This is a genomic window from Sphingobacterium lactis (genome assembly GCF_011046555.1).
Lineage (GTDB): Bacteria > Bacteroidota > Bacteroidia > Sphingobacteriales > Sphingobacteriaceae > Sphingobacterium > Sphingobacterium lactis.
On record NZ_CP049246.1, the window covers coordinates 115343 to 230685 of the forward strand.

Annotated in this window: 101 protein-coding genes, 5 tRNA genes and 1 pseudogene (1 of these 107 cut by a window edge); 60 read left to right on the forward strand and 47 right to left on the reverse strand. The window is 44.1% G+C overall.

Translation table 11 applies throughout. From position 1 onward, the window contains the following. On the forward strand, nucleotides 1-829 hold the 3' portion of the coding sequence (locus G6N79_RS00530) for a sugar kinase (protein WP_103907692.1). Its footprint begins 164 nt before the window's first position; only the last 829 of its 993 coding nucleotides appear in the window; the start codon falls outside the window, past its left edge; it ends in the stop codon at nucleotides 827-829. A 2-nt stretch (nucleotides 830-831) separates the two neighbouring features. After that, the gene (locus G6N79_RS00535; RefSeq protein ID WP_103907693.1) at nucleotides 832-1485 is read left to right on the forward strand and encodes a bifunctional 4-hydroxy-2-oxoglutarate aldolase/2-dehydro-3-deoxy-phosphogluconate aldolase; all 654 of its coding nucleotides are present in this window, start codon (nucleotides 832-834) and stop codon (nucleotides 1483-1485) included. Between the two features lies 1 nt (nucleotide 1486). Here the strand turns inward: G6N79_RS00535 and G6N79_RS00540 are convergent, their stop codons facing one another. The 15 genes from G6N79_RS00540 to G6N79_RS00610 form a co-directional block, all read right to left on the reverse strand. After that, nucleotides 1487-2149: an MgtC/SapB family protein gene (locus G6N79_RS00540; protein ID WP_103907694.1), complete on the reverse strand. Its 663-nt coding sequence runs from the start codon at nucleotides 2147-2149 to the stop codon at nucleotides 1487-1489. A gap of 156 nt (nucleotides 2150-2305) precedes the next feature. Beyond that, nucleotides 2306-6583 (reverse strand): DNA-directed RNA polymerase subunit beta', encoded by a 4278-nt coding sequence (gene rpoC, locus G6N79_RS00545; protein WP_103907695.1) that lies wholly within the window; start codon nucleotides 6581-6583, stop codon nucleotides 2306-2308. A 72-nt stretch (nucleotides 6584-6655) separates the two neighbouring features. After that, complete coding sequence (gene rpoB, locus G6N79_RS00550) at nucleotides 6656-10450, reverse strand: DNA-directed RNA polymerase subunit beta (protein WP_103907696.1); 3795 nt, start codon at nucleotides 10448-10450, stop codon at nucleotides 6656-6658. Nucleotides 10451-10629: 179 nt separating this feature from the next. Then, nucleotides 10630-11010 (reverse strand): 50S ribosomal protein L7/L12, encoded by a 381-nt coding sequence (gene rplL, locus G6N79_RS00555; RefSeq protein ID WP_103907697.1) that lies wholly within the window; start codon nucleotides 11008-11010, stop codon nucleotides 10630-10632. A 79-nt stretch (nucleotides 11011-11089) separates the two neighbouring features. Then, a complete protein-coding gene (gene rplJ, locus G6N79_RS00560; RefSeq protein ID WP_103907698.1) occupies nucleotides 11090-11608 on the reverse strand; it encodes a 50S ribosomal protein L10 in 519 nt (172 codons plus the stop codon). 2 nt (nucleotides 11609-11610) lie between these two features. After that, nucleotides 11611-12309 (reverse strand): 50S ribosomal protein L1, encoded by a 699-nt coding sequence (gene rplA / locus G6N79_RS00565; RefSeq protein ID WP_103907699.1) that lies wholly within the window; start codon nucleotides 12307-12309, stop codon nucleotides 11611-11613. Between the two features lie 22 nt (nucleotides 12310-12331). Beyond that, nucleotides 12332-12775: a 50S ribosomal protein L11 gene (rplK, locus tag G6N79_RS00570; RefSeq protein ID WP_094255405.1), complete on the reverse strand. Its 444-nt coding sequence runs from the start codon at nucleotides 12773-12775 to the stop codon at nucleotides 12332-12334. Between the two features lie 658 nt (nucleotides 12776-13433). Next, nucleotides 13434-13979 carry a transcription termination/antitermination protein NusG gene (gene nusG, locus G6N79_RS00575; RefSeq protein WP_093098554.1) on the reverse strand — a complete coding sequence of 182 codons (546 nt, stop codon included), beginning with the start codon at nucleotides 13977-13979 and terminating at the stop codon, nucleotides 13434-13436. A gap of 22 nt (nucleotides 13980-14001) precedes the next feature. Next, a complete protein-coding gene (gene secE, locus G6N79_RS00580; protein WP_103907700.1) occupies nucleotides 14002-14196 on the reverse strand; it encodes a preprotein translocase subunit SecE in 195 nt (64 codons plus the stop codon). 21 nt (nucleotides 14197-14217) lie between these two features. Next, nucleotides 14218-14288 (reverse strand) — tRNA-Trp (locus G6N79_RS00585). A gap of 162 nt (nucleotides 14289-14450) precedes the next feature. Further along, the gene (gene tuf, locus G6N79_RS00590) at nucleotides 14451-15638 is read right to left on the reverse strand and encodes an elongation factor Tu (protein ID WP_103907701.1); all 1188 of its coding nucleotides are present in this window, start codon (nucleotides 15636-15638) and stop codon (nucleotides 14451-14453) included. 71 nt (nucleotides 15639-15709) lie between these two features. Further along, nucleotides 15710-15781 (reverse strand) — tRNA-Thr (locus tag G6N79_RS00595). 93 nt (nucleotides 15782-15874) lie between these two features. After that, nucleotides 15875-15947, reverse strand: a tRNA-Gly gene (locus G6N79_RS00600). Between the two features lie 51 nt (nucleotides 15948-15998). After that, nucleotides 15999-16082 (reverse strand) — tRNA-Tyr (locus tag G6N79_RS00605). A 25-nt stretch (nucleotides 16083-16107) separates the two neighbouring features. Beyond that, nucleotides 16108-16180 (reverse strand) — tRNA-Thr (locus G6N79_RS00610). 282 nt (nucleotides 16181-16462) lie between these two features. On the opposite strand from G6N79_RS00610, the gene G6N79_RS00615 reads away from it, so the two are divergent. The 3 genes from G6N79_RS00615 to G6N79_RS00625 all read left to right on the forward strand — a co-directional run bounded on the left by G6N79_RS00615 (nucleotide 16463) and on the right by G6N79_RS00625 (nucleotide 19764). Next, nucleotides 16463-17638: a BamA/TamA family outer membrane protein gene (locus G6N79_RS00615; RefSeq protein ID WP_241241723.1), complete on the forward strand. Its 1176-nt coding sequence runs from the start codon at nucleotides 16463-16465 to the stop codon at nucleotides 17636-17638. Nucleotides 17639-18325: 687 nt separating this feature from the next. Continuing rightward, complete coding sequence (locus G6N79_RS17505) at nucleotides 18326-18859, forward strand: transposase (RefSeq protein WP_146060690.1); 534 nt, start codon at nucleotides 18326-18328, stop codon at nucleotides 18857-18859. 23 nt (nucleotides 18860-18882) lie between these two features. Then, nucleotides 18883-19764: an IS3 family transposase gene (locus G6N79_RS00625; RefSeq protein ID WP_164527198.1), complete on the forward strand. Its 882-nt coding sequence runs from the start codon at nucleotides 18883-18885 to the stop codon at nucleotides 19762-19764. A 298-nt stretch (nucleotides 19765-20062) separates the two neighbouring features. Here G6N79_RS00625 and G6N79_RS00630 read toward each other — a convergent pair whose 3' ends face one another. Genes G6N79_RS00630 through G6N79_RS00645 form a run of 4 tightly spaced genes read right to left on the reverse strand, consistent with a single transcriptional unit; the run spans nucleotide 20063 to nucleotide 24563 of the window. Then, nucleotides 20063-20536 carry a hypothetical protein gene (locus tag G6N79_RS00630; protein ID WP_103904683.1) on the reverse strand — a complete coding sequence of 158 codons (474 nt, stop codon included), beginning with the start codon at nucleotides 20534-20536 and terminating at the stop codon, nucleotides 20063-20065. A gap of 24 nt (nucleotides 20537-20560) precedes the next feature. Next, nucleotides 20561-21880, reverse strand: coding sequence for a sensor histidine kinase (locus G6N79_RS00635; RefSeq protein ID WP_103904684.1), 1320 nt, complete (start codon nucleotides 21878-21880; stop codon nucleotides 20561-20563). Nucleotides 21881-21883: 3 nt separating this feature from the next. Continuing rightward, the gene (locus tag G6N79_RS00640; protein WP_103904685.1) at nucleotides 21884-23239 is read right to left on the reverse strand and encodes a sigma-54-dependent transcriptional regulator; all 1356 of its coding nucleotides are present in this window, start codon (nucleotides 23237-23239) and stop codon (nucleotides 21884-21886) included. A gap of 16 nt (nucleotides 23240-23255) precedes the next feature. After that, a complete protein-coding gene (locus tag G6N79_RS00645; protein ID WP_160003584.1) occupies nucleotides 23256-24563 on the reverse strand; it encodes a TolC family protein in 1308 nt (435 codons plus the stop codon). Nucleotides 24564-24917: 354 nt separating this feature from the next. Here G6N79_RS00645 and G6N79_RS00650 point away from each other — a divergent pair, with 354 nt between their 5' ends. The 10 genes from G6N79_RS00650 (at nucleotide 24918) to G6N79_RS00700 (ending at nucleotide 44367) form a co-directional block, all read left to right on the forward strand. Beyond that, nucleotides 24918-26171 (forward strand): efflux RND transporter periplasmic adaptor subunit, encoded by a 1254-nt coding sequence (locus G6N79_RS00650; protein ID WP_103904687.1) that lies wholly within the window; start codon nucleotides 24918-24920, stop codon nucleotides 26169-26171. Between the two features lie 84 nt (nucleotides 26172-26255). Continuing rightward, nucleotides 26256-28622, forward strand: a complete 2367-nt coding sequence (locus G6N79_RS00655; RefSeq protein WP_160003586.1) for an ABC transporter permease — start codon at nucleotides 26256-26258, stop codon at nucleotides 28620-28622. A gap of 39 nt (nucleotides 28623-28661) precedes the next feature. Next, nucleotides 28662-29345, forward strand: a complete 684-nt coding sequence (locus tag G6N79_RS00660) for an ABC transporter ATP-binding protein (protein ID WP_103904689.1) — start codon at nucleotides 28662-28664, stop codon at nucleotides 29343-29345. A 693-nt stretch (nucleotides 29346-30038) separates the two neighbouring features. Continuing rightward, the gene (locus G6N79_RS00670) at nucleotides 30039-32441 is read left to right on the forward strand and encodes an ABC transporter permease (RefSeq protein ID WP_103904690.1); all 2403 of its coding nucleotides are present in this window, start codon (nucleotides 30039-30041) and stop codon (nucleotides 32439-32441) included. 30 nt (nucleotides 32442-32471) lie between these two features. Next, a complete protein-coding gene (locus tag G6N79_RS00675) occupies nucleotides 32472-34871 on the forward strand; it encodes an ABC transporter permease (protein WP_103904691.1) in 2400 nt (799 codons plus the stop codon). A gap of 132 nt (nucleotides 34872-35003) precedes the next feature. Then, nucleotides 35004-37469 carry an FtsX-like permease family protein gene (locus G6N79_RS00680; RefSeq protein WP_103904692.1) on the forward strand — a complete coding sequence of 822 codons (2466 nt, stop codon included), beginning with the start codon at nucleotides 35004-35006 and terminating at the stop codon, nucleotides 37467-37469. A 191-nt stretch (nucleotides 37470-37660) separates the two neighbouring features. Then, on the forward strand, nucleotides 37661-40027 hold the full coding sequence (locus tag G6N79_RS00685; RefSeq protein WP_103904693.1) for an ABC transporter permease: 2367 nt from the start codon (nucleotides 37661-37663) through the stop codon (nucleotides 40025-40027). Between the two features lie 87 nt (nucleotides 40028-40114). Continuing rightward, on the forward strand, nucleotides 40115-42511 hold the full coding sequence (locus tag G6N79_RS00690) for an ABC transporter permease (protein ID WP_103904694.1): 2397 nt from the start codon (nucleotides 40115-40117) through the stop codon (nucleotides 42509-42511). Nucleotides 42512-42799: 288 nt separating this feature from the next. Continuing rightward, on the forward strand, nucleotides 42800-43465 hold the full coding sequence (locus G6N79_RS00695) for an ABC transporter ATP-binding protein (protein ID WP_103904695.1): 666 nt from the start codon (nucleotides 42800-42802) through the stop codon (nucleotides 43463-43465). A 44-nt stretch (nucleotides 43466-43509) separates the two neighbouring features. After that, nucleotides 43510-44367: a transglutaminase-like domain-containing protein gene (locus tag G6N79_RS00700; RefSeq protein ID WP_103904696.1), complete on the forward strand. Its 858-nt coding sequence runs from the start codon at nucleotides 43510-43512 to the stop codon at nucleotides 44365-44367. 54 nt (nucleotides 44368-44421) lie between these two features. Here G6N79_RS00700 and G6N79_RS00705 read toward each other — a convergent pair whose 3' ends face one another. After that, nucleotides 44422-45489, reverse strand: a complete 1068-nt coding sequence (locus G6N79_RS00705) for a hypothetical protein (RefSeq protein ID WP_103904697.1) — start codon at nucleotides 45487-45489, stop codon at nucleotides 44422-44424. A 126-nt stretch (nucleotides 45490-45615) separates the two neighbouring features. Between G6N79_RS00705 and G6N79_RS00710 the strand changes: the two genes are divergently transcribed. From G6N79_RS00710 to G6N79_RS00780, 15 genes are all read left to right on the forward strand, one after another. Beyond that, on the forward strand, nucleotides 45616-46266 hold the full coding sequence (locus G6N79_RS00710; protein WP_103904698.1) for an epoxyqueuosine reductase QueH: 651 nt from the start codon (nucleotides 45616-45618) through the stop codon (nucleotides 46264-46266). A gap of 76 nt (nucleotides 46267-46342) precedes the next feature. Next, a complete protein-coding gene (locus tag G6N79_RS00715) occupies nucleotides 46343-46879 on the forward strand; it encodes a YceD family protein (protein WP_103904699.1) in 537 nt (178 codons plus the stop codon). Between the two features lie 15 nt (nucleotides 46880-46894). Next, the gene (gene rpmF, locus G6N79_RS00720; RefSeq protein WP_103904700.1) at nucleotides 46895-47086 is read left to right on the forward strand and encodes a 50S ribosomal protein L32; all 192 of its coding nucleotides are present in this window, start codon (nucleotides 46895-46897) and stop codon (nucleotides 47084-47086) included. Nucleotides 47087-47189: 103 nt separating this feature from the next. After that, complete coding sequence (gene plsX, locus G6N79_RS00725) at nucleotides 47190-48128, forward strand: phosphate acyltransferase PlsX (protein ID WP_103904701.1); 939 nt, start codon at nucleotides 47190-47192, stop codon at nucleotides 48126-48128. 5 nt (nucleotides 48129-48133) lie between these two features. Next, nucleotides 48134-49123: a beta-ketoacyl-ACP synthase III gene (locus G6N79_RS00730; RefSeq protein WP_103904702.1), complete on the forward strand. Its 990-nt coding sequence runs from the start codon at nucleotides 48134-48136 to the stop codon at nucleotides 49121-49123. A gap of 65 nt (nucleotides 49124-49188) precedes the next feature. Then, nucleotides 49189-49677 carry an acetyl-CoA carboxylase biotin carboxyl carrier protein gene (gene accB / locus G6N79_RS00735; protein ID WP_103904703.1) on the forward strand — a complete coding sequence of 163 codons (489 nt, stop codon included), beginning with the start codon at nucleotides 49189-49191 and terminating at the stop codon, nucleotides 49675-49677. A gap of 61 nt (nucleotides 49678-49738) precedes the next feature. Further along, the gene (gene accC / locus G6N79_RS00740) at nucleotides 49739-51100 is read left to right on the forward strand and encodes an acetyl-CoA carboxylase biotin carboxylase subunit (protein ID WP_103904704.1); all 1362 of its coding nucleotides are present in this window, start codon (nucleotides 49739-49741) and stop codon (nucleotides 51098-51100) included. 90 nt (nucleotides 51101-51190) lie between these two features. Further along, nucleotides 51191-52063 (forward strand): twin-arginine translocase subunit TatC, encoded by an 873-nt coding sequence (gene tatC, locus G6N79_RS00745; RefSeq protein ID WP_103904705.1) that lies wholly within the window; start codon nucleotides 51191-51193, stop codon nucleotides 52061-52063. Between the two features lie 6 nt (nucleotides 52064-52069). Next, on the forward strand, nucleotides 52070-52507 hold the full coding sequence (gene rpiB / locus G6N79_RS00750; RefSeq protein ID WP_103904706.1) for a ribose 5-phosphate isomerase B: 438 nt from the start codon (nucleotides 52070-52072) through the stop codon (nucleotides 52505-52507). Between the two features lie 15 nt (nucleotides 52508-52522). Beyond that, nucleotides 52523-54112: a M28 family peptidase gene (locus tag G6N79_RS00755; RefSeq protein ID WP_103904707.1), complete on the forward strand. Its 1590-nt coding sequence runs from the start codon at nucleotides 52523-52525 to the stop codon at nucleotides 54110-54112. 178 nt (nucleotides 54113-54290) lie between these two features. Then, nucleotides 54291-55109 carry an ATP-binding cassette domain-containing protein gene (locus G6N79_RS00760; RefSeq protein WP_103904708.1) on the forward strand — a complete coding sequence of 273 codons (819 nt, stop codon included), beginning with the start codon at nucleotides 54291-54293 and terminating at the stop codon, nucleotides 55107-55109. Beyond that, nucleotides 55106-55897 (forward strand): hypothetical protein, encoded by a 792-nt coding sequence (locus tag G6N79_RS00765; protein WP_103904709.1) that lies wholly within the window; start codon nucleotides 55106-55108, stop codon nucleotides 55895-55897. Before G6N79_RS00760 ends, G6N79_RS00765 begins: the two co-directional genes overlap by 4 nt. Continuing rightward, nucleotides 55898-56257 (forward strand): GntR family transcriptional regulator, encoded by a 360-nt coding sequence (locus G6N79_RS00770; protein WP_103904710.1) that lies wholly within the window; start codon nucleotides 55898-55900, stop codon nucleotides 56255-56257. After that, nucleotides 56254-57033: a hypothetical protein gene (locus G6N79_RS00775; RefSeq protein WP_103904711.1), complete on the forward strand. Its 780-nt coding sequence runs from the start codon at nucleotides 56254-56256 to the stop codon at nucleotides 57031-57033. The genes G6N79_RS00770 and G6N79_RS00775 overlap by 4 nt, the downstream gene beginning before the upstream one ends. A 6-nt stretch (nucleotides 57034-57039) precedes the next feature. Continuing rightward, nucleotides 57040-57228: a hypothetical protein gene (locus tag G6N79_RS00780; RefSeq protein ID WP_103904712.1), complete on the forward strand. Its 189-nt coding sequence runs from the start codon at nucleotides 57040-57042 to the stop codon at nucleotides 57226-57228. A gap of 88 nt (nucleotides 57229-57316) precedes the next feature. On the opposite strand, the gene G6N79_RS00785 is transcribed toward G6N79_RS00780, so the two are convergent. After that, complete coding sequence (locus tag G6N79_RS00785) at nucleotides 57317-57871, reverse strand: ferritin (protein WP_103905058.1); 555 nt, start codon at nucleotides 57869-57871, stop codon at nucleotides 57317-57319. Between the two features lie 146 nt (nucleotides 57872-58017). Between G6N79_RS00785 and G6N79_RS00790 the strand changes: the two genes are divergently transcribed. Genes G6N79_RS00790 through G6N79_RS00800 form a run of 3 tightly spaced genes read left to right on the forward strand, consistent with a single transcriptional unit; the run spans nucleotide 58018 to nucleotide 59969 of the window. Then, nucleotides 58018-58947 (forward strand): DnaJ C-terminal domain-containing protein, encoded by a 930-nt coding sequence (locus G6N79_RS00790; RefSeq protein ID WP_103904713.1) that lies wholly within the window; start codon nucleotides 58018-58020, stop codon nucleotides 58945-58947. Between the two features lie 3 nt (nucleotides 58948-58950). After that, nucleotides 58951-59232, forward strand: coding sequence for a chaperone modulator CbpM (locus G6N79_RS00795; RefSeq protein ID WP_103904714.1), 282 nt, complete (start codon nucleotides 58951-58953; stop codon nucleotides 59230-59232). A gap of 53 nt (nucleotides 59233-59285) precedes the next feature. Then, complete coding sequence (locus tag G6N79_RS00800; RefSeq protein WP_103904715.1) at nucleotides 59286-59969, forward strand: phosphoribosylaminoimidazolesuccinocarboxamide synthase; 684 nt, start codon at nucleotides 59286-59288, stop codon at nucleotides 59967-59969. 63 nt (nucleotides 59970-60032) lie between these two features. On the opposite strand, the gene G6N79_RS00805 is transcribed toward G6N79_RS00800, so the two are convergent. From G6N79_RS00805 to arfB, 5 genes are all read right to left on the reverse strand, one after another. Beyond that, entirely contained in the window at nucleotides 60033-60875 is an 843-nt protein-coding gene (locus G6N79_RS00805; protein ID WP_146060556.1) for a hypothetical protein, read from the reverse strand. Nucleotides 60876-60920: 45 nt separating this feature from the next. Further along, a complete protein-coding gene (locus tag G6N79_RS00810; protein ID WP_160003588.1) occupies nucleotides 60921-61364 on the reverse strand; it encodes an energy transducer TonB in 444 nt (147 codons plus the stop codon). Nucleotides 61365-61558: 194 nt separating this feature from the next. Beyond that, nucleotides 61559-62848 carry an energy transducer TonB gene (locus G6N79_RS00815; RefSeq protein ID WP_160003590.1) on the reverse strand — a complete coding sequence of 430 codons (1290 nt, stop codon included), beginning with the start codon at nucleotides 62846-62848 and terminating at the stop codon, nucleotides 61559-61561. Nucleotides 62849-62859: 11 nt separating this feature from the next. Then, a complete protein-coding gene (locus tag G6N79_RS00820; RefSeq protein ID WP_103904719.1) occupies nucleotides 62860-63231 on the reverse strand; it encodes a BlaI/MecI/CopY family transcriptional regulator in 372 nt (123 codons plus the stop codon). Between the two features lie 670 nt (nucleotides 63232-63901). After that, complete coding sequence (gene arfB / locus G6N79_RS00825; RefSeq protein WP_103904720.1) at nucleotides 63902-64312, reverse strand: alternative ribosome rescue aminoacyl-tRNA hydrolase ArfB; 411 nt, start codon at nucleotides 64310-64312, stop codon at nucleotides 63902-63904. Between the two features lie 93 nt (nucleotides 64313-64405). Between arfB and bshA the strand changes: the two genes are divergently transcribed. The 4 genes from bshA (at nucleotide 64406) to G6N79_RS00845 (ending at nucleotide 67998) form a co-directional block, all read left to right on the forward strand. After that, nucleotides 64406-65554, forward strand: coding sequence for an N-acetyl-alpha-D-glucosaminyl L-malate synthase BshA (gene bshA / locus G6N79_RS00830; protein ID WP_103904721.1), 1149 nt, complete (start codon nucleotides 64406-64408; stop codon nucleotides 65552-65554). A gap of 52 nt (nucleotides 65555-65606) precedes the next feature. Beyond that, nucleotides 65607-66311 (forward strand): UMP kinase, encoded by a 705-nt coding sequence (gene pyrH, locus G6N79_RS00835; RefSeq protein WP_103904722.1) that lies wholly within the window; start codon nucleotides 65607-65609, stop codon nucleotides 66309-66311. Between the two features lie 27 nt (nucleotides 66312-66338). After that, nucleotides 66339-66902 (forward strand): ribosome recycling factor, encoded by a 564-nt coding sequence (gene frr, locus G6N79_RS00840; RefSeq protein WP_103904723.1) that lies wholly within the window; start codon nucleotides 66339-66341, stop codon nucleotides 66900-66902. 100 nt (nucleotides 66903-67002) lie between these two features. After that, nucleotides 67003-67998: a sugar phosphate isomerase/epimerase family protein gene (locus G6N79_RS00845; protein WP_103904724.1), complete on the forward strand. Its 996-nt coding sequence runs from the start codon at nucleotides 67003-67005 to the stop codon at nucleotides 67996-67998. Nucleotides 67999-68122: 124 nt separating this feature from the next. Here G6N79_RS00845 and purE read toward each other — a convergent pair whose 3' ends face one another. The 9 genes from purE to G6N79_RS00890 form a co-directional block, all read right to left on the reverse strand. Further along, on the reverse strand, nucleotides 68123-68623 hold the full coding sequence (purE, locus tag G6N79_RS00850) for a 5-(carboxyamino)imidazole ribonucleotide mutase (protein ID WP_103904725.1): 501 nt from the start codon (nucleotides 68621-68623) through the stop codon (nucleotides 68123-68125). A gap of 22 nt (nucleotides 68624-68645) precedes the next feature. Then, a complete protein-coding gene (locus G6N79_RS00855; RefSeq protein WP_103904726.1) occupies nucleotides 68646-69788 on the reverse strand; it encodes a 5-(carboxyamino)imidazole ribonucleotide synthase in 1143 nt (380 codons plus the stop codon). 8 nt (nucleotides 69789-69796) lie between these two features. Continuing rightward, a complete protein-coding gene (locus G6N79_RS00860) occupies nucleotides 69797-70309 on the reverse strand; it encodes an NADH-quinone oxidoreductase subunit B (RefSeq protein ID WP_103904727.1) in 513 nt (170 codons plus the stop codon). Beyond that, nucleotides 70309-70851 carry an NADH-quinone oxidoreductase subunit A gene (locus tag G6N79_RS00865; protein ID WP_234993123.1) on the reverse strand — a complete coding sequence of 181 codons (543 nt, stop codon included), beginning with the start codon at nucleotides 70849-70851 and terminating at the stop codon, nucleotides 70309-70311. Before G6N79_RS00865 ends, G6N79_RS00860 begins: the two co-directional genes overlap by 1 nt. Before the next feature lie 234 nt (nucleotides 70852-71085). Then, the gene (gene ffh, locus G6N79_RS00870; RefSeq protein WP_103904729.1) at nucleotides 71086-72429 is read right to left on the reverse strand and encodes a signal recognition particle protein; all 1344 of its coding nucleotides are present in this window, start codon (nucleotides 72427-72429) and stop codon (nucleotides 71086-71088) included. Between the two features lie 201 nt (nucleotides 72430-72630). After that, a complete protein-coding gene (locus G6N79_RS00875) occupies nucleotides 72631-73332 on the reverse strand; it encodes a hypothetical protein (RefSeq protein WP_146060557.1) in 702 nt (233 codons plus the stop codon). A 177-nt stretch (nucleotides 73333-73509) separates the two neighbouring features. Next, complete coding sequence (locus G6N79_RS00880; protein WP_103904731.1) at nucleotides 73510-74193, reverse strand: zinc metallopeptidase; 684 nt, start codon at nucleotides 74191-74193, stop codon at nucleotides 73510-73512. Between the two features lie 1118 nt (nucleotides 74194-75311). Further along, nucleotides 75312-75902 (reverse strand): RNA polymerase sigma factor, encoded by a 591-nt coding sequence (locus G6N79_RS00885; protein ID WP_103904732.1) that lies wholly within the window; start codon nucleotides 75900-75902, stop codon nucleotides 75312-75314. A gap of 238 nt (nucleotides 75903-76140) precedes the next feature. Then, nucleotides 76141-77412, reverse strand: coding sequence for a serine hydroxymethyltransferase (locus tag G6N79_RS00890; protein ID WP_103904733.1), 1272 nt, complete (start codon nucleotides 77410-77412; stop codon nucleotides 76141-76143). A gap of 287 nt (nucleotides 77413-77699) precedes the next feature. Here G6N79_RS00890 and G6N79_RS00895 point away from each other — a divergent pair, with 287 nt between their 5' ends. The 7 genes from G6N79_RS00895 (at nucleotide 77700) to G6N79_RS00925 (ending at nucleotide 85595) form a co-directional block, all read left to right on the forward strand. Further along, nucleotides 77700-78053 (forward strand): HesB/IscA family protein, encoded by a 354-nt coding sequence (locus tag G6N79_RS00895; protein ID WP_103904734.1) that lies wholly within the window; start codon nucleotides 77700-77702, stop codon nucleotides 78051-78053. A gap of 577 nt (nucleotides 78054-78630) precedes the next feature. Continuing rightward, nucleotides 78631-82044, forward strand: coding sequence for an isoleucine--tRNA ligase (ileS, locus tag G6N79_RS00900; RefSeq protein WP_103904735.1), 3414 nt, complete (start codon nucleotides 78631-78633; stop codon nucleotides 82042-82044). A gap of 3 nt (nucleotides 82045-82047) precedes the next feature. After that, nucleotides 82048-82431 carry a TraR/DksA family transcriptional regulator gene (locus G6N79_RS00905; protein ID WP_103904736.1) on the forward strand — a complete coding sequence of 128 codons (384 nt, stop codon included), beginning with the start codon at nucleotides 82048-82050 and terminating at the stop codon, nucleotides 82429-82431. 55 nt (nucleotides 82432-82486) lie between these two features. Continuing rightward, nucleotides 82487-83137, forward strand: coding sequence for a lipoprotein signal peptidase (locus tag G6N79_RS00910; RefSeq protein WP_103904737.1), 651 nt, complete (start codon nucleotides 82487-82489; stop codon nucleotides 83135-83137). 67 nt (nucleotides 83138-83204) lie between these two features. Further along, complete coding sequence (locus G6N79_RS00915; protein WP_103904738.1) at nucleotides 83205-84155, forward strand: M20/M25/M40 family metallo-hydrolase; 951 nt, start codon at nucleotides 83205-83207, stop codon at nucleotides 84153-84155. After that, a complete protein-coding gene (locus G6N79_RS00920) occupies nucleotides 84143-85066 on the forward strand; it encodes an SDR family oxidoreductase (protein ID WP_103904739.1) in 924 nt (307 codons plus the stop codon). The genes G6N79_RS00915 and G6N79_RS00920 overlap by 13 nt, the downstream gene beginning before the upstream one ends. A gap of 1 nt (nucleotide 85067) precedes the next feature. Beyond that, complete coding sequence (locus tag G6N79_RS00925) at nucleotides 85068-85595, forward strand: acyl-CoA thioesterase (RefSeq protein WP_103904740.1); 528 nt, start codon at nucleotides 85068-85070, stop codon at nucleotides 85593-85595. Nucleotides 85596-85724: 129 nt separating this feature from the next. Here the strand turns inward: G6N79_RS00925 and G6N79_RS00930 are convergent, their stop codons facing one another. The 6 genes from G6N79_RS00930 to G6N79_RS00955 form a co-directional block, all read right to left on the reverse strand. Continuing rightward, nucleotides 85725-88931 (reverse strand): sensor histidine kinase, encoded by a 3207-nt coding sequence (locus G6N79_RS00930; protein ID WP_103904741.1) that lies wholly within the window; start codon nucleotides 88929-88931, stop codon nucleotides 85725-85727. Nucleotides 88932-88940: 9 nt separating this feature from the next. After that, complete coding sequence (locus G6N79_RS00935) at nucleotides 88941-89675, reverse strand: LytR/AlgR family response regulator transcription factor (protein ID WP_103904742.1); 735 nt, start codon at nucleotides 89673-89675, stop codon at nucleotides 88941-88943. Between the two features lie 169 nt (nucleotides 89676-89844). Continuing rightward, nucleotides 89845-90252 carry an EVE domain-containing protein gene (locus G6N79_RS00940; RefSeq protein WP_103904743.1) on the reverse strand — a complete coding sequence of 136 codons (408 nt, stop codon included), beginning with the start codon at nucleotides 90250-90252 and terminating at the stop codon, nucleotides 89845-89847. A gap of 43 nt (nucleotides 90253-90295) precedes the next feature. Beyond that, nucleotides 90296-90646, reverse strand: coding sequence for a gliding motility protein GldC (gene gldC, locus G6N79_RS00945; protein WP_103904744.1), 351 nt, complete (start codon nucleotides 90644-90646; stop codon nucleotides 90296-90298). A 2-nt stretch (nucleotides 90647-90648) separates the two neighbouring features. Next, entirely contained in the window at nucleotides 90649-90891 is a 243-nt protein-coding gene (locus G6N79_RS00950; RefSeq protein ID WP_103904745.1) for a hypothetical protein, read from the reverse strand. Continuing rightward, complete coding sequence (locus G6N79_RS00955; RefSeq protein ID WP_103905059.1) at nucleotides 90888-92219, reverse strand: DEAD/DEAH box helicase; 1332 nt, start codon at nucleotides 92217-92219, stop codon at nucleotides 90888-90890. The genes G6N79_RS00950 and G6N79_RS00955 overlap by 4 nt, the downstream gene beginning before the upstream one ends. A gap of 111 nt (nucleotides 92220-92330) precedes the next feature. Between G6N79_RS00955 and G6N79_RS00960 the strand changes: the two genes are divergently transcribed. Beyond that, nucleotides 92331-94469 carry a S46 family peptidase gene (locus tag G6N79_RS00960; protein WP_103904746.1) on the forward strand — a complete coding sequence of 713 codons (2139 nt, stop codon included), beginning with the start codon at nucleotides 92331-92333 and terminating at the stop codon, nucleotides 94467-94469. A gap of 127 nt (nucleotides 94470-94596) precedes the next feature. Continuing rightward, nucleotides 94597-94779, forward strand: coding sequence for a histone H1 (locus tag G6N79_RS00965; protein ID WP_103904747.1), 183 nt, complete (start codon nucleotides 94597-94599; stop codon nucleotides 94777-94779). Between the two features lie 269 nt (nucleotides 94780-95048). Here the strand turns inward: G6N79_RS00965 and G6N79_RS00970 are convergent, their stop codons facing one another. Beyond that, a complete protein-coding gene (locus G6N79_RS00970; RefSeq protein WP_160003592.1) occupies nucleotides 95049-95834 on the reverse strand; it encodes a GLPGLI family protein in 786 nt (261 codons plus the stop codon). An 8-nt stretch (nucleotides 95835-95842) separates the two neighbouring features. Continuing rightward, nucleotides 95843-98629, reverse strand: a complete 2787-nt coding sequence (locus G6N79_RS00975; RefSeq protein ID WP_103904749.1) for an outer membrane beta-barrel protein — start codon at nucleotides 98627-98629, stop codon at nucleotides 95843-95845. A 219-nt stretch (nucleotides 98630-98848) separates the two neighbouring features. Between G6N79_RS00975 and G6N79_RS00980 the strand changes: the two genes are divergently transcribed. The 10 genes from G6N79_RS00980 to G6N79_RS01025 all read left to right on the forward strand — a co-directional run bounded on the left by G6N79_RS00980 (nucleotide 98849) and on the right by G6N79_RS01025 (nucleotide 109261). Continuing rightward, nucleotides 98849-100219, forward strand: coding sequence for a dipeptidase (locus G6N79_RS00980; RefSeq protein WP_103904750.1), 1371 nt, complete (start codon nucleotides 98849-98851; stop codon nucleotides 100217-100219). Nucleotides 100220-100290: 71 nt separating this feature from the next. Beyond that, nucleotides 100291-101040: a lysophospholipid acyltransferase family protein gene (locus G6N79_RS00985; protein WP_103904751.1), complete on the forward strand. Its 750-nt coding sequence runs from the start codon at nucleotides 100291-100293 to the stop codon at nucleotides 101038-101040. Between the two features lie 124 nt (nucleotides 101041-101164). Then, a complete protein-coding gene (locus tag G6N79_RS00990) occupies nucleotides 101165-101386 on the forward strand; it encodes a DUF2795 domain-containing protein (protein WP_002996718.1) in 222 nt (73 codons plus the stop codon). A 170-nt stretch (nucleotides 101387-101556) separates the two neighbouring features. Then, nucleotides 101557-102021 carry a hypothetical protein gene (locus tag G6N79_RS00995; protein WP_103904752.1) on the forward strand — a complete coding sequence of 155 codons (465 nt, stop codon included), beginning with the start codon at nucleotides 101557-101559 and terminating at the stop codon, nucleotides 102019-102021. Between the two features lie 203 nt (nucleotides 102022-102224). After that, nucleotides 102225-103214, forward strand: a complete 990-nt coding sequence (trpD, locus tag G6N79_RS01000) for an anthranilate phosphoribosyltransferase (RefSeq protein ID WP_103904753.1) — start codon at nucleotides 102225-102227, stop codon at nucleotides 103212-103214. After that, on the forward strand, nucleotides 103207-103848 hold the full coding sequence (locus G6N79_RS01005) for a phosphoribosylanthranilate isomerase (RefSeq protein WP_103904754.1): 642 nt from the start codon (nucleotides 103207-103209) through the stop codon (nucleotides 103846-103848). Before trpD ends, G6N79_RS01005 begins: the two co-directional genes overlap by 8 nt. Beyond that, the gene (trpB, locus tag G6N79_RS01010; protein ID WP_103904755.1) at nucleotides 103826-105010 is read left to right on the forward strand and encodes a tryptophan synthase subunit beta; all 1185 of its coding nucleotides are present in this window, start codon (nucleotides 103826-103828) and stop codon (nucleotides 105008-105010) included. The genes G6N79_RS01005 and trpB overlap by 23 nt, the downstream gene beginning before the upstream one ends. A 4-nt stretch (nucleotides 105011-105014) precedes the next feature. Continuing rightward, nucleotides 105015-105773, forward strand: coding sequence for a tryptophan synthase subunit alpha (gene trpA / locus G6N79_RS01015; protein WP_103904756.1), 759 nt, complete (start codon nucleotides 105015-105017; stop codon nucleotides 105771-105773). 318 nt (nucleotides 105774-106091) lie between these two features. After that, nucleotides 106092-106541, forward strand: a complete 450-nt coding sequence (locus G6N79_RS01020; protein WP_146060558.1) for an HYC_CC_PP family protein — start codon at nucleotides 106092-106094, stop codon at nucleotides 106539-106541. Nucleotides 106542-106600: 59 nt separating this feature from the next. Continuing rightward, on the forward strand, nucleotides 106601-109261 hold the full coding sequence (locus G6N79_RS01025; RefSeq protein WP_103904758.1) for a TonB-dependent receptor domain-containing protein: 2661 nt from the start codon (nucleotides 106601-106603) through the stop codon (nucleotides 109259-109261). Nucleotides 109262-109308: 47 nt separating this feature from the next. Here the strand turns inward: G6N79_RS01025 and G6N79_RS01030 are convergent, their stop codons facing one another. Together G6N79_RS01030 and G6N79_RS01035 are read right to left on the reverse strand one after the other, a co-directional pair. Next, nucleotides 109309-109911 carry a Maf family protein gene (locus G6N79_RS01030; RefSeq protein ID WP_234993124.1) on the reverse strand — a complete coding sequence of 201 codons (603 nt, stop codon included), beginning with the start codon at nucleotides 109909-109911 and terminating at the stop codon, nucleotides 109309-109311. After that, complete coding sequence (locus G6N79_RS01035; RefSeq protein WP_103904759.1) at nucleotides 109911-110429, reverse strand: KdsC family phosphatase; 519 nt, start codon at nucleotides 110427-110429, stop codon at nucleotides 109911-109913. Before G6N79_RS01035 ends, G6N79_RS01030 begins: the two co-directional genes overlap by 1 nt. A gap of 1020 nt (nucleotides 110430-111449) precedes the next feature. On the opposite strand from G6N79_RS01035, the pseudogene G6N79_RS17725 reads away from it, so the two are divergent. From G6N79_RS17725 to G6N79_RS01055, 4 genes and pseudogenes are all read left to right on the forward strand, one after another. Beyond that, nucleotides 111450-111578: pseudogene (locus tag G6N79_RS17725) on the forward strand (hypothetical protein); the annotation flags it as partial. After that, nucleotides 111565-111867 (forward strand): hypothetical protein, encoded by a 303-nt coding sequence (locus G6N79_RS17730; protein ID WP_394341693.1) that lies wholly within the window; start codon nucleotides 111565-111567, stop codon nucleotides 111865-111867. The pseudogene G6N79_RS17725 and the gene G6N79_RS17730, both read left to right, overlap by 14 nt. Next, a complete protein-coding gene (locus G6N79_RS01050; protein WP_146060559.1) occupies nucleotides 111831-112010 on the forward strand; it encodes a hypothetical protein in 180 nt (59 codons plus the stop codon). The genes G6N79_RS17730 and G6N79_RS01050 overlap by 37 nt, the downstream gene beginning before the upstream one ends. Before the next feature lie 140 nt (nucleotides 112011-112150). After that, nucleotides 112151-112801, forward strand: a complete 651-nt coding sequence (locus tag G6N79_RS01055) for a hypothetical protein (protein ID WP_103904763.1) — start codon at nucleotides 112151-112153, stop codon at nucleotides 112799-112801. Nucleotides 112802-112844: 43 nt separating this feature from the next. Here G6N79_RS01055 and G6N79_RS01060 read toward each other — a convergent pair whose 3' ends face one another. After that, a complete protein-coding gene (locus G6N79_RS01060; RefSeq protein ID WP_146060560.1) occupies nucleotides 112845-113129 on the reverse strand; it encodes a hypothetical protein in 285 nt (94 codons plus the stop codon). Between the two features lie 899 nt (nucleotides 113130-114028). Next, the gene (gene floA, locus G6N79_RS01065; protein ID WP_103904765.1) at nucleotides 114029-115006 is read right to left on the reverse strand and encodes a flotillin-like protein FloA; all 978 of its coding nucleotides are present in this window, start codon (nucleotides 115004-115006) and stop codon (nucleotides 114029-114031) included. Between the last annotated feature and the right edge of the window lie 337 nt (nucleotides 115007-115343).

The following is a 115343-nucleotide window of genomic DNA, read 5'->3' on the forward strand; positions in this document are numbered from 1 at the left end:
CGCATTCCCCAACAACGGTTTGGCCAAAGAATTGATCCATGTCTTGGAAAGTTCTGGGGTTGACTGCAGCAAGCACATCCAATCGGGTGACCGCATTGGCTTGTATTTCCTGCTTTCCGCAAATGGATTGACAAGTGGGGAAGTGATCTATGATCGGAAGTATTCCAGTTTCAGTTTGTTAAAAGCTGAAGAACTAGATTTCGACACGCTCTTTGCGGATGTGGATTGGTTGCATTGGTCGGCACTGACACCTGCCCTATCGGCAGAAATGGCAGACCTGATGGCCTTGGTACTCCAGGAAGCTAAACAGCGCGACATCACGATTTCCGTAGACCTGAACTACCGGAGTAAGCTTTGGCAATATGGCAGGACACCGCTGGAGGTGATGCCTGAGCTGGTGCAACACTGCGACGTCATCATGGGCAATATCTGGGCAGCCCACAACATGTTGGGTTCACCCATTGAGGAAAACTTGGATAAGCATACGGAAAGAGCACACTATCTGCACCTTTCCCAACAAACGGCGGATTACATCTTCAGCCATTATCCACAAGCGAAACATATCGCAAATACCTTCCGTTTCATTGACAATCCGAAGCATAACCTCTTTTATGGGACCTATCATTCCCGAGAGGAACAGGCCATATCCCAACAGTACGAGACCCATGAGGTCGTGGACCGAATCGGGAGTGGCGACGCATTTATGGGCGGTTTGATCCATGCCCTGCGCCAGCCATGGGATGCTTCAGCAATTATCGAATACGCAACGGCAACAGGTTATCAGAAATTATTCGTCGAAGGAGACTTTGGCGACGGTAAAGCATTATAATCATGAACGAACAACTCCTAGAGAAAATCTTAAATAATCCGGTCATCCCAGTTTTCTATGATGATGACCTGCAAACCTGTATAGCGATCTTGAAAAGTTGCTACGCCGGCGGTATCCGCGTGTTTGAATTTGTCAACCGTGGCCGTGAGGCGAAGGCCAATTTCAAGGCACTATTGGCCTATAAAGAAGAACATTTTCCTGACCTTAGTCTTGGAATTGGCACCATTATGAATCCGGAAGATGCAGAACGCTTCATCGATTTGGGAACAGATTTCTTGGTGAGTCCCATTTTCAATGAAAGCATAGCAGCCATTGCGCAGAAAAATAATATCCTTTGGATTCCAGGTTGTATGACACCTTCAGAGATTGCTGCAGCGAACCTTGCGGGTTGTACCTACATTAAATTGTTCCCTGGTGACACCTTGGGGCCCGGCTTTCTAAAGAGCATCCGTCCGGTATTCCCGAATATCCGATTTATGCCTACCGGGGGCGTGGAATGTGCAGCGGATAATATAAAGACCTGGTTTGAAGCTGGAGTAAGCTCCGTAGGGTTGGGATCAAAACTGTTCAGCAAGAAAGACGGGCAATATGACCTTGCCCAGATCGAAGACAATTGCAGAAACCTATTGGCTTGGGCTACAAAAAAAGGAACCTAGCTTACAGGCTAAGTTCCTTGATATGTTTGTTGCTGAGCAGCACATGCTCGAACTCACGAATGTTCCGCTTATCGATCAGCACCTCGATTTCCATCGTTAGGCGACCCTCCTGCAGGGTCTGTTTCTTCATTTTGAATTGTTTCACCAGCGGCTTCAGATCACGGATAATTTCCTGCCGTGTTTCGATATCTTCTTGATCGACACAGATCGTCGCGATCCGCACAATATTGTGGATTACATATTTATTCAATAACGGACCCGATATGATGATGAAAAAACACGCCAAAAGGAAAATCCCCGCCGTTAGGTAAATCCCAAAACCAATCGCCATTCCGACTGCTGCCGACATCCAGATGATACTGGCCGTGGTCAGGCCATTGACGTTCACCCCATCCTTAAAGATAACACCCGCACCCAGAAAACCAATTCCGGAAACCACATACGAAGCAATCCGTGTGGCATCTTCCGAATCACCGGCACCGAGTTTCAGGGAAAGCAGGGAGAATAAGGTACTGCCGAGGCAGATGATCGAGATCGTCTTAAATCCTGCAGACTTATCTTTCCATTCCCGCTCAAAACCCAATACAAAGCCGGCAAGCAACGAAAGGATCGCTTTCACTAAATCATTCCAGTCCCATTCGATCTGATTAAACAGAAAATCCATAGTTACCAAGTCATTTTATGGTGTAAACAACATTTAGGCTAAAATGTTGACCTTAATAGGCACTAAAATAAGAAATAAAATGAAAAAGCCCAGTTTATCAGGGATAAACTGGGCTTTATTTTATCTATTATACAGCTTGTGTGCTGTACGTTAGGACTAGTCTTCTTCTTTCGAAGCCAACAATTGATCGTATTCCTCACGGGAACCTACGATAATGTTACTGTACTGACGTAAACCTGTACCGGAAGGAATCAAGTGACCAACAATTACGTTTTCTTTCAAACCTAATAGGTTGTCACGTTTACCCGCGATAGCCGCTTCGTTCAATACTTTCGTTGTTTCCTGGAAGGAAGCAGCGGAGATGAAGGACTTGGTACCTAGGGATGCTCTTGTAATACCTTGCAACAACGGACTTGACGTTGCTGGAATCGCGTCGCGAACCTCCACCAATTTCATATCCTGACGTTTCAAGCTAGAGTTCTCTTCACGAAGCTTACGCATCGTTACGATCTGTCCTGGGCGTAAAGTCTTGGAATCACCTGCATCCACGATAACTTTCTTATCGTAAAGGGAGTCATTTTCTTCCATGAAGTCCCATTTGTTAACCGCTTCTTTTTCTAGGAAACGGGTATCTCCTGGATCCTCGATATTCACTTTCTGCATCATTTGGTGAACGATGGTTTCGAAGTGTTTATCGTTGATTTTTACCCCTTGTAGACGGTAAACCTCTTGGATACCATTTACAATGTATTCTTGAACCGCTGATGGGCCTTTGATGGAAAGGATATCTCCAGGGGAGATCTGTCCATCTGACAATGGCATACCAGCTTTGATAAAGTCATTATCCTGTACCAAGATGTGTTTGGACAATGGCACCAAGTATTTCTTCACTTGGCCGTCACGTGATTCGATAGAGATCTCACGGTTACCACGTTTCACACCACCTAAAGCAACAACACCGTCGATTTCCGTAACAACTGCAGGGTTGGAAGGATTACGAGCCTCGAACAACTCCGTTACACGAGGAAGACCACCCGTAATATCTCGGGTCTTACCTGTAGAACGAGGGATCTTAACCAATACCGCACCTTCTTTCACTTTTTGACCGTCAGAAACGGAAACGTGAGCTCCTACTGGAATGTTGTATGAACGGATGATCTCGCCTTTGTTATCCAACACTTTGATCATCGGGTTTTTCGTCTTATCACGAGTCTCGATGATTACCTTCTCTTTGTGTCCGGTTTGCTCATCGGATTCCTCACGGAAAGTTACACCTTCGATGATGGCATCGAATTCCACCTTACCGGCAAATTCGGAGATGATCACCGCGTTGTATGGATCCCAATCAACTAGTTTAGTACCTTTTTCAACTTTCTCACCTTCTTTAACAAATAGGTTCGAACCGTAAGGGATGATCTGTTGGTAAAGGACTTTTCTATCCTCGTTAACCACCTTGATCTCACCTGAACGACCCAACACTACTTGGTAAGGACCATCTTCGCCTTCTTTCTCAACGGTACGAACATTTTCAAATTCGATCTTACCGTCGTATTTCGCGATGATGGAAGATTCTGCAGCGATGTTCGATGCCGTACCACCGACGTGGAACGTACGAAGTGTCAACTGCGTACCTGGTTCACCGATGGACTGTGCTGCGATTACACCGACAGCCTCACCCAATTGAACACGCTTACCAGAAGCTAAGTTACGTCCGTAACAACAAGCACATACACCGCGCTTCGACTCACATGTCAATACCGAACGGATCTCTAATCCTTCGATACCGGCATTCTCGATTGCCTCAGCAACTTCTTCCGTGATATCTTCATTCGCAGCAACGATCAACTCGTTGGTTTCCGGATGAACAACATCATTCAATGGTGTACGACCTAAGATACGGTCATATAATGGTTCAACGATATCATCGTTGTCTTTCAATGCAGTAGTATAGATACCACGTAGACCGTTACAATCTTGTTCTACGACGATCATATCCTGCGCAACGTCATGTAAACGACGGGTCAAGTAACCCGCATCCGCCGTTTTCAACGCCGTATCCGCAAGACCTTTACGCGCACCGTGGGTAGAGATAAAGTACTCCAATACGGACAAACCTTCTTTAAAGTTTGATAAGATCGGGTTTTCGATAATCTCACCACCGGAAGTACCTGATTTCTGAGGCTTCGCCATCAAACCACGCATACCACATAACTGACGAATCTGCTCCTTAGAACCACGCGCCCCAGAATCCAACATCATGTAAACAGAGTTGAAACCTTGGTTGTCGTTCGACAGGATATCCATTACGTGAGACGTCAATCTATTGTTGATACGTGTCCAAATATCGATGATCTGATTGTAACGTTCGTTGTTCGTAATGAAACCCATGTTATAGTTGTTCATTACTTCTTCAACTTCGTTGGTAGCTTGTTGGATCAAGTCAGCTTTCGCAGCAGGAATGTTCAAATCTTGCAAGTTGAACGATAGACCACCTTTGAATGCTGTCTGGAATCCTAATTCTTTCATGTCATCCAAGAACTTCGCTGCACGAGCCATACCTGTGTTCTTCACGATCTCACCAATGACATTACGTAGGGATTTCTTGGTCAACAATTCATTGATGTAACCTACCTCTTCTGGAACGATTTGGTTGAAGATCACACGACCTACAGTTGTATCAATGATAGCGTCCTTGAATTCGCCTTCTTTTGTTTTAATCTGGGTCTTCACCTTGATGAATGCGTGAAGATCAACTTTTCCTTCGTTCAAGGCAATGATTACCTCTTCCGGAGAATAGAATGTTGTTCCTTCACCTTTCATGATGCGGCTATCGTCAGTCTTACGGCCTTTAGTAATGTAGTAAAGACCCAATACCATATCCTGTGATGGTACTGTAACTGGAGAACCGTTTGCCGGGTTAAGAATGTTGTGTGCTGCCAACATCAAGATTTGGGCTTCCAAAATTGCGGCATTACCTAACGGTAAGTGGACCGCCATCTGGTCACCGTCGAAATCGGCGTTGAACGCTGTACACACTAATGGGTGCAATTGGATCGCTTTACCTTCCACCAAAGTCGGTTGGAAAGCCTGAATACCCAAACGGTGAAGCGTAGGTGCACGGTTTAGCAATACAGGGTGTCCCTTCAATACGTTCTCTAGGATATCCCATACCACAGGATCTTTGCGATCTACGATCTTCTTAGCAGATTTTACAGTCTTTACGATACCTCTTTCGATCATCTTACGGATGATGAACGGTTTGTAAAGCTCAGCTGCCATATCTTTTGGAAGACCACACTCGTGCAATTTCAAGTGCGGGCCTACAACAATTACCGAACGAGCGGAGTAGTCAACACGCTTACCCAATAAGTTCTGACGGAAACGACCTTGTTTACCTTTCAAGATGTCGGAAAGGGATTTCAACGCACGGTTACCTTCAGTTTTCACTGCATTTACCTTACGCGAGTTATCGAATAAGGAGTCAACAGCCTCTTGAAGCATACGTTTCTCGTTACGCAAGATCACCTCTGGTGCCTTGATCTCGATCAAACGTTTCAAACGGTTGTTACGGATGATCACACGACGGTACAAGTCATTTAAGTCAGACGTCGCGAAACGACCACCATCCAAAGGCACCAATGGGCGCAACTCTGGTGGAATAATAGGCACGATTTTCACGATCATCCATTCCGGACGGTTTTCGATATGATCGTTTGCACCACGGAAAGCCTCAACGACGTGAAGACGTTTCAACGCCTCGTTCTTACGTTGCTGAGAAGTTTCGTTTGCTGCTTGGTGACGAAGATCGTATGAAAGTTGGTCTAAGTCTAGACGCTTCAATAGATCTTCCAATGCCTCAGCACCCATTTTCGCAACGAATTTCTGTGGATCTGTATCGTCCAGGAATTGGTTTTCCTTAGGAAGGGTATCCAAGATATCCAGGTACTCTTCTTCCGTCAAGAAATCCATGTACGATAGACCATCTTCTTCCTTGATACCTGGTTGAATAACCACGTAACGTTCGTAGTAGATGATCATATCCAATTTCTTCGTAGGAAGACCTAATAAGTAACCGATTTTATTTGGAAGAGAACGGAAGTACCAAATGTGTGCCACAGGAACCACCAAGTTGATGTGTCCCATACGCTCACGACGTACTTTCTTCTCCGTAACTTCAACACCACAACGGTCACAAACGATACCCTTATAACGGATACGCTTGTATTTACCACAGTGACACTCGTAGTCTTTCACCGGACCGAAGATACGCTCACAGAATAGACCGTCACGCTCTGGTTTATAAGTACGGTAGTTGATAGTCTCTGGTTTCGTAACTTCACCGCTTGAGCGTTCCAAGATAGTCTCTGGAGATGCTAAGCTGATCGTAATCGATGTAAAGTTACTTTTGATTTTATTATCTTTTTTGTAAGACATACTTATTAAAAAGTTAAAGCTGTATGTAAAAGCTTAAGAAGGCTTGCACCTTCTTAAGCTCAATTTGCTTGATTAATCTAATGTGATATCTAAACCTAAACCGCGAAGCTCATGAACCAATACGTTGAATGATTCCGGAACTGATGGTGTTGGTAGGTTGTTACCTTTTACGATCGCTTCGTATGTTTTCGCGCGACCCACCACATCATCGGATTTCACTGTCAAGATCTCTTGTAGGATGTTCGATGCACCGAATGCTTCCAATGCCCAAACCTCCATCTCACCGAAACGCTGACCACCGAACTGTGCCTTACCACCTAATGGCTGTTGAGTAATCAACGAGTAAGGACCAATTGAACGTGCGTGCATTTTGTCATCAACCATGTGACCTAATTTCAACATGTAGATTACACCAACCGTTGTCGGTTGATCAAAACGCTCACCCGTTAGACCGTTGTAAAGGTAAGTACGACCAGATTTTGGTAAGCCTGCTTTCTCTACCCATTCTTCTACCTGATCCATTTCTGCACCATCGAAGATTGGCGTAGCGAACTTAACGCCCAATTTCTGACCAGCCCATCCAAGAACAGTCTCATAGATCTGTCCAAGGTTCATACGCGAAGGTACCCCTAGTGGGTTCAACACGATATCAACTGGCGTTCCGTCTTCCAAGAATGGCATATCTTCATCACGAACGATACGTGCAACGATACCTTTGTTACCGTGACGACCCGCCATCTTATCACCTACTTTCAACTTACGTTTCTTCGCAACATAAACTTTCGCCATCTGAACGATACCCGATGGTAACTCATCACCGACAGAGATTGCGAATTTCTCACGCTTGAATGCACCCAACTCCTCATTAACTTTGATGTTGTAGTTGTGCAGCGCGATCTTGATCATGTCGTTCTTATCATCATCAGTAGTCCATCCTGTTGGATTTACATTGTTGTAATCCAAGTCAGTCAAGATCTTCTGTGTGAATTTCGCTCCTTTAGCTACCAAAAGCTCTTTGTACACGTTGTAGATTCCCTGAGAGGTCTTGCCATTAACAATGGTGAACAACTTCTCAACCAAACGGTCTTTAAGGGCTTTGATGTTTCTATCGTGAGCAACTTCTAATTTCTCTAATGCTTTGCGTTCAACTTCTTTCGACATTTTCTTCGCACGTGAGAACAACTTCGTATCGATAACCACACCTTTAATGGACGGTGGAGTTTTCAATGAAGCATCTTTCACGTCACCCGCTTTGTCACCGAAGATCGCACGCAGTAGTTTCTCCTCTGGTGAAGGATCTGACTCCCCTTTCGGCGTAATCTTACCAATCAGGATATCACCTTCGCCAACCTCAGCACCGATACGGATAATACCGTTCTCGTCAAGGTCTTTCGTCGCTTCCTCAGAAACGTTCGGGATATCTGCTGTCAATTCCTCTTCACCACGCTTGGTATCACGAACTTCCAATTCGAACTCTTCAATATGCAATGAAGTGAACAAATCCTGTGATACAACACGCTCAGAGATTACGATCGCATCCTCAAAGTTGTATCCTTGCCAAGGCATGAATGCTACTTTCAGGTTACGGCCCAATGCCAATTCACCATCTTCCGTTGCATAACCCTCACACAATACCTGACCTTTTTCAACGCGTTGGCCTTTCTGAACGATCGGCTTCAGGTTGATACAGGTATTCTGGTTGGTTTTCTTGAATTTGGTCAATTTATAAACCTTCACATCGTCATCGAAAGAAACCAAACGATCGTTGTCGTTTCTATCGTAACGGATATGGATTTCCTGTGCATCTACGTATTCCACAACACCAGAACCTTCTGCATTGATCAACGTACGGGAATCCTTCGCTACACGGCCTTCAAGACCTGTACCGACAACAGGAGCCTGTGGTCTCAACAATGGAACAGCCTGACGTTGCATGTTCGATCCCATCAACGCACGGTTGGCGTCATCATGCTCCAAGAAAGGAATCAAGGATGCCGCAATCGACGTAATCTGGTTCGGGGAAACGTCCATATAGTCTAATTTCTCAGGCTCGATAATCGGGAAGTCACCCTCGTATCTCGCTTTTACTTTCGCATCTAAGAAATTACCTTTATCATCATATAATGCATTCGCTTGCGCGATGGTCTTGTCATCCTCATCCTCAGCAGAAAGGTATACAACAGGTTGGTCAACGACAACCTTACCGTCTTCAACGATACGGTATGGAGTTTCGATGAAACCTAAGTTGTTGATCTTCGCATGTACGGACAAAGAGGAGATCAAACCGATGTTCGGACCCTCTGGTGTCTCAATGGTACACAGACGGCCATAGTGCGTGTAGTGAACGTCACGAACCTCGAAACCGGCACGCTCACGGGAAAGACCACCAGGACCTAAAGCTGAAAGACGACGCTTGTGCGTGATCTCCGCCAATGGGTTGGTTTGGTCCATGAACTGTGACAACTGGTTTGTTCCGAAGAACGAGTTGATAACAGATGACAATGTACGTGCATTGATCAAGTCTGTAGGTGTGAACACCTCGTTGTCACGGATGTTCATACGCTCACGGATGGTACGTGCCATACGGGCAAGACCGACACCGAACTGCGCATACAACTGCTCACCCACCGTACGAACACGACGGTTGGATAAGTGGTCGATATCATCCACTTCCGCTTTGGAGTTGATCAGGTTGATCAAGTATTTCACGATAGCAATGATATCTTCACGCGTTAACACTTTCGTGTCGGAAGGTGTATCCAAGTTCAACTTGCGGTTGATGCGGTATCTACCCACATCCCCTAAGTCGTAACGTTTGTCGGAGAAGAACAAGCGATCGATGATACCACGAGCAGTTTCCTCATCAGGTGGTTCAGCGTTACGCAATTGGCGATAGATGTGCTCCACCGCTTCCTTCTCAGAGTTGGATGTATCCTTCTGTAAAGTATTGTATATAATCGAATAGTCCGCATTGTTTGCTTCATCTTCTTTCGTTAAGATAATTGACTTAACGCCAGCTTCGATGATCAAATCGATGTGGTCCTCTTCTAAGATTGTTTCACGTTCAAGGATGATTTCGTTACGGTCGATGGAAACTACTTCACCAGTATCCTCGTCCACGAAATCCTCTGTCCATTTGTTCAATACCCTAGCCGCTAAACGACGGCCAACGTATTTCTTCAATCCAGATTTACTAACTTTTACTTCATCTGCAAGGTCGAATAATTCTAAGATATCCTTATCAGAATCGAAGCCGATTGCACGTAACAAGGTAGTAACTGGGAATTTTTTCTTACGATCGATGTAAGCATACATGACGTTGTTTACGTCTGTTGCGAACTCGATCCAAGATCCTTTAAAAGGAATAACCCTAGCAGAATAAAGTTTAGTACCATTTGTATGTCTACTTTGACCGAAGAACACACCAGGGGAACGGTGTAACTGAGATACGATCACACGCTCTGCTCCATTGATTACGAAAGTACCTTTTGGAGTCATGTACGGGATTGTTCCTAAATACACATCTTGTACAATGGTTTCGAAATCTTCGTGCTCCTCATCATTACAAGATAACTTCAATTTTGCCTTTAACGGTACGCTATACGTCAATCCACGTTCGATACATTCTTGGATATCGTAACGCGGCGGATCAATAAAGTAATCCAAAAACTCTAGCACAAAGATGTTTCTTGAATCAGAAATAGGGAAGTTTTCTGCGAAAACCTTGTAAAGCCCTTCCTGATGGCGATTGTCAGAAGTAGTTTCTAGTTGAAAAAACTCCTTGAAAGACTCTAATTGCACATCCAGGAAGTCAGGGTAATCAATTACCTTCTTACTGGTCGCAAAATTTATTCTTTCTTTTTGCATAGTATTGTTTGCCAAGGGAATAAGAATTTAGTTTAAAAAAACTGAGCTAACATCTGCTGTTTTCATCTGCCGATCAAGCAACAGCAGGTACTTGATCCATATACTATATATTATAAACAGGAATAGACTCTGATAGATTTGGACTATCAGAGTCTAATTTTTTGGCGCTTTATGCGAGATTACTTAATCTCAACTACAGCTCCAGCTTCTTCTAATTGTTTTTTCAAAGCTTCAGCTTCGTCTTTAGAAACACCTGATTTCAATTCTTTAGGTGCACCGTCAACTAGGTCTTTTGCTTCTTTCAAACCTAAACCAGCTAAATCTTTAACCAATTTAACTACGGCTAATTTCTGACCACCAGCTTCTTTCAAGATAACATCGAAAGATGTTTTCTCTTCAGCAGCAGCAGCACCGTCACCAGCACCTGGTGCAGCAGCAACAGCTACAGCAGCAGCAGCAGGCTCAATACCGTATTCGTCTTTTAAGATATCAGCTAATTCTTTAACTTCTTTTACTGTTAAGTTAACTAACTGTTCAGCAAGTTGTTTTAAATCTGCCATTTTATTTTGAATTTTTGAATGTTCTTTTAAAAAAATTGTTAATTAAAATTTAACGATCGTTTATTTTGGAGAGCGATCGTTAGCCTCTCTCTTCTAAAGCTTTTACTAAGCCTGAAATTGTATTTCCGCCTGATTGAAGAGCTGAAATAACATTCTTCGCAGGAGATTGAAGTAAAGCGATAACGTCTGCGATAAGTTCCTCTTTAGATTTAAGGGTTACTAATGCATCAAGTTGGTTGTCACCTACGAAAGCAGTTTCTTGAATGTATGCTGCTTTCAATACTGGTTTGTCACCTTCTTTACGTAATTGCTTGATCAATTTCGCTGGAGCATTTCCTGTTTCGGAGAACAGTAATGTAGACGCTCCTTTTAATACGCCAAAGATCTCTTCTGAATCCACGCCAGCCTCTAACAACGCTTTCTTGATCAAGGTATTTTTCACCACTTTGATCTCGATGTTCTGCTCGAAACATTTACGACGGATGTTATTCACTTTCTCAACAGATAGATTCGCAGTATCGGTAATGTAAAAGTTACCGTATGATTTAATCTGTTCTGCTAAAGCTTCAACAATTTCATGTTTAAGTTCTTTTCTCATGATTAAATACCCGCTACTGATTTAGTTTCAACGTGAATACCAGGACTCATTGTTGAAGAAATGTGAATACTCTTGAAGTACGTTCCTTTTGCTGCAGATGGTTTCAAACGAGAGATCGTTTGCAACACTTCTAATGCGTTATCATAGATTTTGTCTGCGTCGAAAGACACTTTACCCACTGAAGTATGGATGATACCGGTTTTGTCAACCTTGAAGTCGATCTTACCACCTTTAACCTCTGTTACAGCTTTACCTACTTCTGTAGTTACTGTACCAGTTTTCGGGTTAGGCATTAAGTTTCTTGGACCTAAAATACGACCCAATTTACCTACTTTCGCCATAACACTAGGCATTGTGATGATAATGTCAACGTCAGTCCAACCACCTTCGATTTTGCTGATGTAGTCGTCAAGACCAACGTAGTCTGCACCTGCTGCCTTAGCTTCTTCTTCCTTGTCAGGAGTACATAAAACTAATACACGTACTGTCTTACCAGTACCGTGTGGCAATGTTGCAATACCACGAACCATTTGATTTGCTTTACGAGGATCTACGCCCAAACGAACGTCGATATCCACTGAAGCATCAAATTTTGTGTTGGTGATCTCTTTAACTAAAGCCGCAGCTTCTTTTAAAGAATACGCCTTACCAGCTTCAATTTTGGATAGTGCCGCTTTTTGATTTTTTGTTAATCTAGCCACTGTCTTAAACTGATTTCGTTAATTAATTTTTCCAAGGAGCATCACCTGAAACAGTGATACCCATACTACGCGCTGTACCAGCAACCATTCTCATAGCTGATTCTACAGTAAATGCATTCAAATCTGGCATTTTATCTTCCGCAATAGTCTTCACTTGATCCCAAGTGATAGAAGCTACTTTCTTACGGTTAGGCTCTCCCGATCCGCTCTTAAGCTTCGCTGCATCTTTCAATTGAACAGCAACCGGTGGAGTTTTGATGATAAAATCAAAAGATTTGTCGGCATATACAGTGATCACAACAGGTAATACTTGACCTGGTTTGTCTTGCGTACGAGCGTTAAATTGCTTACAGAAATCCATAATGTTCACACCCTTAGCACCTAATGCAGGTCCTACTGGAGGTGATGGATTCGCAGCTCCGCCCTTCACTTGTAATTTTACTAACGCACTGACTTCTTTTGCCATTTTTTCTGTGATTTAATTTGTTAAATGTTTGTTAGTAAGTTGGAAGCAATAACGTAACATTTAATTCGTAGACATAAAAAAGCATAGCTTTGCATGTAAACGAGGTGCAAAGATAACTAAAATCCCCACAATAAAAAAAGTTTTTGAACTTTTTTTATTGTGGGGATTAGATTTGAGATGTGAGTAGTGAGATATGAGATATTAACCGGGATACTGGGGACTTCTTAGATTGAACAATTTCCTTTAGCAAGAAATCTAACATCTCAATACTAGATTTGAGATGTGAGTATTGAGAATTGAGATATTAACCGGGAAATAAGAATCAAATCCTCCTCTTTAGACAGGAAAATTTAGGATGAAAAAACGAACTTTTCTATCTACACCCTTTCTATCTCATATCTCAATACTAGATGTGAGATGTGAGTATTGAGATATGAGATATTAACCGGAATATTGAGACTTTTGGATTGAACAATTTCCTTTAGCCAGAAAGTCCAAATAAATAACAATCTCTTTCCATCTACACCCTTTCTATCTCATATCTCTAATCTAACAACTCATATCTCAAACCCACCTACACCCTTTCTATCTCATATCTCATATCTCATATCTCGAAAAGGAATAAAAAAAAGAGGCTCGAAATTCGAGCCTCTTTTTTTTATTCCTTTTCGACCTGCATGTAATTCAGTTCGAGTGGGGTCTTCCGACCGAACACTTTCACCATTACGGTCAGTTTCTTCTTGTCTTCGTGAACCTCTTCGATTTCTCCGGTAAACCCGTTGAAAGGTCCATCGTTCACTTTTACGGTTTCTCCTACGTAGTAAGGAACACTGATGGATTCGCCTTGCTCGGCCATCTCATCGACCTTACCCAAGATACGGTTCACTTCTGCCGGGCGTAGAGGGATCGCATTACCTGCTTTATCACCTAGGAAACCAATTACACTGTTCACATTCTTGATTGCGTGCTCGATCTCTCCATCGAGAGCAGCTTCGATCAGTACGTACCCAGGGTAATAGTTACGTTCCTTAGCCACTTTCTTACCATCACGCATCTGGTAATATTTCTCCATTGGGATCAACACCTGCGTTACCAAGTGCTGGATGCCCAAGCGGTTGATTTCAGCTTCAAGATATTGCTTTACTTTCTTCTCTTTTCCACTCACAGCACGAACCACGTACCACTTTAAACTTTGATCTGCCATATGATTTGTTGGATTAGAAAAATTAAGAAGCTGTATTGTACAGCAACTCCATGACATTGCTAGACGCCTTGTCCATTACAAAGATAACTAAAGCAATGATAACAGACGCTACCAGCACGATGACCGCGTGGCTCTGCAATTGGGACCATGTAGGCCAAGTCACTTTCTCCGTGATCTCTGTGTAAGAGTCTTTAAAAAAATCAAGTACTTTTGCCATCTATAATTATTGTTTTATTAGCACGGGCACAAGGATTCGAACCCTGATCGAAGGTTTTGGAGACCTCTATTCTACCATTGAACTATGCCCGTGTAGTTTATTTTTTGATGTTGCAAATATAGGCTTTAGACCGCATTACAACAAATATTATTTCACTTTTTTCGCGGTTTGAGCCGCATGTTGTCAGTTAGAAAAAATAAGCTAATCAGCCTGAGCTGATTAGCTTATTTCTTGTATTAAGATAATCGATACGATTATTTAATGATTTCAGTTACCTGACCAGCACCTACTGTACGACCACCCTCACGGATAGCGAAACGTAGACCTTTTTCCATTGCGATCGCGTTGATCAACTTTACAGTGATCGTAACGTTATCACCTGGCATAACCATCTCAGTTCCTTCTTCTAGAGAGATCTCTCCAGTTACGTCTGTCGTACGGAAGTAGAATTGAGGACGGTATTTGTTGAAGAATGGCGTGTGACGTCCACCTTCTGCTTTTGATAGTACGTAAACCTCAGCTTTGAAGTCTGTGTGAGGCGTTACTGAACCTGGTTTACAGATAACCATACCACGACGGATATCAGTTTTCTCAATACCACGTAACAATAGACCTACGTTATCACCTGCTTCACCGTAATCTAAGATCTTACGGAACATCTCAACACCTGTTACTGTAGATTTCAAGTTCTCAGCACCCATACCCAAGATTTCAACTGGGTCACCAGAGTTGATCACACCTCTTTCGATACGACCTGTTGCAACTGTACCACGACCAGTGATCGAGAATACGTCCTCAATAGGCATCAAGAAAGGAAGGTCTGTCAAACGTGGAGGGATTGGAATGTAGTTATCTACAGCATCCATCAATTCCATGATTGATTCAACCCACTGATCTTCACCGTTCAATGCACCTAATGCAGAACCTTTGATTACAGGAACGTCATCACCTGGGAATTCGTAGAATGATAATAACTCACGAACTTCCATCTCAACTAAGTCTAACAACTCAGCATCATCTACCAAGTCAACTTTGTTCAAGAATACTACTAACGCAGGAACACCTACCTGACGAGCCAAAAGGATGTGCTCGCGAGTTTGAGGCATAGGACCATCTGTAGCAGCAACTACGATGATAGCTCCATCCATCTGAGCAGCACCAGTTACCATGTTCTTAACGTAATCGGCGTGACCTGGACAGTCAACGTGTGCATAGTGACGGTTCGCTGTTTGGTATTCTACGTGTGAAGTGTTGATTGTGATACCACGCTCTTTCTCTTCAGGAGCAGAGTCAATTGAATCAAATGAACGAGCCTCTGAAAAACCTTTATCAGCTAAAACTTTAGTGATAGCAGCTGTTGTAGTTGTTTTACCGTGGTCAACGTGACCGATAGTACCAATGTTTAAGTGCGGTTTACTACGGTCAAATTTCTCTTTTGCCATGTTTATGCGAATTAGTAATTATAAATATTTCTTTTAATTAATCTTACAAAGTTACAAAACTATTGTATTCGAGCCAAAGATGGGATTTGAACCCACGACCTCTTCCTTACCAAGGAAGTGCTCTACCCCTGAGCTACTTCGGCTTACAAAAAGCTTATTTACAGATATAAGCCTCTACCCTTACTAAAATATGATTTTGAAGAAGATGACAGAGACTTAGATTTGTTTTATAAATGAGCGGAAGACGAGGTTCGAACTCGCGACCTATAGCTTGGAAGGCTATCGCTCTACCAACTGAGCTACTTCCGCTTGCTAGCTTAGCCTCCGAGATAACCCCTAAAGGTCGAAACTAAACTTTTTTGGTGGAGGGAGAAGGATTCGAACCTTCGAAGCCGAAGCAACGGATTTACAGTCCGTCCCATTTGACCGCTCTGGAACCCCTCCAGACCTGCAACTTGCGTCGCTTTTGAGCCTCCTATCGGAATCGAACCAATGACCTACTGATTACAAGTCAGTTGCTCTACCAGCTGAGCTAAGGAGGCGTATCTTATTTGATAAAACTTTCTGTTTTAAAGAACGGCTATCTTCCGATAGCGAGTGCAAAAATCAATTATTTATTCGATATCTGCAAGTTTTATTTTTATTTTTTTTTCGCTTAAAGAACTAACATCATTCGGTTGCGTATATCCCCGATTTGATGTTGCAAAGATAGCTAACCCCAGAACATATCAAAAATATTTGCGCATTTTTTTTACGCTTGAAAACCATATCGTTGATATGCAAGTAAATAATTTTCATTTTTCAATCCCCGATAACCCCTATATTTGCACCAAACAACAACAATTACTTTGAAAAAACAAACCCTAACATACCTTTGCCTTGGCCTATTTCTGTTGCATGGCCAAGAGACCTCCGCTCAGGAGAACCCTAATTTCATCAAAAAACTCATCCAAAAATTCGTCTCCTCCGAAAAAGATTCCTCCCGATCGGCCAGCTTTATGGTGCTACCTGCAGTCGGGTACGCTCAAGAAACCGGGCTCGAGTACGGAATCGCCAGTACCTATAACTTCTATGTGGACAAACAGGACCTCGAATCCCGAACCTCCAACATCACCCTGATCGGAACGCTCACCACCAAGAAACAGAAGAACATCAAGCTGACCTCCGATCTCTGGACCAAGGGCAACGAATACCATATCCTATCCGAACTGCGCTATCGCGACTGGCCATTCAACTTCTACGGCATCGGCAATGACACCTGGAAAGCCGATGAGGATTACCTCGACCAAAAGCTGTACCGCATCAAATTGGACGGCGAGAAAAGGTTCGCACCGAATTTCTATGCCGGTGTGAACATGAACTATGAACACTTCCAGTTTCAGGACATGGAAGCCGGTGGCATCTATGAATCCCCAGGGGTCTACGGCAAGGAAGGCGGCCAATACCTTGCGCTCGGGGTTTCGGCGCTATATGATACCCGCAACAACACCACCTATACAACCAACGGGTTCTATGGGCGTGCCAAGTACAGCTATGCGCCGAATTTCTTCGGCAAGGATAACTTTACAGGCAACCAGGTGGAAGTTGACCTGCGCGGCTTCTACCCCATCACCAAGCAACTGACAGTGACCGCCCAGGGACTCTACCGCGGCACCTATGGCAAGAACGTACCGTTCTACGTGATGCGCGACCTCGGTGGCGACATGACCATGCGCGGTTATTACCTCGGACGCTATAAGGACAAAAACTACCTGACCGCCCAGGCCGAACTGCGCTATCGATTCCACCCCCGCGTCGGCATCGCCGGTTTCCTCGGCACAGGATCGACATTCTCCAAACAACATGATATGCGCCTCCTGCCGTCATACGGCGGCGGCCTCCGCTATTTCTTCAGCCTTGAGCACAACAGCAGCATCCGCTTTGATTACGCATTCGGCGAACAACGCCCCGGCGAAAAAAGACAATCCGGATTTTACCTGAGCATAAGCGAGGCTTTCTAGTTTTAAGAGATTTGAGATGTGAGATGTGAGATATGAGGGTGAGATGTTAGATTTGAGATGTGAGATATGAGATAGTAAATCGACAAGCTTATCGGCATCATGGATCGCCAGGCTGGCGCAAGAGTTGTGCGGTTGGATGGTGCGGTGGCTCTCTTGTGCCTTTGGCATATTTTTAGGCACCATTTTGCCAGCAAATTGTGAGACGATTATGCGCCATACAACCCCGGAGGGGTGTAACTATTTTAGAACAATCCCGAAAAACGCATACAACCCCAGCGGGGTGTAACTATTTTTTCACCTCTTGAATGGGTTGGCAGGTGAGCTATGACAACACCTCGTCACAACGCTGGCGCAAGAGATGTGCGGTTGGCATGTGCGGGGGCTCTCTTGTGCCCCTGGCATATTTTTAGGCGCATATGCCCTAGCGTGCCTCCTAACCCATTTTTTTCAAACCGAAAACTTATATTTTTGGCCGGCACACACCAAATCCACGCAAACTTCCAAAATCACCGACCAAACCCTGTGTTTAAGCGTTTATTGCCCATTTTTATGAAAAACGAAATTTTGACAATAAAAGCCTAAATTTCAGTGCTTTACCTTAAAAACAATCTGTAAATCATTAAAAAACTCTTCAAATCCTGGTTGGACTGTCCAATCCTAAAAAAGCTATACACAAAAACAAAGTGTATGGAAACAATAGAAAGAGAGTTTGAGTTCGCTGAGCGGACCAGTAAGAAGCAGCCATTCGACAAGCGTTTGATCCTCCACATGCTGGATCAGATCGAACTTGGGGTCCCCCGCCGGGACCTGATGGAACAGTACGGTGTCTCCGAAGTGAGCCTGATCCGCTGGATGAAGAAGTTCGGGCGACAGCCCATTGGGGCAAAGCGGTATACCACCGAGCTGAAGCGTTCAGTGATCAGGGCGGTCCAGGACGGGATGAGCGCCTACCGGGCGGGGAACACCTTTGATATCTCCTGCGGTACGGTCTCCAGATGGGTCAGGGAATATAAGGGGAAAAATACCGAACTTAGTTCCCCAGAACCCGATGATATGGCCAACAAGAAACCCGTAGACCCCAAAGAGGCAGAGATCCTGGCCCTGAAGAAGGCCCTGGAATATGCAAACCTGAAGATCAGGGCATTGGATACCATGATCGATATTGCCGAGGAACAGCTCAAGATCGACATCAGAAAAAAGTCTGGTGCCAAGCGGTCGTAAAGATCAAACAGGAATCCCCAGCAATGGGGATCCGTTTGATCTGCGGACTGTTTGGCAGAACAAGGCATGCGTACTATGACCGCCAGTGGCGGGTGCAGGATGTCGGACTGAAGGACGAGATCATCCTGCAGCACGTGCTGCGGATACGCAGCGAACAGAAGAGGATCGGTACCCGGAAGCTGCTCCATATGCTCGCCGGCCCCCTGCAGGAACATGGGATCAGGATCGGCCGCGACTATCTCTTCGCCCTGATGAGGGAGCATTCCCTACAGATCAGGGTCAGGAAGAGGAAGGCGGTCACCACCGATTCGCGGCACTGGATGAAGAAGTACAGAAACCTGATAAAGGAACTTGCGGTCGAGCGCCCCGAGCAGGTCTGGGTAAGCGACATCACCTATGTACAGCTCAACCGGCGCTGGGGATATCTGAGCCTGGTCACCGATGCCTATTCCAGAAAGATAGTGGGCTGGGCGTTCAGGGGCGACCTCTCGGCACAGGGATGTATCGATGCCCTGCAGATGGCACTGCAGCAGAGGCAGTATCCGGGAAAGGGACTCATACACCACTCCGATCGGGGTTCGCAGTACTGTAGCAAAGGCTATGTGGATATCCTACGCACCAACGGGATCGGGGTCAGCATGACCGAGAACGGGGATCCCTATGAGAATGCGATAGCCGAACGGGTGAACGGCATACTGAAGGCGGAGTTTGACCTCTACGCATCACAGAGTGGCCTGAGGGAGACCACAAGAAAGATCAGGGAGAACATCAGGGTATACAACAACCTAAGGCCCCACGCGAGCTGTGATTACCTCACACCTGAACAGGCACATATGAGGTCAGGTGCGCTGAGAAAGAGATGGAGACCGAAAAAATATCCAATAGTGCAGAAAGAGTTTGTATAGTACATATAGTATTACCAAATTTGCCTGTATAATCAATTCAGAATTAATCCAATAATTTGTATAGCTATATAAGGACAAGACAGACCTTGTCTGAGGTGAGAGCGTGGTGAGAGCGTGGTCAGAGCGTGGTGAGAGCGTGTCTATAGGACGTACTCACCACGCCTGTAATACGGTCGCACCTCGGACGCATGTCGGACAAAGTCCTTAAAAAACACAAAAAGGGAGATTCTCAGGGCAAGATGCTTTAGGATCGTTACCAGGGGTGGCAAAACTTTTAGAATACTGACTGAAACGCCTATTAAATCCCGGGATAGCGAAGTAGGAAATCTTCCTTTCGCTGTCCTGAGCGATGGATCAGGATCCCGAAATAAAAAAGATTGATCGACACGACCACGCGCTCATCGGCTATGAGATTTTGCCAGAGCGACCGATGTTTTCGTGCATAGGGTTTATGAAGAAAAACAACTTTTCCACGGTGGAGGTGTTGCAGAATGGATTCCTCGGATATGGGAGGTGCGTCTACCCAATAAGCAGGGGCGGTATGATCTTCCAAATCAGCACTCAATCGATCCAGTTTCCAGAAGGCTAGGATATTCCGCAGCAAGGTCATGAATTTTCCGGTAAGTCCATCTGGCATGTCCACATACCTTGCGCTTTTGAAGCTGGGGTTATAGATGACCTTTTCCGCGAGTGCATACACAAAGGGCGAATGCGTCCCGTGCCGACTGTTGGACACAACAAAATGATAGGTATAGGATAAAAGGAACCGCATTGCGGCACAAAAATAAGAATAGATTTAGAATTGCAGTGTAAAAGTACTGCCTTCCCCTTCCCGGCTGTCCACGAAAAGATTTCCATTGTGCATCAGCATGATCTGCTTGCTCAGCGTAAGACCAACCCCCGTGCCCGTTTTCTTGGTCGTAAAGAAGGGCGTAAAAATCTGCTCCTGAATCTCTGCGGACATCCCGATACCATTGTCCTGCACCTTAACCTGGATATGGTCCTTGGTCTCGATGGCTGATAGGCTGATGTAGGGCTCTTCCACCTCCTTGACCGCTTCAATGGCATTCAGCAGCAGGTTGATCAACACCTGTTCCAACAGGTTCTGGTCTGCCATCAACACCAACCGCGTGTTCTTGATGATGATATCAACATCGATATTCCGTTGGATCAAATTGGGTTCCAACAATTGGTAGATGTTCTCGAACAGCTGCACGACCTGGATGTCGGAGAATTGGGGCTGGTCCACTTTATTGATCATGCGGTAACTCTTGGCAAACTGCAGCAAGCCCTCACTACGGCGCTTGATGGTAAAGATCCCCAATTTGAGGTCCTCGATATCCTGTTTCTCATCCCAATGGGCAAGTCGTTCGTGCAGGGTTTCTGCCAGCGAACTGATCGGTCCGATGGAGTTCATGATTTCGTGGGTCAGTACACGTAGGAGCTTGTGCCACGCCCTTGTTTCCGTTTCATCGATGGCTTCATTGATGTTCTGGTAGACGATGATCCGGAAGGAGCCGTCCTGTGTGTCGAAGCCGGAGCTCTGCATGAGGAGTTTGATCTTTCCCTTGCTGGAATGCGCAGTTTCCATCTGGTGCCTGCCCACACGCAACTGCATGGTCTTTTCATACAGTTCCGGATGTCGCTTCTGCATGCCAGCAATATTACCGAGGTGCGGTACCTGAAAGAGGTCCTTGAAGGCCTCGTTCAGCCAGATGACCTTCCCTGTTTCTGCATGGTAGAATATAATTGCCGTATCCAGCATATTGATAACCTTATTGAGGTACTGATGCTGCAGGGCCTGATCGATGGATATGTTTTTATAGATTTCGTTGATCTGGTTAAAGGCCTTGAAAACCTGCCCCTCGGCTGTCCTTTCGGATTTAACCAGAAACCGCCGGGTGAAGTCACGGTATTTCACCGCTTCCGAAAATTCCACCAACTGCTTAAGCAGGAAACGATGGGTGGAGAAGGTGCGGTAAGCAAGGACAACCAAGCCGATAAAGGCGAGCGTGGCATACAGGTAGTATCCCTTAAAAGCCAGATAGGCAATGCCAACAGCAAAAGCCATCAGTATCACCATCCGCAGAAAGTCCTTTATCGCTAATCGGGTCATGAATTAAAGGTTATATTTTTCCAACCTGCGGTACAATGCGGCACGTGTGAGCCCCAATTCCTTGGCGGCTTTACTGATATTCCCGTTGTAGCGTTCCATGGCCGATTTGATGGCCTTGCGTTCGATCTCCTCCAGGTTGTGGCTCTCCATTCCCGAATCGAATCGTTCTTCAGGAAGCTGTTGTTCAATCGGCGAAAACAGGATATCCTCCGCTCGGATGCTCTGCTGATCGGACATGATTACCGCCCGCTCGATACTGTACTGCAATTCCCGGACATTGCCCGGAAAATGATAGCCTTTCAGTTTCGATAGGGCATTGCTCTCCAGGCCTGCTATGTTCTTATGGTATTTATCGCTATAGAATTTTAAGAAATGCTCAGCCAGCAGCACGATATCCTCGCCACGCTCCCGCAAAGGCGGCACCTGGATCTCCAGGGTATTGATCCGATAGATCAAATCCTTTCGGAATCGGCTTTCATCGGCCAACACCTTCAGGGGTACATTGGTAGCGGATATCAACCGGATATCCACAGGAATCGGTTGACTGGAACCCAAGGGAACCACTGCCCTATTCTGCAGTACGCTCAACAATTTGGCCTGTTGCTGTAAACTGATGTTTCCGATCTCATCCAGGAAAAGGGTGCCGAGGTGTGCATGTTCAAACCTGCCCTTCCGATCCTCCCGCGCATCCGTAAATGCGCCCTTCTTATAGCCGAAAAGTTCACTTTCAAACAAGGTTTCCGTTAAGGCACCGACATCCACCTTGACAAAGCTCTCCCGCTGGCGCAAGGAACGTTGATGAATGGCATTGGCAATCAGATCCTTTCCTGTTCCGTTTTCACCCAAGATCAAGATATTCGCCTCCGTCGGTGCAACCTTATCCAGTTTGTAATGCAGATCCTCCATGATGGCGGATTTGCCGATAAGCCCATGCTGATCCCGTTCGGTAGGCTGTGCCTTCGCCTTTGGTGTCGGCAAACGCTCGTTATAAATCGTTTGTAGTGTTTGCAGGAGCTGTTCATTCTGCCAAGGTTTGACAATGAAATCCGAAGCACCCTGCTTTAGGGATTTTACAGCCAGATCGACCGCACCGTAAGCCGTGATCATGACCACATCGACCTTAGGAAACTTCTCCTTGATCTTATTCAACCAGAACAACCCCTCATTCCCCGTATTGATCGCGCTCTTGTAGTTCATATCCAACAGGACGATATCGATATCGTTCTTCTCCAGTAGGCCCATCAGGCGCTCCGGATTGTGCTCAACGAGAACTTCTTTTACATTGGGTCTTAAGAGGATGCGTGTGGCAGTTAATAAATCTTGGTCGTCATCTACAACTAAAATACGGGCTTTCTTCATGCTTAGGCTAAGTTAACTATAAATCTAAAGAACCTGCATAATAATCATTCACATATTTTTGCATCAACCATTCGTACTGGCGGATGATGAGCTGACTGCGCGTATTGTCAAGTTTATTCTTTGCTGTCAGGTAGATGACGGAGTTACTGTTGCCCGCTTCAAAGTGTACGGTGGCAATGCGGAAGGACTCGGCATAGCTGAGCTCCTGTTCCCGCAGGTTATGGACGTTGCGTTGCGTAAGGTGCAGATCAAAAACGGCACGTGCCGTCTGCATTCGGAGTTCATTGCGCAGGATTTCCCGATTGAAATATGCTTCATCCAGATTGACCTGCGCCAAACGAACCTGCGTCCTGTTTTTGAATTGGTTAAAGATCGGGATGCTGAGGCTCAGCCCCACCCCTTTATAGATATTGTTCTTGATCTGTGTGAATACGGCACCCTCGCCACGGCTGTAGTTGGAGCTTAATCCCCCATTCAGGGACAGGCTTGGCCAATAGTTGGATTTGGCGACCTGTATCCCCTCCTCCAATTCCTTGATCCGCCAATCCATGGCCTTAAATTGAGGCAGCACCTGCAACGATTGCTGGAACAAATCCGCCGCACGCATCGCCTGCACTTCTGAAGGCACATCCATAGGTTCAAGTTCCGGTAGGCTATCCAATTCGGCATTCAGTAAGCCCGCCAGCTCCACACGTGCATTGTTCAGCGATTGCTTCGTTAACTCCACGGTATTTAAATCCGCGCTGAACTGGCCCTTGATATCAAACAGGTCCCCCGGATTTGCTGCTCCCTCCCGATGCAGCACCTCTGTGCGATGTAGTTGTTCCTTGGTCACACCCAATTGCCCCTCCACTTGCTTCAGCATATCCTGAGCAGTCAACACCTTGACATAAGCTTCGATCACATTTAATTTCAATTCATTGATCTGCCCTTGGTATTCCAGTTTCCCGGCCTCGAGCGCATTGGATTTCATCCGTATGTTGTGGATGATGTAAAACCCATTGAATATCGGAACAGATAAGTTCAGGGATTGGCTCCCTGAACTGTTGTTCTGATCTATATATTGATTGGTAGTCGGATTGATGCTCCTGCCTTGTGTGATGTTGTGCGATAGATTGGCATTCAACGATGGTAACCGGTCGTACTTAGCCTGTTTATACGCTAAATCGGAGCGCGACACCAACAGCTCATCACGTTGAAGGGTTGGATTATTTTTGATGGCCATCCGTAAGCAATCGGCCAAGGACAGGTAGCCATCCTGCCCTTTCGCCGTGCTAACTAAACAACAAACAAATATGTAAACTATAAGTAAAAAATTTCTCATGTATTTCTGCTTTCCACCTTCCATTCCATAGGCTGTGCCAAAAGATTAGCACATTGATAAACAGCACTTTACTGTTTACGAAATTATAAACCTGTTCGGTCTCGAACATTCAACTGTTCAATTGCGAACACTTCAAACGAACAAACCCCAAAATCTTCGTTGAAATCGATAATTCACAATATTTGGGACCGATTTAACATTTCATCCGCATAACGCTGTCCACCAACGCACATAAACTGTTCGCTTTCGAACAGGCATCAACGCTTCGAACCAAGCAAAACACTGAATTTCAATACATTAAAAGTTTGGCACAACCTTGTATAGGTCATGGGCAGGAATTGATTATTAACATACATGGACAGACCTATACAACAGAAGAAGTGGAATACCAAGAGAATCCTTACCGTGGCGGGCATTGCGGGTATCGTGGCGTTGATCGGTGCTAGTTATTATTATACGAGCGGAAACAGCCGGTTGAACGTTGATGCCGAACGCATATCCATTTTCGAGGTTAAGGAGAATACCTTTCAGGAATTTATACCGATTAACGGATCGGTGATGCCCATCAGTAGCATCTATCTTGATGCTTCGGTAGGCGGTCGGGTCGAGGAGAAATATGTGGAAGATGGCGCGCACCTCCACAAGGGCGATCCCATTATGCGCCTTTCGAATACAGATATGGAAATGAGTTTGATTCAGCAGGAGGTACAGGTCCTGAATCTATTGACGCAGGCACAGATTGCGCAAACCAATGCGCAGCAGGCCACCATCAGCAATAAGAACCAGATGGCCGATGTGGAACAGGCCTACAAGGAAGCAGAGCGTGTATATGAACTGAACAAAAAGCTCTTGGCCGAAAAGGCCATCGGTTCCCAGGAGTACCAGAAATCCCTCAATGAATACAACTACCAGAAGGAGCGCGTTGGCTTGACCAAGCAGATCCTGAAACAGGATGAAGTCTCGAACAGCCAGAAGCTGCACCAGGACCGTGAAACGTACAAACGTACGCAGAATGCCCTAGACCTGAACCGCAAGAAAGTAGGCGACCTGATCTTGCGCGCACCGGTGGACGGACAACTGACCTCCTTTGATGCCGAAATCGGTCAGAACAAGAATCCGGGGGAACGCCTGGGACAGATCGATGTGCTGACGGGCTTCAAGGTGCGTGCCGATATCGATGAACATTATATCAACCGCATCTTCCCGGACCTTCGTGGCCAATTCACTATCGGCAACAAGTCCTACGACCTGCGGATCAAGAAAGTTTACACCCAGGTGAAAGATGGGCGCTTTCAGGTGGATATGGAATTTGTTGGCGAAAGACCGGAAAGCATCCGCCGCGGACAGACCCTGACCATACGCCTGGCCTTGAGCGATGAAACGAAAGCCATTCTGTTGGCGAAGGGTGGATTCTACCAGCAGACCGCCGGAAATTGGATCTTCAAACTGGATAAATCTGGAAATACGGCCTACCGAACCGATATTCAATTGGGCCGACAGAATCCGGAATATTATGAAGTGCTCAATGGATTGAAACCAGGGGACAAAGTGGTCGTATCCAGTTACGAAACCTACGATAAAATACAGGAGTTAAACATTAAGCACTAATACAAGATGCCAGAACCGCTGCGTACGTTGTCAGAATTCCACAGCAGCGGTAATAAGGCATCGGAAACACCAAGGGGAATAATTATGATACAGAATTTTATTAAATCGGCATTCAGAAATCTTTGGAAGACCAAGGGTTACAGCTTCTTAAATATATTTGGCTTGGCGTTGGGGATTGCTGTTACGGGATTGATCTTTCTGTGGGTCGAGGATGAGCTCACGTATAACGATTATTTTGCCAACAAGCAAGACATCTATATAACGAAATCCAAACAGACCTACGATGGAAACACTTTCGTTTTCGATGCTACACCTGTTCCGTTGGCAGAGGCGGCACAAGCTGAAATTCCCGGTATCCTGCATATTGCACGCGTGGATTGGGGAAATAGCCCCTTATTTTCTCGAGAGGACAAGAAAATCTACCTTCAGGGCAATTTTGCCGATCCAGCGATCTTAAAGATCCTGCAACCTAAATTCCTGGAAGGAAATGAAGCTACTGCCATGGATCAGAACGACAAGATAGTCTTAACAGCATCTGCGGCGAAAAAATTTTTCAATGGAGAATCAGCGGTGGGAAAAACCCTGAAAGTAGACAATTCAGATCTATTAACCGTTTCTGCCGTAATTGAGGATTTTCCAAAAAACAGTAGCTTTAGTTTCGATTGGTTGGTCAACATGAAAAAGGTTGTCGACAGCTATGGTGAACCAAATTGGGGCAGCAACAGCTTGCAAACCTTTGTCCAATTGGCTCCGCAGGCAGACTTAGAGCAGGTCAATGCGCAATTAAAATTGTTCGTAGAAAACAAAAAAAACAGTGATCGCCCCAACTCGGAAAACTTCCTCTATCCAATGGAGCGCTGGAATATGTACAATGTATTTAAGGATGGAATTGAACAAGAAGGGAAGATTAAGAACGTACGCTTGTTTATATCAATTGCCTGGCTGGTCCTACTGATCGCATGTATTAATTTCATGAACCTTTCTACCGCTCGATCCGAAAAACGTGCGAAAGAAGTTAGCATGCGTAAAATTGTAGGTGCAAAGAAGAACTCGCTGGTCGCTCAATTTTTGGGGGAATCCATAGTCTTTACAGGAATTGCTGCGGCAATAGCTGTCGGTATGATTAAATTGTGCCTGCCAGCCTTCAATAATATGGTCAGCAAAGAACTATCCATAGGAATGGACAACCCGCTCCATTTCGTTTTCTTGATCGCCATCATTCTGGTATGTGGTTTGGTTTCCGGAAGCTATCCCGCATTTTTTCTATCTTCTTTTGACCCGCTACTTACCTTAAAAGGTGGAAAAAGGAAGGCCGGAAGCAGTGGATTAATTAGAAAAGGATTGGTGGTAACACAGTTCACGGCAGCTATTATCTTAATGATATGTACCGCCATAATTTATTTACAGATTCAACATACAAAGAATAGGGATTTGGGGTTCGATCGCAGTCAAGTGATCACGACGGACCTACTCGGTGATATGCCCGACCATATAAAAGTTATTAAACAAGAACTTATCAATACAGGGAATATCGAATCCGTGGGGATCAGTGAACGAAGTGTGTTAAACGTAGGTTCGAATACAGCGGGCTTTACCTGGGATGGAAAGGATCCAAAATCTTCTCCTTTAATCGGCTATACCTTCGCAGATGAGGATTTCGTTCCTGCCCTGAGCATGAAGATCATTGACGGTCGGAATTTCCGCAAAGATCTACTCGGAGACAGTTCATCCGTGCTGGTCAATGAGACGTTGGCTAAACTCATGCAACCAGACGGGAAGGTGGCTGGAAAAACAATTGGTTTTGCAGAGCAGCCCTTAACCATTGCGGGCGTACTGAAAGATTATGTACACAATGATATCTACGGAAAAGCTGAACCTCTTCTGCTTTCGCCGATTTCCTTGGAAAATCGAAAAGGACTCTTAAACATCAAGACCAAGGCAGGTGCCGATTATCAGGTAGTGGCCAAACAGATTGAGTCGATATTGAAAAAATACAATCCCGATTTTCCAACGACCATCAAATTCTTGGATGACACGTTTAACAATTATTTCTTTTCGGAATTGATGCTCCAAAAGTTGGCCAGTCTATTTGCCATCCTTGCGATTATCATCTCCTGCTTGGGCCTATTGGGGTTAGCTGCATTTGCAGCCGAGCAACGGGCTCGCGAAGTCAGCATTCGGAAAGTGCTAGGCGCATCAGTGTCCCGATTGGTAAAGATGCTCAATAAGGAGTTTATCATTTTAGTGGGCTTATCCTGTCTAATAGCTTTTCCTGTAGCCTACTGGTTTATGAACGATTGGCTGAATGGCTATAATTATCACATGGAAATGCCTTGGATGATCTTTATTTTTGTTGCTTTGGCGGCTTTGGCTATCGCATTAATAACCATCAGCACCCAAGCACTCCGTGCCGCAACCAGCAATCCTACAAAAACTTTGAGAAACCAATAATCTAACTATATCTACATACACTTTAAACAAAGAAACACCATGATAAAAATCACCAATCTTCAAAAGTTCTACCGTACGGAGGAAGTGGAGACCATAGCGTTGAACAATGTAAATATCCATGTCAAGGAGGGCGAGTTTGTTGCCGTGATGGGGCCTTCCGGTTGTGGGAAGTCAACCTTGCTGAACATCATCGGTTTGCTGGATGACCTCGATGAAGGGAGTTACCTATTCAATTCGATCGAAGTTGCGGATTTTAAGGAAAATAAGCGTTCCGATCTGCGGAAACATAACATCGGGTTTGTGTTTCAGAGCTTCAACCTGATCGATGAATTGACCGTTTATGAGAACGTGGAACTTCCATTGGTATATACCAATGTCCCTGCTGCCGAGCGGAAGCGCCGTGTGGAAGAAGTGTTGGAAAAGGTGCAGATCATGCACCGCCGGAATCACTTTCCGCAGCAATTATCCGGGGGACAGCAACAGCGTGTCGCCGTAGCCCGGGCCGTGGTGAACAACCCGAAGCTGATCCTTGCCGATGAGCCCACAGGTAACTTGGACTCCAGCAACGGTAATGAGGTCATGCAATTGCTTACGGAACTGAATGAAGCCGGTACAACAATCGTCATGGTGACACACTCCGAACATGATGCCAAATTCTCCGATAGGGTCATCCGCATGCTGGACGGACAGGTGATCCTAGAAACTGCAAATGCAGTTTCGTAGGGTGTGAGATAGCGAATTGAGATTTGAAATAAAAAACGAAAAGTTAAAAATCACATATAAACACTAGGTCAAGCTTGGCTTGACCTATTTTGCTATAAAAGCTTTCTAGCTATTCATATTGTTGAATAAGGACTTCAGAAGATATATGCAGTTTCTCAGCAATTTTGTGAATAATTTAGTTGATCCATTCTGAATTTAATTGCCTCAATGGGATCTGGTAATTCGATGGGACAATTCGTTTCTTCATATTTTTCGATCAATATCCCTAATATTTCCAATTCATTTCCTTATGCAGTATTCTGTTCCGTATCGAAAATAATTTCTAACCTTTTTAAGGCTTGATTATAATCTTCAATTGTTTTGATTGGCTTTAATTCCATTGGACTAAATTGTAGTTTTCCAAAAAATTTCGCAGTATTTTTTTAGAAATAATCCTCAAAATTAATTTTTATTCAATTTACAAAATAATTCCGAGGAAATCCATCCATGTGAAACGGAAGTTCTGTTTAAAATCCTCATCGACCGGTTTTTTATAATTGACCCGGAAATCACTGTTCGGTAGTGAACAAAAAACCGTCCGATATCGAACAACTTAACAACCAACACACAAACAACAAGTTGTAAATAAGCAACTTACAATACTGGCAAATGGATTGACTTAAAAACAGTCATTGATCGTAATAAATTATTATCATGAAAAGAATGAACCTTTTATTCCGTAGACTTTGGCAAAACAGGTTGTTTACATTTCTAAATATTGTTGGCCTAGCCATAGGAATCAGCGCCTGTTGGATTGTATTTCGAATTGTCAATTTTGAATATAGCTTTGACAAGGACCACCCAGATCAAGAAAAAATCTTCAAAGTATATTCCACCATGGAAAAAGGTGAAGAATCAAATTCTTTTGATGGCGTAAATATTCCTATTGCTAATTATGTAAAAGAAAACATCGCATCAGCCGAATTGGTAGCACCAGAATATAAATATTATTATGAAAAAATAACTGTCGCCGATGCTGATGGTAAACGGGAATTCAGCAACCAACCCGCTATAACAGGTACTTTTAAGGATTATTTTTCAATGGTCCCCTATACGTGGTTGGCAGGAAATAAAGAAACTGTTTTTAAACAACCTAACGAAATCGTATTATCTAATTCACGAGCGCGGTTCTATTTCCCGAATCTCAAACCACAAGAAGTATTGGGAAAGGTATTACAAATTGATACCGTTAATTTTACAGTCACTGGTGTCATTCAGGATTTAGAAAAAACGAGTAGTTTCCGGGAAAAAGAATTTGTACCCGTTAAGGAGGAAGATCTTAAGAGTGACAACTGGGATATGGTGACCTCAAACCACAAGCTATATGTTAAATTGACCAATGAACAGGCAAAACAGAACTTTATTGATATTCTAACAAAAAAATCGAATGAGGTGAATGCTGAAAACCTTGCAAAGTACAACGTAAGAAAATCATTCGGATTAGCTCCACTTCAAAGCCTGCATTTTAACAAAATGATTCATGGAAGTGTTGATAAAAGAACATTGTATGGCATAATTGGAATTGGGTCATTTCTGTTGGTGCTTGCCAGTATTAATTATATCAATCTAACAACAGCTCAAGTACCGTTCAGAGCGAAAGAAATTGGTATAAGAAAAACTTTGGGCGAACAACCTCGAAATGTTCTTTTCAGTTTTATAACCGAAACTTTTTTGATCTCTTGCATTTCCCTATTATTTTCATGGCCATTGATCAAGCTTTTTGAAAAATATTTCAGCACCTATATACCGGCCGATTTAAACAATTTTTCAGATACCCTTCCTGTCGCTATTTTCCTATTCTTCCTCATACTGTTATTGACTTTAGTTTCGAGCTTTTATCCTGCATATTTGATTAACAAGGTTCAAATTTCGGAAGTCATCAAAATGAAAAATGTTGGCAAATTGAAGTTTGGAAGCATTCCGTTGAGGAAAGCTCTTATTATTTTCCAGTTTGTCATTGCACAGATATTTGTTATTTCAACTGTTTTAATGGGTTTCCAAATCCAGTTTATGCTAAACAAAGATTTGGGTTTTCAACACAATAGCATTGTTTCTTTAGACCTTCCCCATGCTAAAGATAAGCCAGATGATAACAGGCCAAATTTACTGAAGGAATCATTACAGAAATATAAGGAAATTGAGGGCTCAGCGTTGGGCCATTTACCTATGAGTGGCGAATATTATGGATCATCCATCAGCATGCAAACAGATACAGGAGAAGTGAGGTGTCCAATCGCGTTAAAGTATGCCGATCAGGATTATTTGGACACCTACAATTTTAAATTGTTAGCCGGTAGAAACATGCAGTTATCGGATAGTACATCAGGTTTTATTGTCAATGAAAAATTACTGGAAGAACTTGGCATTAAAACTCCGGAAGCGGCGATTGGCCAATCCGTTATAATGAACGAAAAGCAAATAGCAATTATCGGCGTTTTACAAAATTTCAACAGTTCAACACTGCATAGTCAAACAGACGCATTAGCCATCTTCCCAAGCAAAGATAGAGACCAACTCAAGCATATCAGTATCAAACTTTCACATAATACCGGCGAATGGAGAAAAGGATTGGAAGCATTAGAAAAGGAATGGAAAAATTTCTATCCAAATGATGAATTCGATTATACTTTTTTTGACGACAATATGAAAGAGCTTTATGAGAGCGATTATCGATTTTCAAGCATCATCAATCTTTCCTCAGGAATTACTGTTCTCCTAAGCTGTTTAGGACTAATTGGTTTGGTGACCATTAGCATTAGTCAACGGACCAAAGAAATCGGGATACGGAAAGTATTGGGAAGTTCAGTTTCGAGAATTATTCGATTGCTCTCAACAGAATACCTTGTTTTGGTTTTCATATCCATTATTATTGCCTCCCCGGTTGCGTGGTGGGCCATCAACAAATGGTTAGAAAATTTTGCTTACAAAATGGAGTTGACCTGGTGGATGTTTAGCATTCCAGCAATTGCCACCCTCATTATAGCTTTTTTAACTATGTTCTATCATTCATTCAAAGCGGCGATAGCCAATCCGGTTGATTGCCTACGTGACGAATAAATTCTTATCACAATTTAAAAACTTCGCATTATGCTGACCAATTATATCAAAATAGCTTTTAGGAACCTGAAGAAGAACAAATTCTTCAGCCTACTTAATATCCTCGGCCTATCCATCGGCTTAGCGATATCGCTCCTGCTACTGGCATATACCAAGTATGAGATGAGCTATGATAGCATGTTCCCCAATCAAGCGGACATCTATCGCATGTACATGAAAATGACTCCGACTTATAACTCGGAAAATTGGGTCAACCTCCCCAATGTCGTAGGACCACAGGTTAAGGAGAATGTTCCGGGTGTTTTGAAGTTCACCCGAATGGTAAAACATGATTTCGGCGCAAAAGCATCCCTAAAGATTGGCAATGAAACGATTATGGAGGATCGGTTGTTCCTTACAGACTCTTCCTTTTTCAGTATGTTCCATGTGGAATTCGTAGAGGGTAATCCGAATACTGTATTTAAGGAAAAGAATAGTGTCGTTATTTCGGAATCGCGGAAGAAGAAATTCTTCCCCAATGGCAATGCCATCAATCAGTTGATTGCCATTAATCAGAAGGACACACTTCGAGTAACGGGTGTATATAAGGATTTTGCGAGCAACAGCACGCTGGATGCTGAGATGATCTACAACATCATGGACAATTGGATGGGCAAAAACCTATCCTGGGGGAATGCCAGTTTTGAAACCTATGTTCAGGTAAAGGCAGGTGCTGATATGGCGCAGATGGAGAAAAATGCAACAGCGCTAATCGACAAGAATATCCCAAAGGATGAGCAGTATTATACCAACTTCTATTTCCAGCCTCTTTCTCAAGTTCATCTTTATTCGAGCGATTTTCGGAGTGGTTACACGTCGAGGGTGGGCAATATAAAAACCATCCATACCTTGCTTGGCCTTTCCGCGCTGATCCTATTGATTGCCAGCATCAATTACATGAACCTCGCAACGGCCAGAACCAGCAAAAACGCAAAAGAAGTAGGCGTCAATAAAGTTTTGGGAGCGCGTAAATCACAAATCACCTTACGATTCTATACAGAAACGGGATTGGTTACTTTTTTATCCTTCGTGATTGGCTTTGTACTAGCCATTGTCCTGGCCCCTTTCTTTAAAAGCATCACAGGGGCGGAATTTTCCCTTACAAACCTATTCAACCTGGAGTTTATCCTGTGGAGCATCGTACTTTGGTTGATGATTACCGTTCTTGCCGGATCGTTCCCATCGCTGTACATGTCCAGGATTAACTCCCTGATCCTAATGAATAAGTCGGTCTTAAAAAACTCGACGGTAGAGCTCGCTAAAAAAGGTTTGGTAATCTTTCAGTTCATTATTTCATCCGTACTGATTATTTCGGTGAGCGTAATGCTCTACCAAATGAATTTTGTGAAAAAGAAAAACCTTGGTTATAATCCGCAGGAGGTTATTTCCGTTCCGATTAAGTCCATCAATACCATGGAAAAATTGCAGAGCATCATGGGCCTGGTCAACCAACTTCCAGGTACGTTGGCCTCTACGCCCGTACAATCCATGCCCGGTGATAATGAAAGCGGTAAAACCACCTACCGGGAAATTGGTGATAAAACCGGTTTATCCACCACGACTTCCAGCACCTTTGGCCCCATAACGAAAACCTTGGGCCTAACGTTGCTGGCAGGACAGGATCTTCCTGCCAATCTCAGCAAAACAGATACCAACACCTATGTACTGATCAATGAAGTGGTCCTAAAATTCCTGGGCTATACTGAGCCTCAGGAGGCGATAGGAAAAAAGATCCTAACGGAAATGAATAAGCAATCAATTATCCGTGGGGTCGTTCAGAATTTTAATTTCCAGAGCTTGAAAGAATCGATTGGCGGCTATTCCTATTACACCATGAATGGGCCTTCTGAAAGTGTTCGGGAGCTATTGATCCGATTTAACACAAACGACCTTCCCGGATATCTCCAGAAATTGGAAGCGCTTTTCAAACGGGAATTGCCCGATGCGGCCTATGACTTTACCTTTGTGGACTCCCATGTACAGAGTCTCTATAGCAGTGAAAACCGCAGCAGCCAGATCATCATGATCTTTTCCTTCCTAACGATATTTATTGCATGCTTGGGACTGATTGGCCTCGCAGGCTTCACCACTGAACAACGGAGCAAAGAAATCGGGGTACGAAAGGTTTTGGGCGCCAATGTATTTAATATTACGGGCCTATTGTCCGGAAGTTTCCTCAAACTGGTCTGTATTGCCTTCCTGATTGCAGCGCCGATAGCGTGGTATATCATGAATGCTTGGCTTGCCGGATTTACGTACAGGGTCCAAATTCCATGGTGGTCATTTGCCTTGGCAGCTGCGATCTCCATCCTGATTACGGCGCTGGCAGTAGGTTATCAGACCGTCAAAGCGGCACTGGCAAATCCGGTTAATAGCTTGCGGGATGAATAATTTGGAAAAATATCCGCTTGGCGGCGGACAGAAAAGTAAATTAATATAGATAAAGAGATCGGTTTTATGCATAGTAAGTTCATTATACTTGCGCATCCGACCTTAAAAATACAAGGCAAATAAATTAGCGCCATGATAAACCAATTGATAAAAAACAGCATCCGTCAGCTTCGACGAAATCCCCTATTCAGTGCCTTGAATATCTTGGGGCTAACCATTGGCATCAGTTCCTGTTGGGTGATCTATAAGTATGTAAGTTATGAAATGAGTTATGAGAAAGGTATTCCCCAGCAGGAAAACGTATACCGGTTATTATCTCATTTTAAAACGGAAGATCGGGATCAACTTTTTGCAGGTGTTTCCCGACCTATCTATTTTGCTTTGCAGGAAGATCCCATGGGACTCGATAAGGTGGTTCCCTATTTCAGGAAATCGCTCATGAATGTCACTGTTCCGGAGGTCCAGCAGCAGGAGCGCAAATTTGAGGAACCAGATTGGAACGAAACAGCATGGGTAGAAACTACAGCAGATTTCTTTTCCATGGTGCCTTACCATTGGTTGGCGGGGAATCAGAAAACGGCGCTTCAGGAACCCCATCAATTGGTACTGACTGAAAAGCGCGCGAAACATTACTTCCCCAACAGCAGCCCCGAAGAAGTCATCGGCAGAACCATCATCTATAACGACACCATTCAGCGTGTTATTTCCGGTGTGGTGGCCAATCTAGACTTTCCTTCCGAATATACAGGTCAGGAATTTAGCCTTGTTCTCCGAACAGAGCGGGACAATATGCTGCAGTCTTGGGGTAGCAGCAACGGCGCAGATAAGGTATATTTTATAGCTAAAGATGCGGCTACTCTTGCGCGTTCCAAACAACGGATCCAAGCTATGGTCGATACCAAGTGGAAACAGATCAAGGCAGAGAATATCCTACCTTTTGACTTCACCAGAACGATGATAACCATGCCGATCGCCGAATCCCATTTTGCCACCGACTTGGAGGAAGGTGATAATCCGAAAACAAGCAAGCGTGTGGTCTATGGACTTATTGCCGTTGCCGGTTTTCTGCTGCTGCTTGCCTGTATCAATTACATCAATCTGAGTACCGCACAAATGCCACAGCGCTACAAGGAAATTGGTATCCGCAAGACCCTAGGGGGATCCCGCGGTTCGTTGATCGCACAAATGATGATCGAAACTGGAATTATCGTCTGCATTGCTTCGGTCCTATCCTATTTCGTCGGAAAGATTGGATTTATCGTCCTTGGCGACCTCATCAGCGAGCAGGTGAAGAATTATTCCGATCCACCAGTAGTTATTCTTTCTTTAGCCTGTACATTAATCGTTACAATGCTATTAGCCGGCCTTTATCCTTCCTGGTTGATCAGCAAGGTAAATGCTGTGGAGATCTTCAGAAATAAGGGACATGTGACAGCGGGTAGTGAAAAAATCAATCTTCGGAAAGCACTCATTGTATTCCAATTCATAATTGCCCAGATCTTCATCGTAGGGGCAATAATCATTGGACAGCAACTCCATTACGTGATCAATAAGGATATGGGCTTTAAAAAAGATGCTGTTTTGCTGAGCAATATACCCTATAAGCAAATGATCGAACCGGGATCCGATAATAAAAAAATGGTACTGGCGGACGAGATTCGTAACATTCCAGGTGTGCTAGGAGTTACCATGGGCGATCAACCGATTTCAAATAGTTATAGCTCCAACGCCTATGCTTACCGACCGGATGATGGTAAGGATCTCGTGCAAAAAGAATTATTCCGAAAAAACATCGATACTTCCTACCTGCAGTTCTATGGCCTTAAATTATTGGCGGGTAAAACCCCAATTCCTGCAGATACAGCAAACGGATACGTGATCAATGCGAGTGCGATGGCCGCCTTTGGTTTCAAAAATCCAACGGACGCAGTGGGCAAATTTTTAACGCAGGATAACCTAACCCTTCCCATAACCGGGGTGGTTCAGGATTTCCATACCCAAGATTTCTATACTAAAATTACGCCCCTAATCCTGATGTACGGTAAGGGAGATTTACAAAATTACAGCATTCGCCTCGATCCGGATCAGCGCAAAGAATGGCCAGCGATAATCGAAAAAATAAAAACTGCCTGGAGCGTACATTTCCCGGCGGATACATTCTCTCCTGTTTTCTATGACGACAGCATTGCTGAATTTTACAATAAAGAACAACAGTTGTATAAACTCACCAATATCAGTACGGCAATTGCCATTCTCATCAGTTGCTTAGGCTTGTTCGGACTTGCCACACTGACCGCTTTTCAACGGAGCAAGGAAATTGGTATCCGTAAAGTGTTGGGTGCTTCGGTGAGTGGTATCGTCGCGATGCTATCCAAGGATTTCGTCAAGATGGTCATTATTGCCATGCTCATTGCAGCACCGATTGTTTGGTGGGCATGCAGCACCTGGCTGGAAGGTTTTGTGTACCGCATCGAAATTTCATGGACTCCGTTTATTCTGGGTGGCCTATTGGCCGTGTTGGCAGCGGTACTAACCATCAGTTATCAGGCTGTAAAAGCCGCAAAAGCAAATCCGGTGGACAGTTTAAGAGATGAGTAGGATTGACATAGAAACTTGGCCTTGAATTCCCTGTTCTGCATTGGACAGCAACCGTCCGATAATGAACAGGGCACACGGATAAATTTAACGCAAAGTACTGAAATTATGTTAGTTATCAATTTGGCAAAACAATTGAAACTGGTGAGACATGGGATTATTCATACGATTTATAACTAAAGGTTTATTTGAATATGTTCAAGATTGCCTGGAGAAATATTAGAAAGAATACGGCCTTTTCGGCAACCAATATATTGGGTTTGGCGATTGGTATGGCCGGTGCCATATTGATTGCGCTTTGGCTGCAGAATATGCTGACTATGGATAGGTTTCACGAGAAACTTGACCGCATTTATGCCATGTCCAATCGGGATTTCAATGGCGGCAAAGATTGGGCTTGGCGAGCAACACCACGGATCATGTTGCCTACCCTCCTGTCTGATTTTCCTGAAATTGAAACCGGAACACGCTATTCTACAGATCTGACCCCGCTGGTCAGCTACAAAGAGAAACGCTTGAATACCGGAACGGCGTTTGTCGATTCAGGATTTTTCCATATGTTTTCATTTCCCATTGTAAAAGGGCAGAAAAATAAATTGCTTACGGATGCAAAGACGACAGTAATCACGGAAAAATTCGCCACGAAGCTTTTCGGAAATGAGAACCCCATCGGTAAGATCATTAAACTCGACTCCTTGGACCAGGTGACTGTGCAAGCTGTCATAAAGGATCTTCCCGCCAATACCACCATGGGTTTTGATATGCTCCTTTCATGGGAATACGCAAAGAAAATAGGGTATTTCGATGATAATTGGAACAATAACAGCACCGAGACATTTATCCTGTTGAAACCGGAGAGTAACCTTGCACAATTCAATAAAAAAGTGGAGCTGATCACGCAACGGCATGCCAATGTCGGGGAAATTATCATAAAGAATACACTGAAAGTTTTTGCCAGTCCTTTTTCAAAGCGGTTTCTTTACGATAATGGTGAGGGAGGGGATTTCTACAGTGGAAGAATTCAATTGGTCCGGTTATTCGCCTGGATAGGTGTTTTCATTCTCGCTGTGGCCTGCATCAATTACATGAATCTCAGCACGGCCAAAAGTGAGAAAAGAGCAAAAGAAGTCGCGGTACGGAAAGTAGTAGGTGCCAGGCGGTCTCAACTGATCCTCCAGTTTATCATCGAAAGTGTACTCATCAGCTTGATAGCGCTGGTTGCTGCCATTCTATTGGTCATCCTGATCCTGCCCGCTTTCAATTCCTTAGTCGCTAAAAATCTGGAAATTTCTGTACTCAGTGTTCAGACCTGGCTGTATTTAATCGCATTTGCCGTATTCACGGGTGTGCTGGCTGGCATCTATCCGGCTTTCTTCCTGTCGGCATTTACACCGGCCAAAACCCTAAAAGGAAGTTTAACCACAGGAAGGAACAAATTTACTATGCGATCGGCCTTGGTCGTTCTGCAATTTGTCTTTGCGATTATCCTCATCATTTCTACCATTGTGGTGAGCAAACAGATACAACATACCAAGGATCGTGAACGTGGATATAATGAAAATGGATTGGCTTATACCAACATGGTGGGGGATATCGGCAAGAATTATTTGAACATTCGGAATGAACTTTTGGCAAGTGGAGCTGTTGAATCGGTTTCCAAGAACTTATCCCCAATTACAGAAGTTTATAGTACGAGTTGGGCCTTTCAATGGCCAGGCAGTACAGAGGAAGACAAGCGTATAAGTTTTATTCGCTATAGTAGCGAAGCTGATGCCGTGAAAACTATGAAAATGACGCTTGTTGCAGGTCGTGATATTGATATCTACACCTACCCGACCGATAGTACGGCGATGCTATTGACCGAGACAGCGGTAAAAACAATGCGTTTAAAAAATCCCATTGGCGCGACTGTAAAAAACAGTTTCATGAGTTTTACAGTCGTTGGTGTTGTTAAGGACTTTATTTTAAGTTCACCATTTGATACCGCAGAGCCTTTGGTTATTGAAGGCCCTGCTACCTCCTTTTCTACGGTACATTACCGGTTAAATCCGGTGCACAGTACCGAACAGAACTTGAAGACGATTGAATCGATATTCAAGAAATTCAATCCGGAATATCCTTTTGAGTACCGGTTTGTAGATAAGCAGTATGAGAATAAATTCCGCGAGGCCCAATCCATTGGTACACTCTCGAAACTTTTCGCTGGCCTGACCATATTTATTTCCTGCCTGGGCCTATTGGCACTGATAGCCTATATCGCGGAAAAGCGGACAAAGGAAATTGCGGTCCGAAAGGTGCTCGGCGCGAAAGTCTCCCAGATTGCTTCCATGCTTTCCATGGACTTTATCAAATTGATTATCCTGGCCTTGGTTATTGCCTCCCCACTGGCATGGTGGATGATGCATGCCTGGTTAAATGAATACTCCTATCGGATTGAAATATCTTGGGTTTATTTTGTGGTTGCCGGATTGGCTGCCATTATCATCAGCCTGCTGACCATTGGATATCAAGCCTGGAAAGCAGCCATAGCAAACCCAGTTGTCGGCCTGAAGGACGAATAGCTGGATAGAACGTGCAGAAGGTATTGCCGTTCGCTGATTATCCGAAAAATATGAATTGATTATAAACGAATTAAAATAGCATACCCGATGTTCAAAATAGCATGGCGAAATATCATCAAGGCCAAGTCCTTGAGTTTCATTCACATTATCGGCTTGGCGATCGCGTTGGCATCTGCCATAATCCTTTTTCTAACGGCGAGTTTTGAACTTTCCTATGATAATTTCCACAAGGATGTGGACCGTATCGGTCTTTTGTACAGCAAGAGCCAACCCGAACGCGGCGTGAATTATAACACATCAATGGCTGCCCCGCTGGCTCCCCTATTGAAGGCACAGATTCCAAGCATTGCTTTAGCCTCTCGTATTGCCAACAGCAATGTCATCCTTCGCCACGGCGATAAGGAACTGGAATCCTCCAATAAATTCGTCGATAGAGATTTTATGGACATATTGACTTTCCCTATCCTTGAAGGCGATGAAAAGGCGTTGAATGATTTGGGCAACATTGTCCTTGATGAAGCCATGGCCATGCGTTTATTCAATAGCAAGGATATCATTGGCAAACAGGTTGAAGTACTGTCCGATGGCGTATGGTCGCCTCGTACCGTGACCGCTGTATTGGCCAGTTCACCTACGAACTCAAGTCTCCGTTTCAACAGTCTGATGCGCTTTGAACAACGGCCAAACTATGCGGCGGAAAAAGACCGCTGGGATATCGTTAACCACGATGTGATTGTCAAGATGAAAGCGGGAAAGGTGGATGATGAAAAATTCGCGAAGGAAGTCAGTGGATTCACCAACCAATATTTTAAGGAGACAATTGAAAATCTCAAAAGAGATGGTGGCCAGCAGGATCAGAATGGAGCCTATTATTCCCTGCACCTAATCCCCATTGCTGATTTTCACCTGAGTAATCTGGGGATTGCAAACGGTCCATCGGCCTCCTTCCCTTGGATATTATTGGGTATTGCAGGATTGATCGTTTTTATCGCTTGTTCTAATTTCATCAACCTCTCGTTGGCCAATTCCCTGCTGCGCAACAAGGAAATCGGCACGCGGAAAACTTTAGGCGCTACAGTGAAGAATCTGGTCGTGCAATTGTGGACAGAGGCCTTTTTGTTGTGCTTGATAGCCCTCGGCATTGGTTTGTTGCTGGCCTATCTGATTCTACCGGAATACAACGCCAATATGAATTATAAACTGGGTTTTCAGCAGTTGTTGACCCCAGCGAACCTGATGTGGCTCTTGGTTACATTTTTGGGAATCACTCTGATTGCTGGCGGTTACCCTGCATGGCGCATTGCCAACAGCAATATTATCCATTCTTTAAAAGGAACTGCCAAGGTAAAATCATCACGCTTGCGCAATATCCTCACTGTACTGCAATTCAGTATTGCTATCCTGTTGATTGTGGCAACAATCGTCATCAGCTCGCAACTGAATTACATGGCCAACAGACCTTTGGGATACAACAAAACAGAGGTGATCAGTATTCCGATTGGAAACGGGATCAACCATGAAGATGCCCTGAACCGAATGCGGGCAGAATTGGCCAAAGAGTCCTGGGTGACAGCGGTCAGTGCCGCGGACGTGAATATGGGCATGGGAAATGATTTTAGTACGCGACGCTCCGTTTTCGGGTTCAATCAGGAAAACAGGGAATATACCACCAATTATATGCGCATCGACTACGACTACCTGAAAACCATGGATATCAAACTCTTGGCAGGGCGTGATTTTGACCGCCAGTTTGCCACGGATAGCAATTCAGTGATTCTGAATAAGCAGATGGCTGAGCAGATGGGCGGTATCGAGAAGGTATTGGGCCAGCGCATCAACCTGAACGGGCAGTCCTTGGTGATCGGTATCATCGATGATTTCAACTTCCAGGATCTTCGCAAAAAGGTGGAACCCCTATCGCTGTCCATCAATCCACATGTTTTTACGGTAGATTATATTTTTGTACGGGTCAATACCCAGGATCTGAAAGCATCCCTGGCAAAGGTGGAGAGCATCTGGAAAAAGGTAAATCCAAAAGCGGAAATTGCCGCTTCATACCTGGATGAAAACACCCAGAACTTGTACCAGAGTGACCGCAGGTTCTCCGGAATTGTGATGGTCGGCACGGGTATCGCCATCCTTATTTCCTGTATGGGGCTCTTTGCACTAGCATTACTGACGATTAATAGGCGCGTCAAGGAAATTGGGATCCGTAAAGTATTGGGTTCCTCGGTGTCCAATCTGATCCTCCTGTTATCGAAGGATTTCATCAAGTTGGTGGTGATTGCTTTTCTGATCGCTGCTCCCTTGGCATGGTTTATCATGAACGGTTGGTTACAGGCATATGCGTTCAGGATCGATATCCAATGGTGGATGTTCGCCTTGGCAGCGATAATCGCCTTGACAATCGCTTGGAGCACGATCGCCTGGCAGACGTTTCGGGCAGCCAGGGTAAACCCGGTGGATAGTTTGAGGGATGAATAGATATAAATGGATATAGATTCGATTGGCGTTAAATAAAATCAAATACATCCTTGTGTCTACGACAAAACAACCGTCCAATTCCGAACGGTAATTGTCCGATTACGGACATACCCAGACAATGCACAACAGAAAGCCATTGACGCACAATTAATTACAAAATCGGCAAGCAGATTGCAAATTAAAATTCAATAGCATAGCTTCATTCACGGAAATACATTCCAAGAATTGACTTAATGATTAGTTAGAAAAATTAAATTAGCGTTTTACAGCAAAGACCACATTCATAACATGATAAAACTCGAACATATTTTCAAATGGTACAATGTTGGGGGTACCAAATCCTTTATTTTAAAAGATATCAATCTAACGATCGAGGCTGGGGATTTTGTCTCCATTATGGGGCCATCCGGATCGGGGAAATCCACCTTGCTCAATGTCATTGGGATGCTGGATGAACCCAACGAAGGTACATACTATTTCCTTGGTGAGGATGTCTTGCAGATGAAGGCCAAAAAGCGTTCGCAGTTGTTTCAATCGCATGTGGGTTATGTGTTCCAATCCTACCACCTCATTGATGAACTGACGGTGTATGAAAACATCGAGACGCCACTTATCTATAAGAACCTGTCCTCTTCTGAGCGCAAAAGTATCGTTTCTGATCTCTTGGACCGTTTCAACATTGTTGGGAAAAAGGATCTCTTCCCTGCCCAACTATCGGGCGGCCAGCAACAGGTGGTCGGTATCGCACGGGCTCTGGCGGGATCTCCACGATTGCTGTTGGCTGATGAACCGACCGGTAACCTGAATTCCAAACAGGGGGAAGAAGTAATGGAACTCTTCAACCAACTGAATGACGATGGTGTCACGATCATTCAAGTGACCCACTCGGAGAAGAATGCCGAATATGGAAAGCGGATCATCCACATGTTGGATGGCCAGCTGAAGCAAGATTAGGCCATCGAATTTGAGGAAGTGCTAAAATTTTCGTAATTTTCAGTGTGAATGAAAAAGAAATTAAAGCACTAATCTACCTTTTGGATGATCCCGATCGGGAAATCTTTCTGGAAATCGAGCACAAGTTGATCACCTGTGGTCCGGAAGTTATTCCTTTGCTCGAGCATTCCTGGGAATCGTCCTTCGATCCTGTATCGCAAAGTAGAATTGAGAATATCATTCACAAGATCCAATACGACCAGGTGAAGAACGACCTGCAGTTATGGAAATTGAACAATACGGAGGATCTGTTGGAAGGCTTATTGATCATCAACAGATACCAGTACCCGAACATGAACGAGGAACAGGTGTATTACCAACTTGCCGAGCTGCGCCGGAATGCCTGGTACCACCTGATGTATGATATGAGTCCGGTGGAGAAAGTGAAATTGCTCAACAATATCCTATTCCGGGAATTTGGGTTATCGGGCAATACGAGCAACTACCATGATCCGCAGAATTCCTTTATCCAGAAGGTATTGGAGAGCAAGAAAGGGAATCCGATCAGTCTGGCTTGCATCTACGCCTTGGTGGCTGAGAAATTGGACATCCCGATCTATGGGGTGAACCTCCCGAAACACTTTGTGCTGGCCTATGTGGATGGCGAACAACACGACAAAGTCCTATTCTACATCAACGTGTTCAACCGGGGACAGATTATGCGCGAGGAGGATATCTATGCATTCCTTCGCCAACTGAACCTCCCCCTTTCCGATCAATACACCCTCCCCTGCGATAATGTCTCCATTATCAAACGGGTATTGAGGAACCTGATCGCAGCCTATGAACATGTTGACAACGCAGAGAAGAAACTGGAAGTAGAGACCTTACTGTCCCTAATAGAAGAAGAGGAGCTGTCGTAAAAACAGCTCCTCTTCTTCCATATCGTATCTTGATAATTTCTTGCAGAATTTCCCTTATTGCCGGGCATCCAGTGAAAGACTGATCGGTGTATAATTTCCGGGGGAGACGAACTCCTTATCCGGTTTGACATCGCCAGTATCGGTCTTCTTGAAACGATAGACCTTCTTGGAAACCGCGTCAGCAACGAACAGATAATCGCTATCCTTACGGAAATCCAAATCCACATCTACGGGTTGCTTCAATCCTGTCGAAGCTCCTGTAATAATGCGTGTAGGGGTGATATTGCCTGTTGATTTTGCCATTTCGGAGAAATTGTCAAAGATCAAAATCCGTCCGACTGAACTCGCGCCCGTACCGGTAAAATCCGCCACTGCCAACATATTATTCACCGTGTCGATCGACATGCCGCGGATATTTTCCGAGCCTGGGATCGTCAAGATGATATCCGGTTTCACATTCGGCACCAAGGTATCCCGTTGGATGACCATATTGTTATAAATGTCTATTCCACCATCTTTATCTGTACGGCTTAGGTACATCTTGCTCTGCACGATCGCTGCGTCCCAAACGGGGCGGTTGTCAGCAATCTGGAAATTCTGGGAGGTCTTTGCATAATTCCTGATACCCCGTGGCAAATTGAACACATAGACGAACGAACTGTCAGGAGATACGCGAACGGCATATAGCTTATCCAAACTCGGATGGTATACCAAGCCACGCACTCCATTAAGGCGCGCATTGGCGATGTTTCCGGATGGGCTGAGCGCTCCATAATCACCTACCCTCAACGAATAGATGGTGGTATCTGCCTGGGTTGTATTCAGAGATGCCTGAAAAATGGTCCTTGCCGAGGGGTGAAACAGGATGGTGGAACCGCCCTGTACATTAGATTGATACCCTTGCGCAAAAGCACCTGCACCCAATTCTATAGAATCCGCCGCCGTAATGACATATAAATTCTTCAATTTGGGTCTTTGGGGATCCCGTTCGAATTCCGAATAGGAAATATAAAGTCTGGAAATGTCTCTGTTCACGATCGGTTCATCGTCATCACGTTTGCATGATGAGGACGCGACCAATGTCAATAAAGCGAGTAGCGTATAGAGGTACCTGAACGTCATGTATTTCTAATTTTATTACAAATGTATAAAATAATCCAGATGCATGGAGGTCTAGGGGCGTCAAAGATTGTTAAAGTTGATTAAATAAACGTTTTTGTGTAAAATTGCAGAATAGATTTGAATACGATGGAGAACAACGAATTTGAAAGGGAACAGTTGGAGTTGCCAAACGCAGGGAAGAAGCTTTTGCTTCACTCCTGTTGTGCGCCCTGTTCCGGGGAGGTGATGGAAGCATTGATCGCATCGAACATAGATTTCACGATCTATTTCTATAACCCGAACATCCACCCACGCAAGGAATATGACCTGCGCAAGGAGGAGAACATCCGTTTTGCGGAGAAGCACAATATCCCATTTATCGATGCGGATTACGATGTGGACCATTGGTTTGAGTTGGCCAAGGGCATGGAGCATGAACCGGAGCGGGGCATCCGCTGTACGATGTGCTTTGACATGCGCTTCGAGAAGACCGCTGAATATGCTGCAGCAAATGGATTTGATGTGATCTCGAGTTCCTTGGGTATTTCCCGTTGGAAAACGATGTCCCAGATCAACGATTGCGGTGTGCGCGCAGCTTCCCGATACCCGAACATGGAGTACTGGACCTTCAACTGGCGCAAAAAGGGTGGCTCGGCACGGATGCTGGAAATCAGCAAGCGCGAACGCTTCTACATGCAGGAATATTGTGGCTGTGCATACTCCCTACGGGACACCAATAAATGGCGCATGGCGAACGATCGCCCGAAAATTGAATTAGGTAAAAATTATTACGAATAGCAAAGTGCGATTTTTTAAAAATAAATTTCATTTATAGTTTATTAATCGTTACTTTTGCAGGCTCAAATGCAAGATTGTGAAGTATCTAAAAAAATACAGAATACCCTTTTCAGGTCTTTCAACAGGTAAACACAGTTTTGATTTTGAAATCGATGAGAAGTTCTTTGCTTGTTACGAACATTCCCTGATAAAGGAGGGAAACCTGAAAGCGGTCGTTGACCTACAGAAACAGGAGAATATGTTGATTGCAACTTTCGACATCCAAGGTACCATTCAGTTGACCTGTGATGTTTGCCTATCAACCTTTGATTCCCCGGTTCACCTGCAGGAGCGTGCCTTGGTAAAATTCAGCGACGAAGATTGGGACAATGACACCGATGAGGTGATCACGCTTTCCAAGAACGACTATGAACTGGACATTGCCCCATTACTCTACGAGTACATCAATGTGGCAGTACCTCCATATCCGAAGTGCAGCGAAAATGGCGACGGCATTAGCTGTGACCCGGAGATGTTAGACAGGATTCAAAACGAAGAAGTTTCATCAGACCTGGACAGTGAAGAGAACATTGATCCACGTTGGGAAGCATTGAAAAATATTAAAAATAACTAAAACAAAAGATACGAGATGGCACATCCAAAACGTAAGACTTCTAAATCTAGAAGAGACAAGAGAAGAACACACTATAAAGCTGAACTTCCTAGCTTAACTGTTTGTAAAGAAACTGGCGCGGTTCACAGACCACACCACGCATACACAGTAGATGGTAACTTATTCTACAACGGTAAATTAATTATCGAGAACACCGCTGCTGTCTAACGACATCTTTATTGGAAACATCCCAAAAAAGTATAATATTTTATATTATAGCTTTCACTTGGGATGTTTTTTGCGTATTATTGAATAATATAAATAATAACGAATGAAGATTGGATTAGACGTGTTGGGGGGAGATTTTGCACCGGATTCGAATATCAAAGGCGCAATTGAAGCCCAGAAACAGCTGGAAGATTCACAACGAATCGTTCTATTTGGCGATGAAGAAGCCAATAGAAAGGCCATTGCCGCCGCCGCTGGTGACCCCTCCAAATTTGATTACGTTCATGCCCCTGAAAACATCAGCATGCATGAGCACCCTACAAAAGCAATCACGCAAAAGCCAAATTCCTCCATTGCAAAGGGATTTGAGCTGTTAAAATCGGGAGAAATCGACTCCTTTTCTTCTGCCGGAAATACCGGTGCCATGTTAGTTGGCGCCATGTTCAGCGTGAAGACCGTACCTGGTGTACTGCGTCCGGCTATTGCCACCAATGTCCCTAAGCTGAAAGACGGCTTCGGAATCCTATTGGATGTCGGTGCCAATGCAGACTGTAAACCTGAAATGCTCAACCAATTTGCAATTTTGGGAAGTATCTATGCCGAACATGTATACGGTATCCAATCCCCAAAAGTGGGCCTGCTCAACATTGGTGAAGAAGAAGAAAAAGGCAACAACCTAACCGTTGCTACCTATCCCCTATTGAAAGAGAACACCAAAATCAACTTTATCGGAAATGCTGAAGGTCGTGATTTATTCAGTGACCATGCGGATGTTATGGTATGTGATGGCTATACCGGGAATGTGGTACTCAAACTTGCGGAGTCATTTTATGTTGTTACACTAAAGAAAGGTTTCAAAGACCAGTTCTTCGATCGGTTCAACTATGAGCAGTACGGTGGAAGTCCGATCCTCGGTGTGAATGCACCGGTAATCATCGGCCACGGTATCTCAACCCCTGAAGCAATCAAGAATATGGTCCTATTGTCAAGAGATATGATCTCCTCAAATTTCATTGATCGGATCAAATCAGCATTTAACTAAATAATATGTCAAAAATTCACGCAGCTATCACTGCAGTAAATGGTTACGTTCCTGACTATATCCTGACCAACAAAGAGTTGGAAACCATGGTGGAAACCAATGATGAATGGATTGTTACCCGTACTGGTATTTCAGAAAGAAGAATCCTGAAAGATCCCACAAAGGCAACTTCCGACTTGGCGGTTCCCGCAGTTAAGGGCCTCTTGGAAAAAAGAGGAATTGCTGCCGAGGAAATCGACCTGATTATTTTCTGTACCAGTACCCCTGACATGCTGTTCCCTGCGACTGCAAATATCCTTGCCGACAAAGTCGGTGCGATCAATGCTTGGGGATTTGACCTTCAGGCTGCATGTTCTGGATTTTTATTCGGATTGACAACAGGTACTCAATTTATTGAGTCCGGAAAACATAAGAAAGTTTTGGTAGTGGGCGGCGACAAGATGTCGTCCGTTGTAAACTACAAAGACCGCAACACCTGTATCCTCTTTGGGGATGGTTGTGGTGCCGTGCTTTTGGAACCAAACGACGAAGGCAACGGTGTGATTGATTCTTTATTGAAAACAGATGGTTCTGGTGGTCAATACCTGAACATTAAAGGCGGTGGTTCTTTACATCCGGCATCCCACGAAACGGTGGACGCTGGGTTGCACTATGCCTACCAAGAAGGGCGTACCGTATTTAAGTTCGCCGTAACCAATATGGCCGATGTTGCTGCCGAAGTGATGGAGCGCAACAACCTGACCTCCGAATCGGTGGATTGGTTGGTACCACACCAAGCCAACAAGCGCATCATCGATGCAACTGCTGAACGCGCAGGATTGCCTGAGGAAAAAGTAATGGTGAACATTCAGAAGTATGGAAATACCACGAGTGCCACGATTCCACTGTGTCTGTGGGAATGGGAAGACAAGCTGAAAAAAGGCGATAACTTGATATTAGCGGCTTTTGGTGGCGGTTTTACCTGGGGTTCTATTTATTTAAAATGGGCCTACTAATCCACAGGATTTTATTACCTTTATAGCTAACATTTTTTTAAAATATTAAACAAACCTACTAGCATATGAGTATGGATATTAAACAGATTCAAGATCTGATCAAATTCGTTTCTAAATCAGGCGTGAATGAAGTATCAATCGAGGAGAAAGATTTCAAGATTACGATAAAGACAAACCAAGAGCCTACTTATGTTACGGCTACGGTTCCAGCTCCACAGGTTGTTCAAGCGGCTGCACCTCAAGCTGCGGCGCCAGCAGCACCAGCAGCGGCAAGTCCAGCTCCAGCAGCACCTGCTGCCGATGACAGCTCAAAATATATCACGATCAAATCTCCGATTATCGGTACATTCTACCGTTCTCCAGGTCCAGATAAACCATCATTCGTTAACGTAGGTGATGAAATCACTTCCGGAAAGGTTATTTGTATTGTGGAAGCCATGAAATTATTCAACGAAATCGAAGCGGAAGTATCCGGTAAGATCGTGAAGATTCTTGTGGAAGACTCCCAGCCTGTAGAATACGACCAACCTTTATTCTTGGTTGACCCTAGCTAATCCCGGACTGTAGTCCCGATTATTTAGTGCCCAACGATAAAGTGTTACATCATACAGAATTATGTTCAAAAAAATATTAATTGCAAATAGAGGTGAGATCGCACTTCGCATCATCCGTACCTGTAAGGAAATGGGGATTCAGAGTGTGGCCGTATATTCTACGGCAGACCGCGACAGCTTGCACGTTCGCTTTGCTGATGAAGCGGTTTGTATCGGTCCACCTGCGAGTAAGGATTCTTATTTAAATATTCCAAATATCATTGCTGCAGCGGAATTGACCAATGCAGACGCTATTCACCCAGGTTACGGTTTCCTATCCGAGAATGCTAAATTCTCGGCAATCTGTGCGGAATACGGCATCAAATTTATCGGTGCTACCGCTGATCAGATTGAAAAGATGGGCGATAAAGCATCGGCCAAAGAAACCATGAAGAGAGCCGGCGTGCCTACGATCCCTGGATCGGATGGTTTGGTTCCTGATGTAAAAACAGGTATCAAGTTGGCACAGGAAATCGGATACCCTGTTATCTTGAAAGCTACTGCCGGTGGTGGTGGTCGTGGTATGCGAATCGTTTGGAAAGATGAAGAGTTCGAACCAGCTTGGGATTCAGCACGTCAGGAAGCAGGTGCTGCCTTCGGAAACGATGGTATCTACCTGGAGAAATTCGTGGAAGACCCGAGACACATCGAAATACAAGTTATTGGTGACCAATATGGCACCGTATGTCACCTTTCGGAGCGTGACTGTTCCATCCAACGTAGACACCAAAAATTAGTGGAAGAAGCGCCATCGCCATTCATCACGCCAGAATTGCGTGCGAAAATGGGTGAAGCGGCAATCCTTGGTGCGCAAGCGGTGAAATATGAAGGTGCTGGAACGATTGAGTTCCTAGTGGATAAACACCGCAACTTCTATTTTATGGAAATGAACACCCGTATCCAGGTGGAGCATCCCGTAACGGAAGAAGTGATCAACTTCGATTTGATCAAAGAACAGATCAAGGTTGCTGCAGGCATTCCTATTTCGGGAAAAAGCTACGAACCGACGATGCATGCGATCGAATGTCGTATCAATGCGGAAGATCCGTTCAACAACTTCCGTCCATCGCCAGGTAAAATCACCAATTTCCACTCACCGGGTGGTCACGGTGTTCGCGTAGATACACACGTATATTCCGGATACAGCATTCCGCCAAATTACGATTCCATGATTGCGAAATTGATCACTGTGGCGCAGACACGTGAAGAAGCAATCAATACGATGGAACGCGCACTGAGCGAATTCGTGATCGAAGGCGTAAAAACAACGATCCCATTGCACTTACGTTTGATGCGTGACCCGAACTTCAGAGCGGGGAACTTCACAACGAAATTCATGGAAACTTTCGACCTTACGGAGTATCCAGATGAGGAAGTTGTATAAAATTTACTTTACATAAACAAAACATGCCATTCTTCTGCCGAAGAATGGTATTTTTGTTTTCTTACGATTATCATACGCGCATAGAAATACATGTCCAAGAATATTAAACTTATTGAGGCTATCAAGAACAAGGGCAAGAACATTGAGGCAGAAATGTCCTTCTTTGATCACCTGGAGGTCTTGCGGTGGCACATCATCCGTTCTGTAATCGCCGTAACAGTTTTCGCGATCCTATCCTTTACCTTTTACGATTTCGTCTTCAATCAGATCATCATGGGTCCGAAGAACCTTGATTTCTGGACATACCGTATGATGTGTAAAGTAGGTGCGGCGTTGAACCTGGAGGGTTTCTGTGTGGAGAAGATTCCATTCAACATCATCAATACCGAGCTTGCCGGGCAGTTCATGTTACAGATCAACTCCTGTTTGCTGATGGCCGTAGCCCTAGGATTCCCATACCTTCTCTTTGAGGTGTGGCTATTCATTAAGCCGGCATTGACCGAGATCGAGCGGAAGTCAGCCCGTGGATTTGTTCTCTACGCTACACTCCTATTCATTGTAGGTGCGTTATTTGGGTATTACATCGTGGTTCCGTTATCGGTGAACTTCCTTGCGAACGTTTCGTTAAGTGAAGAAATCACCAACCAGATCACCATCGACTCCTACCTATCCACCATCGCTACATTGACATTGGGTTGTGGTATTATCTTCCTGTTACCGATATTGATCTTTATCCTATCGAAGATCGGCATCATGACACCGGAATTCATGCGCGCCAGTCGCCGCTACGCTGTTATCATTATTTTGGTCATCGCAGCGATCATCACACCAACCGCAGATGTTATTACGTTATTAACGGTGAGTGCACCGATGTTCATTCTCTATGAATTGAGTATCATGGTTTCCGCGAATGTGAAACGCGCCAAGGAGTTAGCAGAAAAAGAATTTTACAATACAAAATAGCATATCATGTCTAAAAAAGTTGCAATCGGCAGTGATCACGCCGGATTTGAGTATAAAACAGCTCTAGTCGAGCTATTGAATGAACTGGGTTATACCGTTCAGGACTTTGGACCTGCTACTGCAGATTCCGTAGATTATCCAGATTACGCGCATCCTGTTGCATCGAGCGTGGAAAACAAGGAAAACGAATTGGGCATCCTGATCTGTGGAAGTGCCAACGGTGTGGCCATTACGGCCAATAAGCACCAAGGTATCCGTGCGGCCATCTGCTGGTTGGAGGAAATCTCCGCACTGGCACGCCAGCACAACGACGCCAACATCGTTTGTATCCCGGCCCGCTTTATTGACCTGGAATTGGCTAAACGCATCGTGAAAACCTTCCTGACAACGGATTTCGAAGGTGGACGCCATGCCAATCGCGTAAACAAAATCAGCTGTGCATAACCAATTACATCAAGCATGAAAAAATATCTAATTCTTTCTTTTTTAGTCCCTACGCTTTTCAGCTGCTCCGTAGCTCAGCAAGCTTCTCAAAAGAAGTATGCTGACCTATTGACCGAGTCTTCAGCGAAAGCGCATTTGACAACCCTTGCTTCCAAGGAATTTGCCGGTCGGGGAACCGGACAGGAAGGTGGCAAGAAAACAGTGGAATACATCGCAAAAGTATTCAAGGACCTGGGGTTAAAGCCAGCAGTGAATGGCTCATATTATCAGCCTGTGGCGTTGGAAAAACAATCCTATGTCGTGGATAACTTTTCGATCAACAATACCCCATATACCAACGGAAAGGATTTCTTCGTGCAAGGCAACAACAATAGTCAGGCCTTCAAAGCATCGGAAATTGTTGTGGTTGGATACGGAATCCAATCGGAAAAATACAATGATCTTGCTGGTCAGGACATCGCAGGTAAGGTTGTTTTATTCTTGAACGAAGGCGACCCGAAAGACAAATCTGGCAACTCATTGGTGACAGGTACATCTACCCAATCTGATTGGTCAACCAGTCGATTCAAAAAAGCACAGGAACTTACGAAATTGAATCCTGCGATGATCATCGCCGTAAGCCCTCAGAATACGGAAATGATCAAACGCTTTGGCTCTCGTTTAACTGGTGGCCGTTTCACACTTCGTTCTGAAGGAACAGCAGCGAACCAACCAACCATGGGCATTCCTGTTGCGAACATCACCGAAGAAATTGCCAGCCAGATCCTAAGTGCAAATAAAACCTCATTAGGGCAAGTCAGAGAACAGATCTCCACCACCGGAAAGCCACATACGTTTACCGTAAAAGCGAACGTAGATGCTACGATGGGCGTGAAGAAAGAAGAATTCAACGATCCAAATGTACTGGGTGTTATCGAAGGTACGGATCTGAAAAACGAGGTGGTTATTATCTCAGGTCACTACGACCACGATGGTGTGCTTCCTGATGGAACTTTCTTCCCAGGTGCGGATGACAATGGATCGGGAACAGTGGGCGTAATGGAATTGGCTAAAGCATTTGCAGCAGCTAAGAACGACGGCAAGGGACCACGTAGAACAATTCTTTTCATGGCTTTCGCAGCGGAGGAAAAAGGATTGCTAGGATCAAACTTCTATTCCCAGAATCCAATTTTCCCATTGGCCAACACCGTAACTTGTTTAAATATGGACATGATCGGTCGTATCGATGACAAACACTTAGAAGGTAACCACAATTATATCCACGCCATCGGTTCGGATATGTTGAGCTCGGAATTGAAACAGATCAACGAGAAAGCCAACAAGGATTACACCCAAATGGAATTGGATTACATGTACGACGATCCGAAGGATCCAATGCGCATCTATTACCGTTCTGATCAGTACAACTTGGCTAAGCATGGTATCCCGGTAATTTTCTACTTCTCCGGTCTTCACCCTGATTACCATACACCAAACGATACAGTGGATAAAATTGATTTTCCAATGATGGTAAAACGTGAGAAATTGGTTTTCCATACCGCTTGGGATATCGCAAACCGTGATAAAAAATTAGTGGTCGATAAACCGCTTCCTACAACGGAATAAGCATTTACCACAACACATATGAAAAGGTCGTTCAGCAGAACGGCCTTTTTTTGTATCTGAAACCTTTTCAGTCATGCTCATGACGAATGAAAAAAAATTAAAATTTCTCTTGACAATTAAAAACTGTAGCGTATATTTGAAGTGTACTACCATATTAATACACTTAAACACTTAGATTATGTTACGCATTCAATCGCTATCATATTCCTACCGGTCCAACCGTAATATCCTCTGGAATATTACCACGGCATTGCAACCGGGAAATATCTATGGTCTTCTCGGACTCAACGGAGAAGGCAAGACCACGCTGTTAAAGAATATCGTAGGAATGTTGATTCCTAAGGATGGAGAAATCACGCTGAATGGAATGAAAAGCTCGGAACGAACTGCTGCATACCTGAACGATGTGTACTTTCTTCCCGATCACAGCCAACTTCCCGACTTGCGGATTGCGGAATTCGGCAGGCTTTACGGTGCTTTCTACAGCCGTTTTGATCAAGAACAATATGAACAATGTATCCGTGAATTCAGTATTCCAACAGATCATCGGTTGAAATCACTATCCTTGGGACAACACCGGAAGGTACACTTGGCCTTCGCCTTGGCCTGCAACACATCCATCCTATTGATGGATGAGCCGACAAATGGCTTGGATATACCCTCCAAGGCTATCTTTCGAAAACTGTTGACTCGATTCTTCAGCGAAGAAAAAGCCTTCGTGATTGCTACGCATCAGATCCGCGATGTCGATGCCCTGCTTGATCACTTATTGATCATGAAAAGTGGAAGCCTTGTTCTGGATGAGAGCATTTACAACCTATCCAAGACCTACCGTATCAGTCATGCTGCCTCCGATGCACCGCAAGCAATCTACGAACAGGAAGAGCTTTCCGGAGCCTATTACCTCGTACCCAATGAAACGAATGAGGAATCCAAGATGAATATTGAATTTATCTTCAACGCGTTTACGAGCAACACCAAAGTGAAAGAACTATGAAAACGACACTACAGTACCTAAGAACCTTGTATAAAGGGCAGCAATTTTTCCTTTATGCCGTCCCATTACTCTGTCTGATAGTCTGGCTTGCAGGCGTATTCTTTTTGAGTATGGGCATGTTGGATGTTATCACGAACTATAAAAGCTATAAAGCGGCTGTTGGCGAGAGCAACCTACTCCTTGCATTGGACGGGCAACAGTTTTTTGAATGGAGTAACCCCATTATCCTGATTTTACCCTTTATCCACCTGACATTCATCGCTACAAACTTTTACAAAAGCTATGACTTTACCTTGCCCATTAGCGCAGGGCAACGACTTACAGCGTTTGTTATCGTTGCGCTGGTCGTATTTCTGTACAATTATGCGATCGTGTTGCTACTTAATTACGGTGTGGAATTTTTCTTTCGGTACAATTTCCTGGAAGCAATGAAACAAGCTTATGTGGAAAACGGTCTCTTATATGAACCCATCAGCAAAAATAGTATCTTTTTCAATGGGTCACAGACACTGAAGATGTTCAGATTGATCATAGGATTTGCGATCATGCTGCCCTTTTATTTTTACGGCATCCTGCTGTTCAAAAAGAAAAGCTTGATCAAGTCCGTAGGGATATTAATCCTACTTTTTATGATTGGAAGTTATATCAGTAATTATTTCTGGAATGGCAATCATTACATGATCACTAACTCGAACTTCTACTTCGTCAGCAACTACCTGGTTTACCTAATCGCTATGTTGATCGCCTTTGTTGGGTTCTATTATTATTTAAAAGAAAAGGAGGTTTAGGTGCATTTTCAATCCGATAAGCCCATATATCTGCAGATTATCGACCTGGTGATGGAAAAGATCCTCACGGAAGAATGGGCCGTTGGGGAGAAGATCCCCTCGGTACGTGATTTGGCATCCGGCATTGAGGTCAATCCCAATACGGTCATGCGATCGTACGATAAGCTGCAGCAGGATGGTATTATCTTCAACAAAAGAGGGTTGGGATTCTTTGTCTCCGAGGAGGCCAAAACCCTGATCCTGCACGAAAAGAGAACGGCATTTCTCGAGGTTGAAGCGCCGAAGTTCTTCCAGAATGCCAAGTTATTGAACATCAGTATTGATGAATTAGTAGAACGATATAAGTCTAATGAATTATGAAAAAGTCAATGTTATTGCTCCTGATTGCGACTGCCACCATTTGGTTATTGTCTTTGGTCATTAAACCGCTGCGTGGCCATGTCTATGTAAAGGACAATGTTTCCTATACACCAAAGGATGGTCTGTCCAAGGCCATTGCTTCATTGAATAAATATGGAGATGCCAAACCCTATCACCTGGAAAAAATCCAACATGTACGCATCGTCGGTGGCCAAGGGAACACCATGGTCTCATTCAATCAGGGAGATTCTGCAACCCTGCGATTGAGTAATAATAAAGGAAATATCTCCTTCTCTCCTACGATTGAAAAGGACACCCTAATCCTTGCTATAACAGAAGATGAATTCCATCAGGTTGAAATCAGCTTGGGAGATTTGGGGTTGCAATCCATTACACTCGATGGTGTTACCGGGACATGCTATCTTCCGCAACAATTGGTTAACAATGCTTGGGTCGGCGTGCTCAACATCACCAATGCGTCCAATGTCACCCTTTGGAAACCCTCTCGAGCCGAGACAACATTTTATCCAACCTTGAATCTGGAAATTAAGGGTAAATCCTTATTGGAAGCAGAGCAGATTAGGATCCAGAACCTGAACGTCAAGATGAACAATGGCATGTTTAAATTTGAACCCAAGAACGCATGTGATACCCTAAGGGCGGACCTACAGGGATTAAGCAACATCAAAGTTGGAAACTACCCTACTCAAAGTGGTGTCAAGGTACTGGAACTGACCGGCAACCTGGACTATTATAACAGCAAACGCCCAAAATAACAGGTTATGCTAACAAAATTTATCCTCAAGTTCATGGTCTGGTTCTGCGCCTTCCTTTGGTCAACGATGATCCCACAATTGGCTATACTTTTTCCATCGGAGAAAACAGCGGACGGTCCAAAAACTGACGATTCCCAAAAACAAGAACATTCCAGAGCCTACCCGCAAGAAACTCAGGAAGATACACCCTGTTAAACCGCAAAAGCGCAGTATATACATACCGCGCTTTTGTGATTTTTGAAGAAACGTCACATTCCTTCCTATTAACTTTCAATCAATCTTCCTATTCAGGGCTATCTGCCGTGGACTCTCGCGCCAATGTCACTTCATCTGGAGCGTCAGCCAAGTACTTGTCCAAATTGAACAAGGATTCATCAGAAGCACGATCGCCTCCGGCAATTTTTAGCTTGTCAATTAAATCAAGGGCTAGTTTCTCTTCTTCGATCTGTTCTTTCACGAACCATTGTGCAAAGTTCCAGGTTGCCCAGTCCTTTTCTTCCATGGATTGATTTACTAACCCATAAATAGCGTTGGTATTATCAATCTCATGTTTCAGGACCAGATCAAAGCAATCGGTCATGCTTTTCGGAGCAACTTTTGGTGCTTCGACAGCTTCCACCTTTGGTGTACCGCCGCGTTCCAAAATATACATCATGATCTTAATCATATGGTTGCGCTCTTCCTGTGCATGACGGAACAGAAAGTTGGAAACGCCGCCATAACCCTTCGTATCTGCCCAGATCCCTAATGCTAAATAGATCTGTGAAGCTTGATTTTCCTTTGTCATCTGTTTGATCAACGATGTTTCCATCGCTTTCGAAAGTCTGTTGGTATCCATAATAATCTCTTTTTTATATACAACAGTTGGCATCACACTTTGTTTCGGAAATCACCTTTACATTGTAAACTTTACCTCGTACATTTGATTATAACTATTGCTAAACAATTCCCAAACGTACTTGTTCTTTTTTTAAATCAATATATATGGCGTTTTTAGATTACTATAAAGTGCTAGGATTAGATAAATCCGCGAGTCAGGATGATATTAAGAAGGCCTATCGGAAATTGGCCAGAAAATTCCATCCGGACATGAATCCCAACGATGAGGATGCAAAGAAGAAATTTCAGGAGATCAACGAGGCCAATGAGGTGCTGACCGATCCGGAGAAGCGCAAGAAATATGACCAATATGGCGAAAACTGGAAGCACGGTGAAGAATACGAGCGTGCGCAACAACAATACCGTCAGCAAGGTGGATCTGCCGGTGGTCAGAATCCATTTGAAGGCTTTGATTTCAACAATTATAGCGGAAACTACGATACTGGCGAATATTCAGATTTCTTTGAAGACCTCTTCGGTTCGCGGTTCGGCGGTGGCCGGAGCTCCGGAAGACGTGGCAGTTACAGAGGACAGGACTATGAAACCATGTTGGAGATTACACTTCTTCAGGCTTCGGAATCACACAAACAGACCTTTACCGTCAATGGTAAGAATATCCGAATCACCGTTCCTGCCGGCGTAGAGGATGGACAGAAGATCAAGCTGAAAGGCCAAGGTGGCGAAGGGGTTAATGGTGGACCGAAAGGAGACCTATACATTACCTTCAGCATCAAACCTGACCCTCGTTTCAATCGAAAGGGAAATGACCTCTACACCAATATCGATATTGACCTACCAACGGCTTTGCTGGGCGGGGAAACCATCGTCGATACATTGACCGGAAAAATCAATGTTAAGATCAAACCGGAAACGCAGAATGGAGCAAAGATCAGATTGAAAGGAAAGGGATTTCCGGTGTATAAAAAGGATGGTGAATTTGGCGATCTCTATGCAGAGATCCATGTAAAATTACCGACCAACCTATCAGCAGAGCAGAAAGAAATCGTTCAGAAATTAGCAGATTCATTAAAATAAGCTATGGAAAAGACATTATTTAGAGTAATCGACATCTGCCGGACCAATAACATTGAGCAGGCATTCATCCAAGAGCTGCACAGCAACGGATTGATCGAGATAATTGTTCAGGAGGAACAGGAATACCTGGAGGAAGAGCAGGTGCTGCATGTAGAGCGTTATTCCACATGGCATTACGAATTGGAACTGAATGTTCAGGGGATAGAAGTCGTCCACAACCTGATCGAGAAGATTGAAGATTTACAACGGGAGCTACGTTATCTGCGTGCGGATAAAGATATTTAAAATTGCCATAGCGGTCTATTTTTGATATTTTCGCAGCAATTAACTGAAACCACATGGAAAAAATCTATCAAGGGAAAACCAAGGATGTCTACCGTCTTGGTGACCATCAAATCTTATTGCAGTTCAAGGATGACGTTACGGGCGAGAATGGTGTTTTCGACCCGGGCGCAAATACCGTGGGCCTGACCATTGCAGGAGCTGGAAGATCTGGATTGAAAATGACAACCTATTTCTTCGAGGTCCTGAATAGACTAGGGATTCCCACCCATTTTGTCTCTTCGGATATTGACAAGGTGCAAATGATCGTAAAGGAAGCGCAGGTATTGGGAAAGGGACTGGAAGTCATCTGTCGATATCGTGCCGTAGGCAGCTTTCTGCGCAGATATGCCGCCTATTGTGAAGAAGGCCAGCCATTGGATAGTTTTGTCGAAGTAACTATTAAGGATGATGAACGCGGTGATCCTGTTATTTCGGAAGATGCCTTGGCCATGCTTGGCATCCTGACCACCGAAAACTACCAGGTGCTGAAATCCCTGACCCAAAAGATTTGTGGCGTCGTGAAAGACGAGTTGGCAAAGAAAGGATTGGAGTTGTATGACATCAAACTGGAATTCGGATACGATAAGGCAGATAACACCCTTCTATTGATCGATGAAATTTCAGGAGGAAATATGCGGGTGTATAAGGATGGTACGTATATCCCACCCTTGGAACTGGAAAAATTATTCCTTTCCTAAGCGGAAAATAATGAAATGGAATGGGCCTGATCACGTTGATCAAGCCCATTTTGTATTTTCAAGCTAATTGACCCGAAACTTCTCCTGCCCGATCAACAGGTCCTTTTCGGAATAATATTCCAGGATATATTCATTCGGACAGAGCTTCAGGGAAATTGGCCCCCTATCATCCTTCTTCATCAATTTAAAAAAGGAAATTGTTTTATTGGCTCCGTAAACATCATACAGTTTGAGGTAAACGACCTCATGGTTCTTCAGTTTTTCGATATCCGGTTTTAGGATCCAATCCCTGCGGTCGGGTTCTTCACAATCGTAAATCTGCCAACTTGGGTAATAGCGCTCCTTTTCCTTTATTTCCAAGGCATTGATGCCAGCAAGGTAATCGAATTTAGCTAATGGATTACCGGCATTTTCCACTTCCAGCGCATAGTACAGCAAGCTCAGTCCCTCTTTTTTTCCCTTGGGAATATAGACATGTCGGATATCCATCCCCTCGGATATAACTTTCTTCTCATAATAGTTTGCACCTTTATATTCCCGAATGTTATACCCTTTCAGATTCACATTATTCTTCAGGTGCTTCACGGCAACCATATTGTAAAAAGGTGGATATTCCGGTACGACAGAAAAAAGAACTTGATTGGCATTCTTCTTAATACCGACCAATTCCATCATCCGTTCATCAAGGGGATAGTAATTTTCCTTTCTCAACCCTGTTTTCCCGTCCTCTCGCGGTTGGAAGGCACGATAAAGCCAGACATTGACCCCTTCTTTTTCATTGAAGTACTTATCCACCTCACCTGTAAAATATCCTGTCTTGGAGTGGGACAAGGTTCTGCAGGAAAATAAACTTAAAAGACACAGCATGCCCAATAACAGACCGCTAAATTTAATCAGTTTTTGCATTGTATAGATTTATCAGCGGGCGTTGGACAGTGTTGGATTACACCCCTATTTCCGCAATTTCTTTTTTAGTGTTCGTAGGTTTATTGGAAGGCTATATTTTACATTGACCAGTTTCCCGTTTGCAATTCCCGGAATCCACTCAATTTCATTCTGGCTTTCTTCCACAACGCGGATCAGTTCCTCCGCCGTGCCGTATCCTGTATCATCGTTCAGCACTTTAAAGTCCTTTAATTTTCCGGTCTTGGACACCACAAAGGAAATCTTCGTGTTCCCCCAAACTTTGGCCGATAAGGCTTCCTTTGGGAAACGGTAATTTTTCTCGACGTACTCCCGGAAAGCCTCCATCCCACCAACAGGTGCAGCTGGGCGATCAGGTTCCGATTGGGTATACTGCTCATTCGCTTTTCCAACGTTACTTTGGCCAAAGGAAAGGTAACTCAACATACACAGAAACATCGTCAATAGCAAGTGGAAATAATTGGTTTTCATCTTCAGTTTATTTGATTTCGCCAAATATAAAAAATCAATGCATAGGTTCCGTACTTCCAATGTTATGTAAATATTAAATGCATATGCAGAAAACCGTTTCTCTTCGCAAATGGTTCCGTTCATTTAGCAGACCCTAAATGAACGGAACACATGCTTTTTAGCCTTTATTTGAAATTTGTTTCTACATTATTTTCTCATTGAGAAAGATCAAATTGAAGCGGCAAAATAAATCTGACCGCTGCCAGCTTTCCTTTATGTTTTCCAGGAGTCCATTTCTTGGACTTTTTAAGTGCCTTAATCCCAGCTTCACTTAGACCAAAACCTAAATCCTTCTGAATTTTTATATCAGTCGGCATACCTTTTTTGTCTATCACAAAAACCAATTCGACTTTACCTTTGGCTCTTGCATCGATTGCTGCTTTCGGAAAAACGACTGCATTTGCCACATCCAATCTAAATTGATTGATGCCACCGGGATAAGTAGGTTGTTCGTCGATCTCATCAAAATTGAAAACATCAGATTGACTACCTTCTTCTATTGGTTGTGAATTTGTAGCAATCGAATTAGAATTACTGGTTTTTCCATCTTTTGCGTTGATTAAAGATGCGCTCTCCATTCCGGAGCTTACTGTATCGGCCACAAGAAATGTGGTATTCTTGTTTGTAGATTTGCTATTGATTGAAAACCCAAATAGCAGAACTGCCATCGGCAAGATGGCCAGATATAAAAATCTATTCCTTGATTTTGATTTATCCTTAAATATCATGTTTATCCTTTCTTTTAAAATTGATTTATTGGAAAACTCATGACTCAATTGATGCGGATGAACATGCATGGCATTGGCGATCAACAGTTCGGCATACGCCACCCTGTCTTCGGAAAAATGGCTATCGACGATACATTCATGCTGGAATTTCAGTTCTTGTCGAATCCAATGCAAGATGGGGTTGAACCAATTGAATGTACGAACGATTTCAACAAATAAAATATCGTAGCTATGTCCTTGCCGAATATGCAATGCTTCATGTGCGCTGATCAAAGGTGATGCATTATTTCCATCTGCAATATTAATCAGATGGAAGAATGAATAGTTCCCGGATATGTTCTGGGAATGTTTCCTAGATAATAAAAGCACAAGCCTATAGCCCAGCCAAACAAGAGATAAAAGCACACCTAACCAGTACAGGAACGGAATCCAATTTTCTAGTATTCGATTTTCCCAACCGACCGTATTGCCAGCACTGGAACCCAGATCTGGACCTGTCGATCCATGCAAGGACAGATCGATTGCCGGCAAAGTTAATTCCATTAGCTCTGGCACACGAATATCAATGAATAATACCAATGGAGTCAGGTAGGCGATAAAGATGCTGCCCAATAAATACCAGCGGTTTAAATTGAAAAATGTCAGTCTCTTCAATCCAAATCTATAGATCAGGAAAAAGAGCGCAAGTGCTAGATTCGATATCAGTAGGTAAGCCATAGCCATATTCTTTATTTCTTATGTTGCTGAATAAGTTTCATGATCTCATCCAAATCCTGCACATCCAATTTTTTCTCCTCCAAAAAGAAGGAGAGCATGGAGCTTGCAGAATTTTCAAAATAACCTTTTAAGAGTTTTCCGGTTATTAGTTTTTTATACTCCTCTTTTTCAATCTTCGGAAAATAGCGATGGCTTTTTCCAAAAGATTCATGGTCCACGAAACCCTTGGTCTCGAGGATCCTAATGATTGTTGATACCGTGTTGTAGGCAGGCTTCGGTTCTGGTAGGCGCTCGATGATATCCTTCACAAAGCCCCCCTCCATTTCCCAGAGCTCATGCATGATCTGTTCCTCAGCCTTAGTCAGTTCTTTTAATTCGTCCATGATGTCATGAAATATGTAATAAGACAATATTGCCTATAATCGATTATAGAACAAATATAAAACTAAAGATTTAGTTATACAACTAATTTTTTAGTTTTCGTGGGAATTGTGGTTGTGCCCGCGCTGGCGCAAGAGTTGTGCGGGTGGCCTATCATGCTGGCGCAAGAGTTGTGCGGATGGACCGTGCGGTGGCTCTCTTGTGCCTTCGGCCTATCTTGCTGGCGCAAGAGTTGTGCGGATGACATGTGCGGTGGATCTCTTGTGGCTTCGGCAAAAGCCAATAGTTACACCCCTCTGGGGTTATTCCGCCCTCCAATGCGTGGGCTAAAATAGTTACACCCCTTCGGGGTTGCATGGCGTATAAAGGAAAAATAATTCCTTATGCTGGTGTGTATGAAATGTATGGTGGATGGATTTTTTGTGCCTACGGCATGTTTTTTGGCACAAGTCCTCCACCGCTCAAGCCCTCACGAAAGACTTGCGCCAGCGTGCTAATTGACGCGATTAGGGCGTTTTTTGGGGAGAGTAAGGCGCGCTTCGCGCGCCTTACTCTCCCCAAAAAACGCCGCTTTTAAAGCCGTAAAAAACGCTGGCGCAAGAGTTGTGCGGTTGGACCGTGCGGAGGATCTCTTGTGCCTATGGCAAAATCTATTAGTTACACCCCTTCCTATCAATCCTTAATTCGCCATTGGCGATCGGCTTTTTTGTCGCTCTGTTTTTTCTTGCGATCCAGCCGGTTCAGGATGACGGACTTCGGGGTTTTTGTGGGGATTCTTTTCTTATCTACCTTCAGGGCATCTTCGATCAAGAGGAAGAAACGCTCAATGGCGAGTTCCTTGTTTCGGATCTGGGAGCGATCAATGGAGGAATCCAATTGCAATAGCCCTTCTTTGGAAATGCGATTTGCCAATCGTTCCGCAATTCGCTGCTTCTGTTCCTCGGTCAATGCGGCACTTTGCTGCACGTCCCAACTCAACAACACTTTGGAAGACACCTTGTTAACATGTTGTCCACCCTTCCCTCCCGAACGGGACGCCTTAAAAGTAAGCTCCTGGAGGAGCTGTTCACGATTTACATTCATTTGTAATAAATGTACTGTTTTTTATAATCTGGTAAAAATATTGCAGAACAATTATAAAAGCATCCTTATCTTTAAACAACGAAAACAGAACGTATGAAAATAGGCATAGTTTGTTATCCAACCTTTGGAGGTAGTGGCGTTGTCGCTACGGAACTCGGAAAGGCGCTGGCAAATAACGGGCATCAAGTACATTTTATCACCTATAGCCAACCTGCACGGTTGGACTTTTTCTCCGAAAACCTCTACTACCACGAAGTGGCGATCAACCAATACCCATTGTTTGATTTCCCACCCTATGAAACCGCCTTGGCGAGCAAACTCGTGGATGTGGTCCGGTTTGAGAACCTGGATCTCCTACATGTGCATTATGCCATCCCACATGCTTCGGTAGCTTTCTTGGCCAAGCAGATCCTGCTGACCTACGGTATCGATATTCCGGTCGTTACGACCCTGCACGGCACCGATATCACATTGGTGGGCAAGGATAAAAGCTTCAGTCCGGTGGTCACCTTCTCCATCAACAAATCGGATGGCGTAACGACGGTTTCCGACAACCTCAAGGAACAGACCCTGAGCTATTTCGACATTACCACGGATATACAGGTTATTCCGAATTTCATAGACCTACAACGCTTCCACAACAAAAATCACGAGCATTTCAAAAAGGCCATTGCGCCGAATAACGAACGTATTATCGTGCATACCTCCAACTTCAGGAAGGTAAAACGTGTGGAGGATGTTGTGCAGATCTTCTACAAGATCATACAGGAGGTGCCTTCCAAGCTATTGATGGTGGGTGATGGTCCGGAGCGTCGCAAAGCAGAAGAGCTGGCGCGTGAATTGGACATTACCGACTGCATCCGGTTCTTGGGTAAGCAGGATGCCATTGAAGAGATCTTGTCCATTGCCGATCTGTTCATCATGCCATCGGGATCGGAGAGCTTTGGTTTAGCCGCCCTGGAGGCCATGGCCTGCAAGGTGCCGGTTATTTCTTCCAATACGGGAGGTCTGCCAGAGCTGAATAAGGAAGGTTTCTCAGGATTTCTGAGTGATGTCGGCGATATCGACGATATGGCCAAGAACGCCATTTATATCCTGAAGGACGACCAGATCCTGAATGAATTTAAGGAAAATGCACTGATGCGTGCCAAGGACTTTGAACTCAGCAAAATCGTACCGATCTACGAAGATTTTTACGCACAGGTAATCGATAAGGTAAAAAAAGGAAACAATTCTAATTAATAGAAAGCAAAAAGTCATATCTTTGGCTTTTGGAACTACTCCAAAGTCAAATATGAAATACAAACGCATCCTACTTAAACTTAGTGGCGAAGCTTTAATGGGCGAGCAAAGCTACGGTATCGACATTAATCGTGTTCAACAATACGCACAAGACATTCAAGAACTGCATAGCTTAGGCATGGAAATCGCCATCGTGATCGGTGGGGGTAACATTTACCGCGGCCTGAGTGCAGAGAAAGCAGGAATGGACCGTGTTCAAGCGGATTACATGGGTATGTTGGCAACCGTAATCAATTCCATGGCATTACAAGATGCCCTGGAAAAAGAGGGCATGAAGACCCGCCTATTGACAGCGATCAAGATGGAACAGATCTGTGAGCCTTTTATCCGCAGACGTGCCGTGCGCCACTTGGAAAAGGGACGTATCGTCATCTTCGGTGCCGGAACGGGAAACCCCTACTTCACCACCGATACAGCAGCATCCCTACGTGCCATTGAAATCAATGCGGATGCCGTATTGAAAGGTACACGTGTGGATGGTATCTATACTGCAGATCCGGAAAAAGATCCGAATGCCAAGAAATTCGACCATATTTCATTCACGGACGTATACGAAAAGGGATTGAACGTCATGGATATGACCGCATTCACCCTTTGTCAAGAAAACAACTTGCCGATCATCGTATTCGATATGAACAAACCAGGGAACTTGATGAAATTGGCCAATGGCGAACACGTCGGAACGGTAGTAAGCTAATCAAACAAGAAAATAATAAATCAAGATATGAACGAATTAATTTCACTTCAACTGGACGACAGCAAAGAAAGTATGGCCAAAGCAATTGCCCATACTGAAAATGAATTAACAAAAATTCGTGCTGGCAAAGCTAGTCCTGGTATGCTTGATGGAATTTACGTTGATTACTACGGTACAAGTACACCACTTGCACAGGTAGCCAATGTAAACACACCAGATGCAAGAACAATCGTAGTGCAACCGTGGGAGAAAAGCCTCCTATCGGCTATAGAGAAATCAATCATGGATTCCAACATCGGTTTGAATCCTCAGAATGACGGTTCCATTATCCGTTTGGCGGTACCTCCATTGACCGAAGAGCGTCGTCGCGACTTGGTTAAAAAGGTAAAGGAAGAAGCGGAAAAAGGCCGTGTTGCCATCCGTAACATCCGTAAGGACGGAAACGAGGCAATCAAGAAATTGAAAAACGACGGTATTTCCGAAGATGAGATCAAATCTGGCGAAGCTGAAGTTCAGAAATTAACGGATGCATACATCGTTAAAGTTGATCAGTTAGCTGATTTGAAAGAAAAAGATATCATGACTGTGTAAGCACAGCTCCTGAAGAATATTAACGGAAGGATTCTTAAATTAAGAATCCTTTTTTTATTAAAAAATTTACCTATATTTCATTAAACAAACATCATTCTGCATGGCACAATCAAGAAGAAATTTCCTCAAACTTGCCGGTTTGGGATTGGTGGGCGGACTCGTTGCCCCTCACTTGATATCATGTGAAAGCATGAAAAACGCACCTGGATCACCCCTTAAAAACATAGGCCTTCAATTATTCACCCTCCGCGACCTGCTCGCACAGGACCCAAAGCAAGTATTGAAATCCGTGGCGGGCATCGGTTACACACATGTGGAAACCTACGGTGCAGACCCGACCAATGGCACCCTATGGGGCGTATCCGTGGATGAATTGAAGAAAATCCTAAACGACAACAACTTGAAGTCACATTCCGGGCACTATGACCTGGGCAAATACTTGGACAAGGACAGCAAGGACAAGGAAAATATCGAAAAGTACATTGAAATTGCGCACAACTTGGGCCAGCAGTATATCATTGCGCCGGTACCACCAATGCACAGGCTGAACCAGCTTAACCAGTCGGATTACCAATACATGGCGGAACAACTCAATAAAGCAGGTGAAATGTCCGAGAAAGCAGGAATTACCATGGGCTACCACAACCATTTCTGGGAGTTCAAACAGTTCGGCAACAATACCAACGGATTGGATGTACTCTTGGCATTCACCGACCCCAAACTGGTTGTCTTCGAATTGGATATGTACTGGATCTCTAAAGCAGGTGAGCGTCCGCAGAAATACTTTGAACATCATAAAGGTCGTTTCCCATTATGGCATATCAAGGATATGGACCGGAATTTCTCCGTTCCGCTCGAACAGAACAAGATTAACCCGAAGACAGGAAAGCCAGATACATTGGACATGATGGAGACCATGAAGGACATCAAATATGCCGAAGTGGGAACTGGAAGCATCGACTTTATTAACCTTGCGCAATATGCGAATGAAAGCGGCTTGAAATATGCCTTCGTGGAACAGGATGAAATCTATTCCAACGATAAATACGGCAGTATCAAGAAGAGCTTTGATTATATGCAAAAGAATTTCAAATAAGCCAGCCACGCCGCTTAAAAAATAAAAAGGTTCGCCATGTGGCGAACCTTTTTTATTTTTTGAGGAAAGCTTCAGCGCATGCAGCTGAGAACCAATCCACAGCGTGCGCCAAAATCGTCAGGGATTAGAAGCGTAGTCGTTCTACTTCTTCAGCGGTCTCCTCTACTTTCTCACGCAGTTCATCCTTAAATTCCTGGATGCGTTGCACCAGCGCTTCGTCACTCGTTGCCAAGATCTGTGCGGCAAGAATACCGGCATTCTTAGCAGCATTCAAGGCTACTGTAGCAACCGGAATACCGTTGGGCATCTGCAGGATCGACAAGACCGAATCCCAGCCATCAATGGAGTTGGATGACTTCACCGGAACGCCGATTACCGGCAAGGTGGTAATGGATGCAACCATACCCGGCAAGTGGGCCGCGCCACCCGCACCAGCGATGATCACCTTAATCCCTCTGGAAGCTGCCTGCTCTGCAAAATCAAACATACGTTTCGGCGTACGGTGTGCTGAAACAATACTCACTTCACACGTTACACCTAAATATTTTAAAACCTCAATGGCATCCTGCATCACTGGCAAGTCCGACTTGCTCCCCATGATGACCGATACTTTCGTGTTTTCCATCTGTTCTTCTATTTTAATATGGTTATGCTATTACTTTGATCAATTCCTGTACCTTTCGTGCATTCTCAATCGCCAGGGCACGATCTTGGTTGATGATGCACACATGTCCCATCTTCCGGAAGGGTTTGGTGTATTTCTTACCGTACAAATGTACATAAACCCCTTCAATGCTTAAAGCTTCCTCAATACCATCGTATTCCGCCAATCCTTCATAGCCTTCCTCACCCAGGAGATTCACCATGATCGCGTTGGCTCTGGATTCGGTATTCCCTAGCGGCAGATTGAAGATCGCTCGCAGGTGTTGCCCAAACTGGGACGTAAAATTCCCTTCAATGGTCTGGTGTCCGCTGTTATGTGGCCGTGGTGCCAATTCATTCACCAGGATATCGCCATCTTTGGTCAGGAACATCTCCACCGCCAAGACACCAACGATCTGTAAATCATTTGCAATCTTCAGGGCAATGCTCTCGGCTTTGGATTGGATATCGAAGGAATAGGTCGAGGGTGAAATCAGGAACTCCACCAGATTCGCTTGCGGATTGAATTCCATTTCCACCATTGGGAAAGTCGCCATATCCCCCCTATCGTTACGCGCTACGATGACTGCGATTTCCTTTTCGAAGTCCACCATTTCCTCCACAATGCTTGGCGCATCGAAAGCATCAGCATAATCTGCTGATGAACTGATCTTCTTCACGCCTTTACCATCGTATCCATCCTTGCGCAGTTTCTGGATATAAGGCAGGGCAATCTGGCAGTTCGCCAGGCCATCCCTGTTGGAAATAAACTGAAAGGCTGAAGTCGGGATATCGTTCTGCTTGAAGAATTGTTTCTGCAATCCTTTATCCTGAATCAGACGGATTACCCGCGATTGCGGATACACCAACACACCTTCATCTTCCAATTTCTCCAGTGCATCCACATTGACCTTTTCGATCTCAATGGTGATCATATCCAGGTCCTTCCCGAAGTTGTATACCGTATCGAAATCACTCAGGGAGCCGACCTCAAACTGATTGCACAGTTTCTTGCAGGGTGCATTGGGATCTGGATCCAGCACGTGGATGTTTACATTAAAGTTAATTGCTTCTTGGATAAGCATCCGACCTAATTGGCCGCCACCTAAAATCCCTAGGCGCAAGTCACCATAAAAATCTTTAGCCATATTATTTTCTATTGCTCCACTTCCATCGGGAAGATATCCCCTTTCAGTAGAGACTGTTGTTCTATTATTTTCTGTAATTCTAAAAACGCACTGATCAGTGCTTCCGGTCTTGGCGGACAACCCTGTACATATACATCAACAGGAATGACCTTGTCCACCCCTTTTACCACATGGTATCCATGTTGCCAATACGGACCGCCGCAGTTCGAACAGGATCCCATGGAGATGACGTATTTCGGATCGGGCATCTGTTCGTAGAGTTTCTTGATCCGGTCCGCCATCTTAAAGGTCACCGTTCCGGCAATGATCATGACATCCGACTGCCGAGGTGAGGGCCTTGGAAATACGCCCAGTCGATCCAGATCGTAGGTTGCAGCCATTGCGCCCATCATCTCAATGGCGCAGCAAGCAATCCCGAAACTGATCGGCCACATCGAGGATAACCTCGCCCAATTCAGCAGGTCATCCATCTTTGCGATGATGACGCCGTTATTCTGTTGCAAGCGTTGGTCTAGACTCATTATTCTGTACTGGGTTTCTTGAATTTGGGCTTAAAGCCTATTTTCACAGGTGAAGCAGCTTTCTCTGCCAGCTCTTCTTTTATCTCCTGCTCCTTATAATCGCGCAGGGCATATGCTTTCTGATTTAGGGCATCGTATGCTGACGCAGGGATACCCACCGCTACAGTCAGTTTCTTATGGGTGGGCTTAATCCAACTGATATCGCCACTTTTCCAGACATAGATCAGCCCTACGATCAGGACACCAAGGAAGATGGCCATTTCAATGAGGGTAAACCATCCCCAGCGTGCATCTGCCGCGTTCAGTTCAGCCTGCCCAAAGACCGTCGCCCATGGGAAGATGAAGATCAGTTCCACATCGAAAAGTAGAAAGACCAACGCAATCACATAGAAACGCGGATTGAACTGTACCCAAGAGGTGCCTGTGGTATCCTCACCACATTCATAGGTACTCAGTTTGATCGGATTGGGGTTTTTCGGAGACAGCACGCGAGCTAAGAATATGGTGGCACTAACCAAGATAAAACCTATGATTGCCATCATAAGTATCTTTCCATATTCCGATATCTGCCCGGGGTCGTCCATATTGCAAAATTAAGAATAAATTTGATTCGTTTTATAGGTTTTTACCTTTCCTGCCCCGAAAGAAACAGCAAAGCTAAACGAATATACAAAATCTGAAGAAATTTGCGGGCGTATAAATCCCCGAAAATAGCCCTGAAAATAAAAAAGCGGTCTGCCAGAGCAAACCGCTTTATCCTTTTGCGAACAAAAGTATTAGAAAGGTTTTCCAGGCATTTTCGGCATGTTGCGCATCATCTTCGCTGCCATACCTGGATTGGACATTTGTTTCATTACTTTACGCATGTCCGTAAATTGTTTCATCAGTTTGTTAACCTCATTGATATCGGTTCCCGAACCTTTAGCGATACGCGTTCTGCGTTTCTGATCGATAGCGTCAGGGTTTTCACGCTCAAATGGTGTCATGGAATCGATGATCGCTTCAATTGGTTTGAAGGCATCATCCTCGATTTCAATATCCTTGATCGCTTTACCAACGCCAGGGATCATGCCCATCAAGTCCTTCATGTTACCCATTTTCTTGATCTGCTGAATCTGGGACTTGAAGTCATTGAAGTCGAATTTATTCTTGCGGATTTTCTTTTGTAATTCCGCTGCTTGTTTTTCGTCAAATTGTTGCTGTGCGCGTTCCACAAGGGAAATAACGTCACCCATACCTAAGATACGAGACGCCATACGATCTGGGTGAAATACATCCAGCGCTTCCATCTTCTCACCGGTACCGATAAACTTGATCGGTTTGTTCACCACCGACTTGATCGATAGGGCCGCACCACCGCGGGTATCACCGTCCAACTTCGTCAAAACAACCCCGGTAAAATCCAAACGGTCGTTGAAAGTCTTGGCAGTGTTCACGGCATCCTGTCCGGTCATGGAATCCACAACGAATAGAATTTCATGTGGTTGGGTTGCGTCTTTTACTGCGGTGATCTCTTTCATCAGGGCTTCATCAATCGCCAAACGACCGGCGGTATCGATGATGACCATGTTCTGTCCATTCTTTTTCGCAGCTTCCACACCTGCAACCGCAATAGCGATTGGATCTGTGGATTCACGGTCTACGTATACCGGTACACCTACTTGCTCACCCAACACTTCCAGCTGATCGATAGCGGCAGGACGGTACACGTCACCAGCAACCAATAAAGGTTTCTTGCCCTTGGTCGCTTTCAGGTAGTTTGCCAACTTTCCGGAGAAGGTCGTCTTACCCGCACCATTCAGACCTGCAATAAGGATTACTGTAGGGTTCTTGGAAGTTTCCAACTCGGTTACCGAACCACCCATCAACTCCGTAAGCTCATCGCTCATGATCTTGGTCAGTAACTGACCCGGGGAAATGCTGCTCAGTACGTTCTGACCCAATGCTTTTTGCTTCACCTCATCGGTAAAAGTCTTGGCAGTTTTATAGTTCACATCGGCATCCAATAATGCCTTGCGAATTTCTTTCATCGTCTCAGCGACGTTGATCTCTGTAATATTACCTTGACCCTTTAAAACCTTAAAGGCTCTATCTAACTTATCCTGTAGATTTGAAAACATTTTCTATCTCTCTTTTTGTCAATACCTTACACACTCCATCGCTGGATTTCAGTTTTTACCGAACATACCGACGGGAGTTTAATCTTACAAATATAAACTTTTATGCATTTATTTCGCGATAACAGAATAGATTCCCTAAATTTTCACAGGGTTTCAGGATGTTCTCAGGATTTCGGAAAGATGAACCCGCTGTCGACCTCCTTATCTGTTATCCGGGGAGTCCTGCCCCAGGATGTTCCCGAACAGGTTCTCGAAGGTAAAATTCAGGAATTTGCGGTGATAGTCCCTGAACCATTTTTCCACGACGCCCTGCCGCACCCCGAGATTTTCCAGCGGGATCTGCTGACTGCCCCTAAAACTCTCCCCGCTTCCCGTGCTGGGCTGATTCACCAGGATATTGCTCAAGCGAACTTTCACCCGATCGCCTTCTTGCTGCAGGGTTACCGCTCCTTCGAGCAGTGCCCCGGTCAGATCATTAGGAACGGAAAACTTGGATCGACCCATTTGATCGTAGGCGATACCCAGCCCTTTTAATTTCAGGAACACCGTCTCATTAATCGTTTGGTTTTCCTGAAAATACCCGGTTTCAAAGAGTTTTACCAAGAGATCATCCATCGAGAGATCCATAGGATACGAACGTTCCCAGATCAATTGCCCGTTCGAAAGCAACCGCATGCTATTGTATTCAATCTTGTAATCTGGCTCATACACGTCAGGAATGCCCTTTCGCCTGACACTGACCCGTTTGAAAAATTGAGGATCGGTTTGCAATTCCGGCTTCCGATCGGTCTCCCGAATGAGATTGCCAAACACATTGAGTTTATAGTACAGGGTGTCTGTCTGGGCTGTGGCGGAGGAAAGAAATGCCCCGGTCAGCAGGGTTAAAAATAGTTGCTTATTCATCGTCATGGCAGGTTAGCGTACATCCATTTTGACTGAAGAAGAGCAAGTAAGTTTAATGAATTGAAATATTTTTAACCGGATAATTTCTCAATAACACATGAAACAATAGGCCACGCAAAGACACAAAAAAAACCGCTGAAAGTTCAGCGGTTCTTTATATTCAAAAATTCAAATGAATTAGTCTCTTCTTCCGAATAGAATGGAGGCATAGTACAACAGGGTAACCAATGCGGACAAAGCAGCCACAACATAGGTCATTGCTGCCCATTTTAGGGCATCCTTCGCACCGTCATGCTCTTCTGTACTATGTGTTACCTGCGCACTGTTCAACCACGCCAAAGCACGGTTTGACGCATCAAACTCCACCGGCAGGGTAATAAAGCTGAACAGGGTGGTCAGCGCCAAGGCAGCTACACCGATCCCCAACACCAACGGGTTCTGTGTGAATGCCATCAGCATCACACCGATCAACAGTACCCAGGTCGTCAATCTGGAAGCTACGCTCACGATAGGCACCATGGCCGAACGGAACTGCAACCAGGAATAAGCGGTCGCGTGCTGAACAGCGTGTCCACATTCGTGGGCAGCTACCGCAGCGGCAGCAACCGAACGCCCATGGTACACATCCGGACTCAAGTTCACCGTTCTGTTTGCCGGGTTATAGTGGTCGGTCAACTGACCTTCTACCGATATCACCTGAACATCACTGATACCGTTTTCATTCAACATCTTCTGTGCGATCTCCGCACCGGAAAGACCCGATGAAAGGGGCATCTCCGAATATTTCTTAAACTTACTCTTAAAGCGAAACTGGACTATCCAGCTCACCAACATAATTCCAATAAATAGGATCCAATACATATCTTTTATTTCTTAATTTCTTTTTCTTTCATACTATCAAAACTAATTCCAATAGCTTGCATACCCACAAAGAAAGAAAAAAAATCAAGGAAAACAAGTCGTTTTGTACACAAAATGGACAAAGTGACATGTAAATTATTGAAATGCCCGTACGGGGGAAGCAGGAAAGTGGAAGGCGCACCAAGCGGATGAGCTTGGGTCGAAAGCAGACCCGTATATCTTTGACCTGACCGCACCCTTTACCCCCATCATAAACGTTTAAACCCCAAAATTGCGAAATTCATAAAAACAGGACTATACCATTGAATAACAGCTATTTAACACTTTGACGACAGCTGTTACCCACAAAATCAACTGTGGACCTTGTCTGACATGAGAGCGTGGTGAGAGCGTACTGAGAGCGTGGTGAGAGCGTGTCTATAGGACGACTGCACCACGACTACAGCCCGCACGCACCTCGGATGCACCTCAGACAAGGTCTAGGTAAGGTGCAGGCCTTCTATACAACTTGTGTCAGCAAGAATGAGGTGGCGTTGTGATAGCACACATGCCAACCCCGAAGGGGTGTAACTATTTTAGCATAAGCCATAAAAAAAAATGCCCCACCGCCCCGGATTTTGGTTTGCTGAAGCAAACCAAAATCCGGGGCGGTGGGGCTTGACGTTGTGTAGGCGCATTGCTAAAATAGTTCAACCCCTCTGGGGTCGCGTGCTCTCTGGGATCGCGTGCTGTAATACCTTAATCCGGTTTAAGCATAGGTGATCTTGCACATCTTCCACACGCACAAATGGCGCTAGCATTGGTGCATGAATTAAAGGGTTAGGTTTTAGGCACAAGAGATCCTCCGCACAGGCCTGGCGCACAACTCTTGCGCCAGCGGGTGGCTCAGTAATAAAAAGGGGGAAGATTTTGAGGCACAAGAGATCCTCCGCACAGGCCTACCGCACAAATCTTGCGCCAGCGTGTTTTGCCTTGGGCCGAGCGGTGGCGGACTTGTGCCTAAACTTGCCAAAGGCACAGGAAAACAAGCACACCTTCCCTGCTTTCGAAAAAACAAAAAAAGGCGGCCCAATGGCCGCCTCATCTATCTTTCACAATCCATTCGGATCGCTTTATAACTATCCCAACTGGAACATCATATTATTTTCTTCGATCATTTTCCGCAGATTACTTAGGGCATAGCGCATACGGCCAAGGGCAGTATTGATGCTGACTTCAGTAATGTCGGCGATATCCTTAAAGCTCATGTCGCAGAATAGGCGCATGATCAGGACTTCCTTTTGGTCATCCGGCAACAGCTGGATGATTCTTTTCAGATCCACATCGCGCTGGTCCTTTACCATCCGAGCTTCCACGCTATCATCGGAGAACTGTAGTACTTCGAAGATGTCGAAGCCATCGTTATTGATGACATTCGGTGCGCGCTTTTCCCTTCTGAAATGGTCGATCACCATGTTGTGTGCAATACGCATCACCCAAGGCAGGAATTTACCTTCATCATTATAGCGACCGGCTTTTAGGGTATTGATGACTTTGATAAAAGTCTCTTGAAATATATCCTCAGCTAGGTACTGATCCTTTACCTGATGATATATCGATGTATAGATTTTCGTTTTATAACGTTCTAATAGTACTTGCAAGGCTTTCTCTTCACCTTTTACATACGCTTGTACCAATTCCTGGTCACTTTTCTTATTCAATAGTTTCATAATTATACCTCCACAAATCTGTAAGAGTTTGCTATGTCTTCTGTAATATTTTAGTTTAAGCGTAGTCGTGTTTCGATAGGCTGTTTTTTTTATTTCGTTAAATCAAAGAGAATTAAAATTTCCGATTTATCAAAAAAAGGCTTGGCATTTTAACATTCTTTCACAGTTTAGATTTGTAACAAAAATGGCTCCAAAGTTATCCTTTGGAGCCATAAATTTGTAATTTAAGGATTAATCCCTATTTATATAGTGGGAATTGTGCCATCATCTCACGTACTTTACCGTGGATACGGTCAAGAGCGGCTTCATCCGAACGGTTGTTGATCGCTTCGTCGATCAATTCACCGATCTGGATAATTTCATTTTCCTTGATACCACGTGTGGTGATCGCTGCAGTTCCGAAACGTACACCTGAAGTGACGAATGGGGAACGGCTGTCGAAAGGCACCATGTTCTTGTTGGTGGTGATGCCCGCCAAGCCAAGAACAGCTTCTGCTTCTTTACCGGAGATATCTTTATTTCTCAAGTCAACCAACATCAAGTGGTTATCTGTACCACCAGAGATGATCTTGTAATCTTTCTCAACGAAGAATTGCGCCAATGCAGCCGCATTTTTCTTCACCTGCTGGATGTAGGTCAAGTACTCGTCAGACAAAGCCTCGCCATACGCGATAGCTTTCGCTGCGATTGTGTGCTCCAAAGGACCACCTTGCGTTCCTGGGAATACTGCAAGATCCAATAATTGTGTAATTGTACGCACCTCTCCTTTTGGCGTCTTGATGCCCCAAGGGTTTTCGAAGTCCTTACCAACCATGATCATACCACCGCGAGGGCCACGCAACGTTTTGTGCGTAGTTGTCGTTACGATATGACAGTGCGGAAGAGGATCGTTCAACAATCCGCGAGCGATAAGTCCTGCAGGGTGCGAAATATCCGCTACCACAAGCGCACCGATTTCATCGGCAACCTTACGGATGCGTGCATAATCCCAATCACGAGAATAAGCGGAAGCACCACAGATGATCACTTTCGGTTTCTCTTTGCGTGCTGTTTCTTCTAATGTTTCGTAATCGATCAATCCAGTATCTTCTTTCACGCCGTAGAATAACGGTTGGTAAAGTTTACCGGAGAAGTTTGCCGGCGAGCCGTGTGTCAAGTGACCACCATGGCTAAGATCGAATCCTAGGATTTTATCACCTGGTTTAAGGATCGCCAAGAAAACTGCAGCATTGGCCTGTGCACCGGAGTGCGGCTGAACGTTCACCCACTCAGCACCGAAAAGCTCCTTCGCACGGTCGATCGCAATGGTTTCGATTTTATCGACCACCTCGCAACCACCGTAATAGCGCTTGCCCGGAAGGCCTTCCGCATACTTGTTGGTCAAAACAGAACCCGCAGCTTCCATAACCTGCTTGCTCACAAAGTTTTCAGAAGCGATAAGCTCAATACCTTCTTCTTGGCGCTTAAGCTCATCAGCGATTAGATTAAAAATGGACTGATCTCTTTCCATATTCAAATTGTTTATTGGGATTGTTAAAATTTCGATTTTGGTGCAAATATAGAGAATTACAAAGAAATGGACTTATAATTACCTAAATTTCTGCCATTAAAAATAGATATTGCCAATTTGCTAAGCAATGAGCCAATTTAAGGGAATCCTATTGGATTGGCGATTGTAAACGAGCTCCACACCATCCACGCCCCAATTCTGTTTACCCAGTGTCAAAATGATACCGCCCATACGATGGGAATTTAAAAATGTGTATTTTTGTAGGAATAAATTACAGAGGATTATATATGGCTTCAGAGAATTTAACAGCAGCAGCTCCGGTTACATTGACCGAAGGTGCATTGAACGAACTTAAGAAACTGATCGACCAGCAGGAAATTGGTCCTGACTTCGGTCTTCGCGTTGGCGTTGAGGGTGGCGGCTGTTCGGGCATGAGCTATATCCTTGGCTTTGACCAAAAGAAAGATGGTGACTCCGAATACGAAGTGGAAGGCATCCGCCTATTCATGAACAAAGCGCACGGTCTGTACCTTGCCGGCATGGAAATCGACTTTAAGAACGGTTTGGATGCACGTGGGTTCACATTCAACAACCCGAATGCGACAAGCACCTGCGGATGTGGCAGTAGCTTCTCCGCCTAAAAATATGCCGTAAAAAGGATTCGCCATGCGTTAAAGACCCGAAGCGTCGAGATTCGCTAGTGTGAATACCCAAAATCTGTTGTTTAATATCATCCACATCAGGGAATGGACAATCAGTCAGAGTGGCGAAACCTTTTTAAAGATTCTTTGTAGTTAGTAAGTAGTATCAAGACCTAGGGTGGAAACTTCTACTTAAAAAGCAGGGAAGTCAATAGGTTTTATTACATGTAGGTCTAACCTATGTTTTTCCATCTTTTTTCAAATATAATTCCTAACTTACCACCATACTTAAAACAAATCTACATGTTCAGCGCAGCAATAACACCTTGCAAACAGACATTTACTCCACAGATTTCCATCAACCCGATTGAAATTATGGCGTTGATTTGTATTTCCATTCGAATTCAGGGCTAATCCTAGCACCATTTCAGGGCAAGAAATATCCGGAATTGGCAGTTGCCAGCGGTCCATGGACCTAAACCGTTTAAAAACGGTGGATTAAGTGCCGATTACTATTTCCCCTTTCCCATTAATTCATTAAATTAGCGACCTTAAAAAAACAGATTAAGATTACGTGATGTACAAGGAATATAAGCAGTTAAATCTATCAGAAATAGGAAAAGAAGTGTTGAAACGTTGGGATGCCAACAACATCTTCGAAAAAAGTATTTCCAACCGACCGGCGAGCAAACCGTACACATTCTATGAAGGACCTCCTTCGGCAAACGGGATGCCCGGCATTCACCACGTGATGGCCAGAACCATTAAGGACATCTTCTGTCGCTACAAGACCCTGAAAGGCTATCAGGTGAAACGTAAGGGCGGATGGGATACCCATGGCCTTCCGATCGAATTGGCGGTAGAAAAAACGCTTGGTATCACCAAGGAAGATATCGGTAAGAAAATATCTGTCGAGGAATATAACAATGCCTGCCGTAAGGAAGTCATGAAATACACCGATGTATGGAATGACCTGACCGAAAAAATGGGCTATTGGGTTGACCTGGAAGATCCGTACATCACCTATCAGAACGAATACATTGAAACCCTTTGGTTCTTATTGAAGGACCTATACAAAAAGGGACTTTTATACAAAGGATACACCATCCAACCCTTCTCTCCTGCAGCTGGAACAGGTTTAAGTTCGCATGAACTGAACCAACCCGGCACGTACAAGGATGTGAAGGACACCACCATCGTTGCCGAATTCCGTTTGGACAAACAGCAGATCCATCCGATGATGGAGCGCTTGGTTGACAATCCGGATGAAGACGTGGCCTTCCTGGCGTGGACGACGACACCATGGACCCTTCCAGGGAACAGTGCGTTGACCGTAGGAAAGAATATCGACTATGTAAAGATCAAGACCTTCAACCAATATACCGGGACAGCTGTTTCCGTTATCTTGGCGAAGAACCTGATTCCGAAACATTTCAAATCCGAAGGACAGCAGATTTCCTTCCAGGATTACAAATTTGGTGACAAGCTAATCCCTTGGGAAGTTGTTGCCGAATTTAAAGGTGCCGAAATCGAAGGCCTTCGCTACCATCAATTGATGCCGTACGTGACGTCCGAAGAGTTGCGGGAAAAAGCATTCCGCGTCATCTTGGGTGATTTCGTGACTACGGAAGATGGTACAGGTATTGTCCACACCTCCCCTACTTATGGTGCGGATGACTTTAGAGTTGCCCGTGAAAGCGGCATCCCATCGATCATGGTGAAAGATGAAAATGGCAAAGAGGTGCCTACAGTTGACCGTACAGGTCGTTTTGTAAAGGAAATCACTGATTTTGCCGGTCGTTTTGTAAAAGAAGAATATTACTCGGATGCCGAGCGCGCCGACAAGGACTTCCGTCCGACCGATGTCTTGATCGCCATCAAATTAAAAGAAGAGAATAAAGCGTTTGACGTTAAGAAATACGAACACACCTACCCACACTGCTGGCGTACCGACAAACCTGTACTGTACTATCCATTGGACAGCTGGTTTATCAAGACGACCGCAGTGAAGGAGGAAATGGTTGCCTTGAACAAGACGATCAACTGGAAACCTGAAGCGACCGGTTCGGGACGTTTCGGAAACTGGTTGGAAAACCTTGTGGACTGGAACCTTTCCCGTTCCCGCTATTGGGGAACGCCGCTACCGATCTGGAGAAGTGAGGATGAGAACGAAGAGATCTGCATCGGTTCCATGCCGGAACTGAAAGCGCTTTTGGAAGCATCCCTGGCTTCTGATGTGCTATCCGTTGAAGAAAGGAATACCAACCAAGCATACTTGGATAAATTCGGCACACCTGACCTGGATTTGCACCGTCCGTATGTGGACGACATTGTCCTGGTTTCGGAAGGTGGCCAGAAATTATACCGTGAGCCCGATTTGATCGACGTTTGGTTCGATTCGGGAGCCATGCCATATGCACAATGGGGATTGGATTATGAGAAATTGGAAAAAGGGGAAGCCCTTCCGTTCAAGGATCCTTATTTCTCGGCGTTTCCTGCGGATTTTATCGCTGAAGGTGTCGACCAGACCCGTGGATGGTTCTTTACCCTACATGCCATCTCAACCATGGTCCGCGGTTCCGTAGCGTTCAAGAATGTGGTTTCAAACGGTCTTGTATTGGATAAGAACGGTAACAAGATGTCGAAACGTCTTGGAAACGGTGTCGATCCATTCGCGACCATTGATAAATATTCTGCCGATGCGACCCGCTGGTATATGATCAGTAACGCTGCGCCATGGGATAACCTGAAGTTCAATGAAGAAGGTTTGGATGAAGTACGCCGTAAGTTCTTCGGAACCCTGTACAATACCTATGCTTTCTTCGCACTATATGCCAACATCGACAAGTTCAGCTATGCGGAACCGGAAATCCCGATCGAGAAGCGTCCTGAAATCGACCGTTGGGTGATCTCTTTATTGAACAGTCTGAGCAAGGAAGTGGATGAATATTATGCGGATTATGAGCCTACCAAAGCTGCACGTGCGATCCAGAACTTTGTTGACGAGCACTTGAGTAACTGGTATGTGCGCCTGTGCCGCCGCCGTTTCTGGAAGGGCGAATATTCGGAAGATAAGATCTCCGCATACCAGACCCTATATACCTGTTTGGATACCATCGCTAAATTAATCGCACCAGTATCGCCATTCTTTGCCGATCAATTATACCTGGATCTGAACGCTGCCACTCAGAAAGAATCCTTTGAATCGGTACATTTAGCAGACTTCCCTGCCTACCATATCGAATTGGTAGATAAGGCATTGGAAGAGCGGATGGCCTTGGCGCAGGATATCTCCTCGCTAACCCTGTCGCTGCGTAAAAAGACCGGTATCAACGTGCGCCAGCCATTGAGCAAGATCCTTGTTCCCGTTCTGGACAGCAGTTTCCAAGCCAAGGTTGAGAAGGTGAAAGATTTGATCCTTTCGGAGACCAACATCAAGGATATCGAGTTCATCACGGACACGACGGGCATCATCAAGAAGAAGGTGAAACCGAACTTCAAGGTATTGGGTGCGAAGGTTGGAAAAGATATGAAATTGGTAGCCGCTGCGATTCAAGCACTTGACGCCGCACAGATTCAAGATCTGGAAAATAACGGCTCCTTAGCTTTAAGTGGCACGGAATATGTAATTAGCAGCGAAGATGTAGAAATTATTGCAGAAGATGTTGAAGGTTGGCAGGTAGCGAACTTAGGCCGTTTAACGGTAGCACTGGACGTTCACATTTCGGCAGAGTTAAAGGATGAAGGGATTGCGCGCGAGCTCATTAACCGGATTCAAAACCTGAGGAAAGAGAAGAATTTTGAAGTGACCGACCGTATAAATGTAGCCTTAAGTCAAAATACTGAAATTCAACAAGCTGTAGAAAATAATTTCTCGTATATTTGTACGGAAATTTTAGCCGATCGTTTAATTTTCGATGCAGACCTGGCCAATGGAGATGCCATCGAGATTGACGGAGAGAATTTATTGCTATTTATAGAAAAAATTTAAAGTATGGGAAACACAGAGAAAACACGGTACAGTGATGCTGAATTACAAGAGTTTAAAGCAATAATTCTTGAAAAGTTACGCGTAGCAAAGGAAGAATTGTCATCCTTGACAACCTCCTTAAGCAACAGCAATGCGAACGGAACTGACGATACAGCAGGTACTTACAAAACATTAGAGGACGGTTCAGCAACATTGGAGAAGGAACAGATCAACCAATTAGCAGCACGTCAGAAGAAATTCATCGACAATCTTGAAGCCGCTTTAGTGCGCATCGAGAACAAGACGTACGGTGTTTGTAGAGAAACCGGAAAGCTTATTCAGAAAGAAAGATTGAAAGCAGTACCTCATACCACCTTGAGTATTGAGGCGAAAAACAAACAATATTAAGCAAAAGATTAAAATTGATGGTCTTTGCGATTAGCAAAGACCATTTTTATGTGCTATGAAAGGATACAGCAAGCCCCTTATTCTCATCACCATTATTTTATTGGTGGACCAATTATCCAAATTCTGGGTGAAGATGAACATGACGATCGGACAGAACTTCAAAGTTCTCGGCGATAAGTTCCTGATTCATTTCATTGAAAACCCGGGTATGGCCTATGGCATGGAATTCGGCGGTGAATATGGTAAACTGTTCTTGAGTGTCTTCCGTATCATTGCCGTTATCGGTATCGGATATGGTCTGCATTACATGATCAAGAATAAGTATAACCGTGGTTTTATCCTGAATGTAGCTTTGATATTTGCCGGTGCGCTAGGAAACATCATCGACAGTGCCTTCTATGGCCTGATTTTCAGTGAAAGCACGCCGTATTCCAAAGCTGTCCTTTTCCCTGATGGCGGAGGTTATGCAAGTTTCCTGCACGGTAAAGTTGTGGACATGCTGTACTTCCCCTTAGTGAGCGGCACATTCCCTACCTGGTTTCCGATCTGGGGTGGTGAGAACTTTATGTTCTTCCGTCCGGTATTCAACATTGCGGATTCCGCAATTTCCGTAGGCGTATTTCTGATACTGATCTTCCAAAAGCGCTATTTCAAAGAAGAGCACACCGAAAAAACCGGCGTGAACAGTGAAATCCTGGAAGATTAATCCACCGAGAATAAAAAGTTAACAAGAACGGGCTGGAGCAATCCTGCTTGATTCCGTATATTTGGGCATGAAAAACTTCCGAATTGTGTTTTCTGTGGTCCTGAGCCTGCTCTGTCTGGCAGGGGGACACACGACCCAAGCGCAGGTCAATCCGCAAAACCTCCAAAAACATATCGACTACCTTTCGACCGACAGGATGAAGGGCCGTGAAACGGGGCAAAAAGGTTCCAAAAAGGCAGCTTCCTATATCGAGAAATATTTCAAGAAATATAATCTGCAACCGAAGGGCGAGAAAGGCTATCGGCAGGAATTTATGGCGCAAGTGCGCCGTGGAAAAGCTACCGGACAACAGCGCAAATCGGAAAATATCATCGGTTTCCTAGATAATAAGGCTCCATATACCATTGTGGTGGGTGCACATTACGATCATTTGGGACTGGGGGATATCGGCGGCTCGCGCGATTCCCTGGGCGTCGGAAAGATCCATAATGGTGCCGACGACAATGCCTCGGGCGTGGCCGGGCTATTGGAATTGGCCAGACATTATGCAACAAACTCCGTTCAGGAAAGCTATAACATGCTATTCATCGGTTTCGGAGCCGAAGAATTGGGATTGGTCGGATCCAAATACTTCACCGAGCACCCAACCATTCCGCTGGATTCCGTGCAATGGATGCTGAACATGGATATGATCGGCCGTTACAGCCCGGAAAACGGATTGGCGATAATCGGCTATGGTACGAGCTCGGCCTTTCCGAAGATATTCGAAGGGCTCAGCAGCAGCATTACCTTTAACCTGAGCAAAGATGGCAATGGCGGTTCAGATCAAACTTCTTTCTACAAGAAGAATATCCCCGTGCTGTTCTTCCATACCGGTGGCCACGATGATTACCACAAGCCTACCGATGATGCCGATAAAATTGATTACAAAGCCATGGAGGCCATCTTGAATCTGGAGATTCAGGTGATCGACAATTCCATGAAACAACCTAAAATGGACTTCCAATGGACAAACTAAGCACACGTATCCTGCTGACGGGCTCCAATGGATTCCTGGGGCAGAAGTTAACGGATCACTTAACGGAGCGCAAGGACGTGGAGCTTTGTTGCACCTCACAATCTGCCAACAGAAACCCGAACACTTCGGGATATACATTCGTGGAGTTGGATCTGCGGGATGGCAAGCAATTGGAGAAATTAATCCATTACTTCAAGCCTACCCACATTATCCATACGGCGGCATTGACCAGTGTAGAAATATGCGAACAGGACCCCGAGGGGTGTAAAGCCCTGAACGTGGATGTGGTGGCGCATTTGGCAAACATTTGTCGTGAAGACGACATCCACCTCACCTTCCTATCGACAGATTTCGTTTTTGACGGCCAGAATGGCCCCTATGACGAACGTGCAGCGACCAACCCGTGCAATGCCTATGGGCAGAGCAAATTGGACGCTGAACGCGCCATATTGGCTTCAGGTTGTCGGGCAGCGATTCTTCGCACCATCTTGGTATATGGGATAATCGCTGACCGCGGACGTTCGAACTTGGTCCTTTGGGCAAAGGGGAAACTCGAGGCCGGCGAACCGATCAATGTCGTTTCCGACCAATGGCGGATGCCAACCTTTGTGGATGATCTGGCGAATGCCTGTATTTTAGCGGTAGAACGAAACGCAGAAGGCGTATTCCACATCTCTTCGGACCAGATGCTCACCATACAGGAAGCAGTGGAACAGGTCGCTGATTATTGGCAACTCGACAAAACTCTCATATCATCGATTACAGCAAAAGAAATTGGACAGGACAAAAACCGTCCGCAAAAAACAGGGTTTATCCTAGATAAAGCAAAACAGGAATTGGGCTATCAACCCACGCCTTTTCAGGCATCCTTGAGCGCTATTGATCAACAACTAAAATTATTCAGAAAATAACATGCAAGAAAAATACGCAAGAGAATCCTATACGGAGATGAACGAATTGGTGCTTCCCAACGATACAAATACTTTTGGCAACCTGATGGGTGGCCGACTGCTGTATTGGATGGACATCTGCTCGGCAATGGCCGCACAGAAACATTGTAACAACCAGGTCGTGACCGTATCAGTTGATAATGTATCTTTTAAGCGATCCATTAAGTTGGGCGAAGTGGTTACGATCGAAGCACAGGTCACCCGCGCCTTTAATACATCGGTAGAGGTTCGGATGGAAATCTTCGCACAGAACCTTCCACAGGGCACCAAGGTTAAGTCCAACGAGGCGTACTACACCTTTGTTTCCATCGATGAAGAAAATCGCCCAAAACCGATACCCAAATTGATCCCGGAAACCGATAAGGAAAAGACCTTATTCGATGAAGCATTGCAACGCCGCGAAATGCGCTTGTTGCTCGCGGGAAAATTGAAACCTGAAGATGCGGACGGCATCAAAAACCTGATCCAGGTGTTTCAACATAAAGATTAACCGAAGTTTTATAACAACTGGAATAGGACATACTGACAATGCTGATGCACGTAAAGTGTGGAAAAAGCATGCGATTTCGGTTATCAATGATCCCATCGCTGATTCCACAGGATCTGCATCAGCAACAGCCTATCCCATTCCCGGTCCAACTTCCAGAGGCAGGCGCAGGTAAACCTTGGTGGTGAAACCCGGTCGCATCTCCCCGACATTGATTTCCAGGCATGCCGAATCCGGCTTCCACGCCTGGTTGATGATCATGATCCGTTCCTGTACGCCCTTAATCCCAAAGGAGTTGGATTTAAATCCCCGTTTTCCTTTCCCCTCGCTCTTCTCGAAACCTATGCCATTATCCCAAATCGTGATATGGACGGCATAATCCGCAACCTGGATATCCACAAGGACGTTACCCTGGTCTGGATGCTTATTCCGAATACCGTGATGTACCGCATTTTCAACCAATGGCTGAATCAGCATGGATGGAATGGAATAGCCCTCCATATTCAGGGCACGATCGTATTGGATTTCGAAATCAAATCCTTGATTAAACCGCTCCCGTTCCAACTCCAAATACAGGGACAACAACTGGATTTCGGACCGTAAGCTAACCATGGCGTACTGCGAATTCTCCAGTACAATCCGGCTCAGCGTTGCGAATTTCTGAATCAGCTGACTGGCATTGTGGCTATCGTTTTCCACAACATATGCTTCGATGGAATTCAGGACATTGAAGATAAAATGAGGGTTCATCTGCGATCGAATAGCCTTGAGTTCGCTCTCGTACAGTTTCTGCTTATACTCGGTTTCCAATTTTTCCTGCCGATCGCGCTCCATAGCTGCCGCCTGTTCCTGAATCGTCTGCACTTTAACGGCCAGATCGGCTTCCAGCTTGGTATTATAATCGACCTGCAACTGGTGGATGCGCTTATGCTCACGTAATCTATAGCGGTAGAACAAACTAATCAAGAGCACCAGAAGCCCCACCATCAGCAGCTTAAACCACAACGTCGCATACCAATACCGGTCCAAATGCACGCCTACGGTAGCCACTGCCGGAGACCAATTGCCCAACGCATCGCCTACACGAACCTTGAAGGTATAGTGCCCACCTTCCAGATTGTTGTAATATGCGGCCTGCTCATCCGACCCCAAGATCCAATCCATATCCTGACCTTCCAGCATATAGGCAAACCGCAGCCCTTCCCGATTTACTTGCGCTGGCAGTCCATATGCAAAACTTATGTTGTTTTCCCCAGCTTTCAGGTCAATTTCCGAACCATATAACCGGTAACTTTCATCGTTATGGTCCAACTGAAACCGACTGATTTTCGGCTGCAATCCTCGAATTTGATTTCTGAAAAGATCTGGCAACATCCCCACGAGCAATCCCTTATCTGTGCACCAAATCAATTGATTCCCGTCAATCAGGTAACCATAGGACTTATAGGTCGAATTGGGATAGCTTCCATCACCCGCTTTGAGATGAACGAATTGCTTATGTTCTGGATGAAAAATCATAGTGCCATCCAACGCCTTGATCCACAACTGCTGTTGTTGGTCTGCCCCAATCCATGTGGGGTAGAGATACGGCGCAGCGGATAGATCCCTATAGTGTCTAAAGGAATATCCTTGGGGTGTCTTAACAATTTCCCCAATGCCCGAAGCACCACTGCCATACCAGAACCTTTTTTTAGCATCCAGGAAAAAAGATAGCACGGTGTTGGATTGAAGGTTATCGGAACCCTGCGTTGTATGCGTATACTGCGTAAAAGTAGGATGCAGCTTGTTGTCCATCTTCACCAATCCATACCCGTCCATACCCAACCAAATTGTCCCATCGCCATCTTTTCCGATGGAGATTACCTTATGGTCGGGCAGCCCCTCCCGCGGGCCGAACAGCCGGATAGTCTTTTTGGTAAGATCGTACCTGTAAATTCCCGAATTCCAAGCGCCAATCCACAGGTAATTGTAGCCAGCAATGCTGTCCTGCAGCACCACATTGCAATCCGCCCTGCGGAAATGCTGGCTATCGCCTTTGATGGGCAAGGGAATGAGTTGTTTTGCCGTATGGGTATAGGAATACACTCCTTGGTCATATGTAGAAAAATATAGGGCATCCTGAGTAGCATTCCAATTGCTAACGGCAATTCCTTGCAGTGAAGTAGCGGATAGACGGTTCTTCAAGTCCGGGCTCATCCTACCGAAGGAGTTTTCCGTCCTGTACCAGATCGCATTGTGCCATTGCAGCAGTTGCAGGATTGGTTTTTCGGATTTTTTCGGTGGAATCAACTGGTTGATTCGGTTCCGGTGGCTGGAATAAAAAAACAGGCCAGACTCGGTACCCACCCAAAAGCCGGAATCGACGGCACAAAGCGCATGGACGCGTGACGACTTTGGCAAATCAGGCATCAGGTCATCCCACCGGATATGCGTTTTTATTTTTGTACGGGGGTCAAACCGCCATAGGCCATTGGACACATGCCCCAATACGAGCGCTTGCTCCGATGGCACATAACACATCGTCGTGATAAAGTTGTCGTAATAGTTTTGATTAGTAGACCAATCCAAAAGTCGGGTCTGCAGGTCCTGAAAAGTATAGTTGGCCGATATCAGATCGTAATCATAATATCCGGCAAAGAAATGATCTGAGCCGAATACAAACCCTGCCACGCCATTTTCGCCATCATTTTGGAGGTCGATCTGCTGGTAGGTTCCATCCTTGGGACTGTACCGAATGAGGCCATGGTAGCGGGTTCCTAGCCAAATCGAACCATCGGAGTGTTCCTCAATGCGGTAAATACTCACCTGTTTCGGACCTTTGATTCCTTTAAAGGGAAGTTGCCGAATAATATCCGTTTCAGGATCCAGTACTTGGAGGTCTGTCTCCTGGCCGGAAAAGTAGACCAAGCCCGTTCGGGAAACCATCACATCATACAGATTGGTCTTGGTCAATCCACTGGCGGCAATCTTCGCTGCATACACCTTGATTTCCTGATCGAGCGGAAGGCTTCGATCATAACAGAGCAATCCTCGGGTATTGGTGGTGATCCAGATCCTATTTTTCGAATCGATTGCCATATTTCCCAGATAATTCGTGGACAAATCTGGATTTGACCGTAACTGCACGTGGTGGAACCGCTTTCCATCAAAATAAGATAATCCGCGCTTGCTGGTTATCCAGATCATGCCACTGCTGTCCTGAACCAGGTCTGCGATGACATTGCTGCTCAAGCCATCTTTCTCTGTAAAGTGCAGGAAGGTATAGCTCCGTTCCTGAGCCGATAGCCGTATTTGTGAACAGCATAGCATAAGAATCAGGCAGTAGCAGATGTATTTCATAGGGTGACGCTAAGGGGTGAACAATCGTTCCAACACTTGTTTTTTCTTTGTCGGCGACACCTCGATTTCTGCTCCATCCACGAGTTCCAATGTCCCGCCCTCCCCTTTTTTATATTTCACGACATAATCGAGGTTCACGATGGCACTGCGGTTGACACGCAGCATCTGGCTGTTTTCCAGCAACTGTTCAAATTCCTTGAGGGTTTTTGAAACAATGATTTTATGGAGGTTATTCAGGTAGAATACGCTGTAATTGCTCATGGCTTCGATGCGGAGGATATCATCTCTCTTGACGAGATGAATGCCCTCAGCAGTAGGGAGAGCAATGCGTCCTTGACCGATGCGCATCTCGCCGGCATCCACCTTGCGGAGACGCTCCTTCATGGCGACGCGTTTCTGAAGCTTGAGCATGGCCTCCTTCAGTTCCTGTTGGTTCACCGGTTTTAATAAATAATCCAACGCATTGGCTTTCAGCGCATCCAACGTATAGATGTTGTAGGCTGTTACGAAGATGACTTCAAAATCAAATTCCCCCAAGCGCTCCAGAAAATCAAACCCATTGAGATAAGGCATCTCGACATCCAGAAAGAGCACGTCTATTTTGAGATCAGGGAGTGCCTTTAAGGCTTCCTGTGGGTCATTGAAAATAGCCTCCACGAGCAAGTCTTCAGCAAACTCCTGAAGCTTATGCTGCAATAGGCCACTTCCACGAACCTCATCATCTAAAATTACCGCCTTGATCATGGGATAAATAATTGGTTAATGCTGCTGATTTATACTTAAAGTTATTACACTTTCTTTAAAAAAACCACAACAAACGAGCAAAACCATTCGAATGGGCCATGAAATATCGTTTTGAATGAGCAAAAAAAAACTCCCTAGGAAGTAGGGAGTTTCTATCAATATAAAATGCTTATGAATTTCCGAGTTCTACGATACGGTCGAATTCTTCTTGCTTCAGTGGCATCACCGAAAGTCGGCCTTGACGCACCAAGGCAATATCCTGCAGCAAGGGATCCGCTTTGATGGTTTCTAGGGTTACCGGTTGCTTAAAGGTTTCCACTGGAGCTAGGTCCACCACGACCCAGCGTTCATCTTCGGTTGTTGGATCTTGATAGAATTCCTTCACCACTTTTGCCATGCCCACCACTTCCTTGCCTTCATTACTGTGGTAGTAGAGCACCAGGTCGTTTTTCTTCATGGCCTTCAGGTTGTTGCGCGCCTGATAGTTCCGCACTCCATCCCAAAAAGTCTCGCCGTCCTTGTTAAACTGATCCCAGCTGTACTTGAACGGTTCCGATTTTACCAAAAAATAGTTCATGTTCTGCTTTTAGTTCGGGCATCTGCCCGAGGTTTCCATTCGATTAATTCTGTTGTTCCATGATTTCCATCTTATCGGCATAGTGCGCGCAATAATCACGTAGGTCGCCGATAATTTTCTCAGCCATCGGATCACCACCTGCAGAACGCAGGAAGGAGTCGCCCAAGGTCTGTAGAGTTTCATAGAAGAAACGCTTCATTTCATCGTATGGCATATCCTTGGTCCACAAATCAATGCGCATGGAGTTCTTGTACTGGGCATCCCATAGGGCTAAGAACATCGCCTTTGCCGGTAGCTCATCTGATTGTTGTCCATCCGTTGAACTCCATTGGATGGTTTCCGGAACGTTGTTATCATCTAACTCCACCTGGAGTTTAATCTCTGCTTTCTTCATATCTAAAACTGTGCTTTTATTAAAATTGAAAGAATTCCCACCACCAACAGGAATCCAAGCTCCACCATCCATAGCCTTTGCATATTCTTGAACCATATCCTAAACAGGATATCCACAAAAATAAAGACTAGGGACAGGAGCAATACCCACACCCAGGAGAATAGAGGTTCCTGATCGGACATGTATTCCGACATCACCCATACGATGATACAGGCCAGTGCGATATTCAGTGGTGTTAATTTCATCGTTTCTTGGACGGCTTACCAGTGGTTTTCTTCGCCGGCTTGCCCTTTCCACGTGTTGCTTTTTTGCTGGTATTCGGCTTTGGAGCGTATTTTTTATCATGGAATGCGCCCTTAAAGTCCGGATTATCTTTTTTCTTCTGGTTATCGATCTCACGTGCTATCGCCTGCTTCTCATCGAATGGAGTCTTCTCGATGAAGACATCCGCAGGAAGTTCCACCACAGGAATGCTCTGTCGGATGAGCTTCTCGATCTTCTTGACGAAATACTCCTCGGCCGGATTACAGAAGGTAATGGCATCACCTGTCTGGAATGCGCGACCGGTACGTCCAATTCTGTGAACATAGTCTTCAATGACGATAGGCACATCAAAATTGATCACATGGCTCACCTGGGTCACGTCCAATCCGCGCGCGGCCACATCGGTTGCCACCAAGATCCGTACATTCCCTTCCTTAAAGGCATTGATGGAATTGATTCGCGTATTCTGCCCCTTATTGGCATGGATTACCCGCACATCATCGGCGCCATATTTCCGCTCCAGGAACGAATACACGTTATCCGCCACGGATTTTGTCTTGCAAAAAACGATAACGCGGCTGAAACTTTCATCATCCTTGAAGAAATGTTGCAATAAATTGATTTTGGTGCGCAGGTTGGGCACATGGTATAGCGTCTGGGTGACTGTTTGCGCAGGCGTGGCCTGTTCGGTCACCTCAATCACTGTAGGGAAAGCTAGAAAGTCGCCTGCGATCTTGCGCACCAATTCACTCATGGTAGCTGAGAACAACAGGTTCTGGCGCTTCCGCGGAACAATCTCCAGAATCCGGTGGATTTTCCCGATAAAACCCATATCCATCATCTTATCCGCCTCATCGAGCACCAAGAACTTCAGACTTTTTACATTGATCTCCCCTTCCAGGTAAAGGTCCAGAAAACGACCGGGCGTTGCGACGATAATATCGCACCCCTTCGCCAATTGTTCCTTTTGGGTTTTTGGGCCTAAACCGCCGTACAGCAATACGGTACGTAGGTCTAGGTATGTGGAGAACAAGCGGATATGCTCTTCGATCTGCATGGCCAATTCCCGGGTCGGACTTAAGATAAGTGCCCGAGGATCATGTCCTTGCGCATAGGAAAGTTTCATGAGCATCGGCAGCACAAAGGCTGCTGTTTTTCCGGTTCCGGTCTGTGCAATACCCATGATATCCTGACCTGCCAGGATCGGTGTGATCGCCTTTTGCTGAATCTCCGTAGGGACTGTGTATCCCGCTTCGGCGATCGCATTTTGGATCTGTTTGTTTAGTTTAAAGTCTTCGAATGACGCCATCTTGGCAAAGATAATCAAAACCAATCATATGCAGGGACCTTGATTTCCTGACAAATCATTTTGATTTGCGCTCAATTTCAAGCAAATTTGTTTTTCAATAAAAACGTTGATATGAAAAAACTAGTATTATTATGCGTACTGGCATTGGTCAGTACTTTCTCGTTTGCAGACGAGGGCATGTGGTTCCTGATGCACCTGAAGCGTCTGAACGAAGCCGACATGCAGAAAAAAGGATTGAAGCTTACAGCTGAAGAAATCTATAGCATCAACAACTCGAGTTTAAAGGACGCGATCGTTCAATTTAACGGTGGCTGTACAGCAGAGATTGTTTCCGGAAGCGGTTTGGTTTTCACGAACCACCACTGTGGATACGGTGCCATCGCAGAACTCTCCACACCTGAGCACGATTATCTAACAAACGGATTCTGGGCGAAGAACCATGGGGAAGAATTAAAGCCGAAATCTCTTTTCGTGCGCTTCTTCGTACGTATGGATGATGTTTCCAAACGTATCCTGGGCTTGGTCAACGACAAGATGACCGAGAAAGAGCGTGAGAAAATCATCAACCAAGAGATCGCGAAAATCCAAGCGGAGAATAGCGAAAACGGTAAATATGTAGTTTCTGTTCGTCCTTTCTACAATGGTAATGAATATTACTACTTCGTTTACCAGGACTACACCGACGTACGTTTGGTAGGAACGCCTCCAAGCAGCATTGGTAAATTCGGTGGGGATACGGACAACTGGGAATGGCCGCGCCACACCGGTGACTTCTCAATCTTCCGTGTATACGGAGATAAGGACGGTAACCCGGCAGAATATTCAAAAGACAATGTGCCATTGAAACCGAAGCATTTCTTGCCGGTAAGCATCAAGGGCATCAAAGAAGGTGACTTCTCCATGATCTTGGGTTACCCAGGTCGTACAAACCGTTGGATGAACGCTGGTGGTATTGACCAGAACGTGAACTATGCTTATCCAGCATGGGTTGAAGCATCAAAAGTTGGTATGGATGCCATGAAAAAACACATGGATAAAGACCAAGCGGTAAAATTGAACTATGCTTCCAAATACTCGGGCGTGGCCAACTACTGGAAGAACAGACAAGGGATGATCGATGCGTTGAAGAAACACAGAACTGCTGCTGCAAAGGGTAAGCAGGAAAAGAAATTCAACAAATGGGCGAATAAAGCTGCTAACAAAGCCGAATACGGCGATGTGATCTCGACCATCAACAACTACTACACCCAAACCAATGAGAAGGCAAGACACGACAATTACCTGATGGGCATGTTACGTTCTTCTACATTTGCAGCACTTCCATATTCATTGGGCGCCGGTCTGAAGCAATATGCGCAAGCAAATGAAGCCAAACGCAAGGAGATGGCTCCTCGCTTGGAAGCCTTTATCAATGACAATTACGAAAAAGCGTACATGCCATTGGAAATCGATGTATTAGCAGATGAATTGAATCTATATGCGGCTAAAGGCGGCAATATTGCTGGTTATGTACGCCAAATGGCAGACAAAAACGCTGGGAACTTCCAAGCGGATATCCAATCGGCATTCAACAGCAGCATTTTCGGTTCTAAGGAAAAATTAACAGCTTTCTTGGCAAACCCAACAGAACAGGCTGTAGATAACGATCCGCTTTACAAATTATCCTCTGCGTTGATGGATAAATATCGTGAGACTTCACCAGAGGCTGAAAAATTGAACAATGACTTCCAAGCAGCTTCCCGCAAGTACATTGCTGGGGTATTGAAAATGGATCCTAACGGCAAATACTACCCGGATGCCAACTCCACCCTACGCTTGACTTACGGTACAATCAGAGCCTTACCGAAGGATAAAAGAAACGATGCGAAGGTAAATAATTACACCACTCTGAAAGGTACGATTGCGAAGTACAAACCAGGTGATGAGGAGTTTGATCTTCCAAAACGTTTAATGGAACTCTATGAAAATAAGGACTATGGACGTTATGCAGACAAAGATGGCTACCTTCCAGTGAACTTCTTGAGCGATCAGGACATTACAGGTGGTAACTCGGGTTCTCCTGTTCTAAATGCAAATGGCGAATTAATTGGCTTGGCTTTTGATGGAAACATTGAAGCAATGGCTGGAGACGTGATTTTCGACCCTAAATTGCAGCGTACCATTTCGGTGGATATCCGATACGTTCTTTTCATCATCGATAAATTTGCAGGTGCTACAAACATCATTGACGAGCTTAAAATTGTAGAGTAATTGCCATATAAACGGCGTTTACGACACAAAAAAAGATTTTAAAATTCGCTTTGTTTGTATTCAATTTGTATATTTATGATATCTTAGAGAATTAATTAAGAAAAACTAAAATTATATTAATTAAAAAATGGAAAACTACACTAAATTAAAAGAGCTAGTAGCTTCAATCGAAGCAGATGCAGAAAAATTCTTCAACAACGGTAACTCCGCTGCAGGAACTCGCGTTCGTAAAGGCTTACAAGAAATCAAAACTTTGGCGCAAGACATTCGTAACGAAGTAACTGCAAAGAAAAACGACGTAAAGAAATAATTCTTTTACGTTTAACGTATAAAAGCCCGATTCACTTGAATCGGGCTTTTTTGTTTCAGTTAAGCAGGTGTGCAGCTGAAGAATCACACCGATACTGGTTCCTACTGACCACAAGTGATACATTAGGCACATTTGGCAAGCTGGGCATCGCTGAGGAGAAGGCTACAGATCGGACAAAGATTAAGTGAAATAGGCGTTACAGGCCAACAAAAAAGGGCCAGTTTTCACTGACCCCTTTATACGCATGTATTACTTAATAATTATGGACGTTATAGGAACATCGCGGCAATGATCAGGTTAAACTGCTTATCGCTCATCCACTGGCCTAGGATCTCTTTCATCCGATCACGGGTCTGCTTGCGTGTTGTGGTATCCGCTTTCTTCTTGAAGATATTGGCATTCGGTGTTGCCGCTGTCATCTCTACCTTCGTAGCATAGATGTTGAAGTGCTGCTCCGGTACCACTAAGCCAAGGATCATCCCGGGAAGGCCGTGTAAGGTACTCGGACTTGCCGAAGTAGGGATTTGGTCGGTATAGAAGGCCACCACATAAACGGAATCCAAGGTTACTCCATTGGCTCTGCGGCAATCATAACCCGCAATATTGCGATACTCATTGGTAATCTTCCATTTTACATTCGTCAGGGAATCCTTAATGTTAATCTGCGATCCGCCAATTTCCATGGTCATCAGGGATTCGTCCTTGCCTATGTTCTGGTAAATTTTCGATCCGTAATCCAGCAGTCCCATGCGAAGCAAATTGGCGATCATCTGCGGTTGCTCTTTTTCCACCGGTTCCACACTGACCTCCTGATCACTGAAGCTAACCTTCTTGGTCAGCACAGCTGTTTCTGGGACTTTGGTCATCATTTCCTCAAAGTACTTCTTGGAGAAATCCCCATCCTTTAACGATTGGATATGGCGACGCATCAGGTTCTTGACGTGAACCGTTTTGTCGTAGGTAATCACGCCCTGCTGCGGAAAGAAAGTGTATTGTGCGGAGGCCATGCCCAAGCTCAACACCAAAAAGAATATAGTCGATATAAATAGTTTCATTTTCATAATTATTGTGCTCCTTTCATAGATGTGAATTCCCAAGTTAATTTCAACATGTAATACCTGGAGATGTTGTTGTATCGGGTTTGCGTAATGGCACTGCCCGATTGTGACCGGCTAAAGCCTACATTCTGATTGAACACATCGTTCACATAGAATTCCGCAACCAAGCTTTCATTTTTAAGGAATTTCTTGGAAATACCCGGTGAGAATTTCAACATGCTGAAATCCGTAGGTAAGGATTGTGTTGCTGCCTCATAGTTATATTCCAAACGTCCTGTCAACTGAATTTTCTTCGGTAAATAATACGTATATCCGCCGTAGGTATTGAAGGTGAAACCGTCAGAATTCAGATCTGTATTCAACGAGTTGTTCAATACTCTATAGCCTGGGGTAAAGGTTACATAGAAATCAAACCCTTTGGTCGCATCCCTACGGAAACCGATATCGGCACCCATGGCGTAGTTTGTATTTCTGTTCTCCTGGAACTCGCCATCGATAGCACCATTGGATAAATCTTTCACACGGTTATAATAGTTGGAAATATTACCGTTCAATCCTATATCCATTTTAATCTGTCTTTTCTTGATCAGATCGAATTGATAACCGCCGTATAAGTATCCAGTGGTCATCTGCTTATCCAAGTTCACATAATAAAGCTCACGTCGAAGCCCAGGCAGGATAACCACATCCGTTTGAATGGCATCCTTTGTTTGGGTAATGTTCAAACCACTGTACATCCCTTTACCTTTCATCATGTCAAAAAAGTAATAGTTCAGACCAAAGTTATTGGACACTGAAGGCTTCAGGTTTTCATTACCGAAATACAGGTTCAATGGATCCTCGTTCTGTTTCAACGGTTGGATTTGCAATAACGTAGGCAATGAATTGGACCTGTTGTACTGCAAATTAATGGATTTCGCTTTCGAGAAGTTATAACGGAACCGAGCACGCGGGTTATACGTCAGGTAATCGCGCTGTCTTTCCGTGGTTTCCAAATTATCCTTCATGAACATATCGTCATGGCGCACATTGTTCGTTAGATTGAACTCGAATTTTTCCGTTTTGTAATTGAAGGCTAAGTTTGCCGCATTCCTTACGGTATTGAAGTTAAAGTCATTACTGAACTCACGGTCAAAATCTGTATAATTACCTGCTGCATCCTTGTTAAAGGAACTGTTGATTGAATGAGCACGTGAATTTGTGAATTCATAACCGATAGACATATTGATTTTCTTGCTCAGGGGCTCAGTATACGTTGCTGAAGCCATAACCGCGTCGGAGTTGTTTGAATTATCTTTGAATTGGTCAACAATTGAGGTTGAATCCTTGGTAAAATCCGTTAGGCGGGAATTCAATAGCATATCGCCGTTGGTTTTTCCATAGTTACCGGTCAACTTTAACGTGATAGACCTTCCTTCTTTCTTAAATTTACGCGTCAGGTTGGCATCCACATTGAAATTCTCTTTGGTAGAGTTAATACTTTGCGAACGCTCATTATCCGACTCGCGAATATCATTCCGGAAGCTTTCTCCGGTTCTATAGGTTTCATTTTCATTCTGAACGCGCGATGCCGCCATTCGTACGGTCAATGCGGTTAGGGAATCCACCGCAACATCATACTTCGCATTTAAACGATGGCCGGTACTTTTGGAGTTGTCTGTCGTTACGGTATTGTTGGACAATAAACCGCTTTCCAATGGAGATTGTGAAATTTGCTCCGTCCGAATTTCATTTTCTGCTTGTCCGAACTTGTAATTTAGATTCAGCTTATGCTTTTTCTCGTTCCAAGCATCCATAAAGGAGGCCCCTGCTGTAATGGCGCGCGGCTGCCCTCTACGCGTATTGCTCAAGAAACCACTTCCGCCGGTGACCATCATTCCGCCATCTTCCGTTATGGTTACATTTCCATTATCAATGCCGAATTTCTCAGCTTCACGCCAATCGAGATCCGTTGTGCCGTCATTCGACGTTATGCCATAAGCTGAAATCTTTTGTGCTCCCTTAAATTTATTGATAGCAGCCTTTCCGAGATAATAACCCGTGTTATCATCCAAACCACCACCACCGGTCAGTGTACCGAACATACCATTCTTGGCATCCTCCTTTAACTTTACGTTGATGGTCTGTATCCGTTGCCCATCATCAACACCAGTTCGTTCCGCTTCCTCAGATTTTTTCTCAAAGACCTGCACCTTGTCCACCATATCCGAGCGGATATTCCGTGTGACCAATTTGGGATCATCACCGAAGAACTCCTCCCCATCGACCAATACTTTGGTCACTTCCTTACCCTGTGCTGTAATCTTTCCGGAGGCATCTACCGTAATACCCGGCAAAACCTTCAGAAGATCTTCCACTTTAGCATTCTTTTCCGTTACGAAACTCGACGCATCATATTCTACGGTATCCCCTTTTATGACCACCGGTATTTTACCCGTGATCAGGATTTCATCGATCAAGTTGGCTGCACTCTGCAGTTTAATTTCCCCAAAGTCCTTAGACCCTGTTCCCTTTGCGACCTGATCGTAAAAGTCACCGAATTTCGGATAACTGATGATCAACAGGTAATCCTCAGCATCGGGATTGTTCAGGGTGAACTTACCGTCGGCATTGGCACGTGTAAAGTCCACCAAGATGGAGTCCTTCGCAGTGAGTAGCATGGCCGTAGCATTTGTTAGTTTTGTTTTGTCGGTTTCATCCATGACGGTCCCGGTAAGTTTAGATTGGGCCATGGATTGCAGTGTAAATAAACCAAAGAAGAGGCTTAAAATTACATTGGTTAGTAGTTTCATAAAAAAGTTAAAGTTTCAAATCAAATAAAGGCTCCGTAAAATTATCACTCAATTGTGAAATATCTGTTAAATATTTATGTTTTAACAGATATTTAACTTAAAATTTTAATTCAACACGGCTAAAATTCCTTTGTGATATTGGATAAGTCGTATGGCGAAAAGATTTGTTACAGCTTTTATAAAAATATATTTCATTACCTTTGCAAAAACCCTTTTGAAATGCAAAAAATCAAAGACTATGTAGAAGCAAACAAAGATCGCTTCTTGGAAGAATTATTTGAATTATTGCGCTTTCCTTCTGTAAGTGCTGACCCACAGTTCAAAGAAGGCGTACTCAATACAGCGGAATTCGTTGCACAGAAATTGAAAGATGCTGGCGCTGACAACGTAGAAATCTGCCCTACTGCTGGATACCCGATTGTTTATGGTGAGAAAATCTTCGACCCTAGCTTACCTACGGTATTGGTTTATGGCCATTACGATGTGCAACCTGCAGATCCTATTGAGCTATGGGACACCCCTCCATTTGAACCAACTGTTCGTGATGGAAAGATCTATGCCCGTGGATCCGCTGATGACAAAGGACAGTTCTATATGCATGTTAAGGCATTTGAATATATGGTCAAGGAAAAAGAACTTGCCTGCAACGTTAAATTTATGATCGAAGGTGAAGAAGAAGTCGGTTCCGCCAACTTGGGCATCTTCGTTGCTGCGAATAAAGAACGTTTGAAAGCTGATGTGATCGTTATTTCCGATACGTCCATGATCTCTTTGGAGAACCCATCCCTGGAAACAGGTCTTCGTGGATTATCATATGTTGAAGTAGAAGTTACAGGTCCAAACCGCGACTTGCACTCAGGTGTATATGGTGGTGCTGTGGCCAACCCAGCAACGATCCTTTCCAAAATGATTGCTTCCCTACATGATGAGAACAACCACATCACGATCCCAGGATTCTATGACGATGTTTTGGAATTGACTCCGGAAGAACGCAAAGCGTTGAATGAAGCACCGTTCGATGTGGAAGAATATGAAAAAGATTTAGGTATTACCGAGGTGTGGGGCGAAAAAGGCTTCACGACTATTGAACGTACAGGTATCCGTCCGACATTGGAGGTAAACGGGATCTGGGGTGGCTATATCGGTGAAGGCGCGAAGACCGTATTGCCGTCAAAAGCATTCGCTAAAATTTCCATGCGTCTGGTTCCAAACCAAAATTCAGAGCGTATCACCAAATTATTCCAAGATCACTTTGAGAAAATTGCACCAAAATCCGTTAAAGTGGAAGTTAAACCCCACCACGGTGGTGAACCGGTAGTAACACCTACGGACAGCATCGCTTACAAAGCAGCTGAAAAAGCATTGGAAGAAACATTCAAGAAGAAACCAATTCCTACGCGCGGTGGTGGATCTATTCCAATCGTAGCCTTATTTGAAAAAGAATTGGGCATCAAGACCGTATTGCTTGGATTTGGCTTGGATTCAGATAATCTGCATTCGCCAAATGAGAAATATGGCATCGAAAACTACCTGAAAGGTATCGAGACGATCCCATTGTTCCATAAGTATTATGCTGAGTTAAGTAAATAAAAAAATAAAAAGCTTCACCGTTGTGAAGCTTTTTATTTTTTATATCTTCGAGCTTGATGCACGATTAAACAATGCCATTATTTTTAAAGAAGACCCACAGAATCCTTTATTTTATAGCTGTACTTTTTTTCTTTAGCTTAAGTTTTCCTGCATTGTATTTTCTGGCGAAAAACCCGCAACGGAATTATGCATCCATAGTCTGGTTTCGCAAATGGATCAGCATCCTAAGTGTGCATTTGGTCGGTATCCGATTCCGTGTCACGTATGAGGAACCCATAGATTGGTCCAAACCCTATATCCTTTGCCCCAACCATACGTCCATATTGGATATTACAGCCTTGACGTATATCTGTCCGCAACAGTTTTCCTTTGTCGGCAAGATCGAACTCCTCAATAACCCTGTTACCCGGATATTTTTCAAGTCCATTGATATTCCCGTAAAAAGGGAGAGCAGGATGTCGGCCTATAAAGCCTTCAAGAGAGCAGGAGATCTGTTAAAGGAAGGGAAATCCGTGGTTATCTTTCCCGAAGGAAAGATCGATGATGAATTTCCACCGATCCTCCATAAATTCAAACCTGGTGCATTCCGCATGGCGCAGGAAAACAACATTCAGATCATTCCCATTGTAATCCAGAATGCATGGGATATCATGTGGGATGATGGCGGTCGTTTTGGATCGAAGCCCGGAGTGATCGACATCACTGTCCTAAAACCTATGGACTGTACGCCGACCGAAGGAAGGGATTTCGATTCCATTGAGCTGGAAGTTTATGAAAAAATGAATCAAGTCTGGCTAAAACAAAGAGAAATTACACAATAACAAGCATTTTATATCATTGTAAATCTGACAATTACATATTTTAACAAAGAATTAAACACAAATAACTTGCATTAGTTAAATTAAATATTACTTTTGCGAAAATGTATAACTTAATTAAAGAGATATGTATTGGACACTTGAATTAGCTTCACACTTGGAAGACGCTCCATGGCCAGCAACAAAAGATGAATTAATTGATTACGCTATTCGTTCAGGAGCACCCGTAGAAGTGATTGAAAATCTTCAGGCGTTGGAAGACGATGGTGAACCTTACGAAAACATCGAGGAGATCTGGCCAGATTATCCGACAAAAGATGATTTCTTTTTCAACGAAGACGAGTATTAAAAATCACAATAGAAAAGCGCCTGATTTCTGGCGCTTTTTTGTTTTCTCGACCTGAACCTATGGAAATCCCCAAGCAACTTCGCTTCAGGGGTATGTAGCCTTTATTTTTGGCACAGTCTTTAATCCTTTTATTTGTAAACCAGTCCATAGTTGGTAATTAAGCAAATTGAATGAAAAATTATCTATTCTATCTATTCTTGATGGTAAGTCCCCTGATCAGTTTCAGTCAGGAAAACCGAGAAAATACCTATCGACATGCAGATGGCCTAACCACCGTGCAAGACTTTATCGATGATCTTGCCGACTTGGATAAACCCATCGATGTGATCATGAGCCAATGGGTTATTGTGGACCACCCTTCCGATGAATTATACGATTACCTCGAGATCAGCCTGCAGGAAATTCGCTTGAATCTGAGCAGCAAGAATGTCGACCAGATAGTTTTCAAGAATTATCGAGAACTGCCCATTAAAGAAGTACGCGATATCGATATTGAAGATCAAGACATCAACAACATGTTCTTTCTCTATTACAAGCAACGCTTGGTGACCAGCTTATATGTGGAGGGGGATAAGATCCGTTCCTTTACCTTGGTTTCCAAGGGCGATAACATGGCTCATTTTGTGACATATTAGCAAAAAATCATTTTTTTAAGGTAATTCTTGCAATTCTCAGAAACATCCTTGATATTTGTTGCACTAACGATGAAAACAATTCAGTTCAATACAGCTTGGTGGTGGCACAACAATTAACGTTGTGGCAGACACCTATTGGTTGAATTAAAGAACTTAAAAATAGTGGGCTTGCCTTGTTGGCAAGCCCTTTTTTATTACATGATATGAAAGAAATTCTAGCACATCTCTTTGAATATAAATCCTTTACGAGAAAGGAAGCTTACGATATCTTAACAAATATTGCCACTGGCAAATACGATACGCATCAGATTGCAGCCTTTATGACGATCTATGGCATGCGCAGCATCCGTGTTGAGGAGCTTGCTGGCTTTCGCGAAGCGATGTATGACCTGTGCAATAAGGTTGATTTTAAAGGATATGACCTCATTGATATGTGCGGTACGGGAGGGGATGGTAAGAACACCTTTAACATCTCCACATTGGCATCATTCGTTGTGGCTGGAGCAGGCTATCATGTTGCCAAACACGGCAATGTGGGTGTTTCCTCCAGCTGTGGCTCTTCCAATGTGATGGAATACCTCGGCTATACATTCACATCGGATAAGGATATCCTACAACGCCAATTGGAAACTGCGAACATCTGTTTTCTCCACGCTCCCCTCTTCCACCCTGCAATGAAGACGGTAGCACCGATCCGCAGGGCATTGGCCGTAAAAACCTTCTTCAACATGCTTGGTCCTTTGACCAATCCTGCAAATCCAAGGTTCCAATGTGTCGGCGTTTTTAGCTTGGAACTTGCCCGATTATATGCCTACCTCTACCAGAATACCGATAAACAGTACAGTATCATTCATGCATTGGATGGTTATGATGAAATTTCCCTAACTGGTGATTTTAAGGTAATCAACAACCAAGGAGAGAATTATTATACGGTGGATGAATTGGGATTCAGCGCCGTAAAACCCGAGGAACTTGCTGGTGGGGATAGCATTGAAGAAGCGGCAAAAACATTCAGGACCATCATTGAAGGACAGGGCAATGATGTGCAGAACAATGTCGTCCTGACCAATGCGGCCTTTGGCATCAAGACATTCCACCCCGAGAAGAGCTTCGCGGATTGTTATTATGAAGCAGAATCGTCTCTCCTCGGTCATAAAGCATTGAACAGCTTCAAAACCTTGATCCATGGCTAAAGAACTCTTGATCAAAGTATGCGGGATGCGCGAGACGGAAAATATCCGCGACCTGGCGAATCTACCCATCGATTATATGGGTCATATCTTTTATGGGAAATCACCCCGATTTGCAGAAAACTTGGCGGTGCAACAGCTGCCCAACTCCATCAAAAGAACGGGTGTATTCGTGAATGCCGATTTCAACAGTATTATGGACCTCGCCAAGAAACATGGGCTGACAACGATACAGCTACATGGCGATGAAAGTCCACTGATAGCACAAGGGCTTAAGGCTCAGGGACTGGAAATCATCAAGGCATTCGGAATAGATGAGCAATTCGATTGGTCCAGATTACAGGGATATGCTGAATTTGTGGATTATTTCCTTTTTGACAGTAAAAGTCCTGCGTATGGTGGCACAGGCCAGTCCTTCAATTGGCAGAAGCTAAAAGAATATCCCCTTTCCAAGCCTTATTTTCTAAGTGGTGGCTTGTCCCTGGACAACCTCAAGGAGGCAATAGCATTCGCCGACGAACGCTTGGTCGGATTGGATCTCAATTCCAAGTTTGAAATCAAACCTGGACTGAAAAATATAGAACAGTTAACAACAGCAGTGAAAATTATACGAAATGAGCAAATATCAAGTCAATAACCAAGGTTACTATGGCCCCTTCGGCGGTGCATACATTCCCGAGATGCTATATCCCAATGTGGAGGAATTGCAGCAACAATATTTGGACATTATACAGAGCGACGCTTTCAAACAGGAGTTTGAGCAATTACTGAAGGATTACGTTGGACGTCCTTCACCATTATACCATGCCAAACGTCTTTCCGAAAAATACAACGCCAAGATATTCTTAAAGCGCGAAGACCTCAACCACACGGGCGCCCATAAGATCAACAATACCATCGGTCAGATTCTTTTGGCGGAGAAATTGGGCAAGAAGCGCATCATTGCTGAAACCGGTGCAGGTCAGCATGGTGTTGCCACAGCAACAGTATGTGCTTTGAAAGGTTTAGAATGTGTGGTCTACATGGGTGAGATCGACATTGAACGGCAGGCGCCGAATGTCGCGCGGATGAAAATGATGGGTGCCACAGTTGTCGCTGCGAAATCAGGCAGCAGGACCTTGAAGGACGCTACGAATGAAGCCCTCCGGGATTGGATCAACAATCCTGTTGATACCCATTATATCATAGGATCCGTTGTGGGCCCTCACCCCTATCCAGATATGGTTGCACGGTTTCAATCGATCATCTCTGAAGAGACGAAGAAACAACTGTTGGAAAAAACGGGGAAAGAAAACCCCGACATTGTGATGGCTTGTGTAGGCGGCGGTTCCAATGCCGCAGGTATGTTCTACCATTTCTTGGATGATGAAGAGGTGCAATTGATCGCTGTGGAAGCTGCCGGACATGGTGTGGACAGCGGAGAAACTGCTGCGACGACGGTTCTGGGAAAAGAAGGTGTCCTTCACGGCTCCAGATCAATCTTAATGCAGACTGAGGACGGCCAGGTGATCGAACCGTATTCCATTTCCGCAGGATTGGATTACCCCGGAATAGGTCCACAGCATGCTTGGCTGTTCAAATCGGCACGTGGAACCTATGTGAGTGCTACGGATGATGAAGCCATGCAGGCGGGATTGCTGCTCACGAAACTGGAAGGCATCATTCCCGCAATTGAAAGCTCACATGCGCTGGCTCATCTGGAAAAGATGAACTTCAAGGGGGATGAAACTGTTGTTATCTGTCTCTCTGGACGTGGTGATAAGGATTTGGACAACTACATGAAATATTTTGGATTCTAAGAAGATGAACATTACAAAACAAGCAAACGGATTGCTATCGATATATTTTACCGCTGGGTACCCCAGCTTGGACAGTACAGTTGATATCGCCGAAGCGTTAGAAAAGGCTGGTGCGGATTTCCTGGAGATTGGATTTCCCTATTCAGATCCTGTCGCCGACGGACCGACCATCCAGCACAGCTCGGAAGTTGCCCTGAAGAATGGCATGACGCTAAATCAACTATTTGAACAATTGAAGGATCTGCGTAAGGGCGTATCCATTCCGGTTTACCTGATGGGTTATGTCAATCCCGTTATCCAATTCGGCGTGGAGAACTTCTGTAAAGCGTGCCGGGAAGTAGGCATTACGGGAACCATCATTCCGGACTTACCCATGTACGAATATGAGGAGCTCTACAAGGATATTTTCTTGGAAAATAAGGTAAGCAATGTTTTCTTGGTTACTCCACAGACTTCACCGGAACGGATTCGTAAGATCGACTCCCTTTCCACAAGTTTCATTTATCTGCTGTCCTCGAACGCAACAACCGGAACACAGCTCCATGTAAAAGATCAATCGGAAGCATACTTCAAGCGGATCAAGGACATGGATTTAAATAACCCAATCGTCATCGGTTTCGGAATCCATAACCACGACACCTTTGATAAAGCGACGCAATACGCCAATGGTGCCATCGTCGGTACGGCATTCGTCAAACTCCTGGCAGAGGCGAATTACCTGCAAAAGATACCAGCGTTTATTTCCTCCATCAAGGGGAAATAACATCAAACATATCGAAAAAAAGGGATGCCGAACGATCGGCATCCCTTTTCCTTTTTTTAGAACCTATCGTTCGTGATCAGTTGACCCTATCAACGATTTTGTTGAATAAGATAACGACCATTGCTGCCGCAAAGGCTAAGATAAAAAGCCCTAAATACAGCAATCCGGGATGTGCAGCTAGATTGTCCATAATTTGAAACGGTTTATTAGTATTAGTTATGTGATTTCGAATATAAATAGTGTTCGATAGAATATCAAGAAAAAATTACGGTATTTTATCCACATGTTCGCGATATCTTTGCTATGTTTGTAACATCCATGAGAAAAATTGTAGCCATATGTTTACTATTGATCTATTCTGTTTGCAGTACAGGGGCTACGATCTATATGCATCATTGTGGAAAAAGCACCAGCATCTCCGTTTTGGATGTCAACAAAGTATCTCATGACTCCTGTCCGCTCTGTTCGGCACTGCATGACGAGCATGAACATACGGACAACGATATTTCCCATGAGTTCTGTGCCACAGACGATTGCAAGGATGTCAAGGTGGACCTGGACCTCCAATCTGAGGCGGATCAGCTGCACTCCAAAATCATGGCCGGGAAGTTTTTCGACTTCACTCCAGCTATCGTTCTCCTACCATGGATCCTGACAAACTTTGACTACCTCTTCGATGTCGACCATCAGGAGATTATACCACAGAAACCTGCACTATATGCGGAAAACCATGCCGTATATATATTGAATTGCACCTTCCGAATCTGATTTTATTCTTGATTTCAAAATCTTATTAGACTTTTTTGATTCATTAATAAAATTACTTCATGAACATTTTTAGATATTTAATCTTATTTATATGCATTTCCATGGGCCAGCATGTCATGGCTCAAAACACATTAACAACTGCAGAATTTGAGGTGGCAGGTAACTGCGCCATGTGTAAAAACCGTATTGAAAAAGCAGGCAAAGATGCCGGTGCAACTACCATTGTGTGGAGCCAGAACAGCCATTTAGCTACGGTAACCTATGATGTAACCAAAACTTCTATCGAGAACATTAAAAAAGGAATCGCCAAGGTCGGCCATGATACAGATGGTTTCCGAGCAGACGATGCGGTCTATAAGGAACTCCATGAGTGTTGCCTTTACGACCGCCTGACAGATACGGCTACTGCAACGGCACACGACGACCATGAAGACCACGCTGGACATGACCATGAAGGTCATGATCATGCTGCACACGATGACGATGGCGGACACAGTCACGACCATGACCATGAGGTAACAGGCGTGGTTGTGAACGAAAGCGACAAAGGTGAATTGACACCCATTACAGATGTCACCATCTATTGGATGGACAACCCGAGTAAAAAGGTAAAAACCAATGAGAACGGTGTTTTCAAGATTATGCACCAGAAGCCGTACCGCAACTTGGTGGTATCACATGCAGGCATGAAAAGCGACACGCTGGAAGTCAAGAATCTGCACGAAGTATTGGTGATCCAGGCCAAGAACAATGCCCTGCAGGAAATTGTGGTATCCAAGCGATTGAAAACAAATTACATTTCCAAATTAACACCAAACCGTGTTGAAACGATTACGGCGAAAGAGCTCTTTAAGGCTGCCTGTTGTGACCTGAGCGAAAGCTTCTCGACAAATGCCTCAGTGGATGTGGTGAGTTCGGACGCGGTTACCGGAAGCAAACAGATCCAAATGTTGGGCTTGGCTGGAATCTATACGCAGATGACGGTAGAAGGGATTCCAGGGCCGCGTGGTTTTGCAGCGCCCCTTGGACTGAACAGCATTGCCGGAACATGGATCGAAGCCATCAACATCAGTAAGGGCATCGGGACGGTGGCCAATGGTTTTGAGAACATGGCCGGACAGATCAATGTCGAGCTGAAGAAACCACACAATAGCGAAAAGCTGTATTTCAATGCCTATGCAAATAACATGGGAAGAACGGATATCAACTTGAACCTTTCCCATCATATCAATGAAAAATGGTCCGTTGGGCTTTTGTTGCATGACAACTTCATGTACAATAAAAAGATGAACTTCAGCGACAATGGTTACCGTGACATTCCTGTCGGTAATCTCTTCTCCGGAGTTAACAGATGGCATTATGAAAACGGCAAAGGGATCATCGCCCAATTCGGCGTTAAATTCCTGCATGATGACCGCATTGGCGGGCAGATCGATTTTAACGAAGACACGGATAAATTCACGACCAACACTTATGGTTTAGGATTCAAAAACCAGCGCATTGAAGGATTTGGTAAATTGGGCTATGTATTCCCAACCAACAAGCACCGCAGTATTGGTCTCCAATTATCAGCGAGCCAATATAAACAGGAGAGCTTTTTCGGGCAAACAGCGTATGATAATGAGCAAAACTCCTTCTACGCAAACCTATTGTTTCAGGATATCCTGGGCTCGGTTGCACACAAATACAAAGTTGGGGCTTCCCTACAGTATGACAAATACGATGAGGACCTGAACCGATACAACAGCGCCAGTGATTTTGCCTATAACTTCGGCAGAAAGGAAGCAGTTACTGGTGTTTTCGCGGAATACACCTTCAGCCCTAGCGAGAAGTTTGATGCTGTTTTGGGTATCCGCCAAGATTACAACAACCTGTATGGCTGGTTTACCACGCCACGAGCGGTACTGCGCTACGAACCGATCATGGGAACCACTTTCCGGGTCAGTTCAGGCCGCGGACAGCGGACGGCAAATATCTTTGCTGAAAACCTAGGTATCTTTGCTTCCAGCAGATCCATCAAGGATTTAGGCATGTTGGTGACCGGAGCTGATGCGTATGGATTAAAACCTGAGGTTTCTTGGAATACAGGTCTTACTTTCGACCAGAGCTTTCAATTGTTCGGTCGTGAATCGGGAGTTTCCGTAGAAGTGTTCCACAACAGCTTCCAAAATCAGGTTGTTGTTGACTTTGAAAATCCAAGAGAGGTATCATTCTACAATCTGGATGGCAAATCTTTCTCGAACAGCTTACAGGCGGAATTCCGGTTCATGCCCTTGGAGCATTTCGAGGCAAGGATGGCTTACCGTATGTTGGACGTAAAAACAGATTACACCTCCGGAAGGTTACAGAAGCCATTAACGGCCAAGCACCGTGGATTTATGAACCTAGCCTATAACCTGCACTCCGGATGGAGCTTTGATTATACCTTAAATGTGGTCGGTGATAAACGATTGCCGAATACGAGCAGTAATCCTGTGGAATATCAATTGGCAGATCGCTCCGATGCATACGTGACCATGAATGCACAGGTCACTCGAACGTTCGGAAAGAACAAGAACTTTGCCGTTTACATCGGTGGAGAAAACCTTAGCAATTACTACCAAAAGGATCCAATCTTGGCATTCGACCAGCCTTTTGGCAGCCATTTCGATACCAATATGCTTTGGGGACCGCTTACCGGTAGGATGTTCTACACCGGTATTCGATACCATATCAAATAATTGCCATTGCATTAAAAATTAAAAAGTCGGGCTTTCGCCCGACTTTTCTATATACCTTCTACAAAGAGCTTTTTCAATTCGTTATATAACCTGGCCGTTGGTAGGCCGATTACATTTTCATAGGAACCTTCAATCTTTTCAATGGCCACCCGTCCGATCCATTCCTGAATACCATAGCTACCGGCCTTATCCATCGGCTGATACTGCTCCACATAATAACCTATTTCTTCAGGCGTCAAAGTGGTGAACCAAACCTGAGTCCCTTCGACAAAACTAATCTTCCTGCCCTGATATGCCAGAGCTACCGCCGTATAAACGATATGGGACTTCCCCATCAAGCCGGATATGACTTTTATAGCTTCCTCAGCATCCGCTGGCTTGCCGATTACCGCCCCTTCTCCATCGACAACAACCGTATCTGCACAGATGACCAAATTGCCCCAATAGCTTTCCTCGGCAAACGCCGACAACTTGGTCTCAGCAATATAGCGGACTGCATCATGAGGAGACAATGTCGGATCAACATATTCATCCGTTTCCCGAACCTCCACCGTAAAGTCCACATCCATGGATTTTAACAGCTCTTTCCGCCGTGGTGATTTCGATCCCAACAGGATATCGATCTCTTTCAATCGCTCAATCAATACCATTATACACTTTTTATTTCCGTTTGCACGCCCCATTTCCCCTGCAGCTTCAGCACCTTCTCCAGGACGTCGCGTACAACGCCCTCACCACCATTCTTCGGCGACATATAATGGGAAATTTCTTTGATGTCCTCCACCGAATCATTAGGGCAAGCAGCAAGACCAACCGCACGCATCACATCATAATCAGGCATATCATCCCCCACATAAAGTAGGTCTGAAAAAGATAGGCTATGCTTGGCCATCAACGACTCCATCACCTCCATTTTATTCTTCACACCCAGAAAGATCTCGGTTACCCCCAACCCTTCCAGTCGCTTGCGTACACCTTCCGATTTTCCGCCAGAGATCACCCAAAGCTGGACACCCATCTTCACGGCCAATTGCATTGCGTAGCCATCCTTCACGAAAAAACTTCGCAATTGCTCGCCAGCTTCCGTGACCAACAACTTCCCATCCGTTAATACGCCATCAACGTCCAATATGACCGCCTTGACTGTTGCAAATTTCTTAAGTACCATAATACTGATTATAGCCAAAAATACTTAAAAGTTTGGGACTAAAACGAACGCGACTTTAATCATTTCCTGCCATTATTTTATCTGTTGAAACACTAAAATCATACAAGTGTCAGAAAATAGTTGCAGAGGAAACTTTTTTATCGGATTTCTTTGCAAATGCTAATTCTTGACGTACCTTTGTACTATAATTCGAAGGATAAGTAGAATTATTATTAAAATGTCTTTTCATAATTTAGGTTTATAATTGGTTAGTATCAAACCCTGGCGCCCATCGTCAGGGTTTTTTCTTTTACCGGTTTTTTAAATTCCACAGAAAAATCCCACCCATCAAAAAAGGAAAAATCGTCCATTGGCCCACAAAAAAACGTAGATATTCCTAGTATCCACGTTTCTATTTTGTCTTTAAACTAGATTTCATAACCATTAAACCATTCGACGATATGTTTAATTTAGAAACCTTACTGCTACTGTTAATAGCAGCGATGTTAAAGTTTGCTTTTGACTGTCTTGTCAAGATTATATTCAAAGATAGCAAGTAAAATAACATCAAAGCAAGTCCCCGCCTAGGTGGGGACTTGCTCATTATATCCCAGCACTCATTTGCGCCTTGTCTCCTTCGGCAGACTTACTCCATGTGGTCGGGCTGTTTATGGAAGATATATACCTAAATGACAGCAACCGAAGGGTGGTAGTGCATGCCCGTAGGGATGCAAGCCGATAATGTGCGGAAGGTAAATCAATATATTGCAACAAACTGAATTTCAGAAAGTTATAAAATTTAGACGCGCCCTCCTTCTTATTTCTTATTTTCGTTTTTTCGTGGATTTTCAAATTCGCCATCCATTGGTATTTCAGGCCAAAAATCTTCGATTTTTACCCTAAAATACCCCTAAACGTTTTTTTAATTATTTTAATTATTTTGCGACCCTTGTAACAACTGTTAATCAGTGTTTTACAACTTTAAAACGAAGTTTTTATAAGTTAAAACAGTTATGCCTAAAAACAGTCTTCTTTTTTGAACTCAAAAATAACTTCCCACACTTTCAATTAAAATCGGTCTTGGGTTGTACTTCAGGCTATGCAAAAAGGATTTATATGTTAGCCTGCCAATGGCAGATTTCCAAAGCCTATACCAATAGTAGAACTTAAACAAATGTTTGGCTTAGTCGATAAAAAAGGAAATGAGCAATATTCTGAAATAACAGGATTTAAAAAATTTGTATTGGACGTAGCCAAAAAGCAAATAAACGAACATACGGACGTTTCTTTTGACTATGAACTTTTTAAACGTGGTCGTTCTTTTACACATATTCAGATTTATGTAAGTATGGCAAAGGATAAACCAAAACAGTTAGAAATTAATTACAATCCGTTAATGAGCAAAAAAACATTCGTTCAATTATGGCTTATGGGATTAGTGAAGAACACGCTCAATTGATTGTAAAAGATGGATTCGATAAATTTATCGAATTTGTTAAAAAAGTTAACGAGAGAGCTCAAAAAGGCGAAATTAAGATAGAAAATGCACCTGCTTACATCATCGGCTCTTATCAGAAAAAAGGAGTGTTACCTAAAACTTAGCTAAAGTGAGTAGTATTAAGTAGTAAGTGATAATTTTTTTATTTTTTATTTTTTATTTTTTATTTTTTATTTTTTATTTAAAACTTTTTTATTATTTTCAATTTAAGTGATCACATTAAAATAAACTAACTATTTAGATTATGAAAAATTTACTTAAAATTACACTTTTACTTATCATGTCGATTTCGTTATTAGCTTGTAATAAAGACCAAGTACAACAAGAAGTCAATGAAAGTGACGTTATTAATGGGTTAATCATTGCTAAATCAAAAATTAAAAAAATGAATAACCTTAATTCAATTAATAAGGTTGGCAGCGTTAATAACGTTAATAACACAAGTGAAATTGATCTAACTACACTTGAACAAATAAAACAGGTGTATATTGAGAATTTGAATATTATCAATGTTGAAACTGGTTTAAATTTAACATATGATGAAAGGGAGTTTAATGCAATGATGTCTATGGTTGACCAATCTTCTATAAATAATGGTTTTTTAATTCCGAATGAAACTGTTAATCAAAATCTAGAATTAATAGATCAAAATGGCGGTCAAACAATTTTTAATGAATCTCAAGGAATTTTGAGTACAATTTATGGTGTTAATACTGATTCGTTTAACGCTGTTGCAAAAGTAAATAGAGCTAGAATATCATGGGGTTGTGGAATAGCCTTAGCTAGCAATTTTGTCGCAACTCTTGGATTAGGAGCATGTGTTACTGGCGTAGGTTGTCCAATTGCTATTGCAGGCAAGGCTTTAGCATTAGCAGGTGTTGCTACTTCATGTTAAAACCATCTAATAAAATGAAGATTAATTATAAAAAAATTTTTTTCTATGCTTTGCTGTTTTTCGCTTTTATCATAGAACTAGGATTAATTTTTAGTATTATTAAAGGGTATACAAGCACTCTTTCCTTTTTACTTATTAGTATAGCTAATTTTTTAACTATTCTTGTTGCAATACTAAATATTAGAAAATTAACAGAAACAAGCGATGTTGAAGAGTTAAGATAGGTACTATACTCTAAAAAAAACATTAAAAGAGATGAAAAAGTATTTTTTTCATCCTTTTTATTCCATTCAATGAAACTTTTAGCATCCTTTGGGTTCTCTTTCATCCAATGCTTTAAATCAGCTTTCCAAGCTTCAACTTCAGACTTACCTTGAACAGCTCTGTAATAGTTCTTTTATCAATACTTCTATTTACTTCTAAAAAAACAGTTGTTATTCCTAAAACAATAGCGACAATACCTGCAAGCCAATAAACCTGCTTTGCCGTTTTTATTTTCTGTTCTGTGGCATTCTCTATTTTAGATAAAGCTATTTCTAATGTTTTTGATAGATGCTATTGCTTTTTTTGATTTTCTACTACGCTGTCTGAAACTTTAGCCATAGATGCAATTTCTTGCGATATAACTGACTTTATTGTTTTAATTGACGCTCTCATGGATTGAACGAAAAAAGCCCTATAAGCGTCTTTATTTAAGTTTAAATCGTCGACAGTTTTCTGAAGTACTTATATGTTTTTTTCTGTTTCAGTCAACAAATGAGCTATAACCGATAATTGGTCTTCTATTTCTGATGTTTTTACTTTTGCCATGCTATCATCTCATTTTAGGTCTTATACTATGTTTTTGCTCTTGCTGAATGTTCTGTTCAAATACTTTATCAATTTTTGATAAAGTAATATTTCTGTCTATTTCAGAGGCTTTAAAATCAGCTTTACCACTCTTAATCCGATATCCTTGAACCTCTCCTTGTTTATTAATTGTAGGTTTTAGTTAAAGATTTGACACTGTACCACTCATCAAAACTATTTTTTATTCTTCGTATCTTTGAATTACTGAAAACACATAATATTTACTGAAACATGAAACAATATGTAGATTTACTAAAATAGAATTGCTTGGTAAATATTCGTGTATTCTAGAGGTTCAGGGGAAGTTCCTCGGGCAAAAAAAAAAGGTGGCCCAAAGCCACCTTCATTATCTTTCCGCCATCAGGCAATTTTTTAGAATTATTTCTTATCTGGTCCGTTCGGTTTGGCGATAGAACTGCGCATATCCGTATCGGATTGTATATTCTGCATTTTGTAATAATCCATAATGCCCAAGTTTCCGTTACGGAATGCTTCGGCCATGGCCATCGGCACTTGAGATTCGGCTTCGATTACCTTGGCTTTTGCTTCCTGTGCCTTGGCGCGCATTTCTTGCTCGGTAGCTACAGCCATTGCGCGGCGCTCTTCTGCACGTGCATTAGCAACTTTTAAATCAGCCTCCGCTTGATCCGTCTGTAATTTCGCACCTACGTTTTCACCGATATCGATGTCAGCAATATCGATGGATAGGATTTCGAACGCCGTTCCGGAGTCCAATCCTTTGGATAGTACAGTTTTGGAAATCCGATCTGGATTCTCCAATACCTCCTTATGATTGAGCGAAGAACCGATTGTCGTAACGATACCCTCACCCACGCGGGCAAGAATAGTTTCTTCACCTGCACCACCGACCAACTGGTTGATATTGGCCCGCACGGTAACTCGTGCTTTGGCGATCAATTGAATGCCGTCCTTTGCCACTGCGGCAACCGGAGGCGTATTTATAACCTGCGGATTAACCGAAAGCTGTACCGCATCGAATACATCCCGACCGGCAAGGTCAATTGCTGTGGCCAATTTAAAATCCAAAGGGATATTGGCCTTATCCGCAGAAATCAAGGCTTTGATAACCTTATTGACATTTCCGCCAGCCAAGTAATGTGTTTCTATTTCATTCGAAGTGATCCGCAGACCAGCTTTGGTCGATGTAATCATCGCATTGGTCACCAAGGAAGGTGGCACCTTCCGCAACCGCATCAATACCAAGTTCAGTAAGCTGATCTTGACGTTCGATAACTGCGCGGTGAACCAGAGGTTCACAGGAAGTAGGTACAATAAAACAAATATTGCGATTACTGAACCCGTAATAATAAGCACTAATTGAATAGGTGATTCCATTTAATTTAAGATTAATATCATGTCCGATGAACTAAAGATAAAAAAAATAAGGACTTTAATATCCATTCCTCTTGATATTCTTGAGAAGAAGTACGTAGAACAAGGGAGAAGCACCTGTAATAATACGGATTTACCAACTAATCCATGCAACTACAATATTTTTTCATAGATTTACGAGGAAACTCTAAGCCGCTGAAAATTACGACATAACCTATTATTATTGGTGGTTATTGGTACTATCCTTCTTTTTGTAGCTTTGTTTTTCGCCTCAATTAACTCGATTTCATGACAAACGGTAAAAACATTCCTTAAGGAAACAATTAGTGATATTTTATAT

Coding starts and splice junctions, on each gene's coding strand:
- G6N79_RS00535 (WP_103907693.1), top strand. CDS start 832: ATGAACGAACAACTCCTAGAGAAAATCTTAAATAATCCGGTCATCCCA.
- G6N79_RS00540 (WP_103907694.1), bottom strand. CDS start 2,149: ATGGATTTTCTGTTTAATCAGATCGAATGGGACTGGAATGATTTAGTG.
- rpoC (WP_103907695.1), bottom strand. CDS start 6,583: ATGTCTTACAAAAAAGATAATAAAATCAAAAGTAACTTTACATCGATT.
- rpoB (WP_103907696.1), bottom strand. CDS start 10,450: ATGCAAAAAGAAAGAATAAATTTTGCGACCAGTAAGAAGGTAATTGAT.
- rplL (WP_103907697.1), bottom strand. CDS start 11,010: ATGGCAGATTTAAAACAACTTGCTGAACAGTTAGTTAACTTAACAGTA.
- rplJ (WP_103907698.1), bottom strand. CDS start 11,608: ATGAGAAAAGAACTTAAACATGAAATTGTTGAAGCTTTAGCAGAACAG.
- rplK (WP_094255405.1), bottom strand. CDS start 12,775: ATGGCAAAAGAAGTCAGTGCGTTAGTAAAATTACAAGTGAAGGGCGGA.
- nusG (WP_093098554.1), bottom strand. CDS start 13,979: ATGGCAGATCAAAGTTTAAAGTGGTACGTGGTTCGTGCTGTGAGTGGA.
- secE (WP_103907700.1), bottom strand. CDS start 14,196: ATGGCAAAAGTACTTGATTTTTTTAAAGACTCTTACACAGAGATCACG.
- tuf (WP_103907701.1), bottom strand. CDS start 15,638: ATGGCAAAAGAGAAATTTGACCGTAGTAAACCGCACTTAAACATTGGT.
- G6N79_RS17505 (WP_146060690.1), top strand. CDS start 18,326: ATGGAAACAATAGAAAGAGAGTTTGAGTTCGCTGAGCGGACCAGTAAG.
- G6N79_RS00625 (WP_164527198.1), top strand. CDS start 18,883: ATGGGGATCCGTTTGATCTGCGGACTGTTTGGCAGAACAAGGCATGCG.
- G6N79_RS00630 (WP_103904683.1), bottom strand. CDS start 20,536: ATGCGGTTCCTTTTATCCTATACCTATCATTTTGTTGTGTCCAACAGT.
- G6N79_RS00635 (WP_103904684.1), bottom strand. CDS start 21,880: ATGACCCGATTAGCGATAAAGGACTTTCTGCGGATGGTGATACTGATG.
- G6N79_RS00640 (WP_103904685.1), bottom strand. CDS start 23,239: ATGAAGAAAGCCCGTATTTTAGTTGTAGATGACGACCAAGATTTATTA.
- G6N79_RS00645 (WP_160003584.1), bottom strand. CDS start 24,563: ATGAGAAATTTTTTACTTATAGTTTACATATTTGTTTGTTGTTTAGTT.
- G6N79_RS00650 (WP_103904687.1), top strand. CDS start 24,918: ATGGACAGACCTATACAACAGAAGAAGTGGAATACCAAGAGAATCCTT.
- G6N79_RS00655 (WP_160003586.1), top strand. CDS start 26,256: ATGATACAGAATTTTATTAAATCGGCATTCAGAAATCTTTGGAAGACC.
- G6N79_RS00660 (WP_103904689.1), top strand. CDS start 28,662: ATGATAAAAATCACCAATCTTCAAAAGTTCTACCGTACGGAGGAAGTG.
- G6N79_RS00670 (WP_103904690.1), top strand. CDS start 30,039: ATGAAAAGAATGAACCTTTTATTCCGTAGACTTTGGCAAAACAGGTTG.
- G6N79_RS00675 (WP_103904691.1), top strand. CDS start 32,472: ATGCTGACCAATTATATCAAAATAGCTTTTAGGAACCTGAAGAAGAAC.
- G6N79_RS00680 (WP_103904692.1), top strand. CDS start 35,004: ATGATAAACCAATTGATAAAAAACAGCATCCGTCAGCTTCGACGAAAT.
- G6N79_RS00685 (WP_103904693.1), top strand. CDS start 37,661: ATGTTCAAGATTGCCTGGAGAAATATTAGAAAGAATACGGCCTTTTCG.
- G6N79_RS00690 (WP_103904694.1), top strand. CDS start 40,115: ATGTTCAAAATAGCATGGCGAAATATCATCAAGGCCAAGTCCTTGAGT.
- G6N79_RS00695 (WP_103904695.1), top strand. CDS start 42,800: ATGATAAAACTCGAACATATTTTCAAATGGTACAATGTTGGGGGTACC.
- G6N79_RS00705 (WP_103904697.1), bottom strand. CDS start 45,489: ATGACGTTCAGGTACCTCTATACGCTACTCGCTTTATTGACATTGGTC.
- G6N79_RS00710 (WP_103904698.1), top strand. CDS start 45,616: ATGGAGAACAACGAATTTGAAAGGGAACAGTTGGAGTTGCCAAACGCA.
- rpmF (WP_103904700.1), top strand. CDS start 46,895: ATGGCACATCCAAAACGTAAGACTTCTAAATCTAGAAGAGACAAGAGA.
- plsX (WP_103904701.1), top strand. CDS start 47,190: ATGAAGATTGGATTAGACGTGTTGGGGGGAGATTTTGCACCGGATTCG.
- G6N79_RS00730 (WP_103904702.1), top strand. CDS start 48,134: ATGTCAAAAATTCACGCAGCTATCACTGCAGTAAATGGTTACGTTCCT.
- accB (WP_103904703.1), top strand. CDS start 49,189: ATGAGTATGGATATTAAACAGATTCAAGATCTGATCAAATTCGTTTCT.
- accC (WP_103904704.1), top strand. CDS start 49,739: ATGTTCAAAAAAATATTAATTGCAAATAGAGGTGAGATCGCACTTCGC.
- tatC (WP_103904705.1), top strand. CDS start 51,191: ATGTCCAAGAATATTAAACTTATTGAGGCTATCAAGAACAAGGGCAAG.
- rpiB (WP_103904706.1), top strand. CDS start 52,070: ATGTCTAAAAAAGTTGCAATCGGCAGTGATCACGCCGGATTTGAGTAT.
- G6N79_RS00755 (WP_103904707.1), top strand. CDS start 52,523: ATGAAAAAATATCTAATTCTTTCTTTTTTAGTCCCTACGCTTTTCAGC.
- G6N79_RS00760 (WP_103904708.1), top strand. CDS start 54,291: ATGTTACGCATTCAATCGCTATCATATTCCTACCGGTCCAACCGTAAT.
- G6N79_RS00765 (WP_103904709.1), top strand. CDS start 55,106: ATGAAAACGACACTACAGTACCTAAGAACCTTGTATAAAGGGCAGCAA.
- G6N79_RS00775 (WP_103904711.1), top strand. CDS start 56,254: ATGAAAAAGTCAATGTTATTGCTCCTGATTGCGACTGCCACCATTTGG.
- G6N79_RS00780 (WP_103904712.1), top strand. CDS start 57,040: ATGCTAACAAAATTTATCCTCAAGTTCATGGTCTGGTTCTGCGCCTTC.
- G6N79_RS00785 (WP_103905058.1), bottom strand. CDS start 57,871: ATGGATACCAACAGACTTTCGAAAGCGATGGAAACATCGTTGATCAAA.
- G6N79_RS00790 (WP_103904713.1), top strand. CDS start 58,018: ATGGCGTTTTTAGATTACTATAAAGTGCTAGGATTAGATAAATCCGCG.
- G6N79_RS00795 (WP_103904714.1), top strand. CDS start 58,951: ATGGAAAAGACATTATTTAGAGTAATCGACATCTGCCGGACCAATAAC.
- G6N79_RS00800 (WP_103904715.1), top strand. CDS start 59,286: ATGGAAAAAATCTATCAAGGGAAAACCAAGGATGTCTACCGTCTTGGT.
- G6N79_RS00805 (WP_146060556.1), bottom strand. CDS start 60,875: ATGCAAAAACTGATTAAATTTAGCGGTCTGTTATTGGGCATGCTGTGT.
- G6N79_RS00810 (WP_160003588.1), bottom strand. CDS start 61,364: ATGAAAACCAATTATTTCCACTTGCTATTGACGATGTTTCTGTGTATG.
- G6N79_RS00815 (WP_160003590.1), bottom strand. CDS start 62,848: ATGGCTTACCTACTGATATCGAATCTAGCACTTGCGCTCTTTTTCCTG.
- G6N79_RS00820 (WP_103904719.1), bottom strand. CDS start 63,231: ATGGACGAATTAAAAGAACTGACTAAGGCTGAGGAACAGATCATGCAT.
- arfB (WP_103904720.1), bottom strand. CDS start 64,312: ATGAATGTAAATCGTGAACAGCTCCTCCAGGAGCTTACTTTTAAGGCG.
- bshA (WP_103904721.1), top strand. CDS start 64,406: ATGAAAATAGGCATAGTTTGTTATCCAACCTTTGGAGGTAGTGGCGTT.
- pyrH (WP_103904722.1), top strand. CDS start 65,607: ATGAAATACAAACGCATCCTACTTAAACTTAGTGGCGAAGCTTTAATG.
- frr (WP_103904723.1), top strand. CDS start 66,339: ATGAACGAATTAATTTCACTTCAACTGGACGACAGCAAAGAAAGTATG.
- G6N79_RS00845 (WP_103904724.1), top strand. CDS start 67,003: ATGGCACAATCAAGAAGAAATTTCCTCAAACTTGCCGGTTTGGGATTG.
- purE (WP_103904725.1), bottom strand. CDS start 68,623: ATGGAAAACACGAAAGTATCGGTCATCATGGGGAGCAAGTCGGACTTG.
- G6N79_RS00855 (WP_103904726.1), bottom strand. CDS start 69,788: ATGGCTAAAGATTTTTATGGTGACTTGCGCCTAGGGATTTTAGGTGGC.
- G6N79_RS00860 (WP_103904727.1), bottom strand. CDS start 70,309: ATGAGTCTAGACCAACGCTTGCAACAGAATAACGGCGTCATCATCGCA.
- G6N79_RS00865 (WP_234993123.1), bottom strand. CDS start 70,851: ATGATGGCAATCATAGGTTTTATCTTGGTTAGTGCCACCATATTCTTA.
- ffh (WP_103904729.1), bottom strand. CDS start 72,429: ATGTTTTCAAATCTACAGGATAAGTTAGATAGAGCCTTTAAGGTTTTA.
- G6N79_RS00875 (WP_146060557.1), bottom strand. CDS start 73,332: ATGAATAAGCAACTATTTTTAACCCTGCTGACCGGGGCATTTCTTTCC.
- G6N79_RS00880 (WP_103904731.1), bottom strand. CDS start 74,193: ATGTATTGGATCCTATTTATTGGAATTATGTTGGTGAGCTGGATAGTC.
- G6N79_RS00885 (WP_103904732.1), bottom strand. CDS start 75,902: ATGAAACTATTGAATAAGAAAAGTGACCAGGAATTGGTACAAGCGTAT.
- G6N79_RS00890 (WP_103904733.1), bottom strand. CDS start 77,412: ATGGAAAGAGATCAGTCCATTTTTAATCTAATCGCTGATGAGCTTAAG.
- G6N79_RS00895 (WP_103904734.1), top strand. CDS start 77,700: ATGGCTTCAGAGAATTTAACAGCAGCAGCTCCGGTTACATTGACCGAA.
- ileS (WP_103904735.1), top strand. CDS start 78,631: ATGTACAAGGAATATAAGCAGTTAAATCTATCAGAAATAGGAAAAGAA.
- G6N79_RS00905 (WP_103904736.1), top strand. CDS start 82,048: ATGGGAAACACAGAGAAAACACGGTACAGTGATGCTGAATTACAAGAG.
- G6N79_RS00910 (WP_103904737.1), top strand. CDS start 82,487: ATGAAAGGATACAGCAAGCCCCTTATTCTCATCACCATTATTTTATTG.
- G6N79_RS00915 (WP_103904738.1), top strand. CDS start 83,205: ATGAAAAACTTCCGAATTGTGTTTTCTGTGGTCCTGAGCCTGCTCTGT.
- G6N79_RS00920 (WP_103904739.1), top strand. CDS start 84,143: ATGGACAAACTAAGCACACGTATCCTGCTGACGGGCTCCAATGGATTC.
- G6N79_RS00925 (WP_103904740.1), top strand. CDS start 85,068: ATGCAAGAAAAATACGCAAGAGAATCCTATACGGAGATGAACGAATTG.
- G6N79_RS00930 (WP_103904741.1), bottom strand. CDS start 88,931: ATGAAATACATCTGCTACTGCCTGATTCTTATGCTATGCTGTTCACAA.
- G6N79_RS00935 (WP_103904742.1), bottom strand. CDS start 89,675: ATGATCAAGGCGGTAATTTTAGATGATGAGGTTCGTGGAAGTGGCCTA.
- G6N79_RS00940 (WP_103904743.1), bottom strand. CDS start 90,252: ATGAACTATTTTTTGGTAAAATCGGAACCGTTCAAGTACAGCTGGGAT.
- gldC (WP_103904744.1), bottom strand. CDS start 90,646: ATGAAGAAAGCAGAGATTAAACTCCAGGTGGAGTTAGATGATAACAAC.
- G6N79_RS00950 (WP_103904745.1), bottom strand. CDS start 90,891: ATGAAATTAACACCACTGAATATCGCACTGGCCTGTATCATCGTATGG.
- G6N79_RS00955 (WP_103905059.1), bottom strand. CDS start 92,219: ATGGCGTCATTCGAAGACTTTAAACTAAACAAACAGATCCAAAATGCG.
- G6N79_RS00960 (WP_103904746.1), top strand. CDS start 92,331: ATGAAAAAACTAGTATTATTATGCGTACTGGCATTGGTCAGTACTTTC.
- G6N79_RS00965 (WP_103904747.1), top strand. CDS start 94,597: ATGGAAAACTACACTAAATTAAAAGAGCTAGTAGCTTCAATCGAAGCA.
- G6N79_RS00970 (WP_160003592.1), bottom strand. CDS start 95,834: ATGAAACTATTTATATCGACTATATTCTTTTTGGTGTTGAGCTTGGGC.
- G6N79_RS00975 (WP_103904749.1), bottom strand. CDS start 98,629: ATGAAACTACTAACCAATGTAATTTTAAGCCTCTTCTTTGGTTTATTT.
- G6N79_RS00980 (WP_103904750.1), top strand. CDS start 98,849: ATGCAAAAAATCAAAGACTATGTAGAAGCAAACAAAGATCGCTTCTTG.
- G6N79_RS00985 (WP_103904751.1), top strand. CDS start 100,291: ATGCCATTATTTTTAAAGAAGACCCACAGAATCCTTTATTTTATAGCT.
- G6N79_RS00990 (WP_002996718.1), top strand. CDS start 101,165: ATGTATTGGACACTTGAATTAGCTTCACACTTGGAAGACGCTCCATGG.
- G6N79_RS00995 (WP_103904752.1), top strand. CDS start 101,557: ATGAAAAATTATCTATTCTATCTATTCTTGATGGTAAGTCCCCTGATC.
- trpD (WP_103904753.1), top strand. CDS start 102,225: ATGAAAGAAATTCTAGCACATCTCTTTGAATATAAATCCTTTACGAGA.
- G6N79_RS01005 (WP_103904754.1), top strand. CDS start 103,207: ATGGCTAAAGAACTCTTGATCAAAGTATGCGGGATGCGCGAGACGGAA.
- trpB (WP_103904755.1), top strand. CDS start 103,826: ATGAGCAAATATCAAGTCAATAACCAAGGTTACTATGGCCCCTTCGGC.
- trpA (WP_103904756.1), top strand. CDS start 105,015: ATGAACATTACAAAACAAGCAAACGGATTGCTATCGATATATTTTACC.
- G6N79_RS01020 (WP_146060558.1), top strand. CDS start 106,092: ATGAGAAAAATTGTAGCCATATGTTTACTATTGATCTATTCTGTTTGC.
- G6N79_RS01025 (WP_103904758.1), top strand. CDS start 106,601: ATGAACATTTTTAGATATTTAATCTTATTTATATGCATTTCCATGGGC.
- G6N79_RS01030 (WP_234993124.1), bottom strand. CDS start 109,911: ATGGTATTGATTGAGCGATTGAAAGAGATCGATATCCTGTTGGGATCG.
- G6N79_RS01035 (WP_103904759.1), bottom strand. CDS start 110,429: ATGGTACTTAAGAAATTTGCAACAGTCAAGGCGGTCATATTGGACGTT.
- G6N79_RS01050 (WP_146060559.1), top strand. CDS start 111,831: ATGGCTTATGGGATTAGTGAAGAACACGCTCAATTGATTGTAAAAGAT.
- G6N79_RS01055 (WP_103904763.1), top strand. CDS start 112,151: ATGAAAAATTTACTTAAAATTACACTTTTACTTATCATGTCGATTTCG.
- G6N79_RS01060 (WP_146060560.1), bottom strand. CDS start 113,129: ATGAAAGAGAACCCAAAGGATGCTAAAAGTTTCATTGAATGGAATAAA.
- floA (WP_103904765.1), bottom strand. CDS start 115,006: ATGGAATCACCTATTCAATTAGTGCTTATTATTACGGGTTCAGTAATC.